Source organism: Bacterioplanoides pacificum (assembly GCF_042648445.1).
Classification (GTDB): Bacteria; Pseudomonadota; Gammaproteobacteria; order Pseudomonadales; family Oceanobacteraceae; genus Bacterioplanoides; species Bacterioplanoides pacificum.
This window is the reverse complement of the sequence record NZ_JBHRYB010000005.1, coordinates 863,022-977,720: the sequence shown is the minus strand read 5'-3', so window position 1 is coordinate 977,720 and position 114,699 is coordinate 863,022. Positions and strand designations below refer to the sequence as shown.

Annotated in this window: 99 protein-coding genes, 9 tRNA genes and 1 other RNA gene (2 of these 109 running past the window's edge); 61 read left to right on the top strand and 48 right to left on the bottom strand. The window is 53.4% G+C overall.

Annotated elements, in window-relative coordinates; genetic code table 11:
- Window positions 1-835: the 3' portion of an RtcB family protein gene (locus tag ACFOMG_RS09055; RefSeq protein WP_376866137.1), read on the top strand. Its footprint begins 359 nt before the window's first position; only the last 835 of its 1,194 coding nucleotides appear in the window; its start codon lies off the left edge, out of view; its stop codon occupies window positions 833-835.
- Between the two features lie 104 nt (window positions 836-939).
- Here the strand turns inward: ACFOMG_RS09055 and ACFOMG_RS09050 are convergent, their stop codons facing one another.
- The 7 genes from ACFOMG_RS09050 to ACFOMG_RS09020 all read right to left on the bottom strand — a co-directional run bounded on the left by ACFOMG_RS09050 (window position 940) and on the right by ACFOMG_RS09020 (window position 9,944).
- Window positions 940-1,275: a zinc ribbon domain-containing protein YjdM gene (locus tag ACFOMG_RS09050; RefSeq protein WP_376866136.1), complete on the bottom strand. Its 336-nt coding sequence runs from the start codon at window positions 1,273-1,275 to the stop codon at window positions 940-942.
- Window positions 1,276-1,400: 125 nt separating this feature from the next.
- The gene (locus tag ACFOMG_RS09045) at window positions 1,401-2,336 is read right to left on the bottom strand and encodes a cation diffusion facilitator family transporter (protein WP_376866134.1); all 936 of its coding nucleotides are present in this window, start codon (window positions 2,334-2,336) and stop codon (window positions 1,401-1,403) included.
- A gap of 84 nt (window positions 2,337-2,420) precedes the next feature.
- Window positions 2,421-5,597, bottom strand: a complete 3,177-nt coding sequence (locus ACFOMG_RS09040) for an efflux RND transporter permease subunit (RefSeq protein WP_376866133.1) — start codon at window positions 5,595-5,597, stop codon at window positions 2,421-2,423.
- 17 nt (window positions 5,598-5,614) lie between these two features.
- Window positions 5,615-6,823 (bottom strand): efflux RND transporter periplasmic adaptor subunit, encoded by a 1,209-nt coding sequence (locus ACFOMG_RS09035; RefSeq protein WP_376866132.1) that lies wholly within the window; start codon window positions 6,821-6,823, stop codon window positions 5,615-5,617.
- Between the two features lie 41 nt (window positions 6,824-6,864).
- On the bottom strand, window positions 6,865-8,190 hold the full coding sequence (locus tag ACFOMG_RS09030) for a TolC family protein (RefSeq protein ID WP_376866131.1): 1,326 nt from the start codon (window positions 8,188-8,190) through the stop codon (window positions 6,865-6,867).
- A 68-nt stretch (window positions 8,191-8,258) separates the two neighbouring features.
- On the bottom strand, window positions 8,259-8,666 hold the full coding sequence (locus tag ACFOMG_RS09025; RefSeq protein WP_376866130.1) for a hypothetical protein: 408 nt from the start codon (window positions 8,664-8,666) through the stop codon (window positions 8,259-8,261).
- Between the two features lie 87 nt (window positions 8,667-8,753).
- On the bottom strand, window positions 8,754-9,944 hold the full coding sequence (locus ACFOMG_RS09020) for a GNAT family N-acetyltransferase (RefSeq protein WP_376866128.1): 1,191 nt from the start codon (window positions 9,942-9,944) through the stop codon (window positions 8,754-8,756).
- Window positions 9,945-10,049: 105 nt separating this feature from the next.
- Here ACFOMG_RS09020 and ACFOMG_RS09015 point away from each other — a divergent pair, with 105 nt between their 5' ends.
- Together ACFOMG_RS09015 and ACFOMG_RS09010 are read left to right on the top strand one after the other, a co-directional pair.
- Window positions 10,050-10,511, top strand: coding sequence for an HIT domain-containing protein (locus ACFOMG_RS09015; RefSeq protein ID WP_376866127.1), 462 nt, complete (start codon window positions 10,050-10,052; stop codon window positions 10,509-10,511).
- Between the two features lie 58 nt (window positions 10,512-10,569).
- Entirely contained in the window at window positions 10,570-11,364 is a 795-nt protein-coding gene (locus tag ACFOMG_RS09010) for a hydroxyacylglutathione hydrolase (RefSeq protein WP_376866126.1), read from the top strand.
- A gap of 97 nt (window positions 11,365-11,461) precedes the next feature.
- Here the strand turns inward: ACFOMG_RS09010 and ACFOMG_RS09005 are convergent, their stop codons facing one another.
- The 5 genes from ACFOMG_RS09005 to ACFOMG_RS08985 form a co-directional block, all read right to left on the bottom strand.
- On the bottom strand, window positions 11,462-12,502 hold the full coding sequence (locus ACFOMG_RS09005; RefSeq protein ID WP_376866124.1) for a helix-turn-helix domain-containing protein: 1,041 nt from the start codon (window positions 12,500-12,502) through the stop codon (window positions 11,462-11,464).
- Window positions 12,503-12,571: 69 nt separating this feature from the next.
- On the bottom strand, window positions 12,572-13,387 hold the full coding sequence (locus tag ACFOMG_RS09000) for a metal-dependent hydrolase (RefSeq protein WP_376866123.1): 816 nt from the start codon (window positions 13,385-13,387) through the stop codon (window positions 12,572-12,574).
- A gap of 192 nt (window positions 13,388-13,579) precedes the next feature.
- Entirely contained in the window at window positions 13,580-14,197 is a 618-nt protein-coding gene (locus tag ACFOMG_RS08995) for a uracil-DNA glycosylase family protein (protein WP_376866122.1), read from the bottom strand.
- A 61-nt stretch (window positions 14,198-14,258) separates the two neighbouring features.
- Window positions 14,259-14,615, bottom strand: coding sequence for an HU family DNA-binding protein (locus ACFOMG_RS08990; protein WP_376866121.1), 357 nt, complete (start codon window positions 14,613-14,615; stop codon window positions 14,259-14,261).
- 234 nt (window positions 14,616-14,849) lie between these two features.
- Window positions 14,850-15,683 (bottom strand): SDR family NAD(P)-dependent oxidoreductase, encoded by an 834-nt coding sequence (locus ACFOMG_RS08985; protein WP_376866120.1) that lies wholly within the window; start codon window positions 15,681-15,683, stop codon window positions 14,850-14,852.
- A gap of 246 nt (window positions 15,684-15,929) precedes the next feature.
- On the opposite strand from ACFOMG_RS08985, the gene aspS reads away from it, so the two are divergent.
- The 9 genes from aspS to ACFOMG_RS08940 all read left to right on the top strand — a co-directional run bounded on the left by aspS (window position 15,930) and on the right by ACFOMG_RS08940 (window position 21,464).
- Window positions 15,930-17,705: an aspartate--tRNA ligase gene (gene aspS, locus ACFOMG_RS08980; protein ID WP_376866118.1), complete on the top strand. Its 1,776-nt coding sequence runs from the start codon at window positions 15,930-15,932 to the stop codon at window positions 17,703-17,705.
- A 233-nt stretch (window positions 17,706-17,938) separates the two neighbouring features.
- The gene (locus tag ACFOMG_RS08975; RefSeq protein ID WP_376866117.1) at window positions 17,939-18,241 is read left to right on the top strand and encodes a hypothetical protein; all 303 of its coding nucleotides are present in this window, start codon (window positions 17,939-17,941) and stop codon (window positions 18,239-18,241) included.
- A 45-nt stretch (window positions 18,242-18,286) separates the two neighbouring features.
- Window positions 18,287-18,616 (top strand): hypothetical protein, encoded by a 330-nt coding sequence (locus ACFOMG_RS08970; protein ID WP_376866116.1) that lies wholly within the window; start codon window positions 18,287-18,289, stop codon window positions 18,614-18,616.
- A 10-nt stretch (window positions 18,617-18,626) separates the two neighbouring features.
- The gene (locus ACFOMG_RS08965; protein ID WP_376866115.1) at window positions 18,627-18,890 is read left to right on the top strand and encodes a hypothetical protein; all 264 of its coding nucleotides are present in this window, start codon (window positions 18,627-18,629) and stop codon (window positions 18,888-18,890) included.
- Between the two features lie 47 nt (window positions 18,891-18,937).
- Window positions 18,938-19,321 carry a hypothetical protein gene (locus tag ACFOMG_RS08960; RefSeq protein WP_376866114.1) on the top strand — a complete coding sequence of 128 codons (384 nt, stop codon included), beginning with the start codon at window positions 18,938-18,940 and terminating at the stop codon, window positions 19,319-19,321.
- Window positions 19,322-19,363: 42 nt separating this feature from the next.
- On the top strand, window positions 19,364-20,089 hold the full coding sequence (locus ACFOMG_RS08955) for a hypothetical protein (protein WP_376866113.1): 726 nt from the start codon (window positions 19,364-19,366) through the stop codon (window positions 20,087-20,089).
- Window positions 20,086-20,448 (top strand): DUF4870 domain-containing protein, encoded by a 363-nt coding sequence (locus ACFOMG_RS08950; protein ID WP_376866111.1) that lies wholly within the window; start codon window positions 20,086-20,088, stop codon window positions 20,446-20,448. Before ACFOMG_RS08955 ends, ACFOMG_RS08950 begins: the two co-directional genes overlap by 4 nt.
- 2 nt (window positions 20,449-20,450) lie before the next feature.
- On the top strand, window positions 20,451-20,987 hold the full coding sequence (locus ACFOMG_RS08945) for a hypothetical protein (RefSeq protein WP_376866110.1): 537 nt from the start codon (window positions 20,451-20,453) through the stop codon (window positions 20,985-20,987).
- Between the two features lie 24 nt (window positions 20,988-21,011).
- On the top strand, window positions 21,012-21,464 hold the full coding sequence (locus ACFOMG_RS08940; RefSeq protein ID WP_376866109.1) for a hypothetical protein: 453 nt from the start codon (window positions 21,012-21,014) through the stop codon (window positions 21,462-21,464).
- Window positions 21,465-21,477: 13 nt separating this feature from the next.
- Here the strand turns inward: ACFOMG_RS08940 and ACFOMG_RS08935 are convergent, their stop codons facing one another.
- A complete protein-coding gene (locus ACFOMG_RS08935) occupies window positions 21,478-22,404 on the bottom strand; it encodes a lysophospholipid acyltransferase family protein (RefSeq protein ID WP_376866107.1) in 927 nt (308 codons plus the stop codon).
- Between the two features lie 130 nt (window positions 22,405-22,534).
- The gene (locus ACFOMG_RS08930; protein WP_376866106.1) at window positions 22,535-23,428 is read right to left on the bottom strand and encodes an EamA family transporter; all 894 of its coding nucleotides are present in this window, start codon (window positions 23,426-23,428) and stop codon (window positions 22,535-22,537) included.
- Window positions 23,429-23,530: 102 nt separating this feature from the next.
- Here ACFOMG_RS08930 and ACFOMG_RS08925 point away from each other — a divergent pair, with 102 nt between their 5' ends.
- Window positions 23,531-24,058 (top strand): MarR family winged helix-turn-helix transcriptional regulator, encoded by a 528-nt coding sequence (locus ACFOMG_RS08925; RefSeq protein ID WP_376866105.1) that lies wholly within the window; start codon window positions 23,531-23,533, stop codon window positions 24,056-24,058.
- A 21-nt stretch (window positions 24,059-24,079) separates the two neighbouring features.
- Here the strand turns inward: ACFOMG_RS08925 and ACFOMG_RS08920 are convergent, their stop codons facing one another.
- Window positions 24,080-25,042 carry a LysR family transcriptional regulator gene (locus tag ACFOMG_RS08920; protein ID WP_376866104.1) on the bottom strand — a complete coding sequence of 321 codons (963 nt, stop codon included), beginning with the start codon at window positions 25,040-25,042 and terminating at the stop codon, window positions 24,080-24,082.
- 138 nt (window positions 25,043-25,180) lie between these two features.
- Between ACFOMG_RS08920 and ACFOMG_RS08915 the strand changes: the two genes are divergently transcribed.
- A complete protein-coding gene (locus tag ACFOMG_RS08915; RefSeq protein ID WP_376866103.1) occupies window positions 25,181-25,717 on the top strand; it encodes an NADPH-dependent FMN reductase in 537 nt (178 codons plus the stop codon).
- A 97-nt stretch (window positions 25,718-25,814) separates the two neighbouring features.
- Here ACFOMG_RS08915 and ACFOMG_RS08910 read toward each other — a convergent pair whose 3' ends face one another.
- Window positions 25,815-29,036, bottom strand: a complete 3,222-nt coding sequence (locus tag ACFOMG_RS08910) for an ABC transporter substrate binding protein (RefSeq protein WP_376866102.1) — start codon at window positions 29,034-29,036, stop codon at window positions 25,815-25,817.
- Between the two features lie 228 nt (window positions 29,037-29,264).
- On the bottom strand, window positions 29,265-31,193 hold the full coding sequence (locus tag ACFOMG_RS08905; protein ID WP_376866101.1) for a hypothetical protein: 1,929 nt from the start codon (window positions 31,191-31,193) through the stop codon (window positions 29,265-29,267).
- Between the two features lie 285 nt (window positions 31,194-31,478).
- Here ACFOMG_RS08905 and ACFOMG_RS08900 point away from each other — a divergent pair, with 285 nt between their 5' ends.
- The 3 genes from ACFOMG_RS08900 (at window position 31,479) to ACFOMG_RS08890 (ending at window position 35,238) form a co-directional block, all read left to right on the top strand.
- Window positions 31,479-33,974, top strand: a complete 2,496-nt coding sequence (locus tag ACFOMG_RS08900; RefSeq protein ID WP_376866100.1) for a hypothetical protein — start codon at window positions 31,479-31,481, stop codon at window positions 33,972-33,974.
- A 10-nt stretch (window positions 33,975-33,984) separates the two neighbouring features.
- Entirely contained in the window at window positions 33,985-34,713 is a 729-nt protein-coding gene (locus tag ACFOMG_RS08895; RefSeq protein ID WP_376866098.1) for a hypothetical protein, read from the top strand.
- Between the two features lie 93 nt (window positions 34,714-34,806).
- Complete coding sequence (locus tag ACFOMG_RS08890) at window positions 34,807-35,238, top strand: hypothetical protein (protein WP_376866097.1); 432 nt, start codon at window positions 34,807-34,809, stop codon at window positions 35,236-35,238.
- A gap of 25 nt (window positions 35,239-35,263) precedes the next feature.
- On the opposite strand, the gene ACFOMG_RS08885 is transcribed toward ACFOMG_RS08890, so the two are convergent.
- Entirely contained in the window at window positions 35,264-35,470 is a 207-nt protein-coding gene (locus tag ACFOMG_RS08885) for a DUF2798 domain-containing protein (RefSeq protein WP_376866095.1), read from the bottom strand.
- 94 nt (window positions 35,471-35,564) lie between these two features.
- Here ACFOMG_RS08885 and ACFOMG_RS08880 point away from each other — a divergent pair, with 94 nt between their 5' ends.
- Window positions 35,565-36,512 (top strand): LysR family transcriptional regulator, encoded by a 948-nt coding sequence (locus ACFOMG_RS08880; RefSeq protein ID WP_376866093.1) that lies wholly within the window; start codon window positions 35,565-35,567, stop codon window positions 36,510-36,512.
- Here ACFOMG_RS08880 and ACFOMG_RS08875 read toward each other — a convergent pair.
- Together ACFOMG_RS08875 and ACFOMG_RS08870 are read right to left on the bottom strand one after the other, a co-directional pair.
- Entirely contained in the window at window positions 36,509-37,708 is a 1,200-nt protein-coding gene (locus ACFOMG_RS08875) for a PepSY-associated TM helix domain-containing protein (RefSeq protein ID WP_376866091.1), read from the bottom strand. The genes ACFOMG_RS08880 and ACFOMG_RS08875 overlap by 4 nt on opposite strands.
- A gap of 104 nt (window positions 37,709-37,812) precedes the next feature.
- Complete coding sequence (locus ACFOMG_RS08870; protein WP_376866089.1) at window positions 37,813-39,933, bottom strand: TonB-dependent receptor; 2,121 nt, start codon at window positions 39,931-39,933, stop codon at window positions 37,813-37,815.
- Window positions 39,934-40,322: 389 nt separating this feature from the next.
- Between ACFOMG_RS08870 and ACFOMG_RS08865 the strand changes: the two genes are divergently transcribed.
- The 3 genes from ACFOMG_RS08865 to ACFOMG_RS08855 all read left to right on the top strand — a co-directional run bounded on the left by ACFOMG_RS08865 (window position 40,323) and on the right by ACFOMG_RS08855 (window position 44,616).
- On the top strand, window positions 40,323-41,072 hold the full coding sequence (locus ACFOMG_RS08865; RefSeq protein WP_376866215.1) for a tetratricopeptide repeat protein: 750 nt from the start codon (window positions 40,323-40,325) through the stop codon (window positions 41,070-41,072).
- Between the two features lie 153 nt (window positions 41,073-41,225).
- Window positions 41,226-44,285 carry a metallophosphoesterase gene (locus tag ACFOMG_RS08860; protein ID WP_376866088.1) on the top strand — a complete coding sequence of 1,020 codons (3,060 nt, stop codon included), beginning with the start codon at window positions 41,226-41,228 and terminating at the stop codon, window positions 44,283-44,285.
- A gap of 91 nt (window positions 44,286-44,376) precedes the next feature.
- Window positions 44,377-44,616, top strand: coding sequence for a DUF3297 family protein (locus ACFOMG_RS08855; protein WP_376866087.1), 240 nt, complete (start codon window positions 44,377-44,379; stop codon window positions 44,614-44,616).
- A gap of 185 nt (window positions 44,617-44,801) precedes the next feature.
- On the opposite strand, the gene ACFOMG_RS08850 is transcribed toward ACFOMG_RS08855, so the two are convergent.
- From ACFOMG_RS08850 to dapE, 8 genes are all read right to left on the bottom strand, one after another.
- Window positions 44,802-46,253: a coniferyl aldehyde dehydrogenase gene (locus ACFOMG_RS08850; protein ID WP_376866214.1), complete on the bottom strand. Its 1,452-nt coding sequence runs from the start codon at window positions 46,251-46,253 to the stop codon at window positions 44,802-44,804.
- A gap of 197 nt (window positions 46,254-46,450) precedes the next feature.
- On the bottom strand, window positions 46,451-47,143 hold the full coding sequence (locus ACFOMG_RS08845; protein ID WP_376866085.1) for a Fic family protein: 693 nt from the start codon (window positions 47,141-47,143) through the stop codon (window positions 46,451-46,453).
- A gap of 396 nt (window positions 47,144-47,539) precedes the next feature.
- Complete coding sequence (locus ACFOMG_RS08840; protein ID WP_376866083.1) at window positions 47,540-50,545, bottom strand: valine--tRNA ligase; 3,006 nt, start codon at window positions 50,543-50,545, stop codon at window positions 47,540-47,542.
- Window positions 50,546-50,661: 116 nt separating this feature from the next.
- A complete protein-coding gene (locus ACFOMG_RS08835) occupies window positions 50,662-51,306 on the bottom strand; it encodes a hypothetical protein (protein WP_376866081.1) in 645 nt (214 codons plus the stop codon).
- Window positions 51,306-51,743: a DNA polymerase III subunit chi gene (locus ACFOMG_RS08830; protein ID WP_376866079.1), complete on the bottom strand. Its 438-nt coding sequence runs from the start codon at window positions 51,741-51,743 to the stop codon at window positions 51,306-51,308. Before ACFOMG_RS08830 ends, ACFOMG_RS08835 begins: the two co-directional genes overlap by 1 nt.
- Window positions 51,740-52,432 carry a TetR/AcrR family transcriptional regulator gene (locus tag ACFOMG_RS08825; RefSeq protein WP_376866077.1) on the bottom strand — a complete coding sequence of 231 codons (693 nt, stop codon included), beginning with the start codon at window positions 52,430-52,432 and terminating at the stop codon, window positions 51,740-51,742. Before ACFOMG_RS08825 ends, ACFOMG_RS08830 begins: the two co-directional genes overlap by 4 nt.
- Window positions 52,429-53,349, bottom strand: a complete 921-nt coding sequence (locus ACFOMG_RS08820; RefSeq protein WP_376866075.1) for a putative RNA methyltransferase — start codon at window positions 53,347-53,349, stop codon at window positions 52,429-52,431. The genes ACFOMG_RS08825 and ACFOMG_RS08820 overlap by 4 nt, the downstream gene beginning before the upstream one ends.
- Window positions 53,342-54,475 (bottom strand): succinyl-diaminopimelate desuccinylase, encoded by a 1,134-nt coding sequence (dapE, locus tag ACFOMG_RS08815; protein WP_376866213.1) that lies wholly within the window; start codon window positions 54,473-54,475, stop codon window positions 53,342-53,344. The genes ACFOMG_RS08820 and dapE overlap by 8 nt, the downstream gene beginning before the upstream one ends.
- Before the next feature lie 215 nt (window positions 54,476-54,690).
- Here dapE and ACFOMG_RS08810 point away from each other — a divergent pair, with 215 nt between their 5' ends.
- Window positions 54,691-55,254, top strand: coding sequence for a hypoxanthine-guanine phosphoribosyltransferase (locus ACFOMG_RS08810; protein WP_376866073.1), 564 nt, complete (start codon window positions 54,691-54,693; stop codon window positions 55,252-55,254).
- A gap of 110 nt (window positions 55,255-55,364) precedes the next feature.
- Window positions 55,365-55,856: a chemotaxis protein CheX gene (locus ACFOMG_RS08805; RefSeq protein ID WP_376866072.1), complete on the top strand. Its 492-nt coding sequence runs from the start codon at window positions 55,365-55,367 to the stop codon at window positions 55,854-55,856.
- Here the strand turns inward: ACFOMG_RS08805 and ACFOMG_RS08800 are convergent.
- Genes ACFOMG_RS08800 through ACFOMG_RS08790 form a run of 3 tightly spaced genes read right to left on the bottom strand, consistent with a single transcriptional unit; the run spans window position 55,799 to window position 57,979 of the window.
- Window positions 55,799-57,379 (bottom strand): PepSY-associated TM helix domain-containing protein, encoded by a 1,581-nt coding sequence (locus tag ACFOMG_RS08800; RefSeq protein ID WP_376866070.1) that lies wholly within the window; start codon window positions 57,377-57,379, stop codon window positions 55,799-55,801. The genes ACFOMG_RS08805 and ACFOMG_RS08800 overlap by 58 nt on opposite strands.
- Before the next feature lie 10 nt (window positions 57,380-57,389).
- Complete coding sequence (locus tag ACFOMG_RS08795) at window positions 57,390-57,680, bottom strand: hypothetical protein (RefSeq protein WP_376866069.1); 291 nt, start codon at window positions 57,678-57,680, stop codon at window positions 57,390-57,392.
- Window positions 57,677-57,979, bottom strand: coding sequence for a hypothetical protein (locus ACFOMG_RS08790; protein WP_376866068.1), 303 nt, complete (start codon window positions 57,977-57,979; stop codon window positions 57,677-57,679). The genes ACFOMG_RS08795 and ACFOMG_RS08790 overlap by 4 nt, the downstream gene beginning before the upstream one ends.
- Window positions 57,980-58,229: 250 nt before the next feature.
- Between ACFOMG_RS08790 and ACFOMG_RS08785 the strand changes: the two genes are divergently transcribed.
- Genes ACFOMG_RS08785 through ACFOMG_RS08775 form a run of 3 tightly spaced genes read left to right on the top strand, consistent with a single transcriptional unit; the run spans window position 58,230 to window position 64,026 of the window.
- Window positions 58,230-59,630 carry an efflux transporter outer membrane subunit gene (locus ACFOMG_RS08785; protein ID WP_376866067.1) on the top strand — a complete coding sequence of 467 codons (1,401 nt, stop codon included), beginning with the start codon at window positions 58,230-58,232 and terminating at the stop codon, window positions 59,628-59,630.
- Window positions 59,627-60,871 carry an efflux RND transporter periplasmic adaptor subunit gene (locus tag ACFOMG_RS08780; protein ID WP_376866066.1) on the top strand — a complete coding sequence of 415 codons (1,245 nt, stop codon included), beginning with the start codon at window positions 59,627-59,629 and terminating at the stop codon, window positions 60,869-60,871. The genes ACFOMG_RS08785 and ACFOMG_RS08780 overlap by 4 nt, the downstream gene beginning before the upstream one ends.
- The gene (locus ACFOMG_RS08775) at window positions 60,871-64,026 is read left to right on the top strand and encodes an efflux RND transporter permease subunit (RefSeq protein ID WP_376866064.1); all 3,156 of its coding nucleotides are present in this window, start codon (window positions 60,871-60,873) and stop codon (window positions 64,024-64,026) included. The genes ACFOMG_RS08780 and ACFOMG_RS08775 overlap by 1 nt, the downstream gene beginning before the upstream one ends.
- 85 nt (window positions 64,027-64,111) lie before the next feature.
- On the opposite strand, the gene exaC is transcribed toward ACFOMG_RS08775, so the two are convergent.
- Window positions 64,112-65,632, bottom strand: a complete 1,521-nt coding sequence (gene exaC / locus ACFOMG_RS08770; protein ID WP_376866062.1) for an acetaldehyde dehydrogenase ExaC — start codon at window positions 65,630-65,632, stop codon at window positions 64,112-64,114.
- 209 nt (window positions 65,633-65,841) lie between these two features.
- Here exaC and ACFOMG_RS08765 point away from each other — a divergent pair, with 209 nt between their 5' ends.
- From ACFOMG_RS08765 to metE, 3 genes are all read left to right on the top strand, one after another.
- Window positions 65,842-66,813, top strand: coding sequence for a helix-turn-helix transcriptional regulator (locus ACFOMG_RS08765; protein ID WP_376866061.1), 972 nt, complete (start codon window positions 65,842-65,844; stop codon window positions 66,811-66,813).
- The gene (locus ACFOMG_RS08760; RefSeq protein ID WP_376866060.1) at window positions 66,810-67,976 is read left to right on the top strand and encodes a PQQ-dependent sugar dehydrogenase; all 1,167 of its coding nucleotides are present in this window, start codon (window positions 66,810-66,812) and stop codon (window positions 67,974-67,976) included. Before ACFOMG_RS08765 ends, ACFOMG_RS08760 begins: the two co-directional genes overlap by 4 nt.
- 102 nt (window positions 67,977-68,078) lie before the next feature.
- Window positions 68,079-70,415, top strand: coding sequence for a 5-methyltetrahydropteroyltriglutamate--homocysteine S-methyltransferase (gene metE, locus ACFOMG_RS08755; RefSeq protein ID WP_376866059.1), 2,337 nt, complete (start codon window positions 68,079-68,081; stop codon window positions 70,413-70,415).
- A gap of 82 nt (window positions 70,416-70,497) precedes the next feature.
- On the opposite strand, the gene ACFOMG_RS08750 is transcribed toward metE, so the two are convergent.
- Window positions 70,498-71,850, bottom strand: coding sequence for a short-chain fatty acyl-CoA regulator family protein (locus ACFOMG_RS08750; RefSeq protein WP_376866057.1), 1,353 nt, complete (start codon window positions 71,848-71,850; stop codon window positions 70,498-70,500).
- A gap of 187 nt (window positions 71,851-72,037) precedes the next feature.
- On the opposite strand from ACFOMG_RS08750, the gene ACFOMG_RS08745 reads away from it, so the two are divergent.
- The 3 genes from ACFOMG_RS08745 to ACFOMG_RS08735 all read left to right on the top strand — a co-directional run bounded on the left by ACFOMG_RS08745 (window position 72,038) and on the right by ACFOMG_RS08735 (window position 76,041).
- Window positions 72,038-73,921, top strand: coding sequence for a hypothetical protein (locus tag ACFOMG_RS08745; protein ID WP_376866056.1), 1,884 nt, complete (start codon window positions 72,038-72,040; stop codon window positions 73,919-73,921).
- A gap of 202 nt (window positions 73,922-74,123) precedes the next feature.
- Complete coding sequence (locus tag ACFOMG_RS08740) at window positions 74,124-75,254, top strand: bifunctional 2-methylcitrate synthase/citrate synthase (RefSeq protein ID WP_376866055.1); 1,131 nt, start codon at window positions 74,124-74,126, stop codon at window positions 75,252-75,254.
- A 226-nt stretch (window positions 75,255-75,480) separates the two neighbouring features.
- Entirely contained in the window at window positions 75,481-76,041 is a 561-nt protein-coding gene (locus tag ACFOMG_RS08735; protein WP_376866054.1) for a YiiD C-terminal domain-containing protein, read from the top strand.
- On the opposite strand, the gene prpF is transcribed toward ACFOMG_RS08735, so the two are convergent.
- Genes prpF through ACFOMG_RS08715 form a run of 4 tightly spaced genes read right to left on the bottom strand, consistent with a single transcriptional unit; the run spans window position 76,032 to window position 81,453 of the window.
- Complete coding sequence (gene prpF / locus ACFOMG_RS08730; RefSeq protein ID WP_376866053.1) at window positions 76,032-77,216, bottom strand: 2-methylaconitate cis-trans isomerase PrpF; 1,185 nt, start codon at window positions 77,214-77,216, stop codon at window positions 76,032-76,034. The genes ACFOMG_RS08735 and prpF overlap by 10 nt on opposite strands.
- A 6-nt stretch (window positions 77,217-77,222) precedes the next feature.
- Window positions 77,223-79,871, bottom strand: coding sequence for a Fe/S-dependent 2-methylisocitrate dehydratase AcnD (gene acnD / locus ACFOMG_RS08725; RefSeq protein WP_376866052.1), 2,649 nt, complete (start codon window positions 79,869-79,871; stop codon window positions 77,223-77,225).
- The gene (gene prpB / locus ACFOMG_RS08720; RefSeq protein WP_376866050.1) at window positions 79,868-80,746 is read right to left on the bottom strand and encodes a methylisocitrate lyase; all 879 of its coding nucleotides are present in this window, start codon (window positions 80,744-80,746) and stop codon (window positions 79,868-79,870) included. The genes acnD and prpB overlap by 4 nt, the downstream gene beginning before the upstream one ends.
- A 38-nt stretch (window positions 80,747-80,784) precedes the next feature.
- Window positions 80,785-81,453 (bottom strand): GntR family transcriptional regulator, encoded by a 669-nt coding sequence (locus ACFOMG_RS08715; protein ID WP_376866049.1) that lies wholly within the window; start codon window positions 81,451-81,453, stop codon window positions 80,785-80,787.
- 306 nt (window positions 81,454-81,759) lie between these two features.
- On the opposite strand from ACFOMG_RS08715, the gene ACFOMG_RS08710 reads away from it, so the two are divergent.
- Together ACFOMG_RS08710 and pdxB are read left to right on the top strand one after the other, a co-directional pair.
- A complete protein-coding gene (locus ACFOMG_RS08710; protein WP_376866047.1) occupies window positions 81,760-83,337 on the top strand; it encodes a SulP family inorganic anion transporter in 1,578 nt (525 codons plus the stop codon).
- Between the two features lie 91 nt (window positions 83,338-83,428).
- Complete coding sequence (pdxB, locus tag ACFOMG_RS08705) at window positions 83,429-84,592, top strand: 4-phosphoerythronate dehydrogenase PdxB (protein ID WP_376866045.1); 1,164 nt, start codon at window positions 83,429-83,431, stop codon at window positions 84,590-84,592.
- Window positions 84,593-84,642: 50 nt separating this feature from the next.
- Here the strand turns inward: pdxB and ACFOMG_RS08700 are convergent, their stop codons facing one another.
- The 5 genes from ACFOMG_RS08700 to ACFOMG_RS08680 form a co-directional block, all read right to left on the bottom strand.
- Entirely contained in the window at window positions 84,643-85,650 is a 1,008-nt protein-coding gene (locus ACFOMG_RS08700; RefSeq protein ID WP_376866043.1) for an ABC transporter ATP-binding protein, read from the bottom strand.
- A gap of 2 nt (window positions 85,651-85,652) precedes the next feature.
- On the bottom strand, window positions 85,653-87,350 hold the full coding sequence (locus ACFOMG_RS08695) for an ABC transporter permease (RefSeq protein WP_376866042.1): 1,698 nt from the start codon (window positions 87,348-87,350) through the stop codon (window positions 85,653-85,655).
- A 35-nt stretch (window positions 87,351-87,385) separates the two neighbouring features.
- Complete coding sequence (locus ACFOMG_RS08690; protein ID WP_376866041.1) at window positions 87,386-88,396, bottom strand: ABC transporter substrate-binding protein; 1,011 nt, start codon at window positions 88,394-88,396, stop codon at window positions 87,386-87,388.
- A gap of 106 nt (window positions 88,397-88,502) precedes the next feature.
- Entirely contained in the window at window positions 88,503-88,895 is a 393-nt protein-coding gene (locus tag ACFOMG_RS08685) for a hypothetical protein (RefSeq protein WP_376866040.1), read from the bottom strand.
- A 16-nt stretch (window positions 88,896-88,911) separates the two neighbouring features.
- Window positions 88,912-90,129, bottom strand: coding sequence for a pyridoxal phosphate-dependent aminotransferase (locus ACFOMG_RS08680; protein ID WP_376866039.1), 1,218 nt, complete (start codon window positions 90,127-90,129; stop codon window positions 88,912-88,914).
- Between the two features lie 100 nt (window positions 90,130-90,229).
- On the opposite strand from ACFOMG_RS08680, the gene msrB reads away from it, so the two are divergent.
- From msrB to ACFOMG_RS08665, 3 genes are all read left to right on the top strand, one after another.
- A complete protein-coding gene (gene msrB, locus ACFOMG_RS08675) occupies window positions 90,230-90,625 on the top strand; it encodes a peptide-methionine (R)-S-oxide reductase MsrB (RefSeq protein WP_376866038.1) in 396 nt (131 codons plus the stop codon).
- A 125-nt stretch (window positions 90,626-90,750) separates the two neighbouring features.
- Entirely contained in the window at window positions 90,751-91,233 is a 483-nt protein-coding gene (locus ACFOMG_RS08670; protein ID WP_376866036.1) for a glutathione peroxidase, read from the top strand.
- Between the two features lie 17 nt (window positions 91,234-91,250).
- The gene (locus ACFOMG_RS08665) at window positions 91,251-91,715 is read left to right on the top strand and encodes a MarR family winged helix-turn-helix transcriptional regulator (RefSeq protein ID WP_376866033.1); all 465 of its coding nucleotides are present in this window, start codon (window positions 91,251-91,253) and stop codon (window positions 91,713-91,715) included.
- Window positions 91,716-91,730: 15 nt separating this feature from the next.
- Here ACFOMG_RS08665 and ACFOMG_RS08660 read toward each other — a convergent pair whose 3' ends face one another.
- Complete coding sequence (locus ACFOMG_RS08660) at window positions 91,731-92,477, bottom strand: hypothetical protein (protein WP_376866031.1); 747 nt, start codon at window positions 92,475-92,477, stop codon at window positions 91,731-91,733.
- Window positions 92,478-92,603: 126 nt separating this feature from the next.
- On the opposite strand from ACFOMG_RS08660, the gene ACFOMG_RS08655 reads away from it, so the two are divergent.
- From ACFOMG_RS08655 to ACFOMG_RS08630, 6 genes are all read left to right on the top strand, one after another.
- Window positions 92,604-92,679, top strand: a tRNA-Glu gene (locus tag ACFOMG_RS08655).
- 35 nt (window positions 92,680-92,714) lie between these two features.
- A tRNA-Gly gene (locus ACFOMG_RS08650) sits at window positions 92,715-92,790 on the top strand.
- A 359-nt stretch (window positions 92,791-93,149) separates the two neighbouring features.
- Window positions 93,150-93,225, top strand: a tRNA-Glu gene (locus tag ACFOMG_RS08645).
- A 41-nt stretch (window positions 93,226-93,266) separates the two neighbouring features.
- Window positions 93,267-93,342, top strand: a tRNA-Gly gene (locus tag ACFOMG_RS08640).
- Window positions 93,343-93,738: 396 nt separating this feature from the next.
- Window positions 93,739-93,814: transfer RNA gene (locus ACFOMG_RS08635), tRNA-Glu, on the top strand.
- Window positions 93,815-93,851: 37 nt separating this feature from the next.
- Window positions 93,852-93,927: transfer RNA gene (locus ACFOMG_RS08630), tRNA-Gly, on the top strand.
- Between the two features lie 228 nt (window positions 93,928-94,155).
- On the opposite strand, the gene ACFOMG_RS08625 is transcribed toward ACFOMG_RS08630, so the two are convergent.
- Window positions 94,156-94,569 (bottom strand): PA2817 family protein, encoded by a 414-nt coding sequence (locus ACFOMG_RS08625; RefSeq protein WP_376866029.1) that lies wholly within the window; start codon window positions 94,567-94,569, stop codon window positions 94,156-94,158.
- Window positions 94,570-94,583: 14 nt separating this feature from the next.
- Here ACFOMG_RS08625 and ACFOMG_RS08620 point away from each other — a divergent pair, with 14 nt between their 5' ends.
- Genes ACFOMG_RS08620 through queF form a run of 3 tightly spaced genes read left to right on the top strand, consistent with a single transcriptional unit; the run spans window position 94,584 to window position 97,141 of the window.
- Window positions 94,584-95,501 (top strand): ABC transporter ATP-binding protein, encoded by a 918-nt coding sequence (locus ACFOMG_RS08620; protein WP_376866027.1) that lies wholly within the window; start codon window positions 94,584-94,586, stop codon window positions 95,499-95,501.
- Window positions 95,501-96,277, top strand: a complete 777-nt coding sequence (locus ACFOMG_RS08615) for an ABC transporter permease (RefSeq protein ID WP_376866026.1) — start codon at window positions 95,501-95,503, stop codon at window positions 96,275-96,277. Before ACFOMG_RS08620 ends, ACFOMG_RS08615 begins: the two co-directional genes overlap by 1 nt.
- A gap of 36 nt (window positions 96,278-96,313) precedes the next feature.
- Window positions 96,314-97,141, top strand: coding sequence for an NADPH-dependent 7-cyano-7-deazaguanine reductase QueF (gene queF, locus ACFOMG_RS08610; RefSeq protein ID WP_376866024.1), 828 nt, complete (start codon window positions 96,314-96,316; stop codon window positions 97,139-97,141).
- A gap of 98 nt (window positions 97,142-97,239) precedes the next feature.
- Here the strand turns inward: queF and ACFOMG_RS08605 are convergent, their stop codons facing one another.
- A complete protein-coding gene (locus ACFOMG_RS08605) occupies window positions 97,240-98,628 on the bottom strand; it encodes an adenylate/guanylate cyclase domain-containing protein (RefSeq protein ID WP_376866023.1) in 1,389 nt (462 codons plus the stop codon).
- A gap of 181 nt (window positions 98,629-98,809) precedes the next feature.
- Between ACFOMG_RS08605 and ACFOMG_RS08600 the strand changes: the two genes are divergently transcribed.
- From ACFOMG_RS08600 to ACFOMG_RS08535, 14 genes are all read left to right on the top strand, one after another.
- Window positions 98,810-99,373 carry a nitroreductase family protein gene (locus ACFOMG_RS08600; RefSeq protein WP_376866022.1) on the top strand — a complete coding sequence of 188 codons (564 nt, stop codon included), beginning with the start codon at window positions 98,810-98,812 and terminating at the stop codon, window positions 99,371-99,373.
- 197 nt (window positions 99,374-99,570) lie between these two features.
- Window positions 99,571-99,658 (top strand) — tRNA-Ser (locus ACFOMG_RS08595).
- Window positions 99,659-99,706: 48 nt separating this feature from the next.
- Window positions 99,707-99,818: non-coding RNA, RtT sRNA (locus tag ACFOMG_RS08590), on the top strand.
- A 139-nt stretch (window positions 99,819-99,957) separates the two neighbouring features.
- Window positions 99,958-100,551, top strand: coding sequence for a hypothetical protein (locus ACFOMG_RS08585; RefSeq protein WP_376866021.1), 594 nt, complete (start codon window positions 99,958-99,960; stop codon window positions 100,549-100,551).
- 117 nt (window positions 100,552-100,668) lie between these two features.
- Window positions 100,669-103,731 (top strand): DEAD/DEAH box helicase, encoded by a 3,063-nt coding sequence (locus ACFOMG_RS08580; RefSeq protein ID WP_376866019.1) that lies wholly within the window; start codon window positions 100,669-100,671, stop codon window positions 103,729-103,731.
- A gap of 100 nt (window positions 103,732-103,831) precedes the next feature.
- Window positions 103,832-104,575, top strand: a complete 744-nt coding sequence (locus tag ACFOMG_RS08575; RefSeq protein ID WP_376866017.1) for a hypothetical protein — start codon at window positions 103,832-103,834, stop codon at window positions 104,573-104,575.
- 156 nt (window positions 104,576-104,731) lie between these two features.
- Window positions 104,732-105,655, top strand: a complete 924-nt coding sequence (locus ACFOMG_RS08570) for a 5'-nucleotidase (protein ID WP_376866016.1) — start codon at window positions 104,732-104,734, stop codon at window positions 105,653-105,655.
- A 107-nt stretch (window positions 105,656-105,762) separates the two neighbouring features.
- A complete protein-coding gene (gene gltX / locus ACFOMG_RS08565; RefSeq protein WP_376866015.1) occupies window positions 105,763-107,271 on the top strand; it encodes a glutamate--tRNA ligase in 1,509 nt (502 codons plus the stop codon).
- Window positions 107,272-107,450: 179 nt separating this feature from the next.
- Window positions 107,451-107,526, top strand: a tRNA-Ala gene (locus ACFOMG_RS08560).
- A gap of 22 nt (window positions 107,527-107,548) precedes the next feature.
- A tRNA-Glu gene (locus ACFOMG_RS08555) sits at window positions 107,549-107,624 on the top strand.
- A gap of 98 nt (window positions 107,625-107,722) precedes the next feature.
- Window positions 107,723-108,289 carry a KdsC family phosphatase gene (locus ACFOMG_RS08550; protein WP_376866013.1) on the top strand — a complete coding sequence of 189 codons (567 nt, stop codon included), beginning with the start codon at window positions 107,723-107,725 and terminating at the stop codon, window positions 108,287-108,289.
- 14 nt (window positions 108,290-108,303) lie between these two features.
- Complete coding sequence (locus tag ACFOMG_RS08545; RefSeq protein WP_376866011.1) at window positions 108,304-109,314, top strand: NAD-dependent epimerase; 1,011 nt, start codon at window positions 108,304-108,306, stop codon at window positions 109,312-109,314.
- A gap of 2 nt (window positions 109,315-109,316) precedes the next feature.
- Window positions 109,317-110,087, top strand: a complete 771-nt coding sequence (gene kdsB / locus ACFOMG_RS08540; RefSeq protein ID WP_376866010.1) for a 3-deoxy-manno-octulosonate cytidylyltransferase — start codon at window positions 109,317-109,319, stop codon at window positions 110,085-110,087.
- A gap of 106 nt (window positions 110,088-110,193) precedes the next feature.
- Window positions 110,194-110,619, top strand: a complete 426-nt coding sequence (locus ACFOMG_RS08535; RefSeq protein WP_376866009.1) for a DUF3429 domain-containing protein — start codon at window positions 110,194-110,196, stop codon at window positions 110,617-110,619.
- Window positions 110,620-110,650: 31 nt separating this feature from the next.
- Here ACFOMG_RS08535 and ACFOMG_RS08530 read toward each other — a convergent pair whose 3' ends face one another.
- The 3 genes from ACFOMG_RS08530 to purB form a co-directional block, all read right to left on the bottom strand.
- Window positions 110,651-111,568: a GNAT family N-acetyltransferase gene (locus ACFOMG_RS08530; protein ID WP_376866008.1), complete on the bottom strand. Its 918-nt coding sequence runs from the start codon at window positions 111,566-111,568 to the stop codon at window positions 110,651-110,653.
- A 22-nt stretch (window positions 111,569-111,590) separates the two neighbouring features.
- Window positions 111,591-112,775 carry a cupin domain-containing protein gene (locus tag ACFOMG_RS08525; protein ID WP_376866007.1) on the bottom strand — a complete coding sequence of 395 codons (1,185 nt, stop codon included), beginning with the start codon at window positions 112,773-112,775 and terminating at the stop codon, window positions 111,591-111,593.
- 314 nt (window positions 112,776-113,089) lie between these two features.
- Window positions 113,090-114,457, bottom strand: a complete 1,368-nt coding sequence (gene purB / locus ACFOMG_RS08520; RefSeq protein ID WP_376866212.1) for an adenylosuccinate lyase — start codon at window positions 114,455-114,457, stop codon at window positions 113,090-113,092.
- A 165-nt stretch (window positions 114,458-114,622) separates the two neighbouring features.
- Between purB and ACFOMG_RS08515 the strand changes: the two genes are divergently transcribed.
- Window positions 114,623-114,699: the start of a DedA family protein gene (locus ACFOMG_RS08515; protein ID WP_376866005.1), read on the top strand. 511 nt of this gene lie beyond the right edge of the window; 77 of the gene's 588 nt are visible here — the first part of the coding sequence; it begins with the start codon at window positions 114,623-114,625; the stop codon falls past the right edge of the window.

The window sequence follows — 114,699 nt, the reverse complement described above, 5'->3', positions numbered from 1 at the left end:
GATTGCTGGTGGCAGTCAGCTGGCCGCGCGGTTAGATAAAATTCTGGCGAAACATCCGGATTTGAATAAACATGGCCGTGTATCTAAATACGCCAAACAATTAGGCACTTTGGGTTCAGGTAACCACTTTATCGAAATTTGTCTCGATGAAAATGATGATGTGTGGGTGATGCTGCACTCCGGTAGCCGTGGTATTGGCAATATGATAGGCCAGTATTTTATTCGGCTGGCGCGACGCGAAATGGAGCGTCATCAGGTGCATTTGCCGGATAAAGAGTTGGGTTACCTATTGGAAGGCAGTCAACACTTTGATGATTATGTAGAAGCGGTGAGCTGGGCGCAGGATTATGCCATGTTAAACCGTGAGCACATGATGAATGCGGTATTGCGCTCGCTGACGTTCCGTTTGCCGACATTTACCGTCACCAAAGAGGCGATTAACTGTCACCACAACTTTGTTGACCGGGAGGTGCATTACGGAGCCGAAGTGTGGGTCACACGAAAAGGTGCCATTCGTGCGCGACAAGACGAGTTGGGAATTATTCCGGGGTCGATGGGAAGCAAATCTTATATTGTTCGCGGTAAAGGGAATGGTGAATCATTTTGCTCTTGCTCCCACGGTGCCGGGCGAAAAATGTCCCGAGCGGCCGCACGTAAAGCGTATTCGATCGATGATTTAATTGCTCAGACGGAAGGGGTTGAATGCCGAACGGATAATGCAGTACTGGATGAAATTCCGGCTGCGTATAAAAATATTGATAAGGTGATGTCGTTCCAGGATGACCTGATCGAAGTCGTGCATACCCTGCGTCAGGTTGTTAACGTGAAAGGCTGATGGCAGCAGAGGCAGCAATTTTGAATCACTCTGCTGTGTCTGGATTATCAGGACCACATTAAAAAACCGCCAGCTGGCGGTTTTTTAATGCGCAGAATGGCCGATCAGGCTTTTTTAACAAAAGCGGCGGTGACCATCATTTCGCCCGCGCCATCCACTTTGCAGTCCAGTTCGTGGTCTTTGGCATCGATAATGCGGCGGATCACCGCTTTGGTGCCGACTTTAATCACCTGAGAGCTGCCTTTGACCTTCAGGTCTTTAGCAGCAGTTACCTTATCACCTGCCTGCAGCAGGGTACCGTTGGCATCTTTTGCCGTAGGTTCGTCGTTTTCCGGCTCTTCGTTCGGGTTCCATTCGTGAGCACATTCCGGGCAGATCAGCAGATCCTGATCCTGATAAACGTATTCAGACTGGCATTTAGGGCAGGCTGGTAAGGACATGATAAGACTTCCGTCGATCTAATGGGGCGCGCAGTATACACCAAAAGCCATGGTTTAGGTGGGGATACTTCCTTCCAGTAAATCCAGGGTACCTTCGCATTCCTGCAGGCACATCATTAGTGGTTTTAATGGTTGTTTTCAGGCTGCTTCAGAATCCGGGTGGTGCTCTGATCGGTTGCCGGTTGGTCGCGACAGATCTCTTGTGGTAACTCCAGTTCGATCGTGGTGTGTTCCAGATTGAAGGGTGCCAGCAGTTGCTGAATATCGGCTTTTGAAGCGGCTTGTTCTGTTGCTGTCAGTGGCTGGTGTAATACCAGATGAGCCGTTAATACATGGTGTTCACCATCTAAGGACCAGAAGTGCAGATGGTGTATATCGGCTACTGCCGGCAACGTCAGTAGCTGGCTACGAATCTCCACTGCCATGTCTTCGTCCGGCACTGATTGGGCAAATAACGTCAGCGTGCTCCAGAAGTTGCGTGCTACGTTAAGTAAAATAAACAGGGTAAATACCACAGATAACAGCGGGTCCAGAACGGGAATGTCGGCGAACATCAGAACGACGGAAACAATCAGCACTGCCAGCCAGCCGAGTACATCTTCCATTAAATGCCAGTTAAGCACTTTTTCGTTTAATGTCTGGCCGGCACTTAAGCGATAAGCGGCAAAACCGTTGACCAGTACACCGAGCAGCGCCAGCCCCAGCATGCCTTCTGCATGGGGCATAACCGGATCAAATAACCGCGGAATGGCTTCATTGAGGACAAACGCCGAACCAATAATTAATACCAGGCTGTTGATTAGCGCACCGTACAATGACAGCCGGCGAAAGCCATAACTGAAACGATGGGTAGCCGGTTTTTTGCCCAGTTTATTTAATACCCAGGCGCTGCCAATCGACAGGCTGTCGCCCAGGTCGTGCACCGCATCGGACATAATCGCGGTACTGTTGGTTAGCCAGCCGCCAATAAACTCGATGATGGTAAAACAGAAATTCAGCACAAATGCCCAGCCCAGTCGTGACGAGCTGGCATCGTGGTGATGGTGATGTGAATGGCCCATAGGAAAAATTACATCCTTATCCGTCAGAGGTTTCCCACCCGAGGGTGGGAAAGGGTCGCGAGTGTCTGTTATGAGTCGCCGTTTTCAGTCGTTACTGATGTCGGCTAACTTGCGTGCTGAAAACCAGGGGTACAACACGGGTAACACGAACAGGGTCAGTAGTGTGGCTGTGACCAGGCCGCCGACAATCACACTGGCCAGTGGTTTCTGAATTTCGGCACCGACGCCGCTCGATAGTAACATGGGAATTAATCCCAGTGCGGAAGTTAATGCCGTCATTAATACCGGACGCAGGCGCGATAAGGCACCGGCAAAGGCGGCGGCACGAATCTGATCGCTGGTGGGCTGGCGCTGGCCGTACAGACGCTGATTAATACTTTCCACCATCACGACGCCGTTTAATACCGCGACACCAAACAGGGTGATAAAACCGACCGAGCCGGGCACGGATAAATACTGGCCGGAAATATACAACGAAAACACGCCGCCAATCACCGCCAGCGGAACGTTGACCAGAATTAACAACGCCTGACCGACGGAGTGGAAAGCGAAATACAATAATAAGGCAATTAACGCCAGCGATGCCGGAATCACCAGTGCCAGTCGTTGTTGAGCTCGTTGCTGACTTTCGAACTGGCCACCAATTTCCAGTGAATAGCCTGGCGGCAGGTCAACCTGCTGGCCAACCGCCGTGCGGATATCGGCCACCACGCTGCCCATATCCCGGCCCTGAACGTTGGCCTGAATCACCACCCGGCGTTGTACGTCATCGCGGCGTACCTGGGGTGGGCCGGATTCCATTGCCACCTCCGCCACTTCTGCCAGCCGTACCCAGGCGCCGCTGGGAGACTGCAAACGCAGCTCACGAATGGCATCCTGATTGTGACGAAATTCAGACGCCAGGCGGACGTAAATATCGTAACGTTCATTGCCGTTAATTATCTGTCCGGCTGCCACACCCCCCAGGCCATCGCGCACCAGGGTCATTAAATCGGCGACGCTCAGGCCATAGCGTGATAACTGGCGCCGATCCGGACGGATCACCAGCTGTGCCTCACCGGCAATTTGTTCCAGTGCCACATCACGGGTGCCGGCCACGTTTTTAACCACGGCTTCAATGGCCTGGCCTTTTTCGGCCAGTACATCCAGTTGTTTACCGAATAATTTAATCGCCAGTTGTGAACGCACACCGGATAATAATTCATCCACCCGGGTGGCGATCGGCTGAGAGAAATTGAATAACAAGCCGGGGAATTGCTCCAGCTTGCGCGCCATCAATGTCTGTAGCTCGGCACGGTTGTCAGCCGATTGCCATTCGCTTAGTGGTGCCAGGCCAAGGTAGATTTCGATGTTATTAACCGGTTCCGGGTCGCCGCCGATCTCTGCCCGGCCAACCCGGCTCATGGCGTATTGCACTTCCGGAAAGCTGAGTAACAGCGTCTCCAGTTGTGGGGCAACACTTAACGCGGTTTCCAGGCTGGAGGAGGGGGCCAGCGTAACGCGTAAATTGATGGTGCCTTCTTCCAGTTCGGGGACAAACTCGGTGCCCAGTTGCGGCACTAATAAGGCGGCACCAGCTAGCAGCAGTAGCGCAGCACTCAGCACCACCCGGGTGTGATCCATGGCCCAGCTCAGACTGGTGTGGTAAGCCTGTTGCAACGGACGCAACACCGGGCTTGGTTTTTCGGCGACCGGCGTGCGGAATAAAAAAGTCGCCAGCGCCGGCACTATGACCAGGGCGACGAAGACCGCGGCAATCATCGCCAGCATAATACTGATGGCCATTGGCTGGAATAATTTAGCCTCCACCCCTTCAAAACTGAACAACGGCATAAATACCACCAGGATGATACTGGTGGCAAAAAATACCGGGCGTGCCACTTCACGCCCGGCGGCGCTCAGACGCAAACCAACCGCATCCTGGCCTGGCGGGTTAATGCCGGTCGTGGCGCCGGGGTTATTCAGGTGTTTAATCATATTTTCCACCATCACGACTGAGCCATCGACCAGCATACCAATGGCAACCGCAATACCGCCTAATGACATCAGGTTGGCCGACAGGCCGTACCAGGACATCACCATTAAGGCGATGGCAATTGAGATCGGGATAGAAATTAATACCAGCAAGGTGGCGCGCACGTTCATTAAAAATAACGCCAGTACCACCACAATAAAAACAAATGCCAGCAACAGGGCATGTTGCACTGTCGTTACCGCCTGATTAATTAAGTCGGCCTGGTCATAAATGGTTTTAAATTCTACCCCTTCAGGTAAGGCCTGATTAATCAGCGCCACCCGTTGGTTAATGCCATCGATGGTGGCTTTGGTATTAGCCCCCATGCGTTTTAAGACGATACCGGTGACCACTTCGCCGAGCGCTTGTGGTTCGCCGGCGGCATTTTTGCGGCTCATGGTTACCGCACCCTGGCGGATTTCGCTGCCCAGTTGCACCTCCGCCAGCTGGCCAATAGTGATCACGGTGCCATCGATGGTTTTAACAGGGATGCGACGAATGTCTTCCAGCCCCTGTTGATCGGGTGCTAACCAGCCGGTGCCGCGAATGACCAGTTGCTCCTGGCCACGGTTCATATACCAGCCACCAACATTGCTGTTGTTATTTTCCAGCGCCTGTACCACGTCCTGCTGGCTCAGCTGATACGCCAGCAGTTTTGCCGGGTTGATATTGACCTGGTACTGGCGCACAGCGCCACCAAATGACAACACGTCGGTTACGCCGTCTACCGGCATTAATAATAACTTCACCAGCCAATCATTCAGCGAGCGTAAATCCATCACTGAATAATCCGCGATTGTGTTATCGGCGATTAATAAATACTGATACACCTGGCCGAGGCCGGAGGTGTTGGGCCCCATGGAGGGAATACCAACGCCGGCGGGAATTAATTCCCGTGCCGCCTGCAGCCGTTCAAAAACCAGCTGGCGGGCAAAATAAATATCGGTGCCTTCTTTAAACACCACAGTGACGCCGGATAAGCCGGTTTTGGAAATCGAGCGTACCTGTTCGACATCGGGCAGGGCATACATAACGGCTTCAATCGGGTAACTGATCAGCTGCTCGACTTCTTCTGCCGCCAGTCCGGGTGCTTCGGTATTAATGGCAACCTGCACATTGGTCACGTCGGGAAAGGCGTCCAGATTTAATTTGGGGATCGTGAACAACGCAGCCACCACTGTCAGCGCCAGCAGAATGACCACCAGCAGCCGGTTCTTCACCGACCAATCAATGATTTTATAAAACATAATTCATGACTCCCGGCTTAGTGGTTGTGTGGATCAAAGCCGCCTTTGGCGAGCTCTGAGGCGACAAAAAAGGCTCCCTGGCTGACCACCCGGCGCCCGGCGGCCAGCCCCTGGATGGCATGGCGCTCACCAAAACTCTGACCGCGTTCCACCTCAACGGCGACGAACTCACCAGGCTGTTGTTCAACAAACACCTGCCAGTCGCCATCGGCACTGCGGACTAAGGCGGTTTCTGTGACAGTCAGCTGGGGCTGCTGACTGCGGAACTGAAAATACACGTCGGCAAACATCCCCGGATGCAGCTGGTGTGCCTGGTTGTTAACCATTAGCCGCACCACCCGGGTACGGGTTTGTTCATCAATGGTGTGGGCCTGTTGTACCACCTCAGCGTCGTAACGCCGGCCGGCGACCTCGACGCTGGCCCTGCTGCCGGCGGGTAATGCCAGAGACGGCTGAGCGGGCAGACGTGCTTCCACCCACAGCTGGCTTTCGTCGGCCAGCAGCATCAGCTCCGTGCCGGCGTCGACCCGCTGGCCCTGATTAAAATCATCATTCAGCACGGCACCGTCGATGGCGGCGGTTAAGGTGTATTGCCCCAGCTGACTGGCAGGCTGACGTGCCAGAGTATCGATGGCCGTGCGCTCCAGACCGTAGGCCAACAGCCGGCTGAGTGATACCTGATGATCGGCCCGGGCGCGGATATAACGCTGATCACCCACTGTTTTACGTCCCAGTTGTTGTACCCGTTGCCATTCCGCACGGGAGGTTAAAAACTGCGCCTGGGCATCGGCCATGGTTTCGCTGAACAGGGTCACCAGAGGCTGGCCCTGTTTAACGTGATCTCCGAGGGTGGCGTGGCGTTGTAATACCACCGAATCAACCCGTGGCGCGGCGAGGTAGCTGCGGTAACCGTTGGCTTTGATTTCCGCCGGCGCATAACGCTGATAATCAATGCGTTGTGGCGTTAACGTTTCAGTCTTAATGCCGGCCAGGCGAATTTGTGCCGGACTCAGGCTGACGCTGGCCGCTTCGTGGCCGGTATCCTGATGATTGTCATCGTTGTGGTCTGAATCATCGTGGTCTGGGTCATCGTGATCTGAATCGCTGTGCTGCTGTGCCGCTGGTTGAGCAGCGTGGTTATGATTGTCACCGGCACTGGCTGGTTGTGGTGCCAGCAGCACGCTGGCTGTAATAAAGGCAATCAAGCCCGTTGTATAAATAGTCATAATAGATGTCCGTAATTCGTTAAAAACAGGTCACAACTGTGTTAGGGCAAGTGCTGCAGCCGGGCGCTGGTTTCCAGCCAGCGGATCAATGCCAGCCGGGCGTCCCGTTGCAGTCGCAGGCCCGCTTCGATGCCGTCCCGTCGTTGGCTCAGGGCCAGCAGATATTGCTGTGTACTGAGGTCGCCGGATTGCCACTGGCGCTGTAATAAGGTGGCGCTGTTGTCCTGGCTGTTGTGCATCAGGGTTTGCCAGCGTTGCAGCTGTTGCTGGTACTGTTGCGCCAGTGAGCGGGCCGACTCCAGCTGGTAGTCGAGCTGACGCAGCTGGGCCAGGTAACCGGATTCGGCCGCCAGTGCCTGCTGTTGGGCTGCACGGTTACTGGCCTGGTAGTTATTACGCAGATTGAGTGGAATCGACAGGTTGAGGCCAATCACGTCCTGATCGGCATTGCGCCCGGCACTGACCCCAAGGCTGGGGCGGGCGCGGTTGCCACGTTGCTGGCTGTCGGCCCGGGCCAAAGCCTGCTGCCAGCGGGCTTTGGCCAGTTGTAACTGAGGTAGTTGTTGCAGCTGCTGCTGAGTGGCCGGCTGTTGGGCCTGGCTCAGAGGGCGCAACAGCGTTTGCCAGAATGTCTCATCCGGGCTGAAAACCGCTGGGCGCCAGTCGGGCAGCCAGCGGCGGACATCGTTTTCCGCAGTCTGGTAAGCCGCAACCGCCTCGGCGGTGTCGGCCAGGGTGCCAGCCAACGACAAGCGTGTCAGCTCGACATCAATCTGACCCAGATCGCCGGTATTCAGCCGCTGTTCGGTGAGGCTGGCGAGCTGATCGAGTTGTTGCTCCTGTTGCCGTGCCAGCTGATAACGGCGCTGGCTGCTGTGCCAGTTCACCAGTGCCTGCAATGCCTGGCTCAGCATCCGCTGGCGCTCAAGCTGATATTGCTGTTCGGCCTGCTGGCGCTGCCATTGTGCCTGTCGGCTCAGGGCGCCGCGCTGATCCCACCAGTCGATGGTTTGTGATACACCCAGTTGCAGGTTTTCACTGTTACCTTCCTGTTCATAGCTGCCACTCAGTTGCGGGTTATACAGCGGTTGCTGTGTAGCTTCTGCTGCCGCGATCTGAGCGTCTCGTTGTTGCCGTGCCGCCAGACTGTCCGGCAGGTTATCCAGTTGCTGGCGCAGCCAGGCCAGCGGTTGTTGCGGGCTGGTCACTGACGCCGCAGACGCAGGGCGGCTGGCCGCCACCACCGGTTTTTCCGGTTGCTTGTAGGGCGGGTTCGATGGCTCGTTTGCCAGCAGGCTTGCAGGCAATAGCGCCAGGCCGCTGGCCAGTATCAGGGACAGCGGGGTATGGGGTACAAATCCGGTCATGGAAAGTGCCTTATTAATGCGTTAAAGAACGCAGTGGCCCGGCGACGGGCCACTGCGGTGACAACGGATTAACTCAGCAATATCGGAGGGCGCAGGGCGGGGGAATAATATCCGGGCGGAAATTGTTGCGCTGTGGGCCAGCGTAAACCGCTGCTTTGTGGTTGTGGCAGATGCAGGTCTTTGTTTATCAGGGAGCTGAACGTCGGTGCATGGCAATGGCAGCAATGCTGGCAGTTCTCGTCGCCAGTGTGGTTGTCGGTGGCCGCTTCACTGGCCTGGTGATGGCTGCCGTATTCGCCATCACGGTGTCCGTGTAACGCTTGCTCGGCGCCGTGGCGATGTTCCAGTGCGGCGGCATTGTGGCTTAATTCAGCGTCAAACGCCGGATGTACGTCGGCACTGACGAACAGTGATTGCAACGCAATCACACACATCAGAAGCCAGAGTAACAACGGCTGTTTTACGGAAAATGTCATGGCCGGACCAGAACGTTAAATACCCGGGGTATTTAGAAGGGTGAATGCGGCTGTCTATGCAGTAACTGTAAAGAAGCGTGCCGGTGGTTAGTCCGGTGCGTTTTTAAAGGGTAACAGGGTGTTTGCCTGGTCACGGTAAAGCAATACCTGTTGGCGCTCCTGAGCAACAAAATCCGCCACTGCCCGCTGAAATTCCGGATGCATCAGCTGATGGCCGCTGTAGGTTAACGTGGGCTCAAAACCGCGGCTGATTTTATGCTCCCCCTGTGTGCCCGGATCAAACCGTTGTAATCCCCGTTCGATACAGAATTCAATACCCTGGTAATAGCATGCTTCAAAATGTAACGCATCAAACTCCTGTAATGCCCCCCAATAGCGGCCGTATAACGTGTGCTGGTCAAAAAAGTACAGTGCACAGGCCTGGGGTTGCTGATGCTGATCACAGGCCATCACCAGCATCATTTGTTCGTTCAGGGTGTCACGCAGCTGCTGAAAAAAGCCGCGATTTAAATAACCGCGGGAGCGCCGCAGGGCGTACGTCATCTGGTAACACTGATAAAACACCTCGATATCGTCTGGCTGAATATCGTTACCGGTTTTACGTACCAGGGTCAGGCCTTGCTGCGTTACTTTCTGCCGCTCTTTACGTACCGCTTTGCGTTTACGGCTGGTAAAACCCTCGAGGTAGTGGTCAAAGTGCTGGTACTGACGGTTGTACCAGTGGAACTGGCAGGCCATGCGTGGCAGAACACCGGCTTGCTGGCTCAGCAGCTGGTGGCTGTCAGGCATGATAAAGTTGAGGTGCCAGCCCGATAGTCCCAGTGTGGCGCAATGTTGTTGCAACGCTTCACAAACGCCGGACCAGTCAGCGTCTGGCCGGCCTAACCGGCGTGGTCCGCTGGCCGGGGTAAAGGGCGCAGCCAGCAGTAATTTGGGGTAATAATCAAAGCTGTGACGCTGATAGGCATCGGCCCAGCTCCAGTCGAATACGTATTCGCCATAACTATGTTGTTTGATAAATGCCGGCAATATCTGGTCGATCTCACCCGTGCTGTTTTTGGCCACCAGGTAATGCACCAGCCAGCCGCTGTGGCTGGCCGCTAACGGATCCGGCTGCCGGGCATCAATACACTGGTGTTGCTCCAGTGCCAGCAGAAAACGGTAATCGAGAAACGGGTAATGCAGCCCCGGCTGGGTGTTGTCCGCCTGTGCCAGCAGTGCCTGCCAGCGTTGTTGCGGTATCTCTTCGATGCTGTAGACAGGAGAAAAACTCGCCATAAATCAGTGACCTGCTGCGTTATCAGAGCTAAGATGAAAAACATATCCGGATCTTCAGCTGGCATTGTATGCGCTTCGCCGGGCTGAATCAGCAACAGGAGTAGAATGATGTTTAATCTCGACGAACGCCTGCAGGCCGATACCATTCTGGTTGGTCGCCTGCCTCTGTGTCAGGTACTGCTGATGAACGACAGCCGTTACCCCTGGGTGATTCTGGTGCCGGCGCGTAATGATATCCGCGAATATTACCATTTGTCGGACAGCGATCAGCAGCAGATGATGAAAGAATCGGTCTGGGTAACGGAAAAGATGGCCGATCACTTTTCCGCCAAATCGATGAATGTGGCCGCGCTGGGTAATGTGGTGGCGCAGTTACACGTTCATCATGTGGTGCGCAACGAAGATGATCCGGCCTGGCCCGGCCCGGTCTGGGGGCACAGTCCGGCGCTGGCGTACAGCTCTGATCAGCTGGAGCAACGGGTGCATGAATTAAAAGGTTTGTTTGAAAGTCACTTTGTTGAAGACCTGCACGGCGAAGACGACGCCGAAAATAATATCTACTGGTAATTTTCTGTTGTTATGCCTCAGGGATGATGCTGGTTCTGTTCATTAAGCGACTTCCCTGATGAAAATATTACGACGTTACATGTTTAACCGTTTGGGTAATTTTAATTACCTGATCGGTTGTGAGAAAACCCGCCAGGCGATTGCCCTGGATCCGCTTGACGGCGAACACATGCTGCAACTGGCCGAGCAGCAGGGCTGGCAAATCAAACTCATCATTAATACCCACGAACATCACGATCATATTGAAGGCAACCCGGTGGTTGCAGCAGCGACCGGAGCGCAAATCTGGGCGCACAAAAATGCCTTGGGAAAAATTCCCAATGTCGATCACGGTCTGGTCGCCGGTGACGTGGTTGAGCTGGGAACCATCCGTTTGACCGTGTTATATACCCCGGGGCATACGCCGGTGCATTTGTGTTTATTAGCCCAGGCCGATGACTATAACCCGCAGCCGGTATTATTCTCCGGCGATACCTTATTTAACGCCTGTGTCGGTAATTGTTTTAATGGCGGAGATGTCGATACCATGTACGACACGTTCGTGTCGCAGCTGCTGCCGCTGCCGGACGAAACGCTGTTATATCCCGGCCATGATTATATGAAAAACAATCTGGCCTTTGCCCTGAGTCGTGATCCCGGCAATCCGGATGCCTTACATTGGCAGCAGCAGCTGGCGGATACGGAACATGATGATATGCCGGTGATGACGCTCGGGCAGGAGCGTTTGTATAACCCGTTTTTGCGGTTACACAGTGAAGCCGTCCGGGCGCAGCTGAAACACGATTTCCCTCACCTTGGGGAGGGTGACCGGGATGTGTTTAAGGCGCTGCGGGCGTTGCGGGATCAATGGTAGTCACTGAAAAATATCCTTGAATTCAGGACTGTTTATATCAATAAATAACAATCAGCCTGGTATTCCTCTTTAATTGAATGCTGCCAGGCAAGCGGATTTAACTACGGTGACGTTCGCGGAACTCGCCCGGCGTTTTTCCACTCCACTTTTTAAAGGCGCGACAAAAAACGGCCGGATTCTGAATGCCGACATCAAAGGCAATGTGTTTGGTGGTTTTATCCGTATCTATTAATAATCGCCGGGCGATGGCAAAGCGTGCCTGATCCAGTAATGGCTGAAACGACAGGCCGTCCTCTTTTAATTTACGGTTTAACGTGCGCACCGATACCGCCATGTGTCCGGCCAGATCATCGCGGCTGATAAAGCGGCCGGCCTGGGCCTGCTGCTCGATGTGACGCCGGGCTTTGAGACTGAAACTTTCGGCGGCGCGGGCTTCTTCGGCCTGTTTTTCCAGCTGCTCGATATATAACTTATGGGTTGCCAGGTTGGGGCGGGGCAGTGGCATATCCAGCACTTCCAGTGGAAAACGTACTTTCGCCTGGGACGCATTTTCGAACAGCTGGCCGCGGGTGAAGTGCTCAAACTCCGCTTTTTGTTGGCCCAGTACATAAGGAAGATAATATTCAGCACTGACGTCGATACCGGCGCGCTGCATATAAAAACTAACCGCACAGAAGATAATTTCGAACAGAATCTGTTCGATGGTGTTGTCGAAACGCACCAGCGGAGATAACACCACTTCCAGATGGTGGCGGCTGCGTTTGATATGAAAATCTATGCCCGGGCTGTATAAAAAAATATAACGCTGAAAGGTGGTTAACGCATCACCGCCGGTGGGTGAATTCACCAGTGCCAGACCCAGCAGTCCCAGGGTGTCTTCTTTAAACTGGCGGCATAACTGAATACTGAAACGTTCCGATTTGTCGGCAATCAGATTGCCTGTCGCGAGCAGGATTTCGACCTGTTTGCCATTCAGGGTGGCGTGTGGGTCGTCGAGGGTCACCCGTGGGATGTGCAATAATTCGTACACCCGGGTTAACGGCACATTCATCACCTGCATGCGTGGCACGCTGGCAATAAAATCGGCGGCCAGCTGGCTGTAAATGGCCGGAAATTTCAGCTGTTTCAGTTCATTCATGGGGGCAGTATAACCAGTACCCTGCAGAAACCACAGGGCACTGACGGCCGGAATGAGACAATAAAAGACTCAGTAAGCGGCGAGATCGACCCGGGCTTCTTCAATCAGACGCTCGTCATCGATCTGATCAGGATGGAAGCCGGGCTTCAGGTAGGCCAGAAAATCTTTCAGCAGATAACGGTTACGTTTCAGTACTGTCCGCAGTGAACCTTTCATGGCTTTACGTGCCTGGCGGCCGCTGTAACCATCCTGGCGCATAAACTGGTGGGCGAATTTAAAGGAATAACCCAACACCACAAGTACCGCACACAGGTAACCAAACTGACGCAGAAAATAGTTACCGGACACCTCGCGATAAACGTCGTAGGCCACGGCTTTGTGTTCAATTTCTTCAATCGCATGCCATTGCATCAGGTCGCGCATAACAGGGTGACCTTCCACCACGTCCTGATCGCGCAGTGCAACCTGAGCGGCAATGGCGGTGAGATGTTCTGCACCGGCAGTCATTGCCAGGCGCAGCTTAACCGGCAGTTTTTTCCGCATTTTGATGATGAAATTATCGAACTTCGTCAGTTCTTCGCGGAAGGTGTAGCCGTTCTCATCCAGAATGTCGAAATATTTCAGGTGTTCCAGAGAGTGTTGCGCTTCCTGGCCATAAAAACCTTTGGCGCGTTGCTTCAGGTCTTCAGTCGGGTTGTCGAGTTGCTTCAGGCCGTCACGAACCGCGTGCATAAAAAAGCGTTCACCTTCGGGAAACAGCAGATTCATGCCGTTGAAGAAGTTACTGAACGGCAGGTTGCCGTTAAGGTAGTCTTTCGGGACATCTTTGAACTCGAAGTTCATTTTACGTACCGGAATCTGTCCTGGCTGATGCGCTGCAGTCATGGTTTAGCACCTTTGTTTATTGTTGTTTTCGTCACACTTTATGGATGTTAGTGAGATTACTCCCGGGCAGGCAACCGGGTGGGACAGAGTATGTGCATTTTGGGACAGTTTGTTGGCTGTTGTGGCTGCTGATGCCCAGCTGTTGCCAGTGGCGGATAACTGCACCATAAGCGCCAGCGTTTCAGCATGAATTTATTCCTGAGATAAGTGGGGTGATTGTGCCAGTAAGCTGGCCACCCGGGTTTGCAGTTCGGGTACCAGCTGTTGTTCAAACCAGGGGTTTTTCTTCAGCCAGATCTGGTTGCGCGGTGACGGGTGGGGCAGGGGTAAAAAACCAGCCGGCGCCTGGTGCCAGTGTTGTACCCGGGCGGTAAGCGAGCGGTGTTGGCGAATAAAATCCGTGTTCGCCAGGTAATATTGTTGCGCGTACTGGCCAATTAATAAGGTTAAGCTGACCTGCGGTAACTGCTGTAACAGAGCCTGATGCCATTGCGGAGCACACTCCGGACGAGGTGGTAAATCGCCACTTTTGCCTTTGCCCGGGTAACAAAACCCCATTGGCATAATGGCCAGTTGTTGTGGGTTATAAAACGTGGCGTGAGCGATATTCAGCCACTGGCGTAACCGTTTACCACTGGCATCATCCCAGGGAATACCGCTGACATGCACCCGGCTGCCCGGTGCCTGGCCAATGATCAGTATCCGCGCGCTGGCACCTGCCTGAACCACCGGGCGTGGGCCAAGTGGCAGTTGTCCGGCACATAAGGTGCAGGAGTTAATATCCTGTAACAGCGTAATCAGATGGCTCATGACAAATTCCGGGCAAAAAAAAGCGGTCAGAGAATGACCGCTTTAACCGACGATGCCAATCTTACAGTGCCATGTCTTTCAGTTTTTTCAGCGGCAGTACTTTCACTTTGGTGGAAGCCGGTTTTGCCGCTACGTCCATGGTTTCGCCCGGACGGAATGGGTTTGGTACGTTTTTGCGCGCTTTTTGAGCAGGCTTTTTAACGGTTTTGATTTTCAGCAGGCCTGGCAGAGTGAATTCGCCAACCGCACGTTTTTTGATGTGACGCTCAATCACCACGCCCAGTTCTTCCAGTACGGCAGAAACTTCTTTGCGGCTCAGGCCAGTGTTGTCAGCGATTTCATTCAGAATCTGGGTTTTAGTGAACTTTTCTTTTACAGCCGTGATTTTACGGGCTGGAGCGGCTTTCTTGGCAGGCATAAGTCTATGGTCCTTACAGTATTGTTATTTCCGAACGTACTTCATTAACGAACTTACTTCCGAAGATTGACCGATTCGTCAGTCAACTGAGCTGATTTTTATAGAAAACCGTTTGCCTGGCAAGCGCCAAATACCTGTTTTTGTAGGCTTTTGTAAGAACTCAGGGCGGAAAACGACCTGAGTCACAAAAGTATCATCTGAGTTGTCGCCAACGTGGCTGAAATTTGCTGCGCTTCAGGCGATCTTGCTCAGCAGCCAGCCGAATATTTCAGAGTAACGGATCGGGAACAGCCGCTGAGTGCGGTCCATGGCCCGGGCGTCGGCGCCAATCAGGATGCGGCGTTTGCCTTTTAAGGTGCCGTTGATAATAGTGCTGGCGGCCTGGTCCGGGGTGGTGCGGGCCATTTTTTCGAAGTCCCGGGCCTGCTGGTCGAGGCTTTTTTCGGCAGCCCCCTGGCTGGCGGCCAATGAGGTTTTCATCCGGCCATTGCGGACAATATTGGTTTTAATGCCGCCCGGATGAACCGTGGTCACCATAATATGGGTATCCGCCAGTTCCTGGCGTAACGATTCGGTGAAACCCCGTACGGCAAATTTGGTGGCATTGTAGGCCGCCTGTGTCGGCAGTGCGATGATGCCAAAAATACTCGATACATTAATGATCGCTGCCTCCGGCCGTTGCTTCAGCAGTGGCAGGAAGGTTTTGGTGCCATACACCACGCCCCAGAAGTTGATGTTAACGATCCACTCCATATCGTCGTAACTCATCTGCTCCACGGTTTCCGACAGCGCCACGCCGGCGTTGTTGATGATGGCATCCACCTGACCATGATCGCTGATTACTGTGTCGGCGTAGGCTTGCCAGGCGGCACGATCCGCAACATTTAACGTGTGCAGCGTTACCTTGCCTGGCCCCTGAAGCATATCCCGGGTTTCTTCCAGACCGGCCATATTGACATCCGACAGCGCCAGATGGGCGCCGTCGTGGCTGAGTTGCCGGGCCAGTGCCCGGCCAATACCGGAGGCCGCTCCGGTGATCACGACAACTTTATTGGAAAATGACTGCATAAAAAGGACTCCGCATGACGCTTGTTATTGTTGTATGACAGCGGCTTTCGCTGTGACAGGCTGGCCAGATTACCCGGGCAACAGGAAGCGTCACAGGTGCATTTGTGTCGCGATTGGGATTGTTCTGTGGCATGAAGGCGGGAAATTGCCGCCGGGGTATCGGCGGCCCTGCAAAAATTCTGTATACTGCCCGCCTTTTTATATTTCAAAACTAATTTCAACGACGTATTAACGCGGGAACAAATAATGCGCACGCACTATTGTGGTGATATCAACGAAACTTTGATTGACCAAACCGTCACCTTCTGTGGCTGGGTACATCGTCGCCGTGACCACGGTGGCGTCATCTTTTTAGACGTTCGCGATCGCGAAGGTCTGGTACAGGTCGTTTTCGACCCGGATACCGTCGAAGCCTTTAATACCGCCGATAGTGTGCGTTCTGAGTTTGTTGTACAGATCACCGGTCGTGTGCGTGGTCGTCCGGAAGGCACCATCAACGACAATATGCGTACCGGTAAGATCGAAGTGCTGGGTAAAGAAATTAATGTGGTGAACAAGGCTGCAACGCCGCCGTTCCCGCTGGATGGTTACACCGATGTGGGCGAAGACATCCGTCTGAAGTACCGCTACATGGATATGCGTCGTCCTGAAATGCAGGAGAAGCTGCGCTTCCGCTCTAAAGTGACCTCTCATGTGCGTCGTTACCTGGAAGACAACGGTTTCCTGGATATCGAAACGCCGATCCTGACCCGTGCGACGCCGGAAGGTGCACGTGACTACCTGGTGCCAAGCCGTACTCACGAAGGTTCTTTCTTCGCACTGCCGCAGTCACCACAGCTGTTCAAGCAGCTGCTGATGGTGTCCGGCTTCGACCGTTACTACCAGATCGCCAAGTGTTTCCGTGACGAAGACCTGCGTGCAGACCGTCAGCCGGAATTCACCCAGATCGATATCGAAGCCTCGTTCATCGATGAAGAGCAAATCATGTCTCTGACCCAGGGCATGATCACTGAAATCTTCGAAAAAGAATTAAACGTGCAGCTGGGCGAATTCCCGCGTATGCCATACGCCGAAGCGATGGAAAAGTACGGTTCTGATAAACCAGACCTGCGTATCCCGCTGCAACTGGTGGACGTGGCTGAATTCCTGCAGGATATCGAATTCAAAGTCTTCGCCGGTCCGGCGAAAGATCCGAAAGGTCGCGTAGCGGCGCTGCGTGTACCGGGTGGTGCTGAGATCTCGCGTAAGCAGATCGACGAATACACCAAGTTCGTTGGCATCTACGGCGCCAAAGGTCTGGCCTGGATTAAGGTCAACGAGATTGAAAACGGCGTTAACGGCCTGCAGTCGCCAATCATCAAGTTCATCGGTGAAGAAAACACCATGGACATCATGAACAAGCTGGGCGCACAAAACGGCGACATCATCTTCTTCGGTGCCGACAAAGAAGTGATCGTTAACGAAGCGCTGGGCGCACTGCGTTGCAAGCTGGGCGAAGACCTGAACCTGTACACCTGTGACTGGGCACCTCTGTGGGTTGTCGACTTCCCGATGTTCGAAGAAACCAAAGACGGTGGCATCACTGCGATTCACCACCCGTTCACCGCACCAAGCTGCTCTCCGGAAGAGCTGAAAGCAGAGCCTACCACGGCACTGTCTCGTGCTTACGATATGGTTCTGAACGGCTGTGAGCTGGGTGGTGGTTCGATCCGTATCCACGAACAATCGATGCAGGAAACCGTATTCGACGTACTGGGCATCAGCGAAGAAGAACAGCAAGAGAAGTTCGGCTTCCTGCTGGACGCACTGAAGTACGGTGCTCCGGTACACGGTGGCCTGGCATTTGGTTTGGACCGCTTAGTGATGCTGCTGACCGGTGCTCAGTCGATCCGTGAAGTGATTGCCTTCCCGAAAACTCAGTCGGCGGCGTGTGTGATGACCGAAGCGCCTGGGCAGGTTGGCAACGCACAGCTGCGTGAACTGCATATCAAACTGCGTGAGAAACCTAAAGCTGAATCTTAAGATTTAGTTGGTTTTAAGTGCTTAAAAAAACGGGAGCTTCGGCTCCCGTTTTTGTATCTGACTTAGGGATAAAAGGCTTCATTATGGAAATGATCACTGCTTTGAAACACTACCATCATCTCCTTGTATTACTTCAAATAAAAATAAAAATCCTTGTTAGCTTTTTGATTATATTGATCTCTGTACCCGGGCATACCGATACTCCACATATCGATTTTGTCCAGTCGCGTTTAATGACGGCGTTTCCTGCCTCGCAACAGGCGTTGTGGCCGGTGAGTTACAATAACCGCATCGTGGGTTACGGTGATCGCAGTGATAACTGGTTGCTGCAAACCCCGGATTGTTGGGGGGATGCGCAATGCGCCAACAGCGCTGCATTACAGCGTTACACCGATACCATTCGCGCGGATATTGCCAGCGACCGGACGTTAGCGGCGCTGGCGATTTCCCCGGGCGGTTTGATAACCAGCTGTTTAATCGCGGCCGGTTTCTTTTCCGGCTGCGTTAATATCCCGCCACTTTCGCTGTCTGGCTGATGCGCGTGTTACAGTTGCCATAATTTACAGTTGTGGAAGATTATTATGAACGCCAACCAGGCCTTGTTAACGTTCTCCGATATTGCCAGTGCTGCCCATGGCCGTATTCAGCAGGATTTTGCCGATATTAATCCGGTGATTGGCGTGATGCAGGGCATGCGTAAAATGGGCATTCCGGCTGACGTGATCAGCATCGACTGTTTAACCAGTAAAAAGCGGATTCTGGTGGTGTTACACGATCAGCAGCCTGGTGTGATTCAGTATCAGTATTGTTTTCTGGATCAGGACCCGGCTGATGACTATTTGCAATTACCCAGCGCCGAGGTGAATGCAGACACTGTTTACGGCTGGATCAAAAGCTATTTCAGCGCCTGAGCGGAGCCAGATGATGTCATCTTTTCCCAGTGTCGTTCAGGCCAGACATCTCCATGGTCATATTCTTGAAATTCATTTCAGCGATGGCCATATCAGTGTGGTCGATTTTGCGCCTTTTATTTTTGCCTGTGATCATCCGGATATTCATTGTTATCGCCAGCCCGGGCTGTTCCTGGCGTTTGAATTGTGTGATGGCAATCTGAACTGGCACGACTACCGGATGATTTTTCCGCTGGAAGATCTGTACCATAATCGTCTGGCCGGTCGGCACTGAACGGCCGGGTTAATCAGCAAAACAGTAACGCAGCAAAACAGGAGGTTATGATGAGGGTATCTGGCTGGCAGTGGCGATTGCAGACGCTTGCACTGCTGTTGTGGATGACATTGCCGTGCGCCCGGGCTGCGGATTTCCCGTTGGCCGACGGTGATTATATTTTTCAGCACCGCTATGCCGAGCAACCACTGATGGACAGTTTTCAGCTGCAGGTTGAAATCCGTTTCCCGCGCATCCGGGTCTATAACCGTGATTACGCCGGCGTGTTTCCGCTCGGGCTGGTGGATGATGCTGAGTTGTACTGGCATCAGCCGTCGCAGCAGTGGATTCTGGTACATGACGAGCAGGATAAGCAGGCCAGTGAGGTCGGTGGCTGTTCCGATGGTCCGGGTGTGATCGATGCACAGGCCAGGATTTACTGGACATGTTAAGCTGCTGATCAATAGTGTAACAATCATCAGGACAGGATGCCCATGAATCAATCAGGCCGTGGAATATTCATTTCAGCGTTATTGGTTTTATTAACCGCCTGCAGCGCCGTTGGCTCAGATTTCCGCCCGCCGGCGTATTATCAGGAAAACAGCCAGGGCGACAGTAAACCTCTGGTCGGCCAGTCGCTGTTTGGCGATAACGACCAGAAAATTGCCGCCATGCTGGATCATCGTGTTGCACTGCCGCAACTGAACCGGGTGGCCATTCTGAAAATCAGCCCGGACAATTACTGGCGCCATTACTCCGATAATTTTAATCAGCTGAGTGACTCGCTGGTCAGTTCGCTGGTTATGCCATTACGCGCTTCTGCGCGGGTGTATGATGCCTCGTTTTTACCCGCCATGCTGATACCGGCGGAATATAATCTGCCGATTCTGCGTGAAGCTGCTGCGCGTTTTCAGGCCGATACGCTGCTGATTTACAGCAGCCAGTGTCAGACTTACCGGCGTTTTCGCTTTTTTGACGAGAATAAAAGCCGCGCCTATTGCCAGGTTGAAGCCGTGTTGCTGGATGTCCGCTCCGGCATTATTGTGCAGTCGATTGCCAGCCAGGAAGATTACGATCGCCCGCCAGCCAGTGATCAATATAATGCGCATGAACGCGACAAACAGGCTGAGCTGGAAGCACTGGCAAAAGCTCTGGGCGAAGTAGCGCGCCAGGTCGTTGGCTTTTTTGAGCAGGTGCCGGTATTGGGGGCATCACAATGAATCAGGAACCACAATATTGGGGCATGCCGGTTAATACCTATTGCATGTTGTTACACCTCAGTCAGCTGAGCAGTTTTCTGATTCCCGGGCTGGGACTGGTGCTGCCGGCATTAATGTGGGCATTAAACAAAGATAAAAATGAGCAGATTGACCAACACGGTAAAGTCACGCTGAACTGGCTGATCAGTGCCGTCATTTATGGTTTTGTCTGTTTTATATTGTGGTGGCTGCTGATCGGTGCGCTGGCCTTTGTGCTGCTGGCGATATTAAACGTGATTTTTGCGGTGATGGCAGCCATCCGGGCTAACGACGGGGAATTATGGCCGTACCCGCTGAGTATCCGGTTTTTTAAGGTGTAACTATGGTCAGATTAACCAGCGGCCTGCTGGCCCCCTTGCTGTGTGTTCTGTTGCTGCCCGCGTTGTCACAGGCACAGTCACAGGCACAGTCACAGGCACAGGCACAGGCACAGGCACAGGCACAGGCACAGGCACAGGCACAGGCACAGGAGCATGAGTCGTCTCTGGCGCAGGCCCGCCAGGCGTTAACACAACAGCTGCAACAACGTCTGGGGCAGCCGGTCAGTCTGCAGCTGGATATCGCCAACCAGGAGGATCACTGGTATCTGTTCAGCGGCGAAGTGTTGACGGCGGCGGGTGAAACTCTCGACTGGAGCCGCATTGACGGCTGTGAGCCGCAACTGGATGGGTTGCTGTGGGCTGTGATGCAGTGGCAACCGGGAGGCTGGCGTTTTGAGCAGCTGGAAGTCTGCTCACCGGAGCCGGTGTACTGGTATCTGGGCGAACAACCACTGAGCTGGCCTTGTGGTGTGTACCACGGCCTGCAAATCAGTGCTGATGACGATCTGGAACAGCGCTGCCGCCAGCAGCGGCAATGATGAAGAATACTCTGATGGATGTTTATGACTAACTCTGAATTTTTAGCCAGCCTGGGGCTGAACACCAATAAACCCTGGACCTTATACCTGTCTGTTTCAAGCTGTGACCCCCGCGACTGGGCAATTGCGCCGCAGCAGGTGGATGGCTTTGAATTATGTCTGACGTTAATTCTGCAAGCCGAAAGCTGGCGGGTGGATTTTGAGCGTAAAGACGGCGATTTTTGTTATCAGTGGCGGCCGCAGGGTACTGCTTTGCACACTGAACGCGATGCTTACCACAGCTTCGACTGGCCGCAGATGACGCAATTGCAGGATTTTCCGCAGCTGATTGTGGCACTGGAAAAATTATGGCATAGCCGGTTCAGCAAACAGGTGTATCTGGATGGCAATATCGCCGTTGACACGTTACAGCATCCCCAGGCCGTTGCTGCGTTGCTCAGCTGGCTGGGGGAGGGCTGGCACCTCAGTAACGGCTGATATCGTCTGCTGGTTAATAAAACGGCGCTTCGCCTGGCGGGCGTTTTTTAAAGCGTTTATGAATCCAGAAGTACTGGTCTGGCTGTTGGCGCACCGCCTGTTCCAGCGCTTTGTTCCAGGCTTCGCAGTCAGCCTGTGGCTGCTTGCCAAAGTCCGGTAGCGGGCTGAATTCAATTTCATACACACCACCCGGCAGCCGGTGCATGCGCATAAACACCACCGCCGCCCGGCCGGCTTTGGCAATCCAGCTGGGGGCCGATAAATTAGCCGTTTGTACGCCAAAAAACGGGGCAAATAAATCCGCGGCTTTGCCGGAATTCTGATCACAGGCATACCAGGCGATATTACCGCCACGTAGCCAGCGGATCAGCTCTTTCACCTGGTATTTGGTATGGCCCCGGGCATTACGGCCATTACGGCCGTTGACAATCATACGGTCGATTACCGGGTTATCGTGTGGCCGGTACATATAAGACAATTTATGTTGTTCCGGTAACGCCGCTTTAAACAGGGTTAAGGCGAAATCGACCGAGGTAAAATGGCCGCTCATCAATAACACGCCCTGGCCATTCTGTAACGGCTGCAACACATGTTCCATACCGATAATGCGGGCGTTGTTAACCGGTTCTGCCATATTGCGCCACCAGGCCTGGGGCGTTTCCAGCAGTCCCATGGCCATCTGTTGCAGGTTTTTCTGCAGTAAGCGTTCAATGTCTGCCGCGGAGTATTCGGGAAAGCAGGCGCTCAGGTTTTTACGGCCGATTCGGGTGCGGCTGTGCAGGGTTTTGTATAACAGGTAGCCAATCAGGCGGCTTAATCTGTCTTTCAGCGGCAACGGCAACCAGGAGATCAGCCACATAAAAAACACCACCAGCCAGGCGCCCCAGTATCTGGGATGTAACATAAAGCGGGTGACAGGAATTCGCGAATCCTTAGCCATAACAAACTACCAGCGACGAGCATCAAAACAACCGGTGCAGCATAAACCAGAGTGCTGGCAGAAATAAGACATCGCTGGGTGCAGAGCTGGAAAAGACTGTTTTTCCAGCTCTGCAGTGATCAGCGCGGGTTCAGGCCTGGCGGCTGGTGAGGGGGTTAGCCTGCTGACGGCGGCCGGCTGGCAACATTGCCCACTGTACGATCAGCACGCTGGCCAGGACGGTGATAAAACCGGCTAATGCCTGGCCATCCAGCGCTTCGCCGAGAAAATACCAGCCTAATAATGCCGCCGATAACGGACTTAATAATCCCAGCGATGAAACCGCCACCGGGGACAGCTGCTGAATGCCGCGGAACCATAACAGGTAGCCCAGCAGCGAGCCGACCAGAGATAAATAACCGTACGCCAGCAGTTGTGTCTGGCTGAGTGACGGCAGGCCTGGTTCCAGCGTCAGGGCTACCGGAATCAGTAACACCCCGCCGAGTAATAACTGCCAGCCGGTAAAGCTCATCACCGGTAAATCCAGTTGCCAGTGGCGGGTAAGGAACACGCCCAGGCCAACACTGATGGCACCCACCAGCGCTGCTGTTGCCCCGATCAGATCCCACTGACTATCGGGCGACAATAACAGGGCTGCCATGCCGGCGATGCTGGCGACAGACGCCACCACAGCGGCCTGTGCCGGCGCCTGCTTCTGCACCAGCCAGATCAGTAACATCACCACCAACGGCTGGATCGCGCCTAATACCGCAGCCAGGCCACCGGGTAAGCGATAAGCGGCGACAAATAACATGGCCTGAAACAGGCCGATATTCAGCAGCGACAGCAACATCAGTTTGGGCCAGTGCCGGCGTTGCGGCCAGGCAAAGTTGAGCAGCAGCAGGATCAGGCCAGCGGGCAGGACCCGGATAGCGGCGGAGGTGAAGGGTAACCCCTGGGGCAACAGTTCTGAGGTGACAATATAGGTGGACCCCCATAACACCGGCGCCAGAGCGGTCAGCAGAATCAGTAACAATGTGCGCATAAAATCTCGACAGTAAAATATCTTTAATTCAAGATAAACGCAGTGTATGGATATTTATCTTGAGTTCAAGGTAAATGTGCCGGGTAACTCATGGAAAAAATAATGAAGCCAATAGCGAATCACGATCTGCCGCCGGCAACGGATGCCGTCGATGCCATTCTGGAACAGTGGCAACAGCAACGGCCGCAGCTGGATACCCGCCTGATGGGACTCATTGGCCGGCTGAAACGTAGCGCCGCGTTGTTGCAGCAGCAGCTCGACCGGGTGTTTAACGAGTTTGATCTGAGTGCCTGGGAATTTGATGTGCTGGTGACGTTGCGGCGCAGCGGAGCGCCATATTCACTGGCGCCGACGCAGCTGTTCTCCACTCTGATGGTGACCTCTGGCACCATGACTCATCGTATGAACCAGCTGGAAAAGCGGGCACTGATCGAACGGCAGGCCAATCCAGAGGATGCGCGCAGCAAGCTGGTGGCGCTCAGCGCGTCCGGCTTGCAGCTGATCGACCAGGCGCTGGAGGCTCATGTCGCCAATCAGCGTCGTATACTCGCAGGCCTGGATGATGAAGCTGTTGAGCGGCTGGATCACAGTCTGAGACAGTTGCTGGCGTTACTGGAGCCGGGACAATAACCCGGCGCTGGCGATGTGTTGTCAGCCGTTTTCTTGCCCGGCTGGTGCCGGCGGATTATCGCTGACGTCGGTTTCGGATAACCGGGCAGCAACAAAATCGATAAAGCTGCGTACCCGTGCCGACAGGTGTTTGCGGCTCGGGTAAATCAGGAAAATATCGATCGCCAGTGGCCGGTAATCACGGAATAGTTCCACCAGTTCGCCGCGCTCCAGTTCGCCGGTCAGCATAAAGGAGGGCAGCCGCACAATGCCCAGCCCGCGGCGGCACAGATGCAGTTCCATCTCTGAGCTGTTGCTGCTGACCCGGCTGTCGACTTCTACCTGAATCGGTTTGCCGTATTGGTTGGTAAACTGCCATAAGCGCGGATTTTTCAGATACGAATAGGTAATGCAGCTGTGTTGCTGCAGGCTGGCGGCCAGGTGTTCCGGCTGCTCTGGTGTGCCGTGCTGTTGCAGGTAAGCCGGTGCGGCCAGGGTGACTGCCCGGGCTGCCATTACCTTGCGTGAAATCAGGCTGGAGTCCTCCAGTTTTGGCGTGGCGCGGATAATCACATCGAAGCCTTCGGCGACCATATCCACTTTACGGTTACTGAGATCCAGGTCGAGACTGACTTTGGGGTGCTGTAACAGAAAGTCGGCAAAAATATCCTGCATGCGCACCACACCAAAACTGGCCGGACAACTGACCCGCAACAGACCACTGGGTTGCTGTTGCTGACCGGATAACAGGTGATAGGCCTGTTGGGCATCCGCTACCAGCTGCTGACACTGCTGATAATACAACTCGCCTTCCGGCGTCAGATTCAGCGAACGGGTGGTGCGATTGAGCAGCCGCACCGCCAGCCGTGCTTCCAGTTTGCTGATTTCCTTACTGATATAAGACGTGGAGTGGCCGGTCTGTTCTGCGGCGGCGGTAAAACTGCCGGCGTTGACCACTTCGACAAACACCAGTACGCCATCCAGTAACTGTGGGTTGTAATTCATCGCTGCTCCTGAGGCGGTGTGGAACTATTCCGAGTCAGATGGAAAATATGGTTATCCATTTGCCATATTAATCTTTATCTGTGGCTAATTTATCCTGACATCATCTTGTTAAGCAATGACCGAATCACGGAGTACCTTATGAAAGTGTTAGCCTTTGCCGCCACCAACTCGCGTCACTCAATCAACAAAGCGCTGGTGACCCATGCCGCGGAACTGCTGCAGCGTAATGCCGGTGCGGAGTTTGAAATCCTGGATCTGAACGATTTTGAAATGCCAATCTACAGCATCGACCGAGAGCAGCAGGGCGGCATTCCTGAGCCGGCTCAGGCCTTCTTTAACAAAATCGGCGAGGCCGATGTAGTGCTGATTTCTTATGCTGAGCATAACGGTAACGTGACCGCAGCCTACAAAAACCTGTTTGACTGGGCATCGCGTATTGATCAGAAGGTCTACCAGAATAAGGCGGCACTATTAATGGCCGCTTCACCGGGCCCTGGAGGAGCACAAAGTGTGTTGGCCAGCGCCAGTGGTTCGGCGCCGTATTTTGCCATGGACGTTAAAGGGAGCTTATCGGTGCCATCATTCTACGATAACTTCGATGGTGAACGTGGTGAACTGAGCAATCCGCAGCTGGCACAACAACTGGCGGCAGAGCTGGCGAAACTGGCAGACTGAAGTCTGCCAGGCCACATCCGGCGCCGGCACTGGACGTATTACCGCCGGTGAAGGGGTTTGCCGTGCCGCAATAACCCGGCCGGGGTGTATGGCAGAGTCAGCGGGCAATGGATTGTTGCGGGCTGGCGCTGAAATATTGCTCCAGCTGAGACACAGTTAATGGCCGGCTGTAGAGAAATCCCTGGGCCTGCTGACAACCGGCCTGTAACAATAACTGCGCCTGTTCCCGGGTTTCCACACCTTCGGCGATCACGTCCAGTCCAAGGCTGTTGGCGAGGGCTATAATGGTGTTGGAAATGGCGATGTCGTCGCTGTCTTCAGGCATATCACGGATAAAGGATTTATCGATCTTTAATTTGCTGATCGGCAGTTTTTTCAGGTAACTGAGCGATGAATAGCCGGTGCCAAAATCATCAATCGCCAGTTCCACCCCCATTTCATGCAACAGGTACAGCTGTTTCACCGAGGAATCCCGGTTCTGCATAATAAAGGTTTCGGTGACTTCCAGTGACAGGCAGGTTGCCGGTAAACGGCAGTGGTGTAACATCGCTGAGACCTGCTCCACCAGGTTCATTTTGGTAATTTGTGGGCCGGCGATATTAACCGCTATGCGGCCGAACGGAATGTCACGATCCAACCAGTCGCGGGCCTGTTTGCCGGCCTGATTTAATACCCATTCGCCAATGGTTAACATCAGCCCGGCGTCTTCGGCAATGGCAATAAAACGATCCGGCGGCACCCGTCCCAGTTTTTCGTTATGCCAGCGCAGCAGGGCTTCGACACCAATTACCTGACCACTGGTTAAATCGATCTGGGGCTGGTAATGCAGGCTCAGCTCATTACTGCTAATGGCATGGCGCAGTTCATTTTCGATATTCACGCGTTCAATAATATCGCGCGTCATGGTTTCGGTATAAAACTGATAATTATTGCGCCCCTGGCTTTTGGCCCGGTACATGGCCGCGTCGGCGTTACGTAATAAATCATCGGCGTTGTCGCCGTCCTGCGGGAATAAACACAACCCCACACTGGCAGATACCCGCACATTGCCGCTCGCCAGGGCTATCGGCTGGTCGAGGGTATCGAGGATTTTTTGTGCCAGTCGCGCCGCAGCTTCTGCTTCCCCCAGATCGTCGAATAATAAAACAAACTCATCGCCGCCCACCCGGGCGACAGTGTCTTTTTCACGCAGAGTTTGTTTTAAAAAGTCGGCGACATTTTTTAATAACCGGTCGCCTTCAGGGTGGCCCTGGCTGTCGTTAATATTTTTAAAATTATCGAGGTCGACAAACATTAATGTGAAAGATTTATCGTTGCGCTGAGCGTGTTTAATGGCCTGATCCAGTCGTTCGCGTAATAACAAGCGGTTGGGCAGATTGGTGAGGGTATCGTGATAGGCCAGATGAAACACTTCCTGTTGTGATTGTTTAATCTGACTGATATCGGAAAACACAGACACATAATTGCGGATCTGATCCTGATCGTCTTTCACTGTGCTGATGGTCTGCCACACCGGGCACAGGCTGCCGTCTTTATGGCGATTAATGTATTCACCGCTCCAGCGCCCCTGTTCCAGCAATGCCTGATCCACCTGCTGATAAAAGTCGTCGTCGTAACCGTCAGAGCGTAAAAAATCCGGTGTTTTTCCTAATACGTCATCGCGGCTGTAGCCGGTAATGTCACAGAACGAGCGGTTGACCTGCACAATTTTGCCGTCTGCATCGATGATCATAATAGCTTCAATGGTGTTTTCCACCACACTGGCCGACAGTCGTAATATGTTTTCATTGGCCTTGCGCTGGGTGATATTGCGGCCAACCCCTAACACGCCTAATAAACGTCCGGTTTTATGGTCGTACACCGGGGTTTTAATGGTTTCCAGTAATTCGCTATGACCGTCGCTGGCAAAGGTGATGTGTTCTTCACTGACGGTTAGCCCCGGGGTCTGCATGGCGGCGATGTCGTGCTGGCGGAATAAATCAGCCCGTTCCCGATCAGCAAAGTCGTAGTCGGTTTTACCGGTAATGTGTTGTTCAGAGGTTCCGAGGAACTGTTCGAAACGCTTGTTGCAGGTCAGATAAACCCCGTCCGGATTTTTAATCCAGACCAGATCGGGCAGGGTTTCCATCAGCAGGCGCAAATAACTGGTTTTTTCTTCGACTTTATCGGCCAGTAAGCGCATGCGGATATTCTGACTGGCGAGGTACATCGCGAGCAGAAACAGCAGTGCAAAAATCAGACTGGCACTGATGATCTCCGCCTGGTAGGTGTGCCACACCGAAATCGATTGATTGATGATGCGGGTGTCAGCCGGTAACAGAGTACGATCAATCCCCAGTCGCTGCAGCTCCTGCTCATCTGCCATGGGCAGGTTCGGACTTTTATCCAGTACCGGGATCAGACGGATATCTTCACCGGCGAGAATTTTTCTGGCCATGCGCCCGGCCTGACGTCCCTGTTCGGTGTGGCTGACCACTACGCCGCCCAACACCCCCTGGCCGATACCGTGTTCATAAGGGTGCAGAATGGGCACCGGAGTGGCTTCACGAATCAGCTTCAGACTGTCGTAGAAGGAAAGTTCATGGCCAAAGCGGTCGCTGTAGGCGCCAATCAGCAACACCAGATCCTGATCTCCCAGATTCTGCAGTTGCAGTCGTAAGTCGTCCCAGGACAGCTGGGTGAGTGACAATACCCGGAAGTTAAGGCCGGTAAAGTCCGCCATCTGCTGCTGCAGGGTATGCAGATCGGTTTGTGAGGTTTTGCGGCTGTCGGTGATGACGTAAACGTTGCGCCGTCCGGGCATCAGTTGTTCCGCCAGCGTCAGCATGCGGGGAAAGGATAAGGATTCAAACACGCCGGTGGCCCAGGACACATTGTTCATGCCCTGTGCTTTGCGTGGGTCGTTGACGCCAAGAAACACCACCGGGGTGTTGGCCGCCAGCCGGGAGCGATGATGGCGGATAAAATCCAGTGCATTGTCGTCGGCGGTAATAATCAGATCGTAGCGCTGACGTTTGCGCAGTTTATGGCTCAGTAGCTGCAGCAGGTTCTCCAGGCTGGCAGCATCCTGATGGCGCTTGCTGTCCATATATTCGATGTCGAGCTGGGGCGGATAATCGCCGAATGCCTGTTGCAGGCCAGCGAGGATTTTATCCGAGGTCGGAAAGCCGGGGTGATAGGAATACAGCAACAATATCCGCTTGTCTCTCAGGTCTTCGCTCTGGGCCATCGCCGGCAACGGCGCCAGTAAGGCCAGGGCTAACAGCCAGAATGGCAAGCGAATAACCGGCCGCAAAGCCATGCGTAAAGATCTGAACAAACCCTGATTCCCTGGATAACTGTGATTCAGAGGCAGTATAGACGTGCCGGGCCAGTGGTTAAATATTAAACCACGCCAGATACGCGGGTTTTTTACCTTGTTTAACCTGGCCATGTCAGTGTCACCCGCAAACCGGGCAAATTGTCGGCCATGCTCAGGTGAATATTCAGCCGCTGGCAGGCGGTATTCACCAGCGCCAGACCGAGCCCAATGCCGCCGGAGCGGCGATCACGGCTGTTTGCCGGCCCTGGCAGAGGTGTTGTTGGGATGTTTGTCAGCGCCCGGATCGCCGTTGTGATGGCCCTGATAGGCGGGTGGTTCATCGGCCAGAAAATCGGCTACGGTATCGAGAAACTCGGTTAACAACTTACGGCTGACGACAAAAATATGGCCGATGTTTTTTTCGATATGGCGGTTCAGACCTTCACGCACCAGCCGCTGGTTGTTTTCCAGCCGTCCCCAGCGTTCGCTGGTTTTACAGGAACCGGCCGGAGCAATCGGATCGCGCAGACCACAATAATCAAACAACGCGATGTCGGCCCGGTTTAACGCGTCCATATTCACCGGCTGGTTATCCAGCTGCGGATAGCGTGACGGCAGGCGGAATTCGTTGCGCCAGATTTCGTTACCCATAAAGACCCGCTGAATCCATTCCCGGTGGGCGCGGGCCGGGAAGCGGGTGCCACTGCTGAGCCATTTCAGAAACGGTGCGGCATCTTCAATCGCCCCCGGTACGTGGGCGCGGCTGAAAAAGCCTTCCGGCGCACTTTGTTCCACCCCGGGCTGAATGTTGTTCATCCCCAGGCCAATGGCAAACGGCGAAACATTTGCATGACCGTAAAACAAAGCCATGATATCGGCGTCGTAATCGTTGCGGATTAAATCACGCATCGGTTTATGGCCGCTGTCTTCGTCATCGAATAACACCGGCGTGGTCATCAGTACCACCTGGCGGATGCGGATATCGTCGCCGCTGATGTTGGCTTCTTCGATACGCCGCGCCAGATAGGGCATAAACAGAGTGCCACCCATACAATAGGCCATGACCTCGATATCCTGCTGCGGATGCCGCTGCAATACCAGATCGAGGTATTGGTCGTGGATGGTTTTGGCATAAAACGCCAGCCCCAGCTCACTTTGTTCCGGCCCCGGATCGCCGTAATCGACCATGTACAGGTCGTAACCCAGCGCCAGCATGCCTTCCACCACGGATTTGCCCGGTGCCAGATCAAATAACTCACAGCGGTTAATCATCGGGCTGGCCATATACAGGGTTTTGCCATTGGCTTTAACGCCGTCGGGGCGGGGGTAATGGCGCAGCCGGGCCGTGTACAGCTCGGAGCCGGGTACGCTGTGCCATTCACACGCGCCTAACCGGGCACAGGGGGACTGGGCTGCAAAACGGGCGACGTCAAAGGCGTCGTGTTGCAATAATTCCAGCAACCGGCGACTGCAATCGTGCAGATATTGCTGATCGGTTTCCCGCCAGTTGCCATCGCGGTCGGCTTTACGAAAGGGCTGTTGTTGCGGATCGCTGAAGGGTTGCTGCGCCAGCACCTGCAATAACGAACGCAACAGATTTTTCAGCGCTGCTAAATGGGTCTGACCCAGGCTGTGATACTGCCACTCCAGCAGGGCAAAACTGTGCAGCTGAGTTGCCAGCCAGGTTTGGCCGGCCAGTGTTTCCCGCGCCCACTGGCAGGTCTCGCTGGCAAAACATAAGCGGTCGTCTTCGGCGTCCGGATCAGGCTGGCTGAAATAACCCACCAGCGCTTTTAGTGCTGCGGCGTAATCGCCTTCGATGCGTTGATTGTCGCGCGCCACCAGGTCGGGATTTTCGTGCTGGCCAACCGATTGTTCGGTGGCTTGTATCAGTGGCCGGGCCCATTGCAGCGCCCAGTCGGAGGTGAAGCCGAACGGGGTTAACGCGCGTTGTTGCAGCTGGCTGGTGGTTAACAGCTGCTTCAGCCAGATGCCGTTCAGTTCACTTTGCCAATGGCGCGCACCCTGCAGCCCGGCAGGGTTATCAGCTGGCCCCGGTAACAGCGCCAGTGCCATGTCATCGGCGGACAAGGCTTTGGCGGGCAGGCCGAACAGTGGATTAATGGCCGTTTGGGCGGGAAAAACAGAGGTAAAACCAGGCAGTTGGGCCAGCATAGATGCGTCTCCTTGGCGGCTCGGGAACAGAATAAGCCTCAGTGTAGGGCGGAATCGGCGATCGGCCAAAGCGTCAGATCAAACTTCAGGCAGAATACTGTTATTTTTCTTAATAACGTCTCTGGCGGGCGACCACAGCCGTGCCAAGGCGATCACGAAACGACAGATAAAATGATCGTGGCATGCGACAGAGTGATGACAGGCCTGTTATTATTGATAGCTTAGTCAGTGAATTACTGGCCGGTTATTTTGTTCAGTCATTAAGTTATTTTTAAGTTATTTTTTATGTCTCAAAACACCCCGTTTACCTTACCCGAGCCAGGCGATCATGAACGCCAGCAGCTGGCTCAGCTGGGGGATTACGACGATCCCTGTTTGTTGTTTATTTATGCCGACGCAGCACCGGAGCGTGTGTTGCAACGTGTGCAGCAGGCCGTGCAGCAAAGCGAACAGGCGCTGGCGCAGCCCAGCCCGGTCAGCACGGACAGCCGGTTGTACTGGAGCGCGTGCTGGGGAGACAGTCAGGAAGCCGAAGTCCTGGCCGATGCCCTGGCGGCAGCGCTGCAGTCGTTAAACGGTTATGTGTCGGTGTTTCGTCATAACCCGCTGGCTGACCCGCTGGACACCTATACCCAGGGCTGGCAGCAGCTGTTGTGGCTGATGACCGGGGAGCAGCCACAGGCGTTAAGTGTTGGCGCCGACGGCCGGGTGGCGATTAACGATTTTACCGACCGCAGCCGCTGGCCTGGTCTGGCGGCGTATCGTCAGACGGCACAGTCAGACGCAGCCGAAAAAAGTGGTTTATTCAGTTCCGTTGTGAGCCGGCTGAAATCGGCCCTGACGGTGAATCCGGCCGGACGGCAAGCAGAGAGAGATGAGACTGACAAGGAACAGGCGCAGTTATGCCCCTGGCAAGCGGCAACGGCTGAGCTGGTGGAAGACGGCGTCGCCAGGCCGCCTGTAGCCTCGCTGGAGCTACTGGCGCCGTTTATCTGGCATCTGCCGGGGGGCGAAGCCTTATGGTGTTACCTGTTAAGCGGTGAAGGTCTGGAACAATTGCAGCAGCAAAATATCCTGCTGGATCTGGATCAGGTGCTGATTTTTGCTCATGCACACCAGGTTGCGCCGGCGTTTTATCAGCACCTGTGTGAGCAGTTATCCGGTGTCAGCGATCAGATCGAGCTGGCCGAAGATCTGGATGAGGTGTTGCAGCACGCGGCCGAAGCATTGCTGGAAGACAGTGATGATGAGGCGGATCAGCAGCTGTTTTTGCGTCTGCTGGATATTTTTTATCACCTGCTTGATCAGCAGCCGCTGTCGCAGACACTGTATGAAATGCTGGTGGAAGACGACGACACGGCATGCCTGACTGCGGCGCAGTATCATCAGCGCTTCGGCGGCGACGAAACCCCTGAAGAAGGGGTCATCAGTAGCAACCAGCAGGCCAAACTACAACGTTTGATGAAAAGCCTGAAACGGTTTTACAGTGCCGATTATGATCAGCTGAAAATGCTGCTGGCGTTGCGGGAAGAAAACCGCGCGGTCGCGGACCTGAGTCAGTGGTGGGTCGATGATACACCGCAGGCGCTGCTGCTGGCGGCATTGATGTGCTGGTGCGACTACGACGAAGACATCTACGACGATTACAGTAAAGCCCTGTTTAAGCGGGTGGATGGTTCGCTGGCCAATCTGGCCGAAGAAACGCTGGAGCGATACACCGAAAACGGCCAGCCGTTGCCAGCGGAGTTCCGTCCTTATCTTTACAGCGAAGAGCAGCTGTTGGAACCGCTGGCAGAAAAACTCAGTCAGCAGCTGGAGCTGGAAGGTTATCAGTCACAGCGCGACTTCAACCAGCCGGCTTATGATGCCCTCAGTGCCACCAGTAAGTTTCTGCCGGTGTTAGCCGCCGCCTGGTATCGGGTATTCTCGGATGAAGAGTGTCAGGCGTTACGTCTGGTAAAACTGTTTCTGAAGCTGGCGCCGCAGGCGACGTTATCCTGTGCCAGCCGGTTGGTGCGCGATGGTTTCCGTGGCTTTGCCGACGACGGCCGCAAAAGAGGCTTTTATTTTGCGCTGCACAGCGCCCGGCCAGAGGCTGGTGACCTCTATGCGTTTAAGATGCGGCTGGCGAAAAAAGAAGCCAACGACGATGAGTACTGGCAGCTGCTGGATAGCTACTTAGCCGCCGATGAAGCACAACGTGCACAGTGGGATCAGGGCATTCAGCGGTTGTACTGGCCCGCCGCTCAGGCGTTCTATCTCGATGTGTATCTGAAGGATGCACAGTTCCGCTCGCCGCTGCCAGACTTATGGCCACAGGCGTTGGCGGAGTTGTATTACCATGCCCGTAACCTGAATCTTGATGACAGCCACAAGAACATCGGGCTGCTCACGCAGCTGAGCCTGCAGTTTATTGCTGGTGAGACCGACTTTGCTACTTACCGCCGTCAGGCCGAACCTCTGCTGGTGACCAAACAGCTGGATATCCGCCAGCAGGATGGCAACCCGTATCAGCCACAGCTGTTACCACTGTTGCGTACAGAAACCGAGCCGCAGCGACGTTTACGGCTGATCAGACTGCTGACCTTACATCCCAGCCGTGGCAAACGCCTGCTGCAGACAATCGCGCTGGAGCTGACCTTAGACAGCTGTTGCCATGATGGCAGCCTGACGCCGCAACAACGTGCCGGACTGACGCTCAATGAGCTGAATAACGAGGGCCAGCAACGGCTGGCGAATACCCTGGCAGAGCTGCAACAACAACTGAACGATATCGACTGAGGGCGTCATTATGTTAAATCAAAACGGAATTTTGCAGCATTACCGACCGCTGCAACCTTTTTTCCCCGGTGATATCTACGACAAACATCCGGACTATGGCGACGAACATTTTCCGTATTTAAACGAATACGATTTTATCTGGCAGCCACACACCGACCAGCGTCAGGTGCCACAGTTGTTTGTTGATGAGGCGCTGAGCTTTAAGCCCGATGACAGTTGCCGTGGCGGCGATGAAGCGGCGTTATTAACCGCCCGGCTGAAGGGCCAGCCACTGCGGATGCCTGTCATCAGCCGCTGCTGGGGACGCACGCTGGTGTATATGCTGCGTGATGACCTGCTCGATGGCATTGAGTTTGCCCCGGTGTTGGGCATTACCCGCACCCGCGCTACCTTAAACGATGCCACCGGTACTCAGCACAACGGCTTCAGCGCACTGTGTTTCCATAAGGCGTTATCTCCGGCCCGGGCAGAAAAGCGCCTGGCACAGGTCGCTGAGGAACAGCGGTTATTATTGCCGCTGCATCTGGCTGCGCAGAACAATGTGATCCTGATTCATGAATCTTTGTTGCAGCGCTGGCTGCAGCAGGGGGCTTGTCTGGCGCAGACGTTTAACGAGCAATGCCTCGATCTGGCTCAGCTGGCCCGTAATGATTTTTATTACCCCAGTGCCGGCAGCCAGGATTATTTCAGCCTCGACGACTATCAGCACGACCGCAATGCGCGGGTGTGGGAGGGCTGACCGGAAATACCATAGTGTTGTCCGGCGCGGCAATGGCGCTGCCGCTGCCGGCGGCGTTATCGTGCTGCGCTCCGGTCACTCAGAGGAATTATCGTGGAACTACCCGAAATCGGCCCGCGCTGGCTGTTAATCAGCGCCGCCATCATGATGTTAATTGCGCTGGCGGAAGCCTGGCTGGTTACCCTGATTCTGTACGCCAAAGTCGGGGCGCTGAAGAAGCTGTTTCCGGCCAGCCATAACCTGATCCGCTCGCACGTTGATTACACCATTATGACGGCCCTGACCGGTATGTATTACCTGGTGGTGGAACATCTGGCGCTGACCATTCCCGATTGGGTGATTGTGATCTATTGCGTCGGTGTGTTGTATAACCCGGCGGGTTTTATCGCCAAAGCCATCAACCCGAAAATGGGCAACAGCGACAGTCTGCTGGGGCGTTTACTGGTGTGTCTGGGGTTTGTGCCCGCCACTCTGGGGTTTGGTTATTTGTCGCTGGCGATTCTGTCAGCCACGCTGGTGGCGTAACACCAGCGCTTGTTTTGTTGTCGGGTCAGGCAAATTTTTGCGACCAGCGCTGAATGCGGGGGCCGAAAACAAAAGCGATGCTGGCAGCGGCCGGCCAGGCAAGCACAAAAGCTTTGCCCCAGCGCAGCAGGAAATCGGGCACCAGCCCGAGGTTCAGATACGTCACCCAGCAGCTCATCAGGGTTGATAACACCAGTGACATGGCAAAGGTGAAGGCAATACGTTGTTTCATCTCGGGAATACTCCGCAGTGTTGGTGACGGCCGCTACTTTATGACATGCTTGCAATGAAATTAAGACGGCAAATCTGAATCTTAAAAACCAAAAATGGAATCATCATTCGACGATATCCAGCTGTTTGTGCAGCTGGTACGGGCTGGCAGCCTGGCGGCACTGGCCGAACAGCAGGGGATTCCGGCGGCAACGGTCAGCCGGCGGCTGAAAAAACTGGAGCAGGCACTGGGGGTGACGCTGGTGTATCGCTCGGCGCGCCGTTTTCAGCTCAGCAGTGCCGGTGAGGCTTATTATCAGGCATTTGCGGCCCGCAGTGACGACTGGGGCGCGACACTTCAGCAGTTACAGCAACAAACCCACGAACTCAGCGGACCGCTGACCGTCTCTGCGCCCAGTACCTTATCGATTGGTTTATTACGGCCGATCTGGCGCCGCTTTGTTCAGCAACATGCTGACATAGAGCTGACCATGTTGTTGTCGGATCAGACCGTCGATTTACAGGCCCAGCAGGTTGATCTGGCGATCCGTATTGGTCCACAACCGGATTCCGGCCTGACTCAGCAGCGGCTGGGGCAGGTGCGTACCGGCTTGTTTATCGGCACCGGGCTGGCGCAACAGCTGCAGCAGCAACAGGCGTTACCGCAACTGCCGCAGCAACTGAATCGTCGGCGGCTGGTGGTGTTTGAACGTTTGCCGGTGTGGCAGTTAAGTGACGGCCAGCAACAGCTGGAAATTCATCCGCGTGCCAGCACCCGGGTCACCAATATCCGGATGGCACTGGATTTGGTGGTGCATAACCTCGGTATCAGCCTGCTGCCCTACAGTGAAGTGGGCGAAGCGCTGGCCCGTGGCGAGGTGGTGCCGTTGCTGCCTGGATGGCGCGGGCCGTTACGGGATATTTATGCGGTCTGGCCGGATGGCCGGTTGCTCAGTGCCCGGGCCCGCTGTCTGCGCGATTATCTGCGCCAGCAAATGGCCGGTATCGCCGAATTACAGGGCGAATTGCCCGGCCCTGAGATGACGGGGAATATTTCCGGCTAACGCCGCTTGCGGCGTTTATGCCACCAGATTTTGACCCCGGAATAACTGAAATACGCCACCATCAATCCCAATAAACACACCAGTAACTGATACGGCCAGCCAAACACCTCGGCCATATGTAAGGCGTATAACCACTGGGTGACCGTGGTGGCGGAATACTGGCCGCTGGGCCAGTAACTGGCTAATAGTTCGCCATTATGAGCGTCGATGTAGACCACGCTGCGGGCGATATCGGCATCGACATCGCGGGATGAATGAAAGCGGTACTGAAAGGTATTGGCGCTGGCAATATAACGCAACGATCGTTCACGGCCACTGTGGATGGGCTGCTCAGGTTGTTGCTGTGCCTGCTGCTGAATCGCCGCACCCCGTGCCTGGCGGGCGGCGTTTAACGCCTGGTCGATGTTCATCGGCGGCAGCTGATGGCCTGTGACTGGCGCCGCCGGCGCGGCACTGAATAAGGTATTGGTCACTGGCTTATAAACGTCGCGCAGGTTAAACGCTACCGATGACCAGGCAAAAATAAATAATAATGCCCACAACCATAAGCCCGCGGCACGATGTAATAAAAAATGAAAAGAAAAGCCGCGGCTGTGCCAGCGCATTTTAAAACTCTGTTGCCAGCGGCTGAAAAACTGACGCAGCGAAGGTTGTTTGCTGACCGGTAAGGTGGTGGCGATGGCAATAAAACAATCGAGCGTCCACAGCAGGGCAATGATGCCGAGTAATAACACGCCCCAGCGGTCGGGCAACCATAAGGTGTAATGCAGCTTGTAAATAAAACCCGGCAGATTGCCAATACCTTGCGATAAATCGCCCCAGGTACGGCTGCCCATGACCTCGGCGGTATAAGGATTGATAAATACCCGGTTAAACTGCTCGCTGCCACTGACGTAATAACGCAGGGATTTTCCCGGGCTGAAATCCAGTGCCACGGTGCTGATGTTGCCGCCGTAGCGGGCGCTGTATTGTTGTGCGGCGTGGTACAGCTCACTGGCGGGTAAATAATTGTCTCCCTGTTGGGAGGCTGTTTGCGGGGTAAAAAATAACGTCGGGTTGAGCCATTCGTCCAGCTCATGATAATACGCCAGCAGCGCACCGGTAATGCCGGTAATGATCAGAAATAACGCCGCGGTTAAACCCAGGTAACGATGCAGGGTAACAAAACGTTGTTTTTGTCGGGCGTGGCTGAACATAAAATCTTCTTGTTCGAAATAAAAGAGATTGTTGTGCTGTCCCGCCCGGCAGGCGTTGTGTCGCCGGCGGAGCGGGCCATCATTCTAACGTGGTTTATCAATAATCAGAACTGCCAGCGGCTGCCCAGCACGATGGTGCGGCCGGCACCTTCGGTGTAATAGCTGGCATTGGTGGTCAGGGTTTGTGACGCCACCGGGAAATAATCTTCGTTGAGCAGATTTTCGATACCGCTGTACACCTGCCAGTCGCTGGCCTGATAAGTGATGCGTGCATTGACCAGCTGATAGCCTTTAATCGGACCTTCGTAGTTTGCGTATTTACCCTGATCGTTAGGGTCGAATTCGTTGCGCTCACCGATGTGTGTCATGTCGGCATTAACAGTAATTGCGTGGTTAACCGGCCAGTCGACAAACGCCGTCATTTTATCCGGGCTGATAAAACGGTTGCTCAGCGGATCGTTGGTGTCGGGGTTTTCGCCGCGGATATGGCTGTAGGTCATGCCCACCACGGTACCAGAACTGAAGCGGTAATCGGCCAGCATTTCGGCGCCGATAATATCCTGTGGTTCACGCACCGGCAGATACACACCGCTGGACGGATCTTCTACCGTGGAAGTCCCCAGCGTCGAGGTACTCTGGTAAACGGCAAACTCCAGGTGCAGATTGCCGACATCACTGCTGGCACCGATTTCCAGATGCTCAACTTTTGAGGCTTCGGTTTCTACGTCTGCCAGATCGGTAACCGTAGCACTGCGTAATAATCGCCCCAGGTCGGAAATATCGTAACCTTCGGAATAATTAATAAACGGGCTGAACAGTGGGTTCGCGGTATAACGAATACCGAGGTTATAGGTGGTTAAATCGTAATCTAACTCGCCACCTTTGACCGCAAACGGCGTCGAACAGGTGCTGGCATCACGACACAGTTTTAAGGTGTTGTAATCGTCGACCTCAATATCGGTTTGCTGATAACGCACACCGGCTTTAATCATCCACTCATCGTTCCAGTTTAAATTGTTCTGCAGGTAAGCGGCGGCGTTGGTCATATCCATTTCCGGTACCCAGATACGGCCGTCGACCAGCGGCTGGGAGCTGACGTCCTGCAGATAATCGACACCGTAGGTGATGCGGTTTTCAAATTCGCCAACGCGGATCAGGGTGGATAAATCGGTTCTTAGCCCTTGTTTTTCCGACTTAATCAATGACTGGCCACCGCTGTATCCTTCGTCCGGATTGGCCAGCGCAGTACTGAAGAAAAAGATATTTTTAATCCGCTGCTGATAAGCATCCACCGACAGTGAGGTGTTGGCAAAGATTTCATCGTGGCTGTATTTCAGCATCAGGTTGTAATTGTCTTTCGGACCCTGCGGGTCACCCGGACGCGCGGTACCGGTGCTGTTATCGACGGCAATGGTTTTGCGGCCTTCGTCGTAACTGCCGGTCTGGTCGATCAGGTTGGTGTCTTGCTGGGAATCAAAATAGTTGTAGCTCAGCTGAATGCGTTGTTGCTCATCAAAGGCCCAGCCCAGCTTGGTTAACAGATTCTGGGTATCAAGGTCGGATAAACCGTATACCAGACCCAGAGTATCGCCGTCGGCGTCTTTTTGTTCGCCGTAACTGTCGTAGGCGCCGCTGACCAGATAGGAAAACTGCCCGACAGTACCACTGACTGTGGAGTCGATGCGTTTACTCAGGCTGTCTTCAAACTCCACCGCAGAAAAGCGCGTGCTCAGGCCAATATCGCCAGAGAAAGCCGCATCCGGGGCCGGTTGTTTGGTGATGTAATTAACCAGGCCGCCGGAGGCGCCGTGGCCGTATAACGATGACGAACCCTTAACCACTTCAATCCGTTGCAGGGCAGCAGCATCGATGGTGCGCACACCCAGCGCGCCGTTACGCAGCGGTGTTGATTGGGGTACGCCGTCGATCAGAATCAGGGCGTTACGGCCACGCAGTTTCAGCCCGGAATTACTGGTGCTGGCTTTGGCCGGGGAAAAGCCCGGCACTTTAATCGATAACAGCTGCTGGATTTCCGGCGATACCTTCAGGCTTTCTTCGATGGTTTGCTGATCCAGCACATCAATGGAGGCCGGGATGGTGGCAACCCGCTCGCTGGAACGGCTGCCGGAGACAATCACATTGTCGAGATCGACGAGGTCTGTGGCGGTATTGTTGGCGTCGCTGACGGCGGTGGCCATGGTCAGCAGGGCAACGGAGAGACTCATATCCTGATCCTTAAAAACTTAGCGCTTATGAGAAGGATTCGCATTATGTATTAAAGGGAGGGGAAATGTAAGGTTTTGGTATGAGACGGGGCAGCGGGGATTCAGGTGTTTGTGCAGGGATATTTTCAGAAACGACACTCCAGCGCTTGGTCTCTGTTTACCATCACCTCCTGAAGTCGGCGTTGTATGAGCAGGCCGGGAGTAAGCTGATTGAATACTGGCAGAAAGCTGTAGGTGTAGTGGTTTGATGGCCATTTGGCGTCTAATGCCATTTCATTGATATAAATATTTGGTAATATCGGGATCAATATAAATGAGTCTGCCAGGGTTGTACTGCTCTTGAGGGTAAGAGGGTAGGGGTAGACAGGGAATAACAAGGATCTCGTGTGATGGTCACACTACTTACCTCGATTAAGCGGGGTACTACTGCCATGACTATGGCGTTGTGTCTGGTGTTCACCAGCTTACCGGCAAAAGCACTGCAACAAGCACAGTTTGAACATGTGTTATCACAGTTGCAGAGCGAGCAATTTGAACCGGTCGCCGTGTTTCTGAAAGAACATTCTGAACTTGCCAAAACCGACCCGGATTATACGGTTCTGATGTTGAATCATGCTTTTCTGGCGAATCAAAAAAGCCAACTGGTCGTTGATAAAGCGGCCGTCATTGATGTGATCCGTCAGGCACAGGGAAATCTTCAGTCGTTTCCCGAATACCTCGATATTCAGCTGGGCATTGCCGCCGTAGCTTCCCGTATGGGCGAATGGCACATCGCTACCGAGCAGCTTATTAATCTGCTGAAAGTATCGCGTGAAATCGACAATAACTGGCGGTGGGGGAAAGTCGGTGGCATGGCGGATGATACGCCGGAGGAATTTATGATTCAGAGTGTGCTGCCATACAGCAGTAAGTTGTTTCGGCTTGAAACTCCCGAGACCGATCAGATGTTGGTCAGGCTTTCTGAAGCTTTGATTCAGTATTACCCGAGGAAGGTATATGGCTATGCCAATTTGGGTTCTTTTTATGCGGTGACGGGTAAGAAAGATAAGGCGCGTGAGTATTATGAGAAAGCGCTGGAGATTAATCCGAATGATGAAGTTGTTCGGGCAAATTTGAAGAGGTTGGGTGAAGGTTATTAGTCTCTTGGGAGGAATGTTTTTTTGACTCTTCCAGGCGTGTTATTCGATTTGGTTGGCCTTGGTGTTTTTAAGGATGTACTCCATAGAGTTTATTTGTAGTGGGTACCGATTTATTGAACCCCTGTTAATAGGGGCTTGTTTGAAGGATTTAAAATGTCATTAGTAATAGTTCATTTGAGTGATATTCACATTGAAGATGAGAGAGACTTTATACTAAGTCGAAGTGAAAAAATATCACGTGCAATCTTTAAACATGCTCAAGATGGTGGGCATGTAGTTCTTATGATATCTGGAGACGTAGCGAATAAAGGAACACGAGAACAATATGAATTGGCAGAAAAATTTCTCTTTAGTATTAAAGGTAATTTAGAAAAAGAGAGGGACGTTAATATAGATTTTGTTATATGTCCAGGGAATCATGATTGTGAATTTAAGTCGGATCCTACTCGAAGCTTTATGATAGATAAAATAATAGAAGATAATGTAGAGGAGGTGGATGAGGAGGTGATTCTAAGTTGTTTGAATCACCAGGAATCATATTTCGAATTTGAAAACAAGATTTCCCCTGAGAGTAAGGGAGATAAGTTATGGAGACAAAAAGAAATAACATATGGCGGGAAAGTTATTGCATTTGAAAGTGTCAACCTATCATGGTGCTCTAAATTAAGAGAATGTCAGGGTGAGCTGGTTTATCCCTTTGAATCGTACTCTAAGAAAATGATTAATGAGGGGTGTGATTACCGGATCTTGCTAATGCACCACCCATTGAATTGGCTTCTCCATTCATCTGGTCGATCTTTCAGGAATAGCGTGCGACCGATGTGTAATATGGTATTTACAGGTCATGAGCACGTTCCAAATGCAGTTGATTACTCAGATATAGAATCAGGAGAAACTTCGAATTTTGAAGCTTCCGTTCTTCAGGACCGAAGTACTCATGAGTCCGGCTTTTCTGTGATCGACTTTGATGTTACAACTGGAGGGCAAGAATACAGTATTTATGCATATGATCTCGATAGCGATATGTATATTGCTTCTCAGGTTAGAGTCATGACTGGGAATGAGGGGTTTGATAATTCCTTATCTTTCAGTGAGGAATTTTTTGACAAAGTCGAGGATCCAGGTGCTTGTTTCAAGAATAGCAACGCTTCTAATCTCCGGTTGTCTGATATTTTTGTTTATCAGGAACTAAAACAAAAAGGAAAAGAAGATGGAGGAGGTAAGAGTACCTTCCAATCATCGTGCTTTATGATAAAACCTGGTGAGTTGTCTAAAGGGACGATATTAAGTGGAGAAGATAACTGTGGTTCCTCTAGTCTCCTCTATTCATTGATGCTGAAGTATTTGAACCAAGGGTATATGCCCGTATTCATTAAGGGGAGTAACTTTAAAAAGTCGACACTTGATAATGTTAATCATCAAATTAAGAAGGCAGTAGACTATCAATATGGAAAGGATGGTTCCTATGAGGTCTTTCTTCAAAAAGAAAGAGATAAAAAGATTTTGTTGATAGATGACTTTAATGAAACTAAGGTTAAGTCATATAAGGGGCGAGAGTCAATTTTTAATCATCTATATTCCTCTTTTGATAAAGTCATAGTGACAGTTGATAAATTCTTTGAGGTCGGAGAGTTGATGTCGGATCAGAGGAGGTCTGTATTCTCTGACTTTGATCATTATGAAATTGAACAGTTTGGTTACAGGAAGAGAACTGAACTTATAAATAAATGGTATACCTTAGGGCAATTGGATTCGGAGTCGGAGGGTGATGTCGTAGCAAAATGCACGACAGCTGAAAGGCTTATGGATATAGTAATGGATAGGAGTATTGTTTCCCCTCATCCTATATTTATTCTGACTTTCTTGCAAAGCATTGAGGCCGGTCAAGCATCAAAGCTTCTGGATAGTGCGCTAGGAGACTATTATAACTTTTTATTAAGTCAAAGTTATTTGGACGCTGGCGTAGGAAAAGATCTAATTGGTCAGGAGTTTGACTATGCGATGCATTTGGCTAGATTTTTCAATGTAAGGGATACTACTTCTATTTCGAAATCAGAATTCTTAGAATTTAATGATGAATTTTCAAAAACTTGGCAGGAGGTAGATTTTTCTAAGAAAGAGAGGCTTCTTTTGAGGGCTAAGGTCTTGGTGAGAAATGGAGATTACTACGAGTTTAGATACTCCTACAATTATTACTTTCTTATTGGTCGATTTATGGCTAAGTACATACTGGCTGAAGATGTTCAGCGAGATGTTGAGAATTATGTAAAGCATTTGTATGTGAAAAAGTATGCGAATACAATCCTGTTTCTAGCACATCATGCCAGTTCTGATAATATACTAGTGCTACTGAAGAATGCTGCTGACAATATATTTAATGATCATGAAATTGCTAATTTCAATGACGAAAATAGTATTATATGTGAGCTTATTAGACACGCCCCTCATCTCGAATACTCGAAGAAAGATCCTGTTGAATCTAGAATGAGGTTGAGTGAGCACCGTGACTCAGCTATAGATCAATCAGAATTTGAAAGAACAGAAAAGTTTGATGATGTTGCAAATATAGATGGGATGTCTAAGCTGACGATGCTTTTTAAGACAATTGAAATTTTAGGTGAGGTTTTAAAGGCTAATCCAACAAGTTTCGAGAGATTTAAAAAAGTTGAAGTGTTGAAAAGTATGTTTAATGCTCCATTGCGCGCTTTGCAGGATTTTTACGGTTTTCTAGAGGCGCATCCAAATGCTCTTGTCGAAGCTATAGAGAATAATATTTCAAATAAGTCAGGGGATATAAGTGAGGGTGATAGAGAGGTTTTTGCTAGATTGGTTGTTTCTCAGATAATACAGGCTGTGTCTGCTTCTTTTATCTTAAGAACTGCTCAAGTCGCAAATTCGGATGCTCTGAGTGCTGATATACCTGGTGCAATTTCTACAAGTAATGCATTGTCAATGGAGTTGATGGGGATTGCGATATCTTTGGATAATTACAAATCAATTGATCGAAATAAGATTGGAAAATTCTACCGAAAAAACAAAGATAATATGCTTGTTTCAAAGATATTAAATCTCTTGATTATAAATAGGTTGCATTTATATAAAACTTCTGAACAAGATATGCAATGGTTACAATCTGAATTAGGGTACAAGTTAGATATGCAGCACAAGATTGGATATCAAAAAAGGAGTAAAAAGACCAAGCTTGTGAGCTAAGGATAAGTTATATGCTACGGCTTGTTTGAACCGTTTATCCCCCCTACAATGTCGCTCGTTTTTACCCTTTATCAACCCCCAGGTAGTAACAATGAGCGACAAGCCAACCCTGCCAGACCACCTGTCTGTTAACCCAAAAAGCAAGTTCTACGCAGAAGAATACTTCGAACACGAAGTGGGCATCCGCCTGAACGGCAAAGAGCGCACCAACGTTGAGGAATACTGCATCAGCGAAGGCTGGATCAAAGTATCCTCACCAACCGCCAAAGACCGTTTTGGCCGGCCAATGCTGATGACCCTGAAAGGCGAAGTCGAAGCGTTCTATAAGTAAGCCGCACAGCTTTTCTCAGCCTGCTATTTCGTTGAATGGCAGGCAAATACAAACCCTGCATGGAAGGCAGATTTGCATGAGTGTAGCGAGCCCGAAGGGTAGACTGCATGGATGCAGGATATAAAAAACCGCCCAACCTTTCGCAAGGTGGGCGGTTTTTTATGGCTGCAAGGTCAGGCCAGAATCTACAGCCGGAACTTCAGCATCAGATCGGTGACGTTCTTAAACAGCGAGCCATACGGCGGTGCCAGCATCAGGATGATCTTGGAGGTCATGCTCGATTGCTTAAACACCGGGCGCAGCTTAGAAAACTCTTTAAAGCCTTCAATGCCGTGGTAGTGGCCCATGCCACTGTTACCAATACCGCCAAACGGCATATCGTGCTGCGCCACATGGAACATGCTGTCGTTAATGCACACACCACCGGAGAGGGTGCGGAACAGCAGGTCGTTTTGCGTCGCTTTGTTATTGGTAAACATATACAGCGCCAGCGGACGCTCACGCTCGTTAACGTAGTTCACCACTTCATCCAGCGATTTATAGGTTTTGATTGGCAGCAGCGGGCCGAAGATTTCGTCCTGCATTACAATCATATCGTCGCTTGGGTTAACGATGACGTGTGGCGCAATCTTTTGCGCTTTACTGTTGCGGTCGTCACCGTTAAGCAGGTTGATCACCTCGGCGCCTTTGGCTTTGGCATCATCCAGCGTGGTGGTTAAACGATTAAACGCCGCTTCATCAATGATGGCGGTTAAGTCGTTGTTGTTAACGCTGTCGTAACGGCTGCCAACAATCGCTTTGGCGTGTTTAACGAACTCTTCAACTTTGCCTTCCGGTACAAACAGGTAGTCCGGTGCCACGCAGGTCTGGCCGGCATTCAGGAACTTGGTGAAGGTCATACGTTCGGCGGCGGTGGCGATATCAAAATCGGGCGCAATAATCGTCGGCGATTTGCCACCCAGCTCCAGCGTGACGGGCGTGAGGTTCTTCGACGCCGCTTCCATCACCACTTTGCCGGTGGCAGCAGAACCGGTGAACACCATGTGATCCCACGGCATGGAAGAGAATTCCCGCGCTGAGGTGCCCGGAATCACCGCCAAGGTGGTGTCGTCAAATACCGCCGATACCAGTTCGTCGATCAGGCGACACAGGTTTTGCGAGTTGGCGGCCATTTTCACAATACAGCGGTTACCGGCGGCCAGTGCGCTGACACACGGGCTTAACGCCAGAAACAGCGGGTAGTTCCACGGCGTTACCACACCCACCACACCTTTCGGTTGTGGAATCAGCTGGTTACTGGCGCCTTTAAACGCCAGACCAACGTGGCGGCGCTGGGGTTTGGCCCACTTTTTCAGACGTTTTTTGGCATAGGTTACCGAACCCAGCAGCGGCGTCAGTTCCAGCAGTTTGGTTTCGTTGGCGGAACGGCCACCAAAATCCTGATTAATCGCATCGCAAATGCGCTGCTGGTTGTTTTCCAGCAGTTGCGCCAGCTTTTCCAGATTGTCTTTGCGTTCCTGAATGGTCGGGTAGGCGTGTTGGCGGGAAGCGTCATATTGCTTCTTGTAGGTTGCCTGAAGTCGTTCAGAGGGAGTCATAGGTAATTGGTTTTGTTGATTATTAGAGTATTTACTCAGGTGAGTTTACCCATGTTTGCTGCGTAAATCGACAGCCAGATACGGTCAATTCTGGTCGGGCGGTGAGGGTATACAAACTGGCTGGAAATGCCGGTTTGGAGGGAGCGAGGAGGGAGTGAGAGAAGAGAGGGTGGCGCAGGCAAATAAAAACCGCCCGACTCGAAGAGTGGGGCGGTTTTGCTTTTTAATATCAGAATCTATTCCTGCATAATTTCGATGGCTCTGGGATCAAGGCATGAGCGCATAAAGGCATTCATAGGTCCTTGTTCATTCGATTCATAAAAATCCAGCATCAGCTGATTGAACTCCAATTGTCGTGAGGCGGGCAGGTTAATCGCCGGGTAGCCTGCTTGCAGCAGCACTCCATTCATCATAAAGCGGCCCATGCGTTTATTAACGTCCCAGAAGAACTGATTGCGCGCCATGGTCAGAAACACATGAATTGCCTGATCGTAAATATCATCCAGCTGATTCATATCGTCGACCATTTTTTCAAATGCAGCTGGCAATAAGTCGGCTTTGGGTGGAGTGTAGCTGGTACCTGCAATCAGAACGCCACCCGTTCTGAAGTGGCCCCATTCCAATGCTTCTTCCAGTCCGGCAATACCATGCAGTTTACAAGCGATGTCTGCGGTTACTTCAAACTCATCATTTTTGATCATGGCAAATAAAGCATTCCAGGCTTTGCCCTGGTTTGCGGTAATCACCTGGTCGGTTAATTTGCTGCCGCCAATGGTGATGCCATCGAGAATGGTCTGAACTTCAGGCAGGGTGAAGTTAATATTTTCCAGCTGAATGGCGTTATGAACCAACGAAGACAGGTCATGCTTAGCCAGCATCAGGGCTTTGGCCTGATTGGGTTTGATCTGAACGAAAGCTTGTTGGTTCATAGAGTGAGGCTCAGAAGGAGATTGGTTTCTCGCTATTTTAGCGGAAGCGGATAATAAAATCCCTCTGAGCTAAAACGTCAGCGGGATTTTATTCTGGCTACCACGCAGAGCGTGGGAGCTAGACCGCCAGGCCTTCATCTTCTGATTTTCTCAATTAAGACACGGCTACCACGCAGAGCGTGGGAGCCAGACCAAGCTCAGGCGCGTCTACCCTAGCTCCCACGCTCTGCGTGGGAGTTAGACCGCCAGGCCTTAATCTTCTGATTTTCTCAATTCAGACATGACTACCACGCAGAGCGTGGGAGCCAGACTCTTGGGCGGCTTTATTTAGAGATGTTACCCTAGCTCCCACGCTTAGCGTGGGAGCCAGACCATGTTGAGGGAATCAGGCGCGTCTTACAGCGCCTGGATTTTCTCGATTTGCTCTTTCAGCTTGGCGATATCACGCTCGAAGCCTGCGGCTTTTTCTTTCTCTTTTTCGATCACCGCCGCCGGTGCTTTGTCGGTAAAGCCCGGGTTGCCCAGCTTGTTGGTGACGCGTTCCAGATCTTTGCCGAGTTTCTCAATCGATTTATTCAGACGCGCGACTTCGGCGTCTTTATCGATAAAGCCAGCCATCGGAATCAGAATTTCCATATCGCCAACCAGTTGGGTGACCGACATCGGTTCTTCATCACCGTCGTTGAGCCAGGTCAGCTTCTCCAGCTTGGCCAGTTTCATCAGGAAGGCCTGGTTTTCTTCGGCACGACGGAAGTCATCGTCGTCGCCGTTTTTGAATAATAATTCCAGCGCTTTGCTTGGTGGAATATTCTTCTCACCACGTACGTTACGGACCGCGGTGATCACATCCTGCAGCCATTTGACGTCGGCTTCGGCGTCGGCGTCGATTAAGCTTTCCTGAGCCTGCGGGAATTCCGCCAGCATAATGCTATCGCCGGATTTACCGGCCAGCTCTTTAACCTGCTGCCAGATTTCTTCGGTGATAAACGGCATGATGGGGTGAGCCAGTCGTAATACTGCTTCCAGTACCCGAACCAGAGTGCCCAGGGTGCCGCGTTTCATTTTTGCAGCATTTTCGGCCGCTTCCGACATCCTGTCTCCCGCGGCATTCGCGCTGTCCTGCGCATCATCCATCCACAGAATTGGCTTAGACAGTTCCAGGTACCAATCGCAGTATTCGTTCCAGATAAATTCGTACAGCGCGTGAGCGGCCATATCGAAACGGTACTGGTCGAAGTGACGACGCACTTCCTGCTCGGCAAATTGCAGGCGGGAAATAATCCAGCGATCCGCCAGCGACAGCACGGCGTCTTCACCGTTGGCGCCGCACTTGGCTTTCATTTCATCGGTAATAGCAATCGTAGTACCGTCAGCTGCGGCTTTATCAACCGCTTCTTCGCCGGCAACCGATAACATCACATAACGCGAGGCGTTCCATAACTTGTTACAGAAGTTCCGGTAACCTTCCAGACGTTTCATATCCCAGTTGATATCACGACCGGTGGACGCCATCGCCGCCAGGGTGAAACGCAGGGCGTCGGTGCCGTGTGGGGCAATGCCTTCCGGGAATTCTTTTTTCGTGCGTTTGCCAATTTTCTCAGCCAGCTGTGGCTGCATCATATTGCCGGTGCGCTTGTGCATCAGATCGTCGAGGGAAATACCGTCGATCATATCCAGCGGGTCGAGTACGTTACCCTTGGATTTCGACATTTTCTGACCGACTTCGTCACGGATCAGACCGGTGACGTACACGGTTTTAAACGGTACCTGAGCTTTGCCGTCTTCATCTTTGCAGAAGTGCATGGTCATCATGATCATGCGCGCTACCCAGAAGAAGATAATGTCGAAACCGGTAACCAGTACGTCGGTCGGGTGGAAGTCGGCCATGCGTTTGGCAACTTCCGGATCGTCCAGGTTTGGCCAGCCTAAGGTGCCGAAGGTCCACAGGGCAGAGGAGAACCAGGTATCCAGAACGTCGTTGTCCTGAACCAGTTCAACGTCGGCCGCCAGATTGTTTTGTGCGCGAACTTCGTCTTCGCTGCGGGCAACGTAGACGTTACCTTCTTCGTCGTACCAGGCCGGGATACGGTGACCCCACCACAGCTGACGGGAGATACACCAGTCCTGGATATCACGCATCCAGGAGAAGTACATGTTTTCGTAGTTCTTCGGCACAAATTCGATATCGCCGTTTTCAACCGCTTCAATCGCAGGCTTAGCCAGGGTTTTGGCGTCTACGTACCATTGGTCGGTCAGCATTGGCTCAATCACCACGCCGCCACGGTCGCCGTATGGAATCACCATGTCGTTTTCAACGATATCAACTAGCAGGCCGGCTTCTTCGAAATCGGCCACGATGGCTTTGCGCGCGGCAAAGCGCTCCAAGCCACGGTACTTCTCAGGAATAAAACCCGACAGTTCGTTATTGACGCTGCCGTCGGTGTTAAAGGTCTGCGCTTCGTCGCGGATATCGGCGTTGAAGGTCAGCACGTTGATCATTGGCAGCTGGCAGCGTTTGCCCACTTCGTAGTCATTGAAGTCGTGGGCCGGGGTGATTTTCACACAGCCGGTGCCTTTTTCCATATCGGCGTGTTCGTCGCCAACGATTGGAATACGGCGCTCAACAAATGGCAGGATCACGTCTTTGCCAATTAAGTGCTGGTAGCGCGGGTCTTCCAGGTTAACTGCCACGCCGGTATCACCCAGCATGGTTTCCGGACGTGTTGTGGCAACCACGATATGAGCGTGTTCGTTGCCGTCTTCGTCTGTGTAGGTTAAGCCGTCGGCCAGTGGGTATTTCAGGTGCCACATCTTGCCTTTCACGTCTTTGTTTTCGACTTCCAGGTCAGAGATGGCGGTGTGTAATTTCGGGTCCCAGTTAACCAGGCGCTTACCACGGTAGATCAGACCGTCTTGGTACAAGCGAACGAAAACTTCCTGAACCGCTTTGTAGAAACCGTCGTCCATGGTGAAACGTTCGGTTTCCCAGTCTACCGAGTTGCCTAAACGACGCATCTGGCTGGTGATGGTGCCGCCGGAGTGTTCTTTCCACTCCCAGATTTTTTTGGTGAATTCTTCCCGGCCTAACGCATGACGATCCGGCTGGCCTTCGGCCGCCAGTTTACGTTCAACCACCATCTGGGTGGCGATACCGGCGTGGTCGGTGCCGACCTGCCATAAGGTTTTATGGCCATTCATACGCTTGTAGCGCGTCAGGGCATCCTGAATGGTGTGCTGGAACGCATGACCCATGTGCAGCGAGCCGGTGACGTTCGGCGGCGGGATCATGATGGAATATCCTTCGCCGGTCAGCTGGTCTTGATAAGGTTTGAAGTAACCTTCTTCTTCCCATTGCTGATACCAGTTTTGCTCCAGGCGGCTGGGTTGATACGTCTTATCCATAGGGCTTGTTGCTACTCATTCAAACGGATGTGAAAAATGGGCCGCATTATAACGGAATTGCAGCGCCGGAAACAGGGGAGGCCGGGCGATTCAGAACCTCGCCCGGAGAGTGGAAATCAGAGTTTGTCGGCCAGAAGTTGACGCAACCGGGCTTCGATTTGCGGCAGCATTTCTTCTACCAGTTCGTTGATGATGGCGGCTTTATGGCGATCGCTGATGGCCTGGCTGGCCAGCGGTGCCGGCTCTGCCAGTGGCGCATCGGCGCTGATTTCTGGCTCGTCGTCGCTCAGGTCGTCGAAGGTAAAGGGGTCGTCGACCGCGCTGCCCATGATTTTGGCCATGGTGGCCTGGGCCTGTTCGGCACTGTATTGCGCTGCTTCGCGCTCGTGGGCCAGTTTATCGAGAATCGCCTGGGGTAAAAACGGATTGCCGGAGACCCGTGCCACCGACGGCGTGCTGGCTGCGGTTAAACCGGCCAGCGGGTGTTGTTCGCCGGGCGCCGGGTTATCGTCGCTCGGGGCCGGAGCGTCCGGCACGGCACGCAGACCAGGGCGTTGTTGTTTGTCGCTGGCGGCCGGTTTATCCGGTTCGCCAAACAGTTCATCCAGCACCGGAATATTTTCCAGTGAACCCAGCTCCAGGGGATCCAGGCTGGGCGCGCTCTGGTCGCGGTCGACCTGATCGGATGCAGCATCGTCCAGAACCCGTTGCAGGGTTTCGAGTTCGTCCAACAAATCGCGTGGATCGTCAGGGTTGCTCATTAACGCAGTCTCATATCGGTATGGGTGACCGGATAACCCCGGTCTTTTAAAAATTTATAATGGTTGCGAGTGTAGTCAAGCACGCGATCGTGTTGAACCACCACTTCCACCAGCCGGTGAAAACGGCTGAAAAAGTCAGGTAGTTTGCTGCTGAGGTTAATCAATACGTCATGCTGATGGCCCGGATCTGTGCTCCAGCCAATGCTGATGTCGACGTCGGCCGGTGCCTGATTATCGTTACTCAGTGCGTGTGGTACAAAAGCGCCCTCGCGATGGCACCATAATAACTCGCTCAGCTGCTGCGCCTGTTGCGCGTCGTCAACCTGCAGCAGAATCTGCTTGCCCTGGCGGGCGGCTTTTTCGCTCAGCCGGCAGGCAAATAACCACTGATCGTTAATCTGCTGGCCGCCTAATACATAAAAATCCACCTGGGTCATGACGGCTCCTGACTGCCGGGCGGCAGCTGTTCGCTTAAACCGCTGATCAGCCACTGAATGTGCTGGCGGAAGATCTGACGGAATTCCACCTTAAGCAGGGTGAAAGGGGGCTGGCTCATCACTTCCAGTGTGGTGTCGCCCGGGTGGGCGATGTGCCAGCAGCCGATCATGCTGGCCTGAATGTGGTGCAGCAAGCCAATCGCCTGGTCGTTAGTCAGTGGCAGCCAGCGGCTGATCTGGGAAGCAAAGCGGGCCATCAGGGGTAATAATTCGGTTTTAAACGCCCGTGCTTCGTCAACCGTCAGGTTTTGTTCCAGTACGGTATGAATAATGGCGTTGAGGCCACAAAACAGCGGGTGTTGTTCGATCACCTGCAGGCAGGCGTCGGCGACACCCAGCTGTTCACCCGGTGCCGACAGTTGTTCGGCCGATTGCACCAGCGCTTCCATCTGCTGCAGGTACAGCGCCAGAAATAAGGTTTCTTTGGAGCGGAAATAGCGGTACAGCGCCGCTTTGGTGATGCCGGCGTCGGCGGCAATGTCCACCAGGTTGACCTTGTCGAAGGCGGCGCTGGTGAAGCGCTGAGCGGCGGCGTCGAGTATCTGCTGGCGGCGCAGCGCTTTTTGTTGCGGGCTTTTGGCGCGCTGGCGGATGGCGCAGCCACTGTGGGATTGTGGCGTGTCGCTCATAATCCGTCCTCCGGCGGCTGGCGGACAAACTGATGTAATACCACATCAATGCTGACGCTCATCTGCTGTTGGGCGATCAGACGCTGGCGCGCTTCGCTGGTGGCTTTCCAGACGTGTGGCGTCATCATCAGTAAGTCGCTGATCTGCTGGCTGGATGTCAGCTCAACCGTATAGCGCAGCGGCTGCTCCGCGACACAAATAAAGCCGTGTTGTTCCATGACCCGGATCGGGTTAAAGCAGCTGTCTTTGACTTGTGAATAGAGAATCTCGCGCATTTCGCGCAGATGGCCAAGGCCGGTGTTGATGGTGATCACCTGGCCGTCCTGTTTCAGCGCCCGGGCAAAGCCTTCCGGCATTAAGCGGGTAAACAGGCAGCTGATGCGGTCGAGTGAATGGCCTTTAAACGGCAGCTCGGCACCGGAGGCAACGATCCAGTCGCAATGTGGTGATAACGAGTCGGGGGTCCGTGCCCGGCGGGCGGCGGCCCGTACCGCGTCTTTGGATATATCGACGCCATAAATACGATGGCGGGTGTGTTGCTGCAGCAGCGCATCGGCCAGTGCCTGGGTGTAATACCCTTCGCCACAGCCGACGTCACACAGCTGCAGTGACTGGCCAGCGGCCAGGCTGTGGCTGACGGCCTGATTCAATAACTCAGAAATGGGCTGATATACGCCGGAATCGAGCAGCCGCTGGCGTGCCGCCACCATCTCCGCGTCATCCCCCGGAGCGCGGGAGCGTTTTTTATGCGCCAGCAGCAGGTTCAGATAACCCTGGCGGGCGCGGTCGAAGCTGTGCTGGTTGCCGCATTGCCAGTGCTGGTTGTCATCACTGGTCAGCGCTTCAGCACACACCGGGCAGGCCAGCTGCGAAGCCAGTGGCGCACAGCCGTTGTCAGTGGAACTCAGTTCAGTCATTGGCCAGCAGCTGTTCCAGCATACGTTCGTAAATGGTGGTTAAGGTGTTGAGGTCGTCGGCGGACACGTGTTCGTTGACCTGGTGGATGGTGGCGTTACAGGGGCCCAGTTCCAGCACCTGAGCGCCGGTCGGGGCAATAAAACGACCATCCGAGGTACCGCCGGCGGTCGACAGTTCAGTGTCGCGGCCGGTGACGGCTTTAATCGCGTCAACCGCGGCTTCCACCAGCGGGCCGCGGTCGGTCAGGAATGGCTGACCGCTGAGGTTCCATTCGATGTCGTAGTCGAAGCCGTGTTTATCAAGAATGGCTTCGCTGCGCTGTTGCAGGATGTCCGCCGTGACCTCGGTGGAGAAACGAAAGTTAAATACCACCTCACAGTCACCCGGAATCACATTGGTGGCACCGGTGCCGGCGTTGATATTGGAAATCTGAAAGCTGGTGGCCGGGAAAAAGTCGTTGCCCTGATCCCATTGTTCAGCGGCCAGCTCGGCCAGTGCCGGAGCAGCCAGGTGCACCGGGTTTTTCGCCAGGTGTGGGTAAGCCACGTGACCCTGCTTGCCTTTGACGGTTAATACACAGCCCAGTGAACCACGGCGGCCGTTTTTTACCGTGTCGCCCACCAGACTGGTGGAGGAGGGTTCACCGACGATGCACATATCGATTTTTTCGTTACGCGCCTGCAGGGTTTCCACCACTTTGACGGTGCCGTTTTTGGCCGGACCTTCTTCATCGCTGGTAATCAGGTAGGCGATGGAGCCTTTGTGGTCAGGGTGTTTTTTAACAAAGTTTTCGGTCGCCACCAGAAACGCTGCCAGTGAACCTTTCATATCGGCGGCGCCGCGCCCGTGTAACATGCCATCGATAATGGCGGGCTCAAACGGCGGGTTGTGCCAGTTTTTTTCCGGGCCGGTGGGAACAACATCGGTATGGCCGGCAAAACACACCAGCGGACCTTCGCTGCCGCGCCGTGACCAGAAGTTATCAACTTCGCCGAATCGCAGTGCTTCGTTACTGAAGCCGGCGGCCGCCAGCCGTTCCATCATCAGTGCCTGACAGCCTTCGTCGTCGGGCGTCACGGAAGGGCGGCGGATCAGCTCAAATGCCAGTTCCAGTGTGGGTGTCATGGCGGCGGTTGATGTCATGGACTTAGCCTTACTGCAGAAGTTGAGTTTACAAAACGCGGCATAATATCACAGCGGCGGGGAATGTCCCCAACCGCCAGCGTGCCGCAGTGGCTTTTGCCGACCCGGTCACGGCGGGTGAAATAATTGCGCCACGCCACGGCGGTGGTAACATACGCGGTTTTTCTCTCCGACATTAACCAACAGGTAGTAACACGATGAGCCAGCCGCTGACTCTGGAAGAATTAAACAAGGTTATGGAAGACGCTGATCTGCTGAAATCCGAACAGCAAGTGGAAGACGCGCTGAATTCCATGGCGGTGGCCATCTCAGAGCGCCTGAAAGACGCCATGCCGGTGGTGTACGGCATCATGAACGGCGGCCTGGTGACTGCCGGCCGGCTGCTGCCCAAACTGAACTTTCCGCTGGAGCAGGGCTATATGCACGCCACCCGTTATCGCGGTGAGACCAGCGGTTCCACCGATCTGCAATGGCAGGCGCCGCCGTCAATCGATATGACCGACCGTACGGTTCTGATCGTTGATGATATCTTCGACGAAGGCAACACCTTGTGCGAAGTGGTGCGTCAGTGTAAGCAGCAGGGCGCCAAAGAAGTGATCACTGCGGTATTGGTTAATAAGGTGCATGATCGTAAAAACACCGATCTGTGTATCGATTTTATCGGCATGGACGTCGAAGACCGCTACGTGTTTGGCTGTGGTATGGATTATCGCGGTTTCTGGCGGAATGCGCCGGGCATCTATGCAGTGAAAGGCCTGTAATGATCAGGGTTTCTGTAATCGTCTGAACGGCTACAGAAAAGTCACAAAAAAGCGTCGCTCAGCGGCGCTTTTTTGTGTCAGTTTGGCTACGCTTGCTGGTGGAGGTGGCCATGAACGTAGATTTTATCAACCCGTTTGTTGCGAGTATCGCTGAGATTCTTAATACGATGGCCAGTATGACGGTGGAGCACCAGAAGCCGTTTCTGAAACACGGCGAACAGCCACTGGGGCCGGTGTCGGCCATGATTCCGATGCGCGGGGATACCGTGCATGGGTCGCTGGCGATCAGCTTCAGCGATACCGCCATTCTTAAAATCGCCAGTAATATGCTCGGTGAAGAGATCCGTGAACTGGACGATACCTGTCACAACCTCACCGGTGAAATCACCAATATGTTATCCGGTGGCGCGCGTAAACGTTTGTGGGAAAAGGGGTATAACTTTGATATGGCCCAGCCCGATTTGCTCGACGCCAGTCAGCCACTGGTGCATCACGCCAAAAGCCCGGTGGTGGTGATTCCGTTCACCACCTGTGCCGGTGATTTTTATATCGAAGTCGCGCTGGCGGAAAACTTTTCCCGCGCCGAATTGTCCTTGTCCTGATCCTCGTTCTGAACGGCCGCTCGCCGGCGGTGTGGTTGTGGCAGGCGCCAGGCAAAATAACCACACACCAGCGCCAGTGCGATCATCGCGCTGTGTACTCCCAGTACAATATCGTTGCCCATCAGCAGATGACGGCCACTGACCAGCGCATCAGATATCACGACCAGCAGCAGCGCAACCGCCGTGGTTGCCAGATAACCACGGCTGCGGGCGTGCAGATCATGGCCGAACAGCGCCGGCCAGATCGCGATAAACCAGCTGCTCCAGAAGATACCTTCTTCGATGTGGTGCTGTTGCTCTGCCAGCTGAAGCGGGATTAACCATTGGCTGGCACCGAGCGTTATTGCACAGCTGATCACCAGTGCGCCACAAATTCCCAGGGTCAGACGTGCCAGCAGCTGGGGGCGATCGGTTGTATCGTCGTTATGGCGGGCCTGGCGCTGTTGTTTTTTGGCCAGCCAGATCATATTGCCGCTGATAATCAGGGCGCATAACGCCAGCGTTGCCAGGGCATAAAAAACTTTCAGCGCGATGTCGCCAAACTGCACATAGTGTAATGGCACCACGGCGGAAAAAATCCGCTGAAAGGGACCTTGTGCTGCGCCATTCAGTTCGTGCAGCAGCGAGCCATCGCTGAGGCGGAAAGTCACACTTTGTAAGCTGCTGAGGGCGTGCTGATGATTGCCGGAAAACTTCACCGTGCCACCCTGATCGCCGTAACCCTCAATTTCGATAAAGCTGAGGTCCAGCTCCGGTTGCTGTTCCAGTGTCTGGCGGTAGAGCTGATTGAGGTTGTGTGCTGCACCGGCCTGCTGCGTTAGTTGTGCCTGTGGCCCCAGTACGGCTGCGGTGGCCGCCGGCACATCACCGTCGAATTTTGCCACCGCCAGAATGGGAGAAATCAGCCCCAGCAGACCCAGAATAGTGCCGGTAAATGCCAGGATAAACGAGAAGGGCAGGGTCCATAATCCCAGCAGTTTATGCTGATCGGTGAGCAACAAACGCCAGCTGCGTTTGGGTCGTAACATAACAAACTGTTGGCGCCATTTGGTGTGAATGACGATGCCGGCAATGATGGATAACAACATCACCATGCCCGCCAGGCCGACCAGATAACGGCCGAACGGCTTGGGCAGATGAAGATCGGTGTGCAGATGCTCAAAAATATGGGCCACTTGTGAACCGCCAATATCGATTGGCTGGTAGTGCTCCAGCTCGACGTAACGTATGACCGAATCGTCACCGTCAAAACGCGCCACCATGGCGTAGCCGTGGTCGGTTTCCGGCACCAGGAAAAAACGTTGCTGGCCGAAGTCACTGGCCTGGCCTGCGCTCAGCAGGCGCTCAAAATCAACCTGTTGCGCCGCCGGCAGGGCATTCAGTGCCGGCGATTGCCAGTTCTCCAGCTGGTGGGCAAACATTGCCGGGAAGCCGGAAAAGGCCACCACAAACAGCAGCAGACCGGCGATGACTCCGAGCCAGGTGTGAGCCGCGTAAAACACCTTATGAGTACGTTGCTTCATGGTTGAGCTCCTAAGCGAATACGGTCAGAGACAGGGCATCGTAGATGCCAAATACCAGTAACAGTGAGCCCACCCTGGCCCAGGCTTTTAATCCTCCGTCTGCCAGCAGTGCCCAATAAAACAGCGCCGCCCAGAACACGAAGAAAAAGACGCCGCCGGCAAAAATTTGCTCCACTGCGTCACCAAAGGGCCACGACAGGGTGATGGCAATGGTCAGTGAAATGGTGGTCAGAAAGGCACCCAGAATCGCCGCGCTGATACGGCTGGCGCTGGAGTTCAGTGCCCGGAACAATGCCTTCATAGCAGCTCCTCCAGCACAACAGCAGCGCCGCTGATCAGCCAGATCAGCGTCACTGGTGTGACCCACTGAGGACGCCAGATACGCAGCTGAACAAACACCAGAGCGCAGCCCAGCAGGCTGAACAACAGATAAAACAGGCCTTTTTCCCAGCCGTAAGGCTGAGACGCCAGCAACAAGGCCAGCAGCAGTAGCAGTCGTCCGGCATAACGCCGGCGATGATCAATTTTGTCGCTGCGATGCTGGCTGACGCCATACATCAGCTGCAGGGCTGGCCAGAGTAAAAAAACGGCAGGGGGCATAATCCGGTCCCGGTTTCTGATTGAGAGTGCGAATAGTAATGAATTGCAAATGATTATCAAGACGACTGGAAAATGTCAGTAAAGTACCGTAAAAGCTTTTAACGCTGTGGCGGGGGCTGACTATGATGCTGCGGATACCGTACAGTCTGTCCGGTTTTCAGCCGTAATGTTGTCGTTTAGTCAGGATCAGGTTATGTATTTTCGCCCAGGGCCAGGCGCTGGTTTGAAGTCGTACTGGCGGGTCACCGCTATGGCGGTAGTTCCTTTATTGTCGGCCTGCAGCTCACTGCAACCGTTATCTCCGCCCCCTCCGGCTGACAATCCACTGTTAACGGCTCTGGCAACCGAGCAAGCGCTCAACCCGGCAGATTCCACCCCATCCGGCTGGTGGCAGAACTTTGCGGATGCGCAGCTGAATCAGCTGGTGGACAACGCATTACGCCATAACTACAGCCTGCAGGCGTCGCTGGCGCGGTTGCAGAGCAGCGCCGCCCTGATGCGCCAGCAGGACAGCGATCTGTATCCCAGTGTCGACCTGAACGCCGGCAAAAGCCGCAGCTGGCGGCGTGACAGCACCAGCGATCAGTGGAGTGCCGGACTGACGGCGTCTTACGAACTGGATTTCTGGGGGGCGCTGGCCGCCAGTCGTGATCAGGCCGGTTTTAATCTGTATTCCAGTCAGGCGGCGGCGCGTTTACAGGCCAATACCGTGGCGGCTCAGGTCGCCGGTGCCTGGTTTGGTTATGTCAAAGAACAACGCCAGCTGGTGTTGCTGGAACAACAGCAACAACGCATCGATGCCGGACTGACGGTGATTAATGCCCGCTTTCAGCGCGGCCGGGCTCAGGTATCGGATGTCTGGCAACAACAAACGCTGCTGGAATCGATCAACAGTGACGTCATTCAGTCCCGCGCCAGCCGCGACATTTATTATCAGCAGCTGCAGTTGTGGCTGGGTGATAGCGCTCCGGTCGCCGGGCAGGATGGCGCTCAGCTGCCGGACATCCATGACGCTCACAGCCAGGTAACGTTGGCGGCCGTCAGCCAGCGCCCGGACGTACAGCGGGCCTGGTATGAGGTACAGGCCGCTTATGCCGGTGTGGCGGTGGCCGAAGCCGCCCGCTACCCACGTTTCACTTTGTCCGCCAGTTACACCGGGCAGGCGCCACAACTGGAAGATGTATTCGATAACTGGATGGCCAATCTGGCGGCCAATCTGGTATTGCCACTGATTGATGGTGGCCAGCGCCGTGCCCAGCTCGACGCCCGTCAGGCGACCCTCGATGCAACCCTGGCGGAGTATCAGCAAAGCCTGTTGGCAGCGGCTCAGGAAGTACAGCAACAGCTGGTGCGGGAGCGCGAACAACAGGCGCTGGCCGGTAGTCTTAACCGGCGTTTGTTGCTGGCGCGGAAAAACGAAGCATTCCAGAGCAGCCGTTACGCCAAAGGGGTGGGGGATTTCTTATCGTTGCTGACCGCGCAACGTGAGGTGCTGGCGCTGGAGCGTCAGCTACTGGCCAATCAGTTTAGTGCGGTACAGACCCGCATCGCATTGTATCAGGCGGTCAGTCATGGCCGTTTTAGCGCGACTGAGACGGCGGTAAACACATTCTCTTCAGCTGCACAGACACAGGATAACAGCGACTTATGAGTTCCTTGGATTCCGGGGCACGCCCGGCAGGTCAACAACGGGCGATCAATGCCCTGATTGCGGTGCTGATTGTAGCCGCCGGTATTGCGGCGGCGTATCTGGTGATGAACAGTGCACCACGGCCGGGCAAAATCAAGCCACAGGCCAGTGCCCGGCTGGTGGAAGCGGAAACACTGGCGCTCAGTCAGCAGCGCCCGCAATGGCGCACCGGTGGCCGGGTGCTGGCGGCGCAACAGGTCCAGCTGACGCCCCAGGTGAGTGGCCGCATTATTGACATTGCCGCGGCTGCGGTACCCGGAGCACGGCTGAATCAGGGGGACCTGCTGGCCCGTATCGATCCGGCCGATTATCAGTTGCAGCTGCAGCAGCGTCAGGCAGCACTGATCAAGGCACAGGCGGCGCTGGAGATAGAGCAGGGGCAGAGTTCGCTGGCGGCGGAAGAGTATCAGCTGGCCGCCACCGAGTTGTCCGAGCAGGACAAGGCGCTGGTGTTGCGCAAACCACAGATTGCCCAGGCCCGGGCGGAAGTAAAAACTGCCAAAGCGTTGTTACGCCAGGCACAGCTGAATCTGCAGCGCAGTTATGTACGTATGCCGTTTGATGGCCAGATCAACAGTCGCCATATCTCCCTCGGCAGCCAGGTGTCGGCGGCCACGGTAACCTTTGATCTGGTCAACAGCGATGAATTCTGGATTGAAGTCAAAGTGCCGGCGGATTTCCTGGCATTACTCGACGACCAGCATGTGGTTGAGGTGCATCAGTCGGGGTGGGGCCAGCGACGCCGTCAGGCGCGGGTGTTGCACCGCTTGCCGGCGGTCGACAGTGCTGACCGTCAGGCCAAGCTGATGCTGGTGCTGAATGATCCGCTGGCGCGTGATAATCCGCAGTTGCCCGCGGTCCTGTTAAACGACTTTGTGGAAGTGGTGTTATTTGCCCGGCCGCTGGCCAACAGCTATCAGGTTGCTAATCGCTATATCGATCAGCAGCAGCGGGTCTGGGTGGTGAATGACGGTCAGTTGCAGCAGCGTCAGGTTGAGGTGTTGTATCAGGGGCGTGAAAGCAGCTGGGTAGCCGCTGCTGGCGACGCCGGTTTGCAGCCCGGTGATCGGTTGTTAAGCAGCCGGGTGGATGCACCGGTCAGTGGTATGCCAGTGCGGGTGGTGGGGGACTCAGCCGCCCCGGCCGACGCGCTGGTGAACGATGATGCCGCGGCTGCGGCCCGCACACGCCGGGGGTCCTGATGGCAGATCATAAGCTGGCCTCCCGCCGTGGACCGGTGGCCTGGATGTCGGAACACCGCATCGCCCCCAACCTGTTGATGGCGTTTCTGATCGTGGGTGGCTTTTTGATGTCGCTGGCGATCCGTAAAGAGTTTATCCCGCCGTATGAAGCCGACGTGGTGAATGTGTCGGTGGCTTACCCGGGCGCCACGCCGTCTGAAATGGAGCAGGGCGTGGTGCTGCCGATTGAAAATGAACTGGCGTCACTGGAGGGCTTTAAAGAGATCGATTCACGGGTTTTCCGTGGCAGTGCCAGCGTCAACGTTGAACTGGAAAACGGCGCTGACAAGCAAAAGGCGTATCAGGATATTCAGCAGGCGGTGAATCGTATCAGTACGTTTCCGGCGGACATTGAGCGGCCGGTGGTCAGCCTGGCAAGTCGTTCGATTGAAGTCATGGAGCTGGCACTGTTCGGGCCGCTGGAGCGCTTTGAGCTGAAACGTGTTGCCGAGCGCATTAAAGATCAGCTGCTGGCTTCGCCGGACATCAGCAAGGTGGAATTGAATGGTCTGCCGGATGAAGAAATTCAGATTGAAATCCGCCAGCTGGATCTGCAACGCTACGGCCTGACGCTGGCCGATGTGGCGCGGGTGATCGGTAATAATGCGCTGGAGCAAAGCGCCGGTGCGGTAAAAACCGACGGCGGCGATATCCTGGTGACCCTGGACGACAAGGTTTATTGGGCCGACGATTTCAAACAGATTCCACTGATCAGCGACGCTCAGGGCGTGCAACTGCGGCTGGGTGATGTAGCGACGATCATTGATGGCTTCAGTGATTCATACCGCCTGGTGACGTATAACGGCCAGACATCGATCCGCTTTGATATTTACCGCGCTGAAAACCAGACACCACTGACGGTGGTTGATGCAGCCCATGCCATTCTCGCCGAGATCCGTCCGCAACTGGCCCCCGGTGTGGAATTGATTGTTACCGATGATGATGGTGAAACCTACCGTCAGCGGGTTGGCCTGTTGCTGAAGAATGCCGCCATTGGCTTAATTCTGGTAATGGTGCTGCTCAGCCTGTTTCTTGAATACCGGCTGGCGTTCTGGGTCACCATGGGCATTCCGACGGCCTTTATGGGCGCGATGCTGTTGCTGCCGCTGTGGGATATGTCGATCAATATGATCTCTATGTTCGCTTTTATTGTGGCACTGGGGATTGTGGTGGACGATGCCATCATTGCCGGTGAAAACATCTACGAACATATGCAGCAGGGTATGCCGTTTCATGATGCCGCCATTGTTGGTGCGCGTGAAATTGCCATGCCACTGGCGTTCGCCATTTTAACCAATGTGGCGGCGTTTTTGCCGTTGCTCAGCCTGCCGGGTTTTATGGGTAAACTGTTTATTGCCATCCCGATTGTGGTAATCAGCTGTTTCCTGATTTCCTGGCTGGAAGCGCTGTTTATTCTGCCAACGCATTTAGCCCACCTGAAAGAAAAATCCGACTCCCGTATCGGCCGCAAACTGGAGCGTTTCCAGCAGGGGGTTGATCGTCGTCTGCAGCATTTTATCAATCGGCGTTACCTGCCGGTGCTGGATGGCGCTTTGGCGCGTCCGGCAGTGACTCTGGCCATTGCGCTGGTGGTGGGTGCGATCGTTCTGGCGTATCCGGCCAGCGGGCGCATGGGGTTCAGTATGTTCCCCCGGCTGGAAGGCGAATTCGCGGTGGCAACGGTTGAACTGCCCAGTAATGCGCCTCTGTCGCAGGCACAGCGGGTTCGGGAGCACCTGGAAGCCAGCCTGAAACAGGTGTCGCAACCGTTTGCTGACAGTGACACGCCCTTGGTGGTGAGTGTTGAAGGCAGCATTACCGGTTCCAGTATTGAGGTTGAAGCACGCCTGGTGGATGCCGAAGTGCGACCCATCAACGCCAATGAAACGGTGAAACGCTGGCGTCAGTACATTGGTGAAATTCCCGGTATCCGCAGCCTGACGTTTGACGCCGAACGCGGGGGCGGCCCGTCGGGCGGGTTTGGCTTAACGGTTGAACTGCGCGGCAGTAATTCCGATGAACTGATGCAGGCGTCGGCAGCGCTGGCCAATGAAATGGCGCAGCTGTCCGGGGTTAAGGACGTCGCCAACAGTTTTGAAAGCGGTTCGCCGCAATGGGATATCGAACTGAATGATCTGGGTCGCAGCCTGAAACTGGATGCCAGCGACGTGGCAGGGCAAATACGCGCCGCTTTATACGGCTCGCGCGCGCTGCGCCAACAGCGCGAACGTAATGAAGTCACAGTGCTGGTGCGTTTGCCGCTGGAAGAGCGCTCCTATGGCAGTGATATTGAACGCCTGCTGGTGCGCACACCCGCCGGCGGCTACGTGTTGCTGGGCGATATTGCTACGCTGCAAAAAGAGCGGGCGCCGGCATCGATCCGACGCCGTGACGGTCAGCAGATCGTCAGTGTTACCTCGGAAGTGGAACCACGGGAGCAGATCCCGGCGGTTATGACGGTGCTGCGCCAGGAGGTGTTCCCACAGCTGCAGGCACGTTATCCATCGGTTGAATTCAGCTTCCGCGGACGCCAGCAGCGCACCCAGGAAAGTATGGACAGTCTGCAGTTGTACGGTATGTTCTCAATGCTGTTGATTTACGCGTTATTAGCTATACCGTTTCGCAGTTACACCCAGCCACTGCTGATTATGCTGGTGATTCCGTTTGGTGCCGTCGGCGCGGTGATTGGCCATCTGTTACTCGATCTGGCCGGGCGCAATATGGGCATGAGTATTATGAGCATTATGGGCATCGTGGCACTGGCCGGGGTGGTGGTGAATGACTCCCTGATTCTGGTGACCTATGCCAATCAGCAGGTTAAAGAAAAAGGCCTGTCGGCGTTGCAGGCGGTACGGGCGGCCGGGGTACGGCGGTTCCGGCCAATCCTGTTAACCACCTTAACCACGTTTGGCGGGCTGGCACCGATGGTGTTCGAAAGCTCACGCCAGGCGCAGTTTATTACACCGATGGCGGTGTCGTTAGGGTTTGGTATTTTGTTTACCACCTTTGTCTGCCTGCTGGTGTTACCGGCGATTTATGTGTTGCTGGATGATCTGTTGCGGCTGTTTGATAAACCGGCTGCCACACAGCAGCCGGAGCATAGGCAGCAACCCTGAGGGCGGTTGCTGATGAACAAAACCGCCACCCGTGAGGATGGCGGTTTTCGGGTCTGGCAGTTTAGTCTCTGACCGCCTGGCTGAATCAGAAAAAGCCCAGCGGGTCGGTGCTGTAACTGACCAGCAGGTTTTTGGTCTGCTGATAATGATCCAGCATCATCTTATGGGTTTCACGGCCGACACCGGATTTTTTATAGCCACCAAAGGCGGCGTGTGCCGGATACGCGTGGTAACAGTTGGTCCATACCCGGCCGGCTTCAATCCCCCGGCCCATACGGTAAGCGCGGTTCATATCGCGTGACCAGACGCCGGCACCGAGACCAAATTCGGTATCGTTAGCGATCGCCAGTGCTTCTGCTTCGTCTTTAAACGTTGTTACCGCCACCACGGGACCAAAAATTTCTTCCTGGAACACGCGCATATCGTTATGGCCTTTTAACAGGGTAGGCTGAATGTAATAACCCTGGCTCAGCTCGCCGTCGAGGGATTCTGCCGCACCACCGGTTAATACTTCGGCGCCTTCGGCACGGCCGATATCCAGATAGCCGAGGATTTTATCGTACTGTTCCTGAGAGGCCTGAGCCCCGACCATGGTGTCGGTATCCAGCGGGTTGCCACGTTTGATCTGAGCGATGCGGTCGATCACTTTGGCCATAAAGGTGTCGTACATACTTTCCTGAATCAGCAGGCGGCTGGGGCAGGTGCAGACTTCGCCCTGATTAAAAAACGCCAGTACCGTGCCTTCAACGGCTTTGCTGAGGAAGCTGTCTTCGTGGTCGAGCACGTCGGCGAAATAAATGTTGGGCGACTTGCCTCCCAGCTCCACCGTCGACGGAATAATATTATCGGCGGCACATTTCATAATATGGGCACCTACCGGTGTGGAGCCGGTAAAGGCAATTTTGGCAATGCGGGTTGAGCTGGCCAGCGCCTGGCCGGCTTCAGCCCCCAGTCCGTTGACGATGTTGAGCACACCGGCAGGGAACAGATCGCCAATCAGTTCCGCCAGTATCAGAATCGATACCGGAGTTTGTTCCGCCGGTTTCAGAATGACGCAGTTACCGGCGGCCAGTGCCGGTGCCAGTTTCCAGGCGGCCATTAATAACGGGAAATTCCACGGGATAATCTGACCCACCACGCCCAGCGGTTCGTGAAAATGATAAGCCACGGTGGTTTCGTCGATTTCACCAATGCTGCCTTCCTGAGCGCGGATACAGCCGGCAAAATAACGGAAGTGATCGGCGGCCAGCGGCACGTCGGCGGCCAGGGTTTCGCGTACGGCTTTGCCGTTATCCCAGGTTTCTGCCACGGCCAGGGTTTCCAGATTGGCTTCAATCCGGTCAGCCACTTTTAACAGGATGTTGGCTCGATCGGTAACGGAGGTTTTCCCCCAGCTGGCTTTGGCGCTGTGGGCAGCATCCAGCGCCCGTTCGATATCGGCGGCGTCGGAACGTGGCACCTGGCAGAATACCTGACCATTGACCGGGCTGACGTTATCCATATAACGGCCGTTGGCAGGCTTCAGCCATTCACCACCAATAAAATTCTGGTACTGATCTTTAAAGGTAACAACCGAATTCGCTTGTCCTGGATTGGCATAAATCATGGAATATCTCCTTGTTATTGTGATTCCCGGTGTCGGACTTTGGTCGACCATGGCCGGGGGTTGTGCCATTTCAGGGTATGTGGTCTGATGAAAAATCACTTGCCTGAGCGTCTTTTTCAGTTGGCTGTGCGTCCGCTGAGGCAAGTGGATATGCCACGGGTAAGCTTAAATTCAGCCGTCCTCGTCCTCTTGATTGCACCGGAGTGCCCATGACTCAGCAGGCCGTTTGTCAGAATCCGCTTCAGCAACGGGCGGCGTTTAACCGGCGCCGGGTTATGGCCGGCTCAGGCCCGCAGCAACTGGTGGAAAACCGCACCGTGTTTGAACACCACGAAGTCGAACTGTCGATTTACGATACCTTCGCCCGGGCCGAAAAAGTGCAGCTGCAGGCCGATGAGGTATTGTATTGCGGCATGATCAGCGGCCAGAAAGTACTGCACGGCAAACACCACTTTAATGCCGAATTTGTACCCCACGAGTCGTTTGTGATGGCCCCCGGCGAACAGGTGGCAATCGATTTTCCCGATGCCAGCGAACAGCAGCCAACCAGTTGCCTGACGCTGGGAATCAGCCGCGATCGTCTGCGCCAGGTATGTGATCAGCTGAATCAGGCCAATCCGTTGCCGCGTGAACTGGGGGAATGGCGGCCGGAACAGGATCATGTGCTGCACCTGTATCACACCGAAGCCACCCAGCAGTTGTTAATCCGTATCGTCGATTGTTTTCTCGGTCGCGACAGCGACCGTGATCTGGTGCTGAATCTCGGGGTCACTGAGCTGTTAACCCGGATGTTACGGCAGCAGGGGCGTAATTTTTTATTACATTGTGCGCGCAAAGATCCCACCCTGAACGGCCTGACTGACGCCGTGCGCTTTATTGATGATCATCTGGCGCAGGCCATCCGTGTGGAACAGTTATGCCGTATTGCCTGTATGTCGCGCAGCCGGTTTTATCAGCAGTTCCGGCACGTGATGGGCTGCGGACCGATGGAATACCTGCAGCAGCGGCGGCTGGACAAAGCCCGCGAGCTGATCGCCGCCGGGCATGGCATCACTGAGGTGTGTTATCAGGTGGGTTATGTCAGTGCCAGTCATTTCAGTCGTCGTTTTCAGCAGCAGTACGGTGTGACTCCCCGCCAGTATGGCCGTCAGCAGGGCGCTGCTGCACTGGCAGAGGTATGACGAACATGCGGCGCATGTTACCGCTCAGTCTGTTTTGGCTGCTGGCTTGCCTGGCCGGCAGCGTCACTGCCGATAACGCCATTCGTGTGGCTCCGGGGTATCAGCTGCAACGTCTGGCCGAGGTGCCGGGGGCACGGCAAATGGTGTTGTCGCCAGCCGGGCACCTGTACGTCGGCAGCCGGCAATACGGCAAGGTTCATGTGGTGCGGAATTTCAGTCGCGGTGGCCGCCAGGCCGAGGTGATCCTGGAAGGTGTGTCTATGCCTTCGGGGCTGGCCATGGACGCCAACGGTGATCTGCTGGTGGCGGCGGTGAATGAAATCTGGTTGCTGGCTGCCGCGGATCAGCGTCTGGCCAGCAGCACTCAGGCCGCTCAGCTCAGTCGCCACTGGCAGCTGTTAACCGATGCCTTGCCGCAGCACAGTCATCACGGCTGGAAAGCTATAGAAGTGAGTCCGGATCAGCAAACACTGGTGGTGCCGGTGGGAGCACCGTGTAACATTTGTCTGGTTTTTCCGCACGCCGATGAGCCAACCGGAACGATACTGGCGCTTGATCTGAGCGCGTTAAAAGCCGGCAAGCTGCAATACCACATCCTGGCGATGGGGGTGCGCAACAGTGTTGGCATGGCGTTTCATCCGGAATCCGGGGAATTATGGTTCAGCGATAACGGCCGTGACTGGCTGGGTGATGATCTACCCGCCTGTGAAATTAACCGTGTGCCTATGGGCTGGAAAAGCCGGCCACACTTTGGTTTTCCGTTTGTGCATGCTGATGCACAAGGTGGCCAGCTGCCAGAGCCACACGCCGAAATCCGCCGTCAGCATCCCGGCGAGCTGCCGTTTATTGATCCACAAATTGTGCTGCAGGCTCACAGCGCACCGTTGGGAATTCATTTTTATCAGGGGCCTTATAAGGCGTTAGCCGGCCATTTACTGGTGGCGGAACACGGCAGCTGGAACCGCAGTACGCCGGTGGGGTACCGCGTTACCGCGTATGCTGCCGCGACAAGTGAGCCCGGCGTGCTGGTGGATTTTCTCGACGGCGAACAAAAACTTGGTCGGCCGGTGGACATTATTGAGCAGGGGGATGGTTCACTGCTGATCAGCGATGACGCTAACGGTCTGATCTGGCATCTGAGTCGCGCCAGCCGGTCGGATTGATTATGAATTTTTCTTGTTGTAACGTGAAAATTCACCAATTTTATTAATAATAAACTTCATTTACAGTCCTCTCATTAATCAGTTTTAACACGAGACAATGAGATGGCACAGCAACACAACCTTGGTTTTCCCCGGATTGGCGATCAGCGCCAGTTAAAGTTTGCTCTGGAAAATTTCTGGCAGGGACAGAGCGACGAAGCCGCCCTGCAAAGCACCGCACAACAGATTCGCCAGCACAACTGGCAGCTGCAGCAACACCTGCAGCAGGTGCCGGTGGGTGATTTTTCGTTCTACGACCAGGTGCTGGATATGAGTGTGACGCTGGGGAACCTGCCGGCCCGGGTGGCGCAGCTAAACGGCACGGAACTGGACAATTATTTCCGCATCGCCCGTGGTCGCTCCGCCGCTGACAGTCATTGTGGCTGCGTGGCGGCAGCAGAAATGACCAAATGGTTCGACACCAACTATCACTACATTGTGCCGGAAGTGACCGCCGACAGTCAGTTTGAGCTGAATCCGCAACGTCTGCTGCAGCAGTTAAAACAGGCCCGGCGTCAGGGGATCAGCGCCAAACCCGTGATTATTGGCCCGCTGACGTATCTGGCACTGGCGAAGAGTAAAGACGGTAGTGAACCACTGAATCTGCTGCCCCGCTTATTGCCGGTATACAGCCAGTTGCTGGAACAGCTGGCTGACGGCGGTGCTGAATGGGTACAGGTGGATGAACCCATTCTGGTAACCGACCTCGACAGCCAGTGGAAGAACGCCTTTGAGCAGGCGTACCACACATTAAAATCCAACCGCCCACAGCTGCTGCTGACCACCTACTTTGGCAAACTGGAAGACAACCTGCAGCTGGCCTGCAACCTGCCGGTGGCTGGTTTACATCTGGATGTTGCCAGCGATCAGAGCGAGCTGAACAAAGTACTCGACTGGCTGCCGGTGCATAAAGTGTTATCGCTTGGGGTCATCAACGGCCGCAATATCTGGAAAGCGGATATTCATGCCATTCTCGACTGGCTGGAGCCGGTGGCAGAACGCCTGGCAGAGCGGTTATGGCTGGCGCCGAGCTGTTCGCTGTTACATGTACCGGTGGATCTCGACAGTGAAGTGGCGCTGGATAGCGAAATCCGCAACTGGCTGGCGTTTGCCAAACAGAAATTGCAGGAGCTGGATTTGATCTGCCAGGCCATTAACCTGGGGCGTGACGGACTGGATGCCAGCCAGCAGGCGCAGCTGGCGGCTAACCGCGCGGCGCTGCAGTCGCGTCGCGCATCGCCACGGGTCACCAATCCGGCAGTGCAGCAGGCGGTAGCAGCCATTACCCCGCAGCTGGGGCAACGGCAGTCAGCGTATGCCCAGCGTGTCCTGCAACAGCAGCAGACACTGACGTTGCCGCTGTATCCAACCACCACCATAGGATCGTTTCCGCAAACCAGCGAAATCCGCCAGTTCCGGCGGCGCTTCCGCCAGGGGGAGCTGAGTGCCGCGGCGTATCAGTCGTATATGCAGCAGGAAATTGAATTCTGCATCCGTGAGCAGGAAGCGCTGGGGCTGGACGTACTGGTTCATGGCGAACCGGAGCGTAACGACATGGTGGAATATTTTGGTGAACAACTCGACGGTTATGCCTTCAGTCGTTTTGGCTGGGTGCAGTCGTACGGTTCACGCTGTGTTAAACCACCGATTTTATTTGGCGATATTTCCCGGCCGCAACCAATGACGGTCGGCTGGGCGCAATACGCGCAGTCGCTGACGGCTAAACCGGTTAAAGGTATGCTGACCGGCCCGGTGACTATTCTGAACTGGTCGTTTGTGCGCGATGATCAGCCGTTACAAACCAGTTGTGAACAACTGGCGCTGGCCATCCGTGAAGAGGTTCAGGACCTGGAAGCCGCCGGTATCCAGATTATTCAGATTGACGAAGCGGCGTTGCGTGAAGGTTTGCCGTTGCGTCGCAGTGAATGGCAGACGTACCTCGACTGGGCGGTGAACAGTTTCCGTATCTGCGCCAACGGCGTCAGCGACCGTACTCAGATTCACACCCATATGTGTTATTCCGAATTTAACGACATTATCCGCGCCATTGCGGCGATGGATGCCGATGTGATTACCATCGAAACGTCACGTTCGGATATGGAATTATTGCAGGCGTTTGAGGATTTTGAATACCCTAACGAAATAGGCCCGGGGGTTTACGATATTCATTCTCCCAATATTCCGGGCCAACAACAGATAGTGACCCTGATGGAGAAAGCCGCCCGGCGGATCCCGGCACAGCGTTTATGGGTCAACCCGGACTGCGGATTAAAAACCCGCCAGTGGCCGGAAGTCACTCCGGCATTGCAGGCGATGGTTGCCGCTGCACGTCAGCTGCGCCAGCAGGCAGCTCACTCTGCACCAGCCCGGCAAAACGGGGCTGAAGCCGTCAGCGTCTGAATACCAGGGGCCATAACCGTTAAACCGCCTGTGCACATGCCGGGCGGTTTTTTATGGCCTTTTTTTATGGTCCTTGGCGCCACTAATCAAAATCATACGGCATCGCCGGCTGGGCATCGCGGCGGATACTGAGGGTTTTGCCCGCCGCCGGAAAGGCCCGCTGCGGGCATCCTTTGCGTTCACATACCCGGCAGCCGGGACCAATATCATCCACCAGGCTGTCGCTGCTGAGGTTTAGGCCATCGGCGTATACCAGCCGGTGCGCGTGTTGCAGTTCGCAGCCCAGACCGATAGCAAAGATGCGGCTTGGCGCATGGTAATGGCCACCGCCGCGTACCACTTGTTTGGCGATGCAAAAATAGCGCTGACCGTCCGGCATGCGGGCGACCTGGGTTAATACTTTTTGTGGTGTGGTAACGGCTTCGTGGATATTCCAGATCGGGCAGGCACCGCCGGTGCGGGCGAAATGGAAACTGGTCGCACTCTGACGTTTGGAAATATTACCGGCCTGATCGACCCGGACAAAATAAAACGGCACCCCCTGCTGATCACGTCGTTGCAGGGTGCTGAGGCGATGACACACCTGTTCGCTGGATACCTGAAATGCGTGTTCCAGATATTCAATATCATAACGGCTGTGTTCAGCTGCCTGTAAAAAGGCGCGATAGGGCATCAGTAAGGCACCGGCAAAATAATTTGCCAGACCAATACGCAGCAGTTCATTAGCCTGGTCGCCGGCCAGCGCGGCCTGGCGGCAGATGTCATCCAGTACGTCCTGGTATTGCACCAGAGCGATATGTGATGCCATCTGAAAAATCTGCTGGCGCACCGGCAGTTGTTCGGCGGCTTCCAGCGTAATAGCGGACTTGTGAAGATAATGCTGCAGCTGATCGCGCAGATGACCGGCTTCAAAACGATAACGCTGGGCCAGTGCTTCGGCTGCGCGATCAAGCTCGTCGATGTAGTTATTGCGCTGATAAAAAAAATCGCGCACCTGCTCATGGGGCAGCGGGGTCAGATGGGCGGTGTGTTGTTCACCGTAAAAGCGCTGAATCAGTTGCTCATAATCCTGCCGGATGCGGGCGTATTGATGAAATAAACCGGCCATTGCAGCGGCCATTTCCGGCTGCTGATCGACCAGTTGCTGGATCTGTTGTGGTGCCAGGTTGTGTTCCGCTAACACCGGATCTTTGCTGGCTAATACGATGTCAGCCGTCAGGTGGTCGTGCTGATCGGACGAAAACTGCGCCACATCGATATGAAAAGCCGTCGACAGTTTCACCAGTACCGCTGCCGACACCGGCCGCTGATTGTTTTCCAGCTGGTTCAGGTAACTGTGCGACAGCCCCAGTTGTTGTGCACACTGTGCCTGATTCAGCTGGTGTTGTTCACGCAGACGGCGCAGGCGTGGGCCGATATACAGTTTTTTGCTCATGGTGGTGTCGTCACAGTGGCAGGGAAATGCAGCATAACGCCATTTGCAAACCTTGCAAATAACGACCTTTGCATAAGTGCTGGCCGCAGCACCCGGGATAACCACGGCGGTGGCCGTTTTTACTATTGAAAGCAAGCTCAGTATCATGCCGGGTTAACCGAACTTCTGACCGAAAAAGGAAACCCGCGTGTTTCAGGGAACCCGTTTATTGTTCATCTGGCTGGGGCTGATGCTGCCGGCTGTGGCACTGGCCGACGTGGTCACTATGGTGCGTGATTACACCTATAACGCCAGCGAAAATGATTCCAAGGTGTCAGCCCGCAAAGCGGCACTGCAACAATTACAGGTGTTGCTGATTGAAGAGGTGGGGGTGCAGGTGCAGTCCCGCTTTGATCAGCAGCAACGACTGGAAGGCGAAGACTTCAGCCGCACGGTACAGGCCAATTACCAGACCTTTGCCCGGGCGTTAACCAAAACCCGTATCCTCGAAGAACGCTGGAACGGTGAAACCTTTTACCTCAAAGCTGAGGTCGAGGTGGACCCGGATGGTATTGGCCAGCAGATTGCGGCCTTGGTGACGCCGGCAATCAAGCCGGGTGTCAGTCCTTGTGAAACGGTGCGCCTGGCGGTGGTGGCTGAGCTGAAAAAAACGCCGTCGCCGGCGCGTAACCAGCGCCTGACGGAATACGCGCTACAGGCGCCGATCGATAACGACTGCCACCGCTGGCAATACGCGGTGTTGTCGAGCCTGAAAGGCAGCCGTTTTCCGGCGACCGGGTATCGCAGCTGGCTGTTTGAGGAAATTGCCGCCAGTGCCGATCATGAACTCCCTCAGTTATTACCCAGGGTGATCAGCTTTGTCTTTTCCGATTTGCATCATACTCAGGCGCTGAGTGACAAAGAGTGGCAACAGCTACAGCAGGCGTTAGCGCGGGTGGCTGCCGACCGGCTGAAACGGGTACTGAGAGCGTTGACCAATGCCTCTGTGCGGTTGCCACAAAATCCGGCCGCGACCACGTCTGCCGGGCGCTCGTGGCAATCAGCGGCGCTGTTGCAGCAACAGATTGACCAGTTGTTGCTTGCCGCTGATAACGGCCAGGTTGGCAAACCGGCGCTCAGCCGGGCGGCGTTATTATCCTTGTGGCTGCAGCTGCTGGCTGAGCGTCAGCCGCAACTGATGGTTGAGCTGTTGTTACAGCGGGGGGATCAGATCGCAGAGGTTACGCCGCTGGTGCAGCCGCTCAGCCGGTTTTATGAAACGCTGATTAAAGCCGCTGAGCCATCGCCTTTATTACCTGCCACGGATGAGGCGCTGCACTGGTTACTGGCACGCCTGGAGTCGGCGCCACAAACGCTCAGCCGGCGTCAGGCCAGTGCGTTGTATTTTTTACTGGAATTACAGCAGCGCAAATTAAAGGATAAAGCCCAGGCGCGCGAAGCCGAGGCCTGGCTGAGCCGTACCATCAAACCCTATCCGCAGTTCTGGGCGACCACCATCGCCGGTCAGCGCACCAGTGAGGTGACGAAAAATTTATGGTTTATCCGCTATCAATTACCGGGAGCCGAGGTGTGCCAGCCGCAGGATTGTGCTGCAGCGCTGTTTAGAGATAACAGCAATAGCGAGCTACAGCGCTATGCACAGTATCTGGAAGCTTACGGCGAACGGGCTGCCGTGGCTGAAGACCAGGTGATCCGTAAGCTGGAACGGCTGCAGGTACAACGCAGCAGCCCGTATCGCGGCACACTGAAAAAACTGATGATTCAGGTGCTGGTGAATATCCATAGTCGCGATAAACAAGCCCATCAGCTATTGGTAACCAGCCTGGAGGACTTTGATCACCGCGTGCCGGACGCTGCAGCTGCGGCATTGCAACAGCTGGGGGATGTGGCCCTGGCCCATATGATTGAGTTGTTTCCGTCGCAATCACCGCTGGTGCAACGCCGTATGGTGAAAGCCATGGGTAAGATGGCGGCCGATAAAACGATTGTGAGTTTTCTGAAAACCGTGCCCACCGATAACGATCACATGCGCTTTGCCGTCGAAGATGCACTGATGGCTCAGAGCCGCTGAGGCAAACGCCGGTGGTTATTCAGCCTCCTGCCAGTTGCTGGCCGGAGGCTTTTTTGTGTCTGGCTGCAATATCTTTGCAACCTTGCAGAATCACCGGCAAATATTGTTGCAGTCGCACCCGTTTGCAGTATTGGCATATTTGTATTTGCAGACTTCGCAAATAGATTGCTGATAAACCGCTAAGGCAATCGTGGAGCGAATGATGAATACCATGCACAGCAGTAATCAGGATGATATTAAATACGGCCTGGCCGGAGTAATGGTGGATACCACCTCGGTCTCGAAAGTAATGCAGGAGATTAATTCCCTGACTTACCGCGGCTATCCGGTGCAGGAGCTGGCACAGCAGTGCTCCTTTGAGCAGGTAGCGTATCTGTTGTGGTATGGCGAACTGCCCGATGCCAGCCAGCTGCAGGCGTTCGGATTACAGCAACGCCATCAGCGCGATATCAGCCGCACGTTAATTGGCCATTTACAGAAATTTCCCGATGGCGCCCATCCGATGGACAGCCTGCGTACGGCGGTGAGTTTGCTGGCGCTGGAAGATGCAGACACTGACGATAATCACAGCGCGGCGTCACAAACCAAAGCGCTGAAATTATTCGCTCGTCTACCAACCATTGTGGCGACATTATTCCGCCAGCGTCATGGCCTGGAGCGTATCGCTCCTGATCCACAACTGAGTTACGCCGATAACTTTTTTTATATGTGTTTTGGTGAAGTACCTGAACCTGCCGTAGTGCGTTGTTTTGAACAATCCATGATTTTATACGCCGAACACAGCTTTAACGCCTCGACCTTTACCGGCCGGGTAGTGATGTCGACGGAGTCGGATATCTACAGTGCCGTAACGGCGGCGATTGGTGCGTTAAAAGGGCCGTTACACGGCGGCGCCAACGAAGCTGTGATGCACAATATGCTCGAAATTGGTTGTGTTGATCAGGTGGATGACTGGCTGGCCGGTAAGCTGGCGGATAATGAAAAAATCATGGGCTTTGGTCATCGGGTGTACCGCCACGGCGACTCGCGGGTACCGAGTATGAAAGCGGCATTTTTAACCATGGCAAAACTTAAAAATGATCAGACCTGGGCGCCTATTTATAGCCGGCTGGAACAGCAGATGCTGCAGCAGAAACACATTTATCCGAATCTCGATTTTCCCGCCGGACCGGCCTATTACCTGATGGGTTTTGATATCGACTTTTTTACGCCGTTATTTGTAATGGCGCGTGTCACCGGCTGGACCGCTCATTTTATCGAACAACAACATAATAACCGCTTAATCCGGCCGTTAAGTGCCTATAACGGCAAAGCGGAGCGGCACTTGTCCTGATCAGACAACGCCAGCAGCGGCGCTGCTGCCGCTGTTTCTGTTGTGGCTGTACACCAGTGCCGGACTTTATCTTGCCGGGTAATGACCGTTGTAAAGGTGGGATCGCTGCCGCACAGAGAGTTTGCCTCCGCCGTCGCCGGCCGGGGCTTTTTTTATTCTTGAATGCGCCTGACCTGACCACACTTGGGCAGGCCGCGCGTATTGCTGACCACAGGAAAAATGACGGATGACGATAACCGCGAAACATCAGCAGCTGGTGCTGCAACAATTTGCCCGCCAGGTGGCACGTGATATTCCGTTAACGGATTTTATGCAGCTGGAGTTCCGCGATTATACCGGCCTGGAAATCCGTATCGACGCACCGCTGGCACCCAATATTAATGATAAAAACACCGGCTTTGGCGGATCGCTGGTGACTCTGGCCACCCTGGCGGGCTGGTCGTTATTGTCGTTATTGTGCCGCGAGCAGGGGCGCTGTTGTGAGGTTGTGATTGGTGAATCATCGATCCGTTACCTGGCCCCGGCGACCGATCAGTTTTATGTCTGGGGAGCGATTCAGCGCCAGGTACGTCAACAGCTGCAGCAGGCGCTGCAACGCGGTGAAGGGTATAAAGCGGCGGTCAGCGCCGAAGTGATGGTGAATCAGCAGGTGGTGGCGCTGTTCAACGGTACCTATTTTATTAAACCACTGGCACCCCGGGCACCGTGTCTGAGCAGCGCGAACGGATTGTCGCTGGCCGGAGCCCGGCGTCGTTTTAATCGCAAACAAAAAGCCGGCTATTTATAGCCGGCCGGTACTCTGACCCAACCTTCCATCAGTAGCCGGGCACTGCGGCTCATGACGGCTTTTTTCACCTGCCAGCGGCCCTGTTCGTGGTGTGCTTCAGCGCCCACGGTCAGTATGCCGGAGGCGTGACCAAAGGTGACGCTGGTGCAGCTCTGGCCGGCGTTGGCGGTGACCTGATTCACCAGGGTGCCGGGAATGGCGGCGGCGCTGGCGATTGCCACGGAAGCCGTGCCCATCATGGCGTGGTGCAGTTTGCCCATTGACAGTGCCCGTACACACAGGTCGATATCGCTGCCATCAATGTGTTTGCCACTGGCGCTGGTGTACGACTGAGGCGCTGCAACAAAGGCGAGTTTGGGGGTGTGCTGACGGCTGGCGGCTTCGTGAATGTCGTTGATCAGGCCCATCTTCAGCGCTCCCCAGGCACGGATGGTTTCTAACCGCGCCAGTGCCTGAGGGTCGTTGTTTATCTCGTTCTGCAGTTCGCAGCCGCTGTAACCCAGATCGCTGGCATTCACAAAAATGGTGGCGATACCGGCGTTGATCAGGGTTGCCGGCAGGCAGCCGATGCCGGGGACCTGCAGTTCGTCGACCCGCTGGCCGGTGGGAAACAGATCTCCGTCGGCGTCTGCCGGATCGAGGAATTCAAGCCGGATTTCTGCCCCCGGGAAGGCCACACCATCGAGTTCAAAATCACCGCTTTCCTGTACCTGGCCATTACGTACCGGCACCCGGGCGATAATGGTTTTGCCGATGTTTTGTTGCCAGATGCGGACCTCACAAAAGCCGTTGTCCGGCAGCCGTTGTGGCTCAATCAGGCCATTGTCGATGGCGAATGCGCCCACCGCGGCAGTCAGGTTGCCACAGTTACCCGACCAGTCGATGCCGGCCCGGGTGATGGCGACCTGACCAAACAGGTAATCGACGTCGTGGCCGGGCTGTTGGCTGGGCGCCACTATCACGGTTTTTGACGTGCTGGAAGTGGCGCCGCCCATGCCGTCAATCTGTTGGCCGTACGGGTCCGGGCTGCCGATGATGCGCATCAATAACCGGTCGCGGGCAGCGCCGGGCGAACGGGCACTGGCGGGTAACTCATCGAGGTTAAAAAACACCCCTTTGGAGGTGCCGCCGCGCATATAGCGGGCCGCAATTTTTTGTTGTGGCTGAGTCATCATCCATCCTTACACAGCGGCATCCGCCGGTTGTGGGTTAATAAAGTTGCGGGCAAAACGCTGTAACACACCACCGGCCTGGTAAACCTCAACCTCGGCGGCGGTATCCAGCCGACAGATCAGCGGCCGTTGCAGGGTTTCACCGTTACGGCGGCGGATGCGTAACAGCACGTCAGCGCCGGGACTGAGGTCGCCGATCACGTCGTAACATTCACTGCCATCCAGAGCCAGGCTGTGGCGGTTGTCGCCGGCCTGAAACTGCAGGGGCAACACGCCCATGCCAATCAGGTTGGTACGGTGAATACGTTCGAAACCTTCGGCGGCAATCACTTCCACACCGGCCAGGCGTACCCCTTTGGCAGCCCAGTCGCGTGATGATCCCTGGCCATAATCCGCACCGGCAATAATGATCAGCGGTTGCTTGCGTTGCATATAGGTTTCGATGGCTTCCCACATACGCATCACCTGGCCGTCGGGTTCCAGCCGGGCGAGTGAGCCGGGCATCACCTGACCCTGTTGATCCCGCACCATTTCATTCTGCAATTTCGGGTTGGCCAGGGTTGCCCGCTGAGCGGTCAGATGGTCGCCGCGATGGGTGGCATAGGAGTTAAAGTCCGCTTCTTCAAGTCCCATGCTGGCCAGGTATTCGCCGGCGGCGCTGTCGGCCAGAATGGCGTTGGACGGTGACAGGTGATCGGTGGTGATGTTGTCCGGCAGAATGGCCAGCGGGCGCATATCCGTCAGTTGCCGTGGCGCTGCCAGAGCGCCCTGCCAGTAGGGTGGCCGGCGAATGTAGGTGCTGTCTGGCCGCCAGTCGTACAGCGGACTGCCGGTTTGTTCGGCGCTGTCGAGATCGAACATCGGTATGTATACCTGATGAAACTGCTGGGGTCTGACGCAGCGCGCCACAATGGCGTCGATTTCGTCATCGTCGGGCCAGATGTCCTGTAAACGAATCTCCCGGCCATCGACCACCGCCAGTACATCCTGCTCGATATCAAAGCGCAGGGTGCCGGCCAGTGCATAGGCGATCACCAGCGGCGGAGACGCCAGAAACGCTTGTTTGGCGTAAGGGTGAATGCGGCCGTCAAAGTTGCGGTTACCGGATAAAACGGCGGAGGTGTACAGCTCGCGCTCGATGATCTGCTGCTGAATGTCGGGTGCCAGAGCGCCGGACATGCCGTTACAGGTGGTACAGGCGAAGGCCACGATACCAAAGCCGAGTTGTTCCAGTTCGGTTAATAAACCGGCTTCACGCAGGTACAGCTCAGCCACTTTAGAACCCGGTGCGAATGAGGTTTTGACCCAGGGTTTAGTCACCAGACCGAGGCGATTGGCTTTCTGAGCTAGTAAACCGGCGGCCACCAGGTTACGCGGATTGGAGGTGTTGGTGCAGGAGGTAATGGCAGCAATGATCACTGCCGCATCAGGCATCAGACCTTCGGCTTCGTCGGCGCGGGCTGCTTCCAGGTTGCCGGCAATGCCGCGGGCGGCCAGTTCGCGGGTAGCCAGCCGGGCATGAGGATTGGATGGCCCGGCCAGGTTACGGCCAACGGCGGACAGATCAAACTGTAAGCGCCGTGGATACACCGCGGTGTTCAGCTGGTCGGCCCATAAACCGGTATGACGGGCGTAATCTTCCACCAGCCGGACCTGAGCCGGGTCCCGGCCGGTAAGGCTGAGGTAATCGATGGTTTGCTGGTCGATATAAAACAGCCCGGCGCTGGCACCGTATTCCGGTGTCATATTGGCAATGGTGGCGCGATCGCCCACCGACAGGCTGGTTGCTCCGGCGCCAAAAAACTCCAGATAACAGCCGACTACCTGCTGCTGGCGTAAAAATTCGGTCAGTGCCAGCACGATATCGGTCGCTGTGATACCGGGCTGGCGCTGACCCAGCAGTTCCACTCCGACGATATCCGGCAGCCGCATCATGGATGGCTGGCCTAACATCACGGTTTCGGCTTCCAGGCCACCAACACCAATGGCGATCACCCCCAGGGCATCAACGTGTGGGGTGTGCGAATCGGTGCCGACACAGGTGTCGGGGAACGCCAGTGGCAGGCCGTCGTGGTCGTTGCCGGTCTGGATGACCGGTGACATCTTCTCCAGATTGATCTGGTGCATAATGCCATTGCCGGCGGGGATCACCTCGACGTTATCGAATGCGCTGCGGGTCCAGTTAATAAAATCAAAGCGATCTGCATTGCGGCGGTCTTCGATGGCGCGGTTTTTGGCAAAGGCCTGGGGGTCGTCGCCACCACACTCCACCGCCAGCGAATGGTCAACAATCAGCTGGGTGGGCACCACCGGGTTCACCTGTGCCGGGTCGCCGCCCTGCGCGGCGATGGCGTCGCGTAATCCGGCCAGATCGACCAGCGCGGTCTGGCCGAGAATGTCATGACACACCACACGTGCCGGATACCAGGGAAAATCCAGATCCTGGCGGCGTTCGCTCAGCTGTCGCAGGGCATCGGCCAGTAACTCCGGCTGACAGCGGCGCACCAGTTGCTCGGCCAGAATACGCGAGGTGTAGGGCAGGCCGGCGTAACTGCCGGGGTGCAGAGTTTCAATGGCCGCGCGGGCATCGTAATAGTGGTAAGGCTGGCGCGGTAATGGCCGGCGAAAGTCGCTGCCGTTCAGGCTGGTGTGGTTCATAACCGCCCCTCCGTGGCAAATAAGGCGTCGAGTTTGTCTTCAAAGCGATGGTAATTGAGGTAGTCGTACAGCTCGGTGCGGATTTGCATCTGTGCCACTACCGCGCGCTGATCACCGTCCTGCAGGATATGGCGGTAGACGTTTTCGGCGGCTTTGTTCATGGCGCGAAAGGCACTCAGCGGGTAGAGCACCATGGCGACGCCCCAGGCCGCCAGTTGCTGCTGATTCCACAGTTCGGTCTGGCCAAATTCGGTGATGTTGGCTAACACAGGTACGTCGAGGGCGCTGGTAAAAGCCCGGTAGTGTTGTTCGGTCTGGATGGCTTCGGCAAAAATACCGTCGGCTCCGGCTGCCACATAGGCCCGGGCACGTTCAATGGCGGCTTCTAAACCTTCCTGGGCGAAGGCATCGGTACGCGCCATGATAAAAAAATCGCGCTGCTGACGGGCATCCACTGCCGCGCGGATGCGGTCGGTCATTTCGGTACTGCTGACAATGGCTTTGTTCGGCCGGTGACCACAACGTTTTTGTGCCACCTGGTCTTCCAGGTGAACCGCCGCCGCCCCGGCTTTTTCGAACTCACGGATGGTGCGGGCGATATTAAACGCGCCGCCCCAGCCGGTATCGATATCCACCAGCAGCGGCAGGGAACTGGCAGCCGTGATGCGGCGCACATCTTCCAGTACGTCATTCATGGACGTGATGCCCAGGTCGGGCAGACCGTAGGAAGCATTGGCCACGCCACCACCGGATAAATAAATAGCCTGGTGACCAATGCGCTCGGCCATCATGGCGCTGTAAGCATTGATGGTACCAACGATGGCAAGGGGCGAGTGGTTGGCCAGGGCCTGGCGAAAACGCTGTCCGGCGTTCATGGGCAAATCTCCTGTGGCGGTTTGGTTAGTGTGTTGGGCTATTGTTCGCTCTGTGATTGTTGTTCGATCAGCTGCTCGAGGTTGGTCAGTGAGGTCTGGATATGGCGCCGCATCAGCAGCTGGGCCAGTTCCGCGTCGCCACTGATCACCGCTTCGGCGATGCGCTGGTGCTCCTGCAGTGCCCGGGCCGGGCGCTTGTGTACACTGCTGGTACGGAAGCGGTACATACGCACCAGCTGGTACAGGTCGTTGCACAGGGTGTGTTGTAAACGCTGGTTATGACTGCCCTGAATAATCAGGTAATGAAAATCCAGGTCGCCGTTTTGCGGATAATACGACTGACCGGCGTCGTCGCTGATGTGTTGCTGGTGGGTGTCGAGCAATTGTTGCAGTTGCCGGCGTTCATCCGGGCTCATGCGCTCGGCGGCCAGGCGACAGGCCATACATTCCAGCTCCATACGCACCTCATATATATCCTTCAGCTGCGCCAGGCTGAGATCGATGACCCGTGCCCCGGCGTGCGGAACCCTGACCACCAGCTGGCTTTGTTCCAGCCGTTGAATGGCTTCACGAACCGGCACCCGGCCGGCGGCAAAGCGTTCACTGAGCTGTTTTTCCGACAATTTCTGGCCGGGTGCCAGCTCGCCGCAAACGATGGCATCAGTCAGTTGTTTAAACAGGCGGCTGGAGAGGGTGTTATCTGACATCGTAAAAACCATAATGTATACAATATCAGCGATTATTATCCCTGAAAGGGTTGTGTATCAAGGTATTTCTGCTGATTTGTATACAAAGTCTAATATGGATTGTATACAAACATGCCTGCTAAGCGGATTTCTGCCGGCCGCTCCGGAGCACTTGATGGCGCAAACCGTGACAGTTGTGCGCTTTTCGTGAAGTTGTCGCATCATGCTGGTATAGTGCGCGCCTTTTCTCTGCCAGCAAGCGGCTCCCGGCCTCTGAACCGGGCGCTCCGGGCTGGCAATGACAGTCACTCAACAAAAGGCTCTCTGATGTTATTGCTGCGCGAATTTATGCAGACCTTTTCTCCGAACCTGAAAAACGACACTCTGTCCGGCTTGACGGTGGCACTGGCGCTGGTGCCGGAAGCAGTAGCCTTTGCTTTTGTTGCCGGTGTTCATCCGCTGGTGGGGTTATACGCTGCCTTTATGGTGGGTCTGGTGACCGCTGTGATGGGTGGCCGTCCGGGCATGATTTCCGGTGCTACCGGTGCTCTGGCGGTGGTGATGGTGTCGCTGGTGGCGGAGGCTGAGCGTGATTTTGGCTCCGGCATGGGGCCTCAGTATCTGTTTGCGGCGGTGGTGCTGATGGGCATCATCCAGATTACCGCCGGTGCCTTGCGGCTGGGTAAATTTATCCGCATCGTGCCGTATCCGGTGATGCTGGGGTTTGTTAACGGTCTGGCGATTGTGATTTTTCTCGCTCAGTTGCCCCAGTTGCAGTCGCATACCCCGGAAGGCAAGTGGGGCTGGGTGGATGGTACCTGGCTGATGGGTGTGGAACTCTGGCTGATGCTGGGGCTGATTGCTCTGACCATGGCGATTACCCATTATCTGCCGAAGCTGACCAGTGCCTTTCCGTCGGCGCTGGCCGGGATTCTGGCGGTCAGTGGCCTGGCGTTATTTTTTGGTCTGGAAACCAAAACCGTGGGTGATCTGGCTTCTATTGCCGGTGGTCTGCCGGAGTTTGGCGTGCCGAATGTGCCGCTGACCATGGAAACCCTGTGGTTTATTCTGCCGTATTCGGTCATTTTTGCGGCGATTGGTCTGATCGAATCGCTGTTAACCGTGACTGTGATCGATGAGATGACCAATACCCGTGGCCGGGGTAACCGTGAATGTGTGGCCCAGGGCAGTGCTAACCTGCTGACCGGTTTCTTTGGTGGTATGGGTGGTTGTGCCATGATTGGTCAGAGCATGATTAATGTCAGCTCCGGTGGTCGTGGCCGCTGGTCGGGCATTGTGGCCGCGTTATTCCTGCTGAGTTTTATTCTGTTTGCCTCACCGCTGATTGAGCAGATTCCGATTGCGGCGTTAACCGGTGTGATGTTTATGGTGGTGATTGGCACGTTCGAATGGTCGAGCTTCCGTATGTTGGGCAAAGTGCCGAAACAGGATGCCTTTATCATTGTGCTGGTGTCCGGGGTTACGGTCGCTACTGATCTGGCGATTGCCGTGGTTGTGGGTGTAATTGTGGCGGCGCTGGTGTTTGCCTGGGAACACGCCAAACACATCAGTGCCCGTACACACATCGAAGACAGCGGCGCTAAGGTATACGATTTGTTTGGGCCGTTGTTCTTTGGCTCGGTATCCGCGTTTAAAGACATTTTTGAGCCGGAAACCGACCCGGATGTGGTGATCATCGAATTTAAAAATTCACGCGTTGCCGATCACTCCGCGATTGAAGCCATCGATACCCTGGCAGAGCGTTATATTGCTGCCGGTAAAGAGTTGCATCTGCGTCATTTGTCGGAAGAATGCCGGATGCTGCTGAAAAAAGCCGGCAGCCTGTGTGATGTTAATGTGATTGAAGATCCGCATTACCACATCGCCAGCGATAAACTGGCCTGACCCCTCCGCACCTGCCCGGAAACCACTTGCTGACAGGTTTGCCAAGTGGTTTCCGTCCTGCAACAATACGCCTTTATTCTGCTGAAGGCCTGTGGCTGTGCATATTGTCGCTGACGAAAATATCCCCCTGATTGACGAATTTTTTGCCGATATCGGCACCATTACCCGGGTGGCCGGACGCACCATGAGTGCAGCCGATCTGAGCGCTGCGGATGCTTTATTGGTGCGCTCGGTGACTCAGGTTAACGAAAGCCTGCTGGCAGGTTCGAACGTTAAGTTTGTTGGCACTGCCACCATCGGCACCGATCACGTCGATCAGGACTATCTGCAACAGCACAATATTGGTTTCCGCAGTGCGCCGGGCTGTAATGCTCAGGCAGTGGTGGATTATATTCTCAGCGCGTTAAGTGTGCTGAACGACAGTCGTGGCCAGGCATTTACCGATCTGACTGTGGCCATTGTCGGGGTCGGTAATGTTGGCCTGTTGTTACGTCAGCGGCTGGAAGAAATGGGGGTTGCTGTGCTGGCAGTTGACCCGTTTAAAGACCCGCAGGACGTTGGCGAGCTGGTCTCGTTGGATGAGGTATTACAAGCGGATGTGATTTCATTACACACGCCGCTGACGACCGACGGTGAACACGCCACCCGTCACCTGATCAATGCGGAACGACTGCAACGGATGAAGCCGGACGCTTGTCTGATTAACAGCTGCCGTGGTGCGGTGGTTGATAACCGGGCGTTGCAGCAACATATGCTGGCGCAGCCGGAGTTTGAAGCCATTCTGGACGTCTGGGAAAATGAACCGGAACTGGATCTGGAGCTGATGAATCGCGCTATGCTGGCCACGCCACATATCGCCGGTTATTCGCTGGATGGCAAAATGCGTGGCACCGAGATGGTGTATCAGGGGTTGTGTGAGTGTTTTGGTGTGCCGGTACGTCGTAAACTGGCGCAATTTCTGCCGGAGCCGGGTATCAAAATGGTGACCTTTACCGATCAGGTGCCGATGAATCAGGCGCTGCGGACGGCCATCCGGGCGGCTTATGAAATCCGCGTCGACGACGGTGTGATGCGTTCCGCCATGATACGGGCCAGCCATCAGGGGGATGGTTCGTTACGCGCGACGTTTGATCAGCTGCGGCGTGATTATCCGCTGCGCCGTGATATACCACGGCTGAAAGTAGCGGTACCGTCGAAGTGCCATGATCTGCAGGATACCCTGAAAGCCGCCGGCTTTGATGTCCGGGCTAAATAGTCCGGCTTTTTAACTCTGGTTTTTAACTCTGGTTTTTACAACCGCAGCTTCTATAACAGTACGGGGCTGGCGCTATAGCTCAGCGCCACCCGGCTGCCCACCGCCAGATCGCCGATATCATCACATTCCACCTGCCAGTCAGCGAGTGACTGCTGTAAAAAGGCAACCGACAGCAGATAACCACGACCGGTAAACTGTATATCCTGTACTTCGGCCACCCCGGTGTTGCTGGCCTGTATCGTTAATAAATGGCGTTTCAGCAGCGCGGTTCCTTCGCCCGCTGTTACACGGGGTGTCTTTGGGGTCAGAATTTCCTGCAGCTGGTGGGTTTCACACAGATTGCCGGCTTCCATAAACTGTGCCACCGCCAGGTTGGCTGGCTGGTTGAAAACCCGGGCCGGGGTGTCGTATTGCTGGATCTGACCGTTCATCATCACCGCGGTCTGGTCAGCAAAAGCAAAGGCTTCGTCTTTGGCATGGGTAACAAAAATGGCTGTTACACCGCTGCGTTTAATCAGCTGACGCAGCTCGCTCATCATGCGGTGTTTGACCTGGCTGTCGATGTTAGAAAACGGCTCGTCCATCAATAGCAGTTGTGGTCCCGGCGCCAACGCCCGGGCCAGTGCGATACGTTGCTGCTGACCACCGGATAATTCGTGCGGATAACGATCGGCGTAGGGCTGCAATTCCACCAGCTCCAGCATGGTCCGGATGCGCTGTTGTTTTTCGCCGCGGTTAAGGCCGTTCAGACCGTAGGCAATATTGGCGGCCACCGTCATATGCGGAAACAGCGCATAATCCTGAAAAATAAATCCCACCTGGCGTTGCTGTGTCGGCAGATTAAACGAGCCGTCAGCCACGGTGTGACCAAACAATTCAATCCGGCCAGTCTGGCTGGTCTGTAATCCGGCGATGGTTTTTAACGCTGTGGTTTTGCCACAGCCGCTGGGGCCTAATAAACACACGATGTCACCTTGTTCGATGGTCAGCGACAGGTCGTGTAATACCGGCTGTTGGTGGTAAGCAACGGTAAGCTGCGAAATCGATAAGGCGTGCATAGTTAATCCATTTTCTGGGTGCGGGATAACACCGCAATCGGCAACAGGCTGACAATAATAATTAATAACGCGCCGGATGCGGCGTGCTCCAGATGTTCGTCAGAGGCGTACTGAAACACATAGGTGGCCAGGGTTTCAAAATCAAACGGCCGTAATAATAACGACGCCGGCAATTCTTTTACGCATTCAATAAATACCAGTAAAAATGACGACATCAGAGCCGGTTTTAATAACGGCAACTGAATGCGCTTAAACGTGGTGCCACGATCTTGTCCCAGGGTCGCTGAAGCGGCGTCCAGGTTGTCGGGGATTTTCTGATAACCCGCCTGCAGGCTGCCGTTGGCAATGGCGGAAAAACGAATCACATACGCCACAATTAAGGCAAAACCGGTACCGGTAAAAATCAGCCCGGGACGGCCCAGTTGCAGTTCTGTCAGTATGCGATTCAGTTGGATATCGGCCTGGCTCAGCGGGATCAGAATCCCTATCGCCAGCACGGTGCCGGGTAGTGCATAACCCAGTGACGATAACGACAGCTGGGCGTGGTTGAAACGCCCGGGTAAAAACCGCTGACGAGCGTTCAGCAGCAGTGCCAGCAGGGTTGAAATCAGTGCGGCGCTGGCGGCCAGCGAAAAGGTTGCCTGGCTGTGTTGCCATAGCTGGCTATTCAGGTTTTCGCTGGCGTACGTCAGGGCAAAGTCGAGCAGACACAGCACCGGATAAATAAATCCGGCGCAAATAATCAGGCCGGTCACGCTCCAGATCAGCCAGCTGCGGCGCCGCGATGCGGTCTGACGCGGTGCCGGGCTGGCAGGGTTGCGGCCATCGTAATGACGCTGCTGCTGGCGCTGGTATTTTTCAGCGCTGACCAGTAACACCACAAACAATAACATCAGGCAGGAAATTTTGGCCGCGGTTTCAATGCTGCCGTGCACCAGCCAGCTGTCGTATACCGCCGTGGTTAATGTGCTGACGGCAAATAAGCTGACCGTGCCGTAATCGGCCAGGGATTCCATCGCCACCAGCGTGCAGCCGACCACCAGTGCCGGGCGGACCAGTGGTAATTCAATGGTGAAAAAAATCCGGCGTGGACTGGCGCCCAGGGTTTTTGCAGCCTGAGATAAATGCGCGGAGCGCTGGGCAAAGGCGTAGCGCAACAGCAGATAAATATAAGGGTATAACGCCAGCGCCAGCATCAGGCTGGCGCCCCAGCGGCTGCGGATGTCCGGAAACCAGTAGTCGGCCGGAGATTGCCAGTGAAACAAAGCACGCAGTGTGGTTTGTAATGGCCCGGCATAGTCGAGCAGTTCGGTATAAATATAAGCTGAGATATAGGCTGGAATTGCCAGTGGGAACACCAGCGCCCACTGCAGGTAACGCCGCCCCCGGAATTCGTAATGAGAACACCACCAGGCTGGCAGAATGGCCAGCGCAGCGGCGAATAATACTGCACCGCTGACCACCAGCAGGCTGTTGCGGGTGTAATGCCAGAGTACGGTGTCGGCCATTTCGGCGAAGGTGGTGTCGTCGCTGTTGAAGCCGGTCACGACCTGAATAATCAGTGCCACCAGCGGCGCGGTCATGGTCGCGGCGGCGACCAGTGCCAGTAGCGCCAATAAGCGGTTGGGCAGGCGGGATAATAAAGAGCCCGCATAGTGCGGGCTCTTTAGCGTGGTTAGACGGTGGTTACCGTAATTCATAACGACTCAGGTCTGCAGTGTAACTGTGGCGGCGATTATAAATCGAAACCGACCTTGTCGACCAATGTCAGTGCCGCTTTGCGGTGTTTGGCGATGTCGGTCAGTGGCAGAGGGTCAGCCTTAAAGTCACCCCAGCTCTGAACCAGCTCAGAAGCCGGGACCCCGGCTTTGACCGGGTATTCCATGTTCAGCTCGGCATACATCTGCTGTGCTTTTTCGCCGGATAAGAACGTTAACAGTTTTTCTGCCGCTGCTTTATTCGGGGCGTGGCGGGTAATCACGGCGCCGGAAACATTAATATGGGAGCCACGATCCTGCTGGTTCGGGAAGTTCAGATTAACTGCATTGGCCCAGGCTACCTGGTTTTTATCCTGCAGCATTTTGCCGAGGTAATAACTGTTGCCCAGCGACACATCGCATAAACCTTCTTTAATGGCTTTAACCTGCGCGCGGTCGTTGCCCTGGGGTTTGCGCGCCAGATTGGCTTTGACACCGCGCAGCCATTGTTCGGTTTCAGCTTCGCCGTGATGGGCGATCATGGAGGCAATCAGGCCAAGGTTGTATGGGTGCTTGCCGCTGCGGGTGCAGATTTTGCCACGAAAAGAGGCGTCGGCCAGATCTTCATAACGGATATTGCTTAAGTCGCCACGACGATCTTTTGAGGAATAAATATTACGAACCCGCTGGGTCAGTGCCAGCCAGTGATTTTCGTCGTCGCGGAAACGTGCCGGAATATTATGGCGCAGGGTGTCGCTGGCATTAAATGCCTGGGTCAGCTGCTCATCTTTCAGTTCCAGCAGCTTGGAAAAATTCGAGGTTAATACCAGATCGGCAGGGGATAATTCGCCTTCACGTTTCAGGCGCTGAATCAGCCCTTTTTTGGCAAACACCACTTTGGTTTTAATGCCGGTTTCACGGCTGAATTCCTGTAAAATCGGATCGATCAGAAACGGTTGGCGGAAAGAATAAATATTCACTTGTTCGGCGGCCATTACCGGTAACGCACACAGTGTCGCGAGCAGGGTAGTGAAACGGATAAAGCGCATGGAAGCTCCAGTCTGCTAAGCAATAAATGAGAAGTATTATTATCTCATAACCCGACCGTCAGGTCAGGTGTTTCTCTGTAAAAAACAGTCTGTACCAGCGGCTGTTTTATAAAAATAAAAAGTGATCCCGCAGGATCTGGCCCAGCAGCAGGGAGTCGCCCTGTAGCCGGGCGTATTCAATAACCTCCAGAATATTGCCGTCGTCCTGTGCCGGATTGGGTTTCAGCAGGCGTGAAAAAGCTTTGCTGGTTAACACAAAATCGTCGACTGATTTCTGCCCGTCCATGGCACTGAAGCGGATAAACTCCTCATCACGTAACCATAATACGGCACCAAACGCTGCCTGATGACGCGGAGAGTGCAGGCCGAATTCGTCAACATCATCAGGGCCGGAGATATCTTCAATAAACAGCGTTTGTGGCCGTGGAAACTGACGGAAGCCCAGCAATAAAATCGCGCCACAGTCTTTGTAAAAATCATCGATGTGTACGTCTAACACGCCGGACTCCGCAGTATTACAACTGTTTGTAGGAACTGAAGAAGGTTTCCATACGTTCCATTGCCGCGGTCAGATCTTCCGGCCGTGGCAGGAAGACCACCCGGAAATGATCCGGGTACGGCCAGTTGAAAGCGGTGCCGTGCACAATCAGAATTTTCTGCTGTTCCAGTAAGTCCAGCACCATACGTTCGTCGTTATGAATGTTGAACTTTTTGGCGTCCATTTTCGGGAAACAATACAACGCACCCTGCGGTTTAACGCAGCTGATGCCGTCGATGTTGTTCAGTGCTTCCCAGGCGATATCCCGTTGTTGCAGGATGCGGCCACCGGGAGACACCAGATCGGTGATGCTCTGGTAACCCCCCAGTGCAGTCTGAATGGCATGCATGGCCGGCACGTTGGAGCACAGCCGCATTGAAGCCAGCATTTCCAGCCCTTCGATGTAATCCCGGGCCAGATGTTTGGCGCCGCTGATAATCATCCAGCCAGCGCGGAAGCCCGCCAGGCGGTAGTTTTTTGATAAACCGTTAAAGGTGATGATCAGCAGATCGTCGGCCAGTGAGGCGGTGGATGTGTGGCTGGCACCATCGAACAGAATTTTGTCGTAGATTTCATCGGAAAATACGATCAGATTATTCTGCCGGGCAATTTCCAGCATTTGCTTGAGGATTTCATCCGGGTACACGGCGCCGGTCGGATTATTGGGGTTAATCAGTACCAGGGCACGGGTGTTCTCGGTGATTTTGCTGCGCATATCGTCGAGATCCGGATACCAGCCGGAACCTTCGTCGCAGGTGTAATGGACAGCGCGTCCGCCTGCCAGGCTGACGGCACCGGTCCATAACGGGTAGTCCGGTGACGGCACCAGCACTTCGTCACCATTATTCAGCAACCCCTGCATGCTCATCACGATCAGTTCGCTGACGCCATTGCCGACGATGATGTCTTCGATATTAACGTTGGCAATGTTTTTTTGCTGGGCGTATTGCATGATGGCTTTACGCGCCGAAAACAGCCCTTTGGAATCGCTGTAACCTTCGGAATCCGGCAGGTTATAAATCACGTCCTGAATAATTTCTTCCGGTGCATCCAGACCAAAAGGTTTGGGATTGCCGATATTCAGTTTCAGGATACGGTGGCCGTCTTCTTCCAGTTTTTTGGCGGCATGCAGGACGGGTCCACGAATGTCGTAAAACACGTTGGCCAATTTGTTGGACTTTTTAATCTCCTGCATGGAACTGCACTGCCTCTGTAGACTCTGAATAAGGAAATGGCTGATATCACCAGTGCAGGGATGATACTCTCTCCTGAGCAGGTACGAAATAGGGCACAATATGAAAAAAGTTAACAAAAGCCCGGAGCAGTGGCGTCAGGAACTGGATCCGGAGACCTATCGCATTACCCGGGAGGCGGGAACCGAAGCGCCTTTTAGTGGTGAATATTACGATTGTAAGCAACAGGGCAGTTATGCCTGTGTCTGTTGTGGTGAGGTGTTGTTTTTTTCCGATGCTAAATACGATTCCGGTTGTGGCTGGCCGAGTTTTTTTCAGCCGGCTTCCGCTGCGGTTATTGATGAGCATACGGACACATCTCACTTTATGGTGCGTACCGAAGTGCGCTGCCATAATTGTGATGCGCATCTGGGGCATGTGTTTACTGATGGTCCGGCTCCGACCGGTCTGCGCTATTGTATTAATTCCGCATCACTGACGCTGAAGCCGGAATCCTAGTTATCACCACCGTCATCGCCAGCTGATAACCGATGGGGCAGTCACTGTTGGTGGTTGCCTTTCTTTTTTTGTTTGTATATTGTGCACAATCTAATTTTGAGCAATCTAGTTGCGAGGGCAAGACGATGTCATTACTGAATCATGAGATGCCGCTGTTAAGTGGTGAAATGCAGAACCTGGCGGATTATCAGGGCAAGGTGGTACTGATTGTTAATACCGCCAGTGAATGTGGCTTTACTCCGCAATACGAAGGTCTGGAAACCTTGTATCAGCAATTTAAAGATCAGGGGCTGATGGTGCTGGGCTTTCCGTGTAATCAGTTTGGCAAGCAGGAGCAGGGTGATGCTGCCCAGATTGGTGCTTTTTGTCAGAAGAACTATGGCGTGTCTTTCCCGATGTTCAGCAAAATCGACGTTAACGGCGATAACGCTGCGCCTTTGTATCAGCAGCTGAAACAGGCGGCTCCGGGTGTGATGGGGACCAAGGCGATCAAATGGAATTTCACCAAATTCCTGCTGAACCAACAGGGCGAAGTGATCAAACGTTATGCACCAACGACCAAGCCGGAAGATATCCGCGCGGATATCGAAGCAGCTCTGGCAGGTTGAGTGGTACGGCAGCCATTATGAACGAACAACAATATCCGCAGTTGTATCTGGATAATCAGATCTGTTTTGCCGTGTACAGCTTGTCGCGGCAGATCACCCAGGCTTATCAGCCGCTGTTGAAACCACTGGGCCTGACCTATCCGCAATATCTGGTGATGCTGGTGTTGTGGCAGGCTGAGGAAGAGCAGCAGTTACCGCTGACCGTAAAGATGTTATGTGAGCGTTTATTGCTGGATACCGGCACCGTGACACCCTTACTGAAGCGGATGGAAGCGGCCGGCTGGTTGCAACGCAGCCGGTCGCAACACGATGAACGGGTGGTGTTGGTAAACCTTACGGATCATGGCCTGGCGTTACGCCGCCAGGCTGCGGAGATACCGGCGGCGCTGGCGGCTCAGTCCGGGGCGGATGCTTGTGAGCTGGTATCGTTCCGGCAGCAGCTCCGGCGCTGGTTAACGGCCTGGTTGCAACGCGGCAAATGAGCGGCTTTGTTGCGCTCAGAAGTGTTTTTTCTTCCAGGCGTCCTGCTCTTCAGCCAGCTGATCGGCAGCTTCGGCCAGGCGGTTGTTATCGCTGGGCTGGGCCTTGTTCTGTTTGATGTCATCCAGCATCAGGGTGGCACGCTGACACAGGCTCATCACTTCATCATTAGGGTGTTTGATTGCTTTGACGGTTTTGATGACTTTCTGCAGGTGTAATTCAGCGCTTGATGGATTGTTCATGCTGATCGCAGCACTGGCTTTTGATAACAGCACGGTGACTACCAGGCGCACATTAAGCAATCGTAATTCACGTAATAAAGCCGATGCCGGGGCGGCCTCCAGGCGACGGTTCTGGTAGGCCTGTTTGACCAGATCAATTTCCAGCTGCAGGGCTTTACGCAGCTGTTTGGCGCCGGGTTCGTCCTGAGGCAGGGCGGACGGCTTTTTCATTGGTGGATTTTCGATCCATTCGCTGGCTTGCAGGGTGGCTTTCTTTACCTTGTTATTGACGCTCAGTTGCAGCTCGGCCATTTGCCGGTTGGCGCGCTGAATAATATTGGCCAGTGTGACAATGCTGTTTTCGCTCAGCCAGGGGTGCAACACGCTGATGGCATCGTGGTGCTGTAATACCAGATCACTGAGCTCCACCATTAACCGGGCACGTGCCAGGCGTTGTTGTTCACGCCAGCGAATAATGCTTAGGGCGGCGACGGCAGAGACGGCCGTCAGGATTGCCAGGATAATTAAAACCGTTGTCGACATAGTAGTGTGGGCTGGTGTTGCCGTTCCGTTGTGCAGCTATGTTATTAGTGTAGTTGGATTTTTTTTATTTGTAGGGGTTGACGGGATGCAAAACCCTCCCTAGAATTCGCGCTCCTTGATTGAGACGTCCCCATCGTCTAGAGGCCTAGGACACCGCCCTTTCACGGCGGTAACAGGGGTTCGAATCCCCTTGGGGATGCCATCTTTTTATGATTTTTATAAGAAGATGCATTAAGTGCGGGAATAGCTCAGTTGGTAGAGCACGACCTTGCCAAGGTCGGGGTCGCGAGTTCGAATCTCGTTTCCCGCTCCAAACTCTTTTTGAGATTGGTGAGCACAGAAATAAGAAAGACCAAAGCGACCGATGGTCGCGAGCTGGAACGCCAGCCCGGTCGATCTCGTTTCCCGCTCCAAACTCTGTTTGAGATTGGTAAGCAAAGAAATAAGGAAGACCAAAGCGACCGATGGTCGCGAGCTGGAACGCCAGCCCGGTCGATCTCGTTTCCCGCTCCAAACTCTGTTTGAGATTGGTGAGCACAGAAATAGGAAAGACCAAAGCGACCAGTGGTCGCGAGCTTGAACGCAAGCCCGGTCGATCTCGTTTCCCGCTCCAAACTCTTTTTGAGTGAGCGTTTTGATCAGGAAAGCAGTACCAGGCGCTGCAATCGGTGTGTCCCCATCGTCTAGAGGCCTAGGACACCGCCCTTTCACGGCGGTAACAGGGGTTCGAATCCCCTTGGGGATGCCACTACTTTTCTGAAGTAGGCATGTTTCTGAAGTAAGCACAATGCGGGAATAGCTCAGTTGGTAGAGCACGACCTTGCCAAGGTCGGGGTCGCGAGTTCGAATCTCGTTTCCCGCTCCAAACTCTTTTTGAGATTGGTGAGCACAGAAATAGGAAAGACCAAAGCGACCACTGGTCGCGAGCTTGAACGCAAGCCCGGTCGATCTCGTTTCCCGCTCCAAACTCTGTTTGAGATTGGTAAGCACAGAAATAGGAAAGACCAAAGCGACCGATGGTCGCGAGCTGGAACGCCAGCCCGGTCGATCTCGTTTCCCGCTCCAAACTCTTTTTGAGATTGGTGAGCACAGAAATAGGAAAGACATAAGCGACCACTGGTCGCGAGCTTGAACGCAAGCCCGGTCGATCTCGTTTTCTGTTCCAAATGCTCTAAGCACTTCAGAGAAAAGTTGAAAAAGTAAGAAAAAAGTCTTGCAAATCAACGAAATAGCGGTATTATTCGCCGCAGCTAAACGATGTGTCCCCATCGTCTAGAGGCCTAGGACACCGCCCTTTCACGGCGGTAACAGGGGTTCGAATCCCCTTGGGGATGCCAATTTCTTCTGGTATGATCCGGCAGAAAGTTAGCATAAGCGGGAATAGCTCAGTTGGTAGAGCACAACCTTGCCAAGGTTGGGGTCGCGAGTTCGAATCTCGTTTCCCGCTCCAAATTCCGAAAAGAATCTGGACGTTAAAAATTAAGATTGATACTAGCGACCGTTGGTCGCGAGCCCGGTCGATCTCGTTTCCCGCTCCAAATTCTAAAAAAGCCGTATCGGATGATACGGCTTTTTTTATGCCTGTTATGTGGCATTAAGGTGTCTCAGGCTTGGTGTGTAGCTGTGGCTGTATTCGGTGCGTTGCGCCCGACATTGCCGGGCGTGACGGATCGGGCTGTCAGGCGTCGAACGTGTCTGCGTTCTGTTGCAGCAGGGTTTTAACCGCAGCGCGGTCAAAGGGTCCCTGACTGACATCGTGTTCCGCTTCTTGCTCGTCCAGTTGCTGGAATAATTCAATTTCGGCGTCCGTCATAAAATGCAGGCAATCTCCGCCAAAAAACCATAACAGATCGCGGTTGATGGTGGGGGTCAGTTGTGGCTGATGGGTGAGGATTGACATCAGCCAGTCCTGGCCATCCTGATACGCTGAATCAGTGCGTTGCACCAGTTGCTCAATGACCTGCTCCAGCTGTTGTAGAATCTCGGCAGCAATCAGTTGGCTGTCGTTGTCCGCAGCGCGTTGCAGGCGTTGCTGAACCTGTTTCAGCAGTTCAATGTGATAGCTCAGTCGTTCGCTTAAAGGTTGATTCATAAAAGGTACTTTAGATGGTTCCGGCTTTAGAAGTAAAAGGTTTGTCCAAGGTCTATGCCAATGGCTTTGAAGCGCTGAAAGGCATCGACCTGAGTGTCGGGCAGGGCGATTTTTTCGCTTTGCTTGGCCCGAATGGTGCCGGTAAGTCTACCACGCTTGGCATTTTGTCGGGACTGGTGCAAAAAACCGCGGGTCAGGCGTCGATTATGGGGTTTGATGTCAATCGTGATGCCTTTCGTGCCAAGCAACACCTGGGAGTGGTACCACAGGAGTTTAATTTTAATCAGTTCGAAAAAGTGCGCGATATTGTTATTACTCAGGCGGGCTTTTTCGGTCTGACCGCAGCTCAGGCGGCGGAAAATACCGATTACCTGCTGCAGCAACTGGATTTATGGGATAAACGCGACACTCAGGCGCGGATGTTATCCGGTGGTATGAAGCGCCGTTTGATGATTGCCCGGGCGCTGGTGCATAAGCCCAAAGTTCTGATTCTGGATGAGCCCACTGCCGGGGTGGATATCGAACTGCGGCGTTCGATGTGGGAGTTTATGCAACGCCTGAATGAGCAGGGCACGACCATTATTCTGACCACGCACTACCTGGAAGAAGCCGAGCAGCTGTGTCGTAATATCGCGATTATTAATCATGGCGAAATTGTGCAGGCCACCAGTACGCGCGAATTATTGACCCAGCTGCACACCGAAACCTTTGTATTTGATCTGGCTGAAGCGGTGAGCGGGGATGTTGTTATTGACCAGTTTGTGGTGCACCAGGTCAGTCCGGACTGTCTGGAGATTACGGTCGAAAAAGGTCAGAGTTTAAATCATATTTTTCAGCAACTGAGCGAAAAGCAGCTGGAAGTGCGCAGTATGCGTACCAAATCGAACCGGCTTGAAGAGTTGTTTGTTGGTTTGTTGCAGGAGCAGAAATAATGTCGGTGTTACAGATTCAGTGGGTGGCGTTTGCCACCATTGTCACCAAAGAAGTCCGTCGGTTTATGCGCATCTGGCAACAAACCCTGTTGCCGCCGGCCATTACCATGACGCTGTATTTTATTATTTTCGGCAATCTGATTGGTTCACGTATCGGTGAAATGGGCGGTGTCGATTATATGGCCTTTATTGTACCCGGGCTGATTATGATGAGTGTTATTACCAATGCGTATGGCAATGTGGCGTCGTCATTTTTCAGTAATAAATTTCAGCGCAGTGTTGAGGAAATGCTGGTAGCGCCAGTGCATCCCGGTACCATTCTGCTGGGCTTTGTCATGGGCGGTGTGGTACGTGGGGTACTGGTTGGGCTGATCGTTACTTTGTTGTCGTTGTATTTTACCGACCTGCAGGTGCATAACATCTGGGTAGTGATCAGTGTGATTTTATTGTCGGCGATTCTGTTTTCGCTGGGTGGTTTTATTAATGCCATTTTTGCTACTAAATTTGATGATATTTCCATTATTCCGACGTTTGTAATTACACCACTGACCTATCTCGGTGGTGTGTTTTACTCCATTGGTTTGTTGCCGGCATTCTGGCAAACCGTGTCTCAGTTTAATCCGATACTGTATATGGTAAATACTTTCCGTTATGGCGTGTTGGGTGTATCCGATGTTGATTTGCTGACGTCATACGCCATGTTGCTGGTATTTATCGTGGTGCTCAGCCTGTATTGCATCTGGCTGATGCGTCGTGGTGTCGGCATGCGTCAATAGTGTCTTCAGGTATTAGGTTTTTCAGGTATTTATAGTATGACTTCAGTAAACAGCAGCGATAACCCGTTAGGTCAGGTGTCGGAATATAAAGACGTATACGATCCGGCTTTGTTATATCCGATTGCGCGAGAAGAAAGCTGGAAAAATCAGGGGCTGGACCGTCATCAGGTGCCATTTTTTGGCGTCGATATCTGGAACGGTTATGAAATTTCATGGCTGAATTCTCAGGGTAAGCCACAGGTCTGTTTGGCGGAGTTCCGTATACCGGCGACCTCTGAGTTTCTGATCGAATCCAAATCGTTTAAGTTGTATCTCAATTCTTTTAATCAGACCCGGATGGCGTCGGCGGATGAGGTGCGTGCCCGCATGCAGCGTGATTTGTCGGCGGCGGCGGGGGCTCAGATTGAGGTGACTTTCCACGCCATTAATGCCAGCTTTCCGCAGCCACCACAGGCGAATTGTATCGACGATATCGACATCCAGGTGGATGCTTATGAGCTGGATGCGTCGTTGCTGAAAACAGTGGCAGGAGATGAGGTATTTGATGGCTGGTTATGCAGTCATCTGCTGAAGTCCAATTGTCCGGTTACGGGTCAGCCGGACTGGGGCAGTCTGTTTATTTATTATCGTGGTCAGCGTATCGATGAAGCCGGTTTGCTGGCCTATATCGTCTCCTTACGTCAGCATCAGGATTTTCACGAGCAATGCGTTGAGCGCACCTACCGTGATCTGATGCTGGCGTGTCAGCCACAAGAGCTGATTGTTTACGCCCGTTATGTACGCCGTGGTGGGCTGGATATTAATCCGTTCCGCTGCAGTCAGGCAGATTTTCAGGCCGAAAACTTCCGTCTGGCGCGACAATAACGACGCGGTTGTAACGGCATCATTTCAGACGCTGACAAAAAAGCCCGTTGCAGTTTAGTCTCTGCAACGGGCTTTTTAACGGCTGAATATTATGATCATCAGGCGATTATTTTACGCCGCACCTTGTTGGCGGCTTTTTCCAGCGCCGTAGCGACTGCTTCACGCTCCTCATCGCGGATTTTGTCCGACTCCATATGCAGCGAAAAGCCTTCGGTTTCATGATTCATAAAGCTTGGGTTGGCACCCAGATCACGGCGGTAGTCGACAATCTGATACAGCGGTAACGGGTCGCGGAAACCTTTGACCATGGCGCTGCCACGCTGACGGCAGATAACTTTGTCTTTCACCAGAGCGTAGGTTTCGTGAGAAATCAGGATTTCACCGGGCTCGGCCTTTGCTTCCAACCGGCTGGCGAGGTTCACCTCTTTACCAATGATGGTGTAGTCCATGCGGCTTTCAGTACCAAAGTTACCAACGGTGCAGTATCCGGTGTTAATCCCCATACGAATTTGCAGTGGTGCCGTCATGCCGATTTCGGCCCATTGTTTACGCAGTTTCAGCATATGGCGGCGCATTTCGATGGCCATTGAAACACAGGCCAGTGCATCGCCTTTGGTGCCTTTACTGCTTGGATCGCCAAAAAAGATCATCATGCCATCACCAATAAATTTATCGATGGTGCCGCCATATTTCATTGCAATGCGCGACATATCGGTGAGGTACTGGTTTAACAGGTCGGTAAAGGCTTCCGCTTCCATTTGTTCTGACAGTGCGGAAAAGCCAACAATATCGGAGAAAAAGATCACCAGTTTTTTACGTTGGGTTTCCAGTTTAGCCTGGCGTTTACCGGCAAAAATAGATTCCCAGATTTGTGGCGCCACATAGCGCGAGACCTGTTGGGATAATGCCTGGAAGCGCTCTACCTGGCCCTGAAATTTCAGCTTCAGACGCATCAGGTCGCGTGCCTGGCGGTTGCTGTTAAACGCTGAAATAGCCAGATGAATACCCACGCCGACGGCGGCGGTAACAAATACGCTGTCGGGGATCGGAGTTGCCGGGTGATAGCCGAACATCATCAGTCCGGCGGCACCACCAGAGATCAGAGAAATGACACAAAAGGCCCAGGCGGTCATGCTACCGACAATAATAAAGCTGGTGTTGATCATCACCAGAAATAACACCACCAGTTCGATCGGTAAATGCAGATAAGCCAGATACAGACCGCATAAAATGGCATCGCCATGAATCAGGAACTGGCGGGTGGAGTAGGCATGACGTTTACGGAACGGCTGGCTGGCGAAATGAATAACGTGTGGATAGAGCAGTGCAATCAGCACTACGGCATAGGCATCAATGCTGTAATGGCCCTGCAGAATGCCGACCAGAGTGGTGGCGACGGCCACACTGTAGCCCAATACGCGGGCAAGGTAATCCTGGCGCGGCAGGGAAGTTTCGGAAAAAAGTGCCGAATCTTGCGGATCAAACATCGTCAGAACCTGGTTCGTTGTTGTTATTGGTCGGCGCTGGCTTTTCGTTGGCGGCGATTATGTACATCTGTATACCCAGAAAACCCTTGTTCAGCAAGTCAGTGCCTGATTTGTCAGGCTGAATTAATAAGTGAGCAAGTATACAATAAGCAGATTGCAAAAATGTTGATCTGGAACCTTTATGGACGCTTTGAAAACCCTGCTGGAGCGTGTTTCTGCGCCTCAGCTGACCGGACCTGATGTGACTGAAACTCAGCTGCAAACCCTGATACAGGCGGCTTTGCGGGCTCCGGATCACGCCTGGCTGCGACCCAGTCGTTATATTGCCGTGCAGGGCGAAGCACGGGAAGCGTTGGGACGCATTTTTCTGCAGGCTACGCCACATTGGCGGGAATTGTCCGACGAAAAGCAACGCAAATTACGGAATATGCCGCTGCGGGCACCGCTGTTGTTGGTGGCGGTGTGCAAGGTTCAGTCACATCCTAAGGTGCCACGCGAAGAATTATTGTTATCGACCGGTGCGGGTGTGCAGAATATTCTTAATGCCGCCTGGGCGATGGGCCTGGGCGCCATCTGGCGTACCGGTGATCTGGCTTACAATGATCAGGTGAAGCAGGGGCTGGAGCTGGCGGCGGACGAAGAAATTGTCGGTTTTGTCTATGTCGGCCATGTGAACTGCCGCCTGAAGCAGGCGCCGCAGCTTGATAGTGCCGATTTTTTAACCAAATGGACGCCGAAAAGCTAATAAAAACAAACAATTAGCGAAAGGGTGTTGACCTGGTCTGAGTGCCTGAGTATAGTACGCGGCCTCTGACGTTGAGTCAGAACTGGTGAGGTGTCAGAGTCCGACTCGAAGAGCTTTACCGAGCACCGCTTACGCAGTAAGCAGCGTGCGACTTGCTGGGTAACAAGCAAGAATAAAATATCAGTTACGGAAAATTAGGTGAGGTGTCCGAGTGGCCGAAGGAGCACGCCTGGAAAGTGTGTATACCGAAAGGTATCGAGGGTTCGAATCCCTCCCTCACCGCCACTAATTTTAAAAACCGCAATCTTTTACAAGGTTGCGGTTTTTTTGTGGGTGAAGCATTTGCAGGGAGGGTGAGAAGCCTCGTGGTTCGATCTGAGCGAAGCGACAAACCGAGGAGCTTGCGACGAAGGCCCGAAGGGGAATAATCCCTCCCTCACCGCCACTAATTTTAAAAACCGCAGTCTTTTACGAGGTTGCGTTTTTTTTTGTGGGTGGTGCTCCTGGTCTGACAATGATCTATTTATCAAAACGTGATAGTGTTCGCATTCTTATATGGATATGTGGTCGAGTCGGATATTCGCATGGCAGGGCAAACACTCATCAGTTGGATTGGTGCCAACGACCTTAAAGCGCTTGAGAATAACGAATCTCAGGGGCCTCTGATAGCGACTCTGGAGGCGCAACCATTCGATCGAATCGTATTGCTATACAACTACGATACTCAGCAGGTAAATCCATATCTGCAACTCCTCCGACAGAGATTTGATAGCGAGCTCCAGGCGCATCATATTCGGTTATCCAGTCCGACGCATTTTGCCGATATCTATCAGGCAGCCAATAGTCAGCTGGAAACACTGAAAGCCGCTCGAGAAGATATATCCATACTCCTGAGTCCCGGTACGCCGGCGATGCAGGCTATATGGATTTTGTTGGGTAAAACCCGCTATCAGGCAACCTTCTATCAATCGTCTCGTGAGCAAGGCGTTGAGCGGGTAGATATTCTGTTTGAAATTGCCGCCGAATATATTCCACCGGCTAAATCTATCAGTGCGAAGCAGCTCAGTACATTAAGTGAAGCTCGAAGGTTGAGAGCAGATCTAACTTGTCGTTTGGCAGAGAATGATAGAGTTTTGTTTAGCTCCCTTAGCCAAAAAGCCTTTAAAGGCGAACTTTGACCCGTGAGCACAACCCACCGCCGTAACCCATTACTTTTAAAAAGAGCTACGGCGCAAACTGATACGACAAGGGAAGGGCAGTCCAGCTGCCAGATCCATGAATAAGGAATGTTATCGATGAGAGTCGGACGATTTACGATAAATGATGTGCTTTGGAGTAGCTTGAGAGAGTGTCAGCAGGGTAGTGTTCAGACAGCATTAAACTATGTGTCGACCCCATTGGAAGAAGAAGTTAAATCGTGCCTGATAAGTTTGCCTACCGGCGCAGGGAAATCTGGTGTCATAGCTGTTGTTAGTCAGAAGGCAACTCAGCAAAGTGTTCTTATTTTATGCCATCGTCGGGCTGTATGCGATCAACTTTATACTGAAGTATCAGGAGGATTTTTTCGTGATCGAGCTGAGGGGGAAGATATTTCACTGAAGCCAGTCTATGACAAGGTTGATGATACTTCTAGGCATGGGATATACGTTACAACTTTCCAAAAGCTTCAAACATTTGACTCATCTCAGTTGGAACAACTAAAACGAAATATAGACTTAGTGATTGTAGATGAAGGGCATGCAGAACCCTCTCCAGTTTGGCGTAATCTTGTACGAAATATACAAGCTCATAAGATAGTTATAACAGCAACGCCATATCGTAATGATTTATTTCAGTTCGATATTGATGCTCAGTCAAGCTATATTTATACCTTTGAGAACGCATTAATAAATGGAATTCTCAAAGAGCCAGATTTTCAAGTGATAGAAGGAAATAAGCTCGTATCGAATATACGGCGCTTTCTTGATGATAATGCCGACGCTAAATGTATCGTTAAATGTAATAAATTTAGTGATGTGGAAAATTATTATTCCATTTTGAACGCTAATTTCAATTTGCTGGCGATCCATGAACAATATGCTGGTGATGAGCGAGAAAATGTAAAGTCTTCTGTGCCAAAAAGATTGAAGGACTCGGACTATGAGGTGATTGTTCACCAGCGAAAGCTGGATGAAGGAGTAGATATTCCTCAGGCGAAACTGCTGGTTTTAACCTACGTAGTTAATAGTGGGCGAGAGCTTGTGCAAACGATTGGTCGTGTTGTTCGTTTATACAAGGACGTCAGTGCAGTGGTTCTTGAGTTTGATCGAGATGATAATGCGCAGATGTGGGCTAATTACCGGCGATTTGATCGAACGCTGGGAAATCAAGATTCGTTGAAGAAGTTTATTGGCTCTCTTGATACCAGTGCTCTGATAAATGGTTATATGAATTCGTTTCCTGATTCGAGTTATTATGGTAATCGATTTTTGGAGAAATTTAATCTTAATGATTTTGATCCATTAGTCTCTCTCAATATCCCAACTGCATCTGTATGTTTCCTAAATAAATTAGAGAGCTTTAGACCAGAGCTTATGGCTGAGAAGCTATATTGGAGGTGTGCTAGCGCTGGTGAGCTTCCCAAGAGGTTCTCTACCAGCTTGGGTATTGAGGTTATAGTATCCATAGCATTCAGGAAATCGGAGTATCTGATAGACCAATTTTTCTTTGAGCCATCATTAGAAATTACTCTGTTCAAAGAAGTGTCAGCAGGCATGGTCGCCATTTATGATAGCCGAGGCCGCCAATATTCGGGAGATAAGATACTGAGGTTAGGAGGAGCTATTCCTCAAGATCAGTTAGTCAGTATGATGGCCAGTGGGCATTCAGCTTTAACTAAAGAAGCAAGTAGTCGATCAGTAAGCTCAGCCCGCAAACGGCCAGAAAGCTTTGCTGTTAAGGCCAGGGATCTTGATAATATAGCTGATATGCAAGGTAATGCAGCGTATCGACTATCGACAATGAAGTTCGATCTTTACGATCAACGAAATGAAAAGTCAGGGAGTTACTATATTGGTGTCGATTCAGGACGAATATCGGATCAGAAAAATTGCTCTTTTACTTTGCCTGAGTTAGATGTGTGGCTAGATTCTGTAACGTTAATAGTTAGCCGGGAGACTAGGGTAGATAGTCAACTTGTTCAATCTTTTTCTAAGCCAATTGCAGGTGATGAAAGCCTTGTAGTTAAAAGTTTGATATTTGATTTCAGTGAGTATTCCGCACCCTTAATAATTCAAATAAATGGTTCCGGATATGAAATTGACAATGATTTTTTGTTCTGTGCTGTTGATACTGACGGTGAGTTCAAATTGATATCTGGTGAAGAGTGTTCGAAGCTAAGTGTAATGATTGAAAATGAAGAGCCATACTTAGCTATTGATGCAGAAGGGGGGAACTATAGCTTTGATCAATATAGATACACTGTCGATCAAAAATTTTCAGACTTTCTTTTCTCTAAGTTGCATAAGGCGTTGCTCTCTGATGGTGTCGGGTTTTCGCAAGGAAAATTCTATCAGCTCTCATTGCCGGTTGAGGGTGGTCTTGATTTTTCGAACTCTCAATTAGCAAATGTGGTGATAGGCCTGGAGTCATTATTAGGTTCAGGTCTTGATGAGAAGGGATATCAAAATCGAGAGTATCAGGTGGTAAATCAAGGTTTTAGCCCAAACTCCATTTTTTATTTACTTGATAAATTAAGGGCAAATCATATGCCTAATCCTTCACGTGAAGATTTGGGTCCATTCAATCAGTATCTTCCAGAAGCTGATCTGATATTGAATACCGATATGGGGACAGAGCCAGCAGATTTTATTTTATCCTCGCCTTCTAAATTGGTCTACGTTCATGTGAAGTGTGGAGCATCAAGTACGAGGCCAATGTCATCTGCTGGTGGTATTGCAGAGGTCGGTTCTCAGGCCATTAAAAATATCGAAATGCTGATAAGTAGAAACCAGAATCTTAGAGCTGGAAATTGGACTGAGTTATGCTCGCCTTGGCCAAGGCCCGATCACCCTCAATTGATGCATGAAAGAATTCGGTTATTCCGAGGAGAGTTATTTAGTGCAGATAACCAAGCTGAAAGGGAGCAAGCTTTAGACGAGGTTTGGCAAGAAATCGCACAAAGAAGACAATCGCTAGCGGTGAAAAAAGAAGTGTGGATTGTCTCTGCAAATAGTTTCTCCGTCGGCAATTTTTCTAATCAATTAGCACAAGGTCATAATGCTCGAAGTGAGTCATTGCAAGCTTACCAATTAATTCAGAGTTGGTTGTCTACAGCTCGTAATAATGATGTTGATTTAAAAATATTTGTATCCCCTTAACGGGGTGGTGAATGTGGTGTCAATTTAGATTTGACTAAGCATGCTTAAGACTAATCAAGGTTAGTGTCGTTTAAACCGATAATGCTTATAAGGACGTGTGATGTTAGAAGCTCTAAAAGGTAAACGCTGGACAGATAAAACAGCAAGACTGATCTTTCCTGTTTTAATATGGTGTGCTAAGAATGGAAGGACAATTACTTACGATCAATTAAATCGTTGGATTGTAGATAATGAATTAGGACACAGTGTGCTTCAGCCGAAGTATGGCTGGCCTGCTGGTGCAGTGGGCTCGGCAATGATAGAGCTGGAAGACGAATGGGAAGATACTGTACCTCCATTAAATGCCTTGGTTGTTAATGCTAAAAGTGGTTTGCCTGGTGGTGGCGCCCATTGGTACCTGGAAAGATATCGTAGAAATACAAGTGAATTAGCTGATAAAGATTGGGAAGAAGCGGAAGAAGAGCTAATCGAAGAAATCCACGAGGCTATTTTTTCTTATGCGTACTGGGATGATGTACTCGAAGCCAGCGGTTTGGAATGCGAAGAAATAGACCCTGGTTTTTTCGAAGATGATGAACTTGAAGTTTCTCTTCCTGGGAAAGGTGGCTGGAGTTCAGAGGGAGAGAGTGATGAACATAAAGCCCTGAAAAAATATATATCCGAACATCCTGAATCTTTAGGTTTCGACCTTGAAGATGTTAACACTAATCAGCAAGAATATTTGTTTGCTAGCGCTGATAGGGCTGATGTTATATTAGGAGTTGATAACCAACTTTGGGGTATCGAAGTAAAATCCTGTATATTAAATGATCAAGACTTAAACCGGGGTATTTTCAGGCAGTAAAATATCGTGCTCTTCTGAGAGCGGAGCAGCGAGCTAAGGGGCTTCCTCCGACTGCTTACGGTGTTCTCGTTGTGGAGCGCAATTTGCCAGAAGAACTTCAAAATCTTGCTGACATACTCGAAATAGAAGTTTACGTGGTGAAAGTAAATATCTGATATGCCATTCCCCATCGAAGATAAACTCGTTATCGCTGTGTCTTCCAGTGCGCTGTTTGATTTGTCGGAGTGCGACAAAGTATTCCGCGAGCAGGGCCCGGCGGCGTATGAGCAGTTTCAGGAAGAGCATCTGGATACGGTGCTGGCTACCGGTGTGGCGTTTCCGTTTATCCGCCGCTTTCTGGCTTTTAATCAGCACTTCCCACAAGAAAGTCCGGTTGAGGTGGTGCTGTTATCGCGCAACTCCACGGCTACCGGGCGACGGGTGTTTCGTTCGATTGCGCAGTATGGGCTGGATATCAGCCGGGCGGCGTTTACCGGCGGTGCTTCGCCATTCCCGTATATTCCGGCGTTTAATGCGTCGTTGTTTCTGTCAGCTAATCAAGATGATGTGCACGCGGCAGTGGCGGCCGGTTCGCCGGCGGGGTTGTTGTTGCCCGGTGCGGTAACGGATCAGCAGGATGATCAGGAGCTGCGCATCGCGTTTGACTTTGATGGTGTGCTGGCCGATGACGAGGCGGAAAGCGTGTTTAAGCAGCAGGGGCTGGAGAGCTTTCATCAATACGAAGCTCAACACGCTGAGCAGGAGCATAACCCGGGCTTGCTGGCGGATCTGTTTCGTAAGTTATCGACGTTGCAGGAACTGGAAGACAATCTGCGCGCAGATGATCCGGATTATCTGCGGTTGCTGCGTACGGCGATTATCACCGCGCGTAATGCGCCGGCACACGAGCGGGTGATTACCACGTTAAAAAGCTGGGGGGTGGAAGCGAATGAAACCTTTTTTCTGGGTGGTATGGATAAACGCCGTATCCTGAATGTACTGAAACCGCATATCTTCTTTGATGACCAGCTGGATCACCTGAGGGCCAGCGACCTGGCCATGGTGCACGTGCCGTTTGGTGTGGCGAACCAACAGCAGTAGGCTGTTGTCTTTCCCTAAACTTCTGTTCTGCGTATCACGGGTGCGCGCTGGCGCCGATTTCTTTATAATCCGCCGCTGATTTAACCAGACAAACAGAGATCTTCATTATGACGGTTCGCACCCGTGTTGCACCTTCTCCTACCGGCGACCCTCACGTCGGTACTGCTTATATTGCGTTATTTAATCTGGCGTTTGCCCGTCAGCACGGTGGTCAGTTCATTCTGCGTATTGAAGACACCGATCAGGCGCGCAGTACGCCGGAGTCGGAGCAGGCCATTATGGACAGCATGAGCTGGCTGGGTCTGGACTGGGATGAAGGTCCGGATTGTGGCGGCGATTATGGCCCGTACCGTCAGAGTGAACGTAAAGACATTTATCTCGAACACGTCAACCAGCTGCTGCAAAGTGGCCATGCATTTAAGTGTTACCGCACAGCGGAAGAGCTGGATGAACTGCGTGCCCAGCGTCAGGAGTCCGGCAATAGCATGGCGCTGAAGCCGTCTGACTTAAAGCTGGCGGAAGACGAGGTCGCCAAGCGTGAAGCGGCGGGCGCGCCGTATGTGGTGCGTATGATGGTGCCGGAAGAGGGCGTCTGCGACGTGGAAGACATGTTGCGTGGGGTGATTGAACTCGACTGGTCGCAGGTAGATGCCCAGATTCTGCTGAAATCCGATGGCATGCCAACTTATCATCTGGCGAACGTGGTGGATGATCATCTGATGAACATCACCCATGTGATTCGTGGTGAAGAGTGGATCAGCTCCGCACCTAAGCACAAACTGTTGTACCAGTACTTTGGTTGGCAGATGCCGAAGCTGTGTCATATGCCGCTGCTGCGTAACCCGGACAAATCCAAACTGAGTAAGCGTAAGAACCCGACCTCCATCATGTTCTACGAGCGTATGGGCTTTATGCCGGAAGCGTTGCTGAACTATCTGGGCCGGATGGGCTGGTCGATGCCGGATGAGCGTGAGCAGTTCAGCCGTGACGAGATGTTCTCACATTTTGATATTCAGCGTGTTTCGCTGGGTGGTCCGGTGTTTGATGTTGAGAAGCTGCGCTGGCTGAACAGCTTGTGGTTGCGAGACCTGGATGTTGATGCGTTCGCCGAAAAGTTTGCGGCCTGGGGGCTGCAGGGCGATAAAGTGAAGCCGATCATTCCGCACATTCAGCCGCGGGTTGAGGTGTTCTCCGATGTGGTGCCACTGGCCGGGCATTTCCTGGCAGGCCTGACTGAGCTGAACAAAGAGCAGTTTGAGCATAAGGCCTACGACGACGATAAAATGCTGGCTACGCTGCAATATGGTTTGTGGCAGCTGGAAGCCATTCGTCACTGGGAAAAAGCAGAGATTGAGCAGCGGCTGTTTGCTCTGGCACAACAGCTGGAGTTAAAGGTGCGTGATTTTCTCTATCCGTTCTTTATCGCCATCGCCGGTACCTCGGCGACCATCTCGGTACTCGACAGCATGGCGCTGCTGGGTCCGGATATGAGCCGGGCGCGGGTGCGTCATGCGCTGGATATCCTCGGCGGCGTGGGCAAGAAAAAGATGAAGAAGATGGAAAAAGAATACCGTGGCATTGCCGCGGCCATCGATGCTCAGCTGAGCGCCGAATAACCATCTGAAGCTCACCTGAGCCATGAACAGAAGCCCGGCACCGGTTGCCGGGCTTTTTTGTTTAAATCCTGAACAAAAAACGTAAGTTGTTGTTTTAGGAGTGAAAAAATTAAAAAAAGTTAAAAAAGAGTGTTGACACATAGCGGGTCCGCCCGTAAGATGCGCACACGTTTTGAGACGGGGCCTTAGCTCAGCTGGGAGAGCGCAACACTGGCAGTGTTGAGGTCAGCGGTTCGATCCCGCTAGGCTCCACCAAATCTCTTAACCAAGTCTTAGTGTCCCCATCGTCTAGAGGCCTAGGACACCGCCCTTTCACGGCGGTAACAGGGGTTCGAATCCCCTTGGGGATGCCACTTCTTTCCGTATCAGGAACTGAATAGCAAAAACTTCCGGATTAACTCCTGTATCAAACAGGATTAAACTATCGGTGAACCTTGCTGCAGGAGCTTCCATGGTACATCTTCCTAGTGTCGTCAAAGAAAAAGCCCGAGCGATCAAACTGGTTGTGTTTGATGTCGATGGCGTGCTGACCGATGGCACTTTAACCTATTCCGCTTCCGGTGAGGAAGTGAAACACTTTAACGTCAAAGACGGTGTTGGCATTAAATTGCTGGCCGAATACGACGTGGTTACCGCCATTATTTCCGCCAAAGACTCTGCCCCTTTGCAAAAACGGGCCACCGACCTCGGCATTGGTCATTTTTTCCCGGGTTGTAAAGATAAATGGAGCCAGTTATCGGCCTTGCTGGATGAACTCTGGTTTAATCCGGAAGAGGTGTGTTATGTCGGCGACGACGTCATCGATCTGAAAGTGATGAAGCGGGTCGGGCTGAGTGTTGCACCCAAAGATGCCTTCTGGCTGGTGCGTGATCATGCGGATCTGATCACCGAGGCCAAAGGCGGCAAGGGGGTTGCCCGGGAAGTGGCGGATATTATTCTGGGCAGCCGTATGCCGCTGGATGAAGCGTATATCAAGGCGATGTTGCCCGAATTCGAACAGCAGAAAAACGAAAACTGAAGCAGGATACCAAGGTGAAAATTTTAGTTACCGGCGCCGCTGGTTTTATCGGTTCATTTACCAGTAAACAATTTGTCGAGCAGGGCCACGAGGTGGTGGGTATCGACAACCTGAATGACTATTACGATGTTTCCCTGAAAGAAGGGCGGCTGCAATGGCTGGCTGAACTGGATAAATTCGAATTCCGAAAAGTTGAGCTGGCCGATCGTGACGCCGTTAATGCGCTGTTCGCCGAGCACCACTTCGACCGTGTTGTCCATCTGGCAGCTCAGGCCGGCGTGCGTTATTCGATCGAAAATCCACATGCTTACGTCGACAGTAATCTGGTGGGCTTTGTTAATATTCTCGAGGCTTGTCGTCACAATAAGGTGGAGCACCTGGTGTATGCATCGTCCAGTTCGGTGTATGGCTTAAATACCGACATTCCGTACTCGACTTCCGATCGTGTCGACCACCCGGTATCGCTGTACGCGGCGACTAAAAAATCGAATGAATTAATGGCGCATACGTATTCCCATTTGTATGGCCTGCCAACCACCGGGCTGCGTTTCTTTACCGTATACGGCCCCTGGGGGCGTCCGGATATGGCGTACTTTGGATTCACCAAAAAAATCCTCGCGGGCGACACCATCGACGTTTATAACCACGGTAAAATGCAGCGCGATTTCACCTATATCGACGATATTGTTGAAGGTGTGACCCGTATTACCCAGAAAATTCCAACCGGCGCCGGTGCTGACTGGACACCGGAATCCGGTGATACCAGCCGCAGCTCGGCACCGTATAAAATTTATAATATTGGTAACCACAATACCGTTCAGCTGGGTGACTTTATCCAGACCATTGAAGATGTATTGGGTGTTGAGGCCAATAAAAATTACATGGATATGCAGGCCGGTGATGTGGTTCGCACTTATGCCAACGTCGATGATCTGATCGAAGATGTGGATTTTGCCCCGAACACACCGTTAAAAGACGGTATCGAAAAATTTGCTGTCTGGTATCGCGATTACTACAAGGATTAAGCATGTCCGATTATAAAATTGTTATTCCGGCGCGTTATGCTTCGTCACGCCTGCCGGGTAAACCGTTGATTGAGCTGGCCGGAAAAACCATGATTCAGCACGTCTATGAGCGTGCGGTTGAAACCGGTGTGAAAGATATTGTTATTGCCACCGATAACGATCGCATTCGTCGTGAGGCGGAATCCTTTGGTGCTGAAGTGGTGATGACCTCGCCAGAGCATGAAAACGGTACTGAGCGCATTGCCGAAGTTGCTGCCATCAAAGGCTGGGATGACGATGTGGTGATCGTTAATCTGCAGGGTGATGAACCCTTAATTCCGCAGCAGCTGATCGAAATGACCGCCGCCAGCCTGATCAATTATCCGCAGGCAGGGATGAGCTCGGTGTGCACGCCGCTGGAAGACGACCAGGATGCGTTTGATCCGAATGTGGTTAAAGTGGTGCTGGATAAAGACCAGTTTGCCATGTATTTCAGCCGTGCCTCCATTCCCTGGGATCGTGACGGTTATAAAGACGGCAGCGACAAAATGACCACTAAAATGCCGCTCTACCGCCACATTGGTATGTACGGTTACCGGGTATCATTTTTGCGTCAGTACCACAGTATGGAATCCTGTGCGCTGGAAACCACGGAAGCACTGGAGCAGTTGCGTGCCTTGTGGTACGGCGTGAAAATTCATATGTCGATCATTGACGAGCCACCGGGTCATGGTATTGATACCGCCGAGGACGTAGAGCGGGTTGAAGCGTTATTGCAGGCAGCATCGTCCTGATTGTTTAGCGCGTCCGTAGTCAAAGCCGCCCGGTTTTTACCGCGCGGCTTTTTTTGTTTTCTTTTTTTGTCTTATAGTTAAAGGGAAGCTGTAACAAGGATGCGCTATGTTGAAACATTTAACCTTATCCGAAATCCTCGGTTATGCCGGATTAATTCCGTTTGTGGTGCTTGGGGTTGGCACTTTTGCCGGTGTTGGCGAAGCGGGCGACTTATTTAAATTGTATTCATTGCTGATTCTGGCATTTATGGCCGGTGGTTGCTGGGGAGTTGAGCAGGCCAATCCGGAAAAAATCGAATCCAATCTGCTGGCGCTGTCGATCGGCGCATTTCTGTGGGGCGTGCTGGCGTATTTTTTACCGCTGAACGTGGCGGTGGTGATGTTGCTGGTGGGTTTTGTCTTATTGCTGTGGATTGAAGCGAACCCATTATTTAAGTCCGCTTATGAGCCGCGTTATAAACGTTTGCGGCTGGTGTTAACCAGTGTGGTGGCACTGATGCATATTCTGGTGTTTATCGCCAGTCAGCCGTGATCATGGCCTCTTTTTATATCCCGCCCGGCGGTTAAATTTTCAGCCGCCGCGCTTCTTTTGCCGGGTTGGCACTGCGCCATAAATCATCAAACTCTTCTTTATAGCGTGCCACCCGGGCGCGATCATTAAAACAGGCCCGTACTTGTGGGCCGTTAATCATCAGGTAAGCGTAAGGCTCAAATAGCGCGCCGTTGTTTTTTACGCCGCTGTGCACCTTCAGGCTGATGCGACTGCTGATGCGTTGTTGCAGCTGAATTAACGGGTGGTCGTTAATGCCGCTGCTTTCGTCGTTGATTAGCAGTTGTATATGGCGCCGCGATGAGCTGCGGATAAAACGTTTGATGGCATCCAGTGAACTGGCTGATGACCAGGCCGGATGATTCAGTTCATTGATCATCAGCAGCAGGTTGCGGGAGTTGTTCTGACAGCCAATCTGAAATAATCCTTCGATGGCCGCCGGGTCGTCAGGTTGGTACAACTGGTCATCCTGGCCGGCTTCAAAGGTATGGCTTTCTGGTGCCTCACGTCCGAGGATGCGGGTCATGGTCAGGTGAGGAATGCCGGCGTCACGATAAAAATCGCCTTCCGGGGTAAAGCCGTTACGGCGATAAAAACTGAAGGCCTGGGCCTGGACCGAGGCTTTCAGAATACGACCGCCCAGTTCCTGCTGGTAGTGATCGGCCATGGCTTTAATCAGGCGTGAGCCCCAGTGCTGACCGCGATGTTCGGCCAATACCGCCATGCGGCCAAAATAGCCGTCTTTAAACAAGCGTGCGCAGCCAACCGGGCGCTTGCCGTCCAGGGCGAGAAAATGCAGTGCCTGATCGTCTTTATCGTCCCACTCGTCAGCGGCGGGAACACCTTGTTCTTCGATGAACACCTTCTGACGGATAGAGCGCAGAATGTCGCGATAGCGGCGCTCAGACCAGCTGACTTCGATAATCTCCACAATCCAACTCCTGTTGCTTGCGTTACGCTTCAGTATATAACAACTGTTCTGACCAGAGTTGTTGCAGCAGCGCCCGGGCGCTGTCACTGGTGGCCAGCTGACACAGTTGTTGTGGCTCATAATGTCTATTGTTGCAGAGATACTCAATCAGCGACAAGTCTGATTCCGGCAGTATCGCTGATTGTCCCTGATAGAATATTTCACACTGCTCGCGGCCGCTGTCGTCTTCCCAGTTGCTGTAGGCAAAGCGGGCAAATTCGGATTTGCGCACACGGTTAGCGGTGGTGAGTTGGGTTTGTAGTTCGGCCCATGATGGCACTTCACTGGCTTCCGGCTGGTGTTCCGGGTATTTCGCTTCGGTCATCAATTTGCCAAGAATACGCTGGCAGCTGGCGTCATCTGCCAGTATCTGAGTGACCGTTTGGCGTAATCGCTGAGCTGCGGCCTGGTCGATTTTGCCGGGCGATGAGTTTGGCTGCAGATCCGCATCCTGGTAGCGCTGATCCTCATTAGCGCTGACCAGAATTTCATCCAGGGTTGCCTGGGCCAGTTCGACGGCAGAGGGGGCACGGAAGCCAATGGAGTAAGTCATACATTCACCCCGCGCGACGCCGTGATGGGCCAGTTGCGGTGGCAGATACAGCATATCACCGGGATTCAGCACCCAGGAATCCGCTTCATTAAAATCCTCCAACACCCGAATCTCAGGCCCTTTTAGAAATGGCGTGTGTTCGTTACACATCTGGCCAATCGACCATTCGCGCTGACCTTCGGCCTGTAATAAAAACACATCGTATTGATCGTAGTGTGGGCCGACATTGCCACCATCCACGGCGTAACTGATCATCAGATCGTCAATGCGCCAGGAGGGAATAAAACGGAAATGATCGAGCAGCTCGGCGGCCTCCGGAATCCACTGGTCAACGCCCTGAATCAGCAGGGTCCATTTGTCTACTGGCAGGGTGCGGAAGTCTTCTTCTGTGAACGGACCTCGTTTCAGCTGCCAGGGGCCGCTGTCCTGGTCGCCGGGAATGCCGTCTTCGATGATCAGGCGTGACTCAATCTCCTGCTCCAGACTGAGGCCGGCCAGTTCATCAGCGGCTAATAACGGTTCAAAGCCGGGCCAGGCATTGCGGATTAACACCGGTTTTTTCTGCCAGTAGTCGCGCAGGAATTCTTCGACGGATAAATGACCTAAGACGTGCATAAGGTGAACCTTTTGTACCTTGACCGACCAACCCGAAATTTGTTCTGCCGCCGGATCAGAGGCACATCCCTGTGCCTTTGATCCTACCGCAACATCCTGTTGCTGCTTTCGAACAAACACCGGGTCGGTCGTTATAATGCCGCGGATGCTGTGCTCTTTTAAAGCAGCGATAGGGATATCGCGCTAGCCCGGCAGGGGCAGGGATGCCCCTTCGGGGCGGCGGCTAAAAGAGCACAGTGTTGGCGGCATATCGGTGTTATTAAACAAAAAAAGCCCTGACGAATCAGGGCTTTCAATAAATCAGCGATGAATACTTAAACCGCTTTTGCCTGTGCCGCCGCATTACCAATGTAAGCCGCTGGCGTCATGGCGTTCAGCTCATCTTTCACCGCTTGTGGCAGTTCCAGACTGGCGATAAAGTCGCCCATCGCGTCCTGAGTGATGGCTTTACCACGGGTAAAGGCTTTCAGCTTTTCGTATGGCTGTTCAATGCCATAACGACGCATCACGGTCTGAATGGGCTCAGCCAGCACTTCCCAGGCGTTGTTCAGATCGTCGGCCAGGCGCTGTGCGTTGACTTCCAGTTTGCTGATACCTTTCATGGTGGCGGCATACGCGATCAGGCTGTAACCCGCACCAACGCCCATGTTGCGCAGTACGGTGGAGTCGGTGAGGTCGCGCTGCCAGCGGGAAATCGGCAGTTTTTGTGCCATGTGAGCCAATACCGCATTGGCCAGACCCAGATTGCCTTCGGAGTTTTCGAAGTCGATTGGGTTAACCTTATGTGGCATAGTGGAGGACCCCACTTCGCCAGCAATGGTTTTCTGCTTGAAGTAGCCGTTTGAGATGTAGGCCCAGATGTCGCGGTCAAAGTCGATGACGATGGTATTAAAGCGCGCGATGGCATCAAACAGCTCAGCAATGTAATCGTGTGGTTCGATCTGCGTGGTGTACGGGTTCCAGTTGATGCCCAGTGACGTCACAAAGGCTTCGGCGTTGGCTTGCCAGTCAACATCCGGGTAAGCGGAAATGTGAGCGTTGTAGTTACCCACCGCACCATTGATTTTACCCAGCAGCTGAACGTCTTCGATCTGTTTGATCTGACGTTCCAGGCGAGCGACGACGTTGGCCATCTCTTTGCCCAGTGTTGAAGGGGAGGCCGTCTGACCGTGGGTGCGAGACAACATTGGCAGTTCAGCGTGCTCGTGGGCCAGAGCACGAATGGCGTTGGCAATGTCGCGCATCGCAGGCAGCATCACATCGTCACGACCAGCGCGCAGCATGATGGCGTGTGACAGGTTGTTGATGTCTTCCGAGGTGCAGGCGAAGTGAACAAATTCATTCACTGTGTTCAGTTCTGCGTTGTCGGCGAACTTTTCTTTGATGAAATATTCAACCGCTTTAACGTCGTGGTTGGTGGTGGCCTCGATGTCTTTGATGCGTTGTGCATCGGCTTCGCTGAAATCGCTGACGATGGCATTCAGCTGCGCCTGAGTGGCGTCGGAAAAAGCCGGTACTTCGCTGATGGCTTCGTGGGCAGCCAGGCGTTGCAGCCAGCGGATTTCAACTTCAACGCGGGCGCGAATCAGGCCATATTCAGAAAAAATCGGACGCAGGGCGGCGGTTTTGCTGCCGTAACGGCCATCAATCGGTGAAATTGCAGTTAACGCAGACAGTTCCAGTGAGGTGGACATACGTACTCTCGACGAGGCAGTGAATGAAAAGGCGCAAGATTCTAACGGATTTTTCTGCTGAACTCAGCTTTCTTGATCGATTTTCTGGCGGAATCGTTTTGTCACACAAAGGTGATAGACTAACGCCTTCGTTTGCACCAACCCCAGAATGTTATGCTTGAGTCCTTGTTAAGTTATTCCGATCACCCGGCCTGGCTGGTGCTGATTGTGATTATTTCCACCTTTATGCT

Excerpts from the sequence above, each read along its gene's own strand:
- ACFOMG_RS09050 (WP_376866136.1), bottom strand. The coding sequence starts at position 1,275 with ATGTCCTTACCAGCCTGCCCTAAATGCCAGTCTGAATACGTTTATCAG.
- ACFOMG_RS09045 (WP_376866134.1), bottom strand. The coding sequence starts at position 2,336 with ATGGGCCATTCACATCACCATCACCACGATGCCAGCTCGTCACGACTG.
- ACFOMG_RS09040 (WP_376866133.1), bottom strand. The coding sequence starts at position 5,597 with ATGTTTTATAAAATCATTGATTGGTCGGTGAAGAACCGGCTGCTGGTG.
- ACFOMG_RS09035 (WP_376866132.1), bottom strand. The coding sequence starts at position 6,823 with ATGACTATTTATACAACGGGCTTGATTGCCTTTATTACAGCCAGCGTG.
- ACFOMG_RS09030 (WP_376866131.1), bottom strand. The coding sequence starts at position 8,190 with ATGACCGGATTTGTACCCCATACCCCGCTGTCCCTGATACTGGCCAGC.
- ACFOMG_RS09025 (WP_376866130.1), bottom strand. The coding sequence starts at position 8,666 with ATGACATTTTCCGTAAAACAGCCGTTGTTACTCTGGCTTCTGATGTGT.
- ACFOMG_RS09020 (WP_376866128.1), bottom strand. The coding sequence starts at position 9,944 with ATGGCGAGTTTTTCTCCTGTCTACAGCATCGAAGAGATACCGCAACAA.
- ACFOMG_RS09015 (WP_376866127.1), top strand. The coding sequence starts at position 10,050 with ATGATGTTTAATCTCGACGAACGCCTGCAGGCCGATACCATTCTGGTT.
- ACFOMG_RS09010 (WP_376866126.1), top strand. The coding sequence starts at position 10,570 with ATGAAAATATTACGACGTTACATGTTTAACCGTTTGGGTAATTTTAAT.
- ACFOMG_RS09005 (WP_376866124.1), bottom strand. The coding sequence starts at position 12,502 with ATGAATGAACTGAAACAGCTGAAATTTCCGGCCATTTACAGCCAGCTG.
- ACFOMG_RS09000 (WP_376866123.1), bottom strand. The coding sequence starts at position 13,387 with ATGACTGCAGCGCATCAGCCAGGACAGATTCCGGTACGTAAAATGAAC.
- ACFOMG_RS08995 (WP_376866122.1), bottom strand. The coding sequence starts at position 14,197 with ATGAGCCATCTGATTACGCTGTTACAGGATATTAACTCCTGCACCTTA.
- ACFOMG_RS08990 (WP_376866121.1), bottom strand. The coding sequence starts at position 14,615 with ATGCCTGCCAAGAAAGCCGCTCCAGCCCGTAAAATCACGGCTGTAAAA.
- ACFOMG_RS08985 (WP_376866120.1), bottom strand. The coding sequence starts at position 15,683 with ATGCAGTCATTTTCCAATAAAGTTGTCGTGATCACCGGAGCGGCCTCC.
- aspS (WP_376866118.1), top strand. The coding sequence starts at position 15,930 with ATGCGCACGCACTATTGTGGTGATATCAACGAAACTTTGATTGACCAA.
- ACFOMG_RS08975 (WP_376866117.1), top strand. The coding sequence starts at position 17,939 with ATGACGGCGTTTCCTGCCTCGCAACAGGCGTTGTGGCCGGTGAGTTAC.
- ACFOMG_RS08970 (WP_376866116.1), top strand. The coding sequence starts at position 18,287 with ATGAACGCCAACCAGGCCTTGTTAACGTTCTCCGATATTGCCAGTGCT.
- ACFOMG_RS08965 (WP_376866115.1), top strand. The coding sequence starts at position 18,627 with ATGATGTCATCTTTTCCCAGTGTCGTTCAGGCCAGACATCTCCATGGT.
- ACFOMG_RS08960 (WP_376866114.1), top strand. The coding sequence starts at position 18,938 with ATGATGAGGGTATCTGGCTGGCAGTGGCGATTGCAGACGCTTGCACTG.
- ACFOMG_RS08955 (WP_376866113.1), top strand. The coding sequence starts at position 19,364 with ATGAATCAATCAGGCCGTGGAATATTCATTTCAGCGTTATTGGTTTTA.
- ACFOMG_RS08950 (WP_376866111.1), top strand. The coding sequence starts at position 20,086 with ATGAATCAGGAACCACAATATTGGGGCATGCCGGTTAATACCTATTGC.
- ACFOMG_RS08945 (WP_376866110.1), top strand. The coding sequence starts at position 20,451 with ATGGTCAGATTAACCAGCGGCCTGCTGGCCCCCTTGCTGTGTGTTCTG.
- ACFOMG_RS08940 (WP_376866109.1), top strand. The coding sequence starts at position 21,012 with ATGACTAACTCTGAATTTTTAGCCAGCCTGGGGCTGAACACCAATAAA.
- ACFOMG_RS08935 (WP_376866107.1), bottom strand. The coding sequence starts at position 22,404 with ATGGCTAAGGATTCGCGAATTCCTGTCACCCGCTTTATGTTACATCCC.
- ACFOMG_RS08930 (WP_376866106.1), bottom strand. The coding sequence starts at position 23,428 with ATGCGCACATTGTTACTGATTCTGCTGACCGCTCTGGCGCCGGTGTTA.
- ACFOMG_RS08925 (WP_376866105.1), top strand. The coding sequence starts at position 23,531 with ATGAAGCCAATAGCGAATCACGATCTGCCGCCGGCAACGGATGCCGTC.
- ACFOMG_RS08920 (WP_376866104.1), bottom strand. The coding sequence starts at position 25,042 with ATGAATTACAACCCACAGTTACTGGATGGCGTACTGGTGTTTGTCGAA.
- ACFOMG_RS08915 (WP_376866103.1), top strand. The coding sequence starts at position 25,181 with ATGAAAGTGTTAGCCTTTGCCGCCACCAACTCGCGTCACTCAATCAAC.
- ACFOMG_RS08905 (WP_376866101.1), bottom strand. The coding sequence starts at position 31,193 with ATGCTGGCCCAACTGCCTGGTTTTACCTCTGTTTTTCCCGCCCAAACG.
- ACFOMG_RS08900 (WP_376866100.1), top strand. The coding sequence starts at position 31,479 with ATGTCTCAAAACACCCCGTTTACCTTACCCGAGCCAGGCGATCATGAA.
- ACFOMG_RS08895 (WP_376866098.1), top strand. The coding sequence starts at position 33,985 with ATGTTAAATCAAAACGGAATTTTGCAGCATTACCGACCGCTGCAACCT.
- ACFOMG_RS08885 (WP_376866095.1), bottom strand. The coding sequence starts at position 35,470 with ATGAAACAACGTATTGCCTTCACCTTTGCCATGTCACTGGTGTTATCA.
- ACFOMG_RS08880 (WP_376866093.1), top strand. The coding sequence starts at position 35,565 with ATGGAATCATCATTCGACGATATCCAGCTGTTTGTGCAGCTGGTACGG.
- ACFOMG_RS08875 (WP_376866091.1), bottom strand. The coding sequence starts at position 37,708 with ATGTTCAGCCACGCCCGACAAAAACAACGTTTTGTTACCCTGCATCGT.
- ACFOMG_RS08870 (WP_376866089.1), bottom strand. The coding sequence starts at position 39,933 with ATGAGTCTCTCCGTTGCCCTGCTGACCATGGCCACCGCCGTCAGCGAC.
- ACFOMG_RS08865 (WP_376866215.1), top strand. The coding sequence starts at position 40,323 with ATGGTCACACTACTTACCTCGATTAAGCGGGGTACTACTGCCATGACT.
- ACFOMG_RS08860 (WP_376866088.1), top strand. The coding sequence starts at position 41,226 with ATGTCATTAGTAATAGTTCATTTGAGTGATATTCACATTGAAGATGAG.
- ACFOMG_RS08855 (WP_376866087.1), top strand. The coding sequence starts at position 44,377 with ATGAGCGACAAGCCAACCCTGCCAGACCACCTGTCTGTTAACCCAAAA.
- ACFOMG_RS08845 (WP_376866085.1), bottom strand. The coding sequence starts at position 47,143 with ATGAACCAACAAGCTTTCGTTCAGATCAAACCCAATCAGGCCAAAGCC.
- ACFOMG_RS08840 (WP_376866083.1), bottom strand. The coding sequence starts at position 50,545 with ATGGATAAGACGTATCAACCCAGCCGCCTGGAGCAAAACTGGTATCAG.
- ACFOMG_RS08835 (WP_376866081.1), bottom strand. The coding sequence starts at position 51,306 with ATGAGCAACCCTGACGATCCACGCGATTTGTTGGACGAACTCGAAACC.
- ACFOMG_RS08830 (WP_376866079.1), bottom strand. The coding sequence starts at position 51,743 with ATGACCCAGGTGGATTTTTATGTATTAGGCGGCCAGCAGATTAACGAT.
- ACFOMG_RS08825 (WP_376866077.1), bottom strand. The coding sequence starts at position 52,432 with ATGAGCGACACGCCACAATCCCACAGTGGCTGCGCCATCCGCCAGCGC.
- ACFOMG_RS08820 (WP_376866075.1), bottom strand. The coding sequence starts at position 53,349 with ATGACTGAACTGAGTTCCACTGACAACGGCTGTGCGCCACTGGCTTCG.
- dapE (WP_376866213.1), bottom strand. The coding sequence starts at position 54,475 with ATGACACCCACACTGGAACTGGCATTTGAGCTGATCCGCCGCCCTTCC.
- ACFOMG_RS08810 (WP_376866073.1), top strand. The coding sequence starts at position 54,691 with ATGAGCCAGCCGCTGACTCTGGAAGAATTAAACAAGGTTATGGAAGAC.
- ACFOMG_RS08805 (WP_376866072.1), top strand. The coding sequence starts at position 55,365 with ATGAACGTAGATTTTATCAACCCGTTTGTTGCGAGTATCGCTGAGATT.
- ACFOMG_RS08800 (WP_376866070.1), bottom strand. The coding sequence starts at position 57,379 with ATGAAGCAACGTACTCATAAGGTGTTTTACGCGGCTCACACCTGGCTC.
- ACFOMG_RS08795 (WP_376866069.1), bottom strand. The coding sequence starts at position 57,680 with ATGAAGGCATTGTTCCGGGCACTGAACTCCAGCGCCAGCCGTATCAGC.
- ACFOMG_RS08790 (WP_376866068.1), bottom strand. The coding sequence starts at position 57,979 with ATGCCCCCTGCCGTTTTTTTACTCTGGCCAGCCCTGCAGCTGATGTAT.
- ACFOMG_RS08785 (WP_376866067.1), top strand. The coding sequence starts at position 58,230 with ATGGCGGTAGTTCCTTTATTGTCGGCCTGCAGCTCACTGCAACCGTTA.
- ACFOMG_RS08780 (WP_376866066.1), top strand. The coding sequence starts at position 59,627 with ATGAGTTCCTTGGATTCCGGGGCACGCCCGGCAGGTCAACAACGGGCG.
- ACFOMG_RS08775 (WP_376866064.1), top strand. The coding sequence starts at position 60,871 with ATGGCAGATCATAAGCTGGCCTCCCGCCGTGGACCGGTGGCCTGGATG.
- exaC (WP_376866062.1), bottom strand. The coding sequence starts at position 65,632 with ATGATTTATGCCAATCCAGGACAAGCGAATTCGGTTGTTACCTTTAAA.
- ACFOMG_RS08765 (WP_376866061.1), top strand. The coding sequence starts at position 65,842 with ATGACTCAGCAGGCCGTTTGTCAGAATCCGCTTCAGCAACGGGCGGCG.
- ACFOMG_RS08760 (WP_376866060.1), top strand. The coding sequence starts at position 66,810 with ATGACGAACATGCGGCGCATGTTACCGCTCAGTCTGTTTTGGCTGCTG.
- metE (WP_376866059.1), top strand. The coding sequence starts at position 68,079 with ATGGCACAGCAACACAACCTTGGTTTTCCCCGGATTGGCGATCAGCGC.
- ACFOMG_RS08750 (WP_376866057.1), bottom strand. The coding sequence starts at position 71,850 with ATGAGCAAAAAACTGTATATCGGCCCACGCCTGCGCCGTCTGCGTGAA.
- ACFOMG_RS08740 (WP_376866055.1), top strand. The coding sequence starts at position 74,124 with ATGAATACCATGCACAGCAGTAATCAGGATGATATTAAATACGGCCTG.
- ACFOMG_RS08735 (WP_376866054.1), top strand. The coding sequence starts at position 75,481 with ATGACGATAACCGCGAAACATCAGCAGCTGGTGCTGCAACAATTTGCC.
- prpF (WP_376866053.1), bottom strand. The coding sequence starts at position 77,216 with ATGATGACTCAGCCACAACAAAAAATTGCGGCCCGCTATATGCGCGGC.
- acnD (WP_376866052.1), bottom strand. The coding sequence starts at position 79,871 with ATGAACCACACCAGCCTGAACGGCAGCGACTTTCGCCGGCCATTACCG.
- prpB (WP_376866050.1), bottom strand. The coding sequence starts at position 80,746 with ATGAACGCCGGACAGCGTTTTCGCCAGGCCCTGGCCAACCACTCGCCC.
- ACFOMG_RS08715 (WP_376866049.1), bottom strand. The coding sequence starts at position 81,453 with ATGTCAGATAACACCCTCTCCAGCCGCCTGTTTAAACAACTGACTGAT.
- ACFOMG_RS08710 (WP_376866047.1), top strand. The coding sequence starts at position 81,760 with ATGTTATTGCTGCGCGAATTTATGCAGACCTTTTCTCCGAACCTGAAA.
- ACFOMG_RS08700 (WP_376866043.1), bottom strand. The coding sequence starts at position 85,650 with ATGCACGCCTTATCGATTTCGCAGCTTACCGTTGCTTACCACCAACAG.
- ACFOMG_RS08695 (WP_376866042.1), bottom strand. The coding sequence starts at position 87,350 with ATGAATTACGGTAACCACCGTCTAACCACGCTAAAGAGCCCGCACTAT.
- ACFOMG_RS08690 (WP_376866041.1), bottom strand. The coding sequence starts at position 88,396 with ATGCGCTTTATCCGTTTCACTACCCTGCTCGCGACACTGTGTGCGTTA.
- ACFOMG_RS08680 (WP_376866039.1), bottom strand. The coding sequence starts at position 90,129 with ATGCAGGAGATTAAAAAGTCCAACAAATTGGCCAACGTGTTTTACGAC.
- msrB (WP_376866038.1), top strand. The coding sequence starts at position 90,230 with ATGAAAAAAGTTAACAAAAGCCCGGAGCAGTGGCGTCAGGAACTGGAT.
- ACFOMG_RS08670 (WP_376866036.1), top strand. The coding sequence starts at position 90,751 with ATGTCATTACTGAATCATGAGATGCCGCTGTTAAGTGGTGAAATGCAG.
- ACFOMG_RS08665 (WP_376866033.1), top strand. The coding sequence starts at position 91,251 with ATGAACGAACAACAATATCCGCAGTTGTATCTGGATAATCAGATCTGT.
- ACFOMG_RS08660 (WP_376866031.1), bottom strand. The coding sequence starts at position 92,477 with ATGTCGACAACGGTTTTAATTATCCTGGCAATCCTGACGGCCGTCTCT.
- ACFOMG_RS08625 (WP_376866029.1), bottom strand. The coding sequence starts at position 94,569 with ATGAATCAACCTTTAAGCGAACGACTGAGCTATCACATTGAACTGCTG.
- ACFOMG_RS08620 (WP_376866027.1), top strand. The coding sequence starts at position 94,584 with ATGGTTCCGGCTTTAGAAGTAAAAGGTTTGTCCAAGGTCTATGCCAAT.
- ACFOMG_RS08615 (WP_376866026.1), top strand. The coding sequence starts at position 95,501 with ATGTCGGTGTTACAGATTCAGTGGGTGGCGTTTGCCACCATTGTCACC.
- queF (WP_376866024.1), top strand. The coding sequence starts at position 96,314 with ATGACTTCAGTAAACAGCAGCGATAACCCGTTAGGTCAGGTGTCGGAA.
- ACFOMG_RS08605 (WP_376866023.1), bottom strand. The coding sequence starts at position 98,628 with ATGTTTGATCCGCAAGATTCGGCACTTTTTTCCGAAACTTCCCTGCCG.
- ACFOMG_RS08600 (WP_376866022.1), top strand. The coding sequence starts at position 98,810 with ATGGACGCTTTGAAAACCCTGCTGGAGCGTGTTTCTGCGCCTCAGCTG.
- ACFOMG_RS08585 (WP_376866021.1), top strand. The coding sequence starts at position 99,958 with ATGGCAGGGCAAACACTCATCAGTTGGATTGGTGCCAACGACCTTAAA.
- ACFOMG_RS08580 (WP_376866019.1), top strand. The coding sequence starts at position 100,669 with ATGAGAGTCGGACGATTTACGATAAATGATGTGCTTTGGAGTAGCTTG.
- ACFOMG_RS08575 (WP_376866017.1), top strand. The coding sequence starts at position 103,832 with ATGTTAGAAGCTCTAAAAGGTAAACGCTGGACAGATAAAACAGCAAGA.
- ACFOMG_RS08570 (WP_376866016.1), top strand. The coding sequence starts at position 104,732 with ATGCCATTCCCCATCGAAGATAAACTCGTTATCGCTGTGTCTTCCAGT.
- gltX (WP_376866015.1), top strand. The coding sequence starts at position 105,763 with ATGACGGTTCGCACCCGTGTTGCACCTTCTCCTACCGGCGACCCTCAC.
- ACFOMG_RS08550 (WP_376866013.1), top strand. The coding sequence starts at position 107,723 with ATGGTACATCTTCCTAGTGTCGTCAAAGAAAAAGCCCGAGCGATCAAA.
- kdsB (WP_376866010.1), top strand. The coding sequence starts at position 109,317 with ATGTCCGATTATAAAATTGTTATTCCGGCGCGTTATGCTTCGTCACGC.
- ACFOMG_RS08535 (WP_376866009.1), top strand. The coding sequence starts at position 110,194 with ATGTTGAAACATTTAACCTTATCCGAAATCCTCGGTTATGCCGGATTA.
- ACFOMG_RS08525 (WP_376866007.1), bottom strand. The coding sequence starts at position 112,775 with ATGCACGTCTTAGGTCATTTATCCGTCGAAGAATTCCTGCGCGACTAC.